A 115,343-nucleotide genomic window follows, 5' to 3' on the forward strand; every position below is an offset into this window, starting at 1 on the left:
GCTAAAGAAGGTGTCAATGTACTAATTAATGGACGAAATTATGACGAGGTAGAACGAATTGTAAATGAAATTAAATCGGAATACCCAACTACCTCCCCTCAAAATGCAACAGCAGACATTGTCGATGTGGAGCAGAGAGAAGCATTATTTGAAAAATTCCCCACTATTGATATTTTAGTTAATAATATGGGTATTTATGAAATTATGCAATATGAGGACATTGACGATGAAGTATGGGATAAATACTTCCGTACGAATGTTCTTGCTGCAAATGGATTATCTAAATTTTATTTGCCTAAAATGTTAAAAAATGATTATGGTCGTATCATCTTTATTGCGAGTGAAGAGGCAATCATGCCTTCAGGACAAATGCCCCAGTATTGTATGACAAAATCAATGCTATTGTCATTGTCAAAAACCTTATCTAAATTAACAATAGGTACAGAAGTTACAGTCAATACTATCATGCCAGGTCCAACACTCTCGGAAAATGTTCAGCAAATAATTGAGGGAATTTACGCAAATTCAGATATGACTTTTTTAGAGAAAGAGAAAGAATTTATGAATACAAACCTACCTCAATCTGAAATACAACGATTTATTAGGCCTAATGAAATCGGTAGATTAGCCACATTTGTGTGCAGTCCTTATGCATCCGCATTTAAAGGTTCGCCAATTCGTATGGATGGGGGAATGGTACCGACCATTTTTTAGCATTTTCTATTCCATCAATTTATAAATGTAAACAAAGCATATAACAATAGGAAGCTCTAATAATATAGAATTGGAGTTTCCTATTTTTTTCTCAATCCACAATAACTCCACTAATCAAAAATTAATATACTATTCCATATAACTGTTCTCTATTTGAATATCCATTCCAATTCTATCATTCAATAATACTATTCTATTATTTTCCTCTATCAGTCATAATTTCTCCTTGAGTACATACATTTACTTATAGAAAGTGAATCATGAAATGGTTTATGAACCTATGAAAAGAAGCGAGGACAAGCTATGCAAGAAATATTGCGCTTATTCCCAACAGATATTCGTGACGAAATCCAACAAAAGATGAATAAGAAGTGGGACATGCTTCAGGAGATAAGAGTTCGTTTAAATCAACCGATTGAGTTAATTTACGACCATGGTGTTGAGTGGCTACGTGTAGCCCGCCCTAACAAAAAGGACTATGTTTTCATTATTAATCAACTGAGTGAATTTTCTCTTTATCGTATGGAAGATGAGCTAAGAGAAGGATTCATCACAATTGATGGTGGTCATCGTGTCGGACTCGCGGGAAAAGTAAATACCATTCACGGGTCTGTTAAAGCAATCCAATATATTACGTTTTTAAATATAAGAATCGCCAAGGAGAAGATTGGTGTTGCTAGACCTGTTATTCCTTATTTGTTTGAGGAGAGATTTTTAAATACGTTATTTGTTGGCCCACCACAATCAGGAAAGACAACTTTAATTCGGGATGTCATTCGAATTATTTCCTCTGGTTGGAACCATGTTCCACCTAAAAAGGTTGGTGTCGTGGATGAACGATCGGAAATTGCAGCGTGCCTTCATGGTGTACCACAGCATGATTTAGGATTAAGAACAGATGTCTTAGATGCCTGTCCGAAAGCAGAGGGCATGATGATGATGATTCGTTCCATGTCACCGGAAGTCTTAGTTGTGGACGAGATTGGTAGTGACAAGGATGTCTATGCCTTAACGAATGCGATGAATGCTGGTGTAACTGTTATTTGTACCATTCATGGACAATCCTTGCAGGAAATAAAAAATCGACCCCAGGTACAATCACTATTTGATAAGCATGTTTTTCAACGAATAATCATTTTAAATGGTCAAGATAAACCAGGAACCATTGAGAAAATTTATAACGAAGATGAAAAAAATATCTATCAGAAATCGAGGTGCCTACCAAATGAAGTGGATCGGAGCACTTCTGTTTATCGGGACAACGACCTGGCTCGGATTCGATTGGAGTAATCGGTTAGCGAAGCGGCCAAAGCATATACGTCATTTGATTAATGCATTACAAGTGCTAGAAGCGGAAATTCTTTATAGTCAGTTACCATTACATGAGGCGTTTATTTCCATAGCAAAGCAAATTCCCGACCCAATTAAAGCTTTTTTTCAATTAGTTGCTAAAAGAATGGAAGACAATCATATTGATTTCGAAGTAATTTGGGAGGATTGTGTATCAGCTTTGATAGAGCAATCCAGCCTAGGCCAAACTGAACAAGAAATTCTTGTTCAGTTTGGTCGAACGTTAGGACAACATGATTTCACACAGCAGCAGAAGCATATCCAACTTACGATTAGACACTTAGAAAGGGAACTACATGATGCAAGGGAAGAACAAGATAAATATGGAAAAATGGCTAAAAATATTGGTTTTCTAGCAGGGTTGTTTATCGTGTTATTGCTTATATAGGGAAAGAAAGGGGCTTAGTTATGCTTGCAGATGCATCCATTTTATTTCAAATTGCTGGTATCGGAATCATAGTTGCACTTATTCATACAATTTTAAAACAAATGGGTAAAGAAGAAATTGCCCAGTTCGTGACACTTGTTGGATTTATTATTGTGTTGGTGGTTGTGATTAATGGATTATCCGATCTTTTCCAGCAAATCCGATCTGTTTTTCTATTCCAAGGGTAGCTTCTATGGATATATTACAAATTGTCACTCTCGGAATTATTGCTAGTGTTTTATACATTATTTTAAAGGATATGCGTGGCCCCTTTGCTTTTATTATTTTACTTATAACAGGAATTGTATTATTTCTTGCTATTATTAGCCAGATTGGCTCAGTCATTCGATTAATAGAGTCCCTGGGACAAAAAGCATCAATTAATGGCATGTATATTGAAACCATTTTGAAAATTATTGGAATTGCCTACATTACGGAGCTTGGTGCGAGCTTAACAAAGGATGCTGGACTTAGTGCAGTTGCTTCCAAAATAGAATTAGCAGGAAAAATATTTATTTTAATATTAGCAATCCCAATTATAACAGCTGTAGTTGAAGCTATCTTAAATTTCTTACCTTCCGCATAAGAGGGTATATGGGAGGGACGAGTCGAAGTGCATGAAACAATTTAAGCGAATTATGTTGCTAGTCTCTTTACTAATTTTACTTGGACAACCCTTCGTTTTTGCTGATGAAGAGCCGACTGCACCAATGGAAGACGTGTTAGCAGAAGATATTTCTTTTGATGGAATCCAAAAATATTGGAACTCACTTGTCGATGACTATGGGGGGTATGTACCAGATTTAGAAAAAACAAGTATATATGATTTTATTAAAGGAAATAAAGAACTCTCGATTAAAAATGCTATGGTTGGTGCTCTAGAATATCTATTTCACGAAGTTATTCTAAACGGAAAGCTACTTGGATCTTTATTACTGTTAACCTTATTTTCAGTTCTCCTGCAAACCATGCATACCGCATTTGAACGTACCTCTGTGAGCAAAATTGCATATTTCGTCGTATATATCGTCCTTATTTTTATTGCGCTCAATAGCTTTTACCTAGCAGTTTCCTATGCAAAAGATGCAATCGGTATGATGAGTAGCTTTATGATAGCTTTAATCCCTTTAATTCTTGGTTTAATGGCTACCTTTGGAAGTGTTATTTCTGTTTCGTTTTTCCATCCAATTATCGTTTTCTTAATTAATTTTAGTGGTGTTTTGGTTTCTAATTTTATTATGCCACTATTATTCATATCTGCCTTGTTAATTATCGTTAGTAGTTTAAGTGAAAATCATAAGGTAACCCACTTAGCAGAGCTATTTCGATCGGTAAGCATTGGGGTATTAGGGATATTTTTAACGATATTTCTTGGTGTCCTATCCGTACAAGGAGCAGCAAGTGCCATTCAGGATGGGGTAGCAATGAAAACGGCTAAATTTGTAACGGGAAACTTTATACCTGTTGTTGGTCGAACCTTTACAGATGCTGCCGACACCGTTCTAAGTGCATCTTTATTATTGAAAAATGCTGTAGGAATTGTAGGTCTGGCTATTATTATTTTCATTGTACTTTTTCCAGCCATTAAAATCTTTGTCATCGCCTTAATATATAAATTTGCCGCTGCTATCTTGCAGCCTATTGCAGATGGACCAATCATTACGAGCTTAAATACGATTAGTAAGTATATCGTTCTAATCCTAGCTTGTTTACTAGCGGTTTCTTTAATGTTCTTTCTAGCGATTGTTATTATCGTGACTGCTAGTAATATTACGTTACTACTTCGATAGGACTGGTGGTTATGGAATTAATTATCAATTGGGTTTCACAAATTATCATTTTTATCTTGTTGGCTACGATTATTGATTTAGTAGTTCCAGCAGGCAGCATGAAAAAATACGTTAAATTTGTGATTGGCTTAATTTTAATTTTAATTTTCCTCCAGCCAATTTTCCACCTGTTGAATTTTGATATTGAACAAGCAGTTAAAACTACATTTGATGAGGTATTGAACGATAATTCACAAACAAAAGATGTGGAAAATTTAATTGAATTTCAAAAAAGTGAAATAGAATCGTCAGCTAACGCATATATTTTAGAACAACTGGCTGTCCAAATGGAAGATTTAGTGAAGGCTCCTCTTTTGGACAACTACCAAGCAGAAATACAAAATATAGATTTTCAGTTTAGAGAGGGAACAGCTTATTCGTATGAGGAGCTAGAGGAGGTTAAGGTGTATCTCAGAGAATCCGAAGCAGGGGAGGGAGCAGTGAATGCAGTAAACGATGTGGTTATCGATACAAGGGAGGAAAACCCTAGTTCAAAAGCAAAGGATGTAGATGTTCAAGGGATGGAAACCTTGCTAAGACAAATCTGGGAATTATCAGATAAGAAATTAACTGTTATTTGGGAGGGAGGGGCATCTTGATAAAAAAAATACAAGAATTCCTAAAGGAAAAAATAAATGGCTCAAAAAAAACCACCTATATTCTAATTATTGGGCTGGCAGCATTGCTTATAATCCTAGTGGGAAACATCTTTTCTACCCCATCCCAGAATGAACTAGGACAAGAAGTACCGAGAATGAAACTGGAAACAGATGCTGAATCGGCTGAAGTAAGTTCCCATGAATCGAAAACGACATCTAACATTCAAGAGCTTGAAATTAATTATAAGAAGCAATTAGAGGATATGTTAGAAAAAATAAATGGCGTCTCTGAGGTAGAAGTAATGGTCAATCTAGATTCTACTGATGTAAAAGTTTATGAAAAAAATCTAATTAAAGGACAACAGCATACAGAGGAAAATGATAAAAATGGCGGGACAAGACAAATTGAAGATAACACAGAAGAATCGCAAACTGTTTTAATTAGACAAGGTGACCAAGAGACACCTATCTTAGTACAAACAAAAAAACCTAAGGTAAGAGGGGTATTCGTAGTAGCAAAGGGTGTTGAAAAAGCTACCGTAAAACAGTGGGTTGTAGAAGCTGTTTCGAGAGTACTAGATGTTCCCACACATCGAGTTTCTGTAATGCCTAAAAATTAAGGAGGATGAACGAATGTTGAAAAAACAAACAGTATGGTTGTTAACAATGCTAAGCTTAATGATTGTGTTGAGTGTGTATTATATGACCTCGAAACCGGAAGATTTTGCTTATCTAGATTCAGGAAAGAAAGATGATACAGAAGAAACATCATCAAATACAACAGATGAAAAAGCAGGTGTTGACGTACAGCCAGGTGGAAATGAATTATTTGCTTCATTACGATTAGAAGTACAAGATAAAAGAAGTATGAAATTAGATAGATTGAAAGATATTGTAGCCAATGGAAATGCAAGTGCAGAGGAAAAGAAACAGGCATATGATGAAATGGATGTCATTGAAGCAACAACAGCTAAGGAAAATATTCTGGAAGATTCAATCGCTGCTTCTGCAGAATATCAAGACGTTTTAGTTCGTTATGATGAAGATGTTGTTCATGTTCATGTTCAAGTGGACGAGATCTCCAAAAAAGAAGTACTAAATATTATGCAGATGGTACGCGATGAATTTGGAGAAGTTACCGTAAATGTAGTCCACGAACCGATTACAGAAAGCTAGATTAATAGTAAACTTTAGCATCAAGTCTTAAGTGACTTGATGTTTTGTTTTGTCTAGTATTAGGATTTATTATGATAATCTAGTATGGTACGAAGGTTGTAAGCTAGTTGCAGTGACAAACGTGGGTAGGGATAGGACAAACATCATTAATTTCAACTTATTATAGTTTAATGATTAAAAGATAAAAGCTGTACCTAAGAACTAATATTTTTCCGCGTAGTAAACTTTCGCTACAGACTTTACATTAAAAAAGGCAAAATAGTATCCACAAGATAACTATTTTATGCTATCAATAGTATCATTCGCCAAGACACTGGTATCTTGTTATAATCAAGAATGTGAAAGCGTTTCAATTATGAGTTTTTACTTAATTGTTGAAGTTTTCCTTATAGTTATCGTAAAATATTAAGAGGAGTTATTAGTACCTAATTATAAATCGAGTTAAGGGAGTGCTATAATTTGTTAAAAGTACAAGAAATTCGTGAAATAATAAAACTAGTTGATCAATCGTCTTTAAATGAATTTACTTATGAAACAAATGGAACAAAGGTTTCAATGAAAAAATTACCAGAGGGTGTTGCAGTACAAGCAAATCCTGTTGTCCATGTGGAGAAGGAAATATCTCCTGTTGCTGTAGAAAAACAACCTGTACAAGCCGTGAAAGAAGAAATAGTAGAGAAACAAGAAGTATCTGTTCAGTCAAATTCTGTAGATTATGACCATGAAATAACATCCCCAATGGTTGGTACATTCTATAGTTCACCAAGTCCTGATAGTGAACCATTTGTATCAATTGGAAGTTCTGTTTCAAAAGAGACAGTCGTATGTATTGTAGAGGCAATGAAATTATTCAACGAAATTGAAGCAGAAGTGTCAGGTGAGATTGTTGAAGTATTAGTAGAAAATGGGGAGCTAGTAGAATACGGTCAGCCACTATTTAGAGTAAAAACGAAATAAGGGGACGTGCTTAATATGATTAAGAAATTGCTTATTGCTAATAGAGGAGAAATAGCTGTCCGGATTATTCGTGCATGTAAGGAAATGGGTATTGCAACAGTAGCAGTATACTCTGAGGCTGATAAAGAAGCACTACATGTACAGTTAGCTGATGAAGCTTATTGTATTGGACCAAAGTCAAGTAAGGATAGTTATTTAAATTTCACCAATATCATGAGTGTTGCTATATCTACCAATGTAGATGCAATTCACCCAGGCTATGGTTTCCTTGCTGAAAATGCTGATTTTGCAGAGATTTGTAAGGCATGTAATATTACATTTGTCGGACCAACACCTGAAGCGATTCAGAAGATGGGAATCAAAGATGTTGCTAGAGAAACGATGAAATCAGCTAATGTTCCAATTGTACCAGGTTCTGATGGTATTATTGAGAGTGAAGAAGAGGCAATACAAATTGCTGAAACAATTGGATATCCTGTTATTATCAAGGCCACTGCAGGTGGTGGTGGTAAAGGGATTCGCGTAGCAAGATCTGAAGAGGACTTAATTAAGGGTATCCGTATTACCCAAAAAGAAGCAGAAACTGCATTTGGAAATCCAGGTGTATACTTAGAAAAGTTTATTGAAGATTTTCGCCATGTCGAAATACAAGTATTAGCTGATACCCATGGAAATGTCGTTCATTTAGGGGAAAGAGATTGTAGTATCCAGCGTAGGCTGCAGAAATTAATTGAAGAAACACCATCTCCAGCGCTAAATGATGAAATTCGTGCTAAAATGGGAGGAGCGGCAGTTCAAGCTGCCAAAGCAGTTAATTATGTCGGAGCAGGCACAATAGAGTTTATTTTTGATCGTAAGACTAAAGATTTCTATTTCATGGAAATGAATACAAGAATTCAGGTAGAACACCCTGTTACAGAAATGGTGACAGGAATTGATTTAATTAAAGAACAAATCAAGATAGCAAATGGAGAGAAGCTTTCCTTTACACAAGAAGATGTTACCTTTGACGGATGGGCAATTGAATGCCGTATCAATGCAGAGCATCCTTTTAAGAATTTTATGCCATCACCTGGGAAAATTAATATGTACCTACCACCGGGTGGTTTAGGTGTTCGGGTAGATTCTGCAGCGTATCCAGGGTATGCAATACCTCCATATTATGATTCCATGATAGCTAAGCTAATCACATATGGTGCAACAAGAGATGAGGCAATTGCTAAGATGAAACGCGCTCTTGATGAGTTCCTAGTAGAAGGTGTGCATACCACTATCCCATTTCATCGCCTAATTATGGATCATGAAGTATTTATTCATGGTGATTTTAACACAAACTTTTTAGAAGAAAACCCTATTGCTGAACCGAGCCAAGAATAATCGACTGGAACCCCAATTATGAAGAGGAGTGAAAGTATGGCTGAACAACCGTTAGTGAATATGAGTGATGATACTGGACTTGGAAGAGTTGAAATTGCTCCAGAGGTAATTGAAGTAATTGCAGGTATCGCAGCATCTGAAGTAGAAGGATTGTCTAATATGCGTGGTAACTTTGCAACAGGAGTTGTAGAAAAGTTCGGGAAAAAATCTCATAGTAAAGGTGTAAAAGTTGAGCTTACCAATGATGGTATCATTATTGATTTATTTGTAGTATTGAACTTTGGGGTAACTATACCAGAGGTTGCTGGAAAGATTCAATCCAATATCCGTCAAACGTTAAAAAACATGACATCCCTTGACGTAGCAGAGGTAAATGTTCATGTCGTTGGCGTTCAAATGGAAAAAAATAATAACGAAGACGTAACAGAATAAGAGGATGTCCCATACGAATGCTGACTATTAGTAGTCGTTTTCTATGGGATATCCTCTTTCTCTTTAAAAATATGGGAGTTTGTGGCGCGTGTTTCATAATCATGTTATTATTTGGAAGAGATTATTAAAGGAGTAATGTAAATGAAACGACATGCTGCAAGAGAAAAAGCATTTCAATTATTATTTCAATTAGACTTATTAGATGAAGATGTGGAGATAACTATTCAAGAAAGACTGGAGGAAGAGGAACAGGACGAATTTCTTGTTCATCTAGTGAACGGTGTTGTAAGACATAAACAAGATATTGACAACGTTCTAGCAGAAAATCTAGAAAATTGGTCACTTCCTCGACTACCAGCAGTTGAAAAGACGGTATTAAGAATTGCTACATTTGAAATTAACTTTTTAGAGGATGTTCCGACAAATGTATCAATTAATGAAGCAGTGGAGATTGCAAACCGTTATGGAGATGAAAAATCAGGCAAATTTGTTAATGGGGTGCTTTCAAAAATTATAAAATAGTGAGTAGAGGGGGAGATAGAAATGACAGCAGAGATCCTAAACGGAAAAGAATTGTCAATGGAATTGAAACAAAGCATGAAAGAAGAAGTTGCCTTACTACACAAACAAAATATAAAACCGCATTTGAGTGTGGTGTTAGTCGGGAATAACCCAGCTTCTAGATCCTATGTGAACGGCAAAAAGCGTGCTTCAGAGGAAATTGGCATGAGCTCTGAAATTATTGAACTTCCTGAATCTATTTCACAAAATGAGTTATTAGATGTAATTTCTCAACTAAATAACGATAATCGTGTTCACGGGATTCTGGTCCAGCTACCACTACCAAAGCATATCGATGTCCAGCAAATAATTGAGGCGATCAATCCTAAAAAGGATGTAGACGGTTTTCATCCGATTAATATCGGAAGAATGATGACAGGGCAGGACACCTTCCTACCGTGTACGCCTTTTGGTATCATCCAAATGCTGCATTCAAGGAATATTCCGATTGCCGGACAGCATGCTGTTATCATTGGACGCAGTAATATTGTTGGTAAGCCTGTAGGTCAATTATTATTAAATGAAAATGCCACGGTAACCTATTGTCATTCCAAAACAAAGGATATGAAGTCGATTACTAAATTAGCCGATATCTTAATTGTAGCTGTTGGTCGAGCAAATATGATTGACAAAGATTATATAAAAGATGGGGCAGTAGTTATCGATGTTGGAATTAATCGTTTAGATGATGGTTCATTAACTGGGGATGTAGACTTTGATAGTGCAAGCGAAAAAGCATCCTATATTACACCAGTTCCAAAAGGTGTTGGTCCAATGACAATTACCATGTTATTACAAAACACCATTAAAGCTGCAAAAGGTATGGTAAAATGAGCGACAAATATTTAACGGTTACTGCTTTAACGCGTTATTTAAAACGAAAACTTGATACAGACCCTCACCTTCGAAGTATTTGGCTAAAAGGTGAAATTTCGAACTTCAAATTGCATTCGCGTGGTCATATGTATTTAACAATAAAAGATGATCAAGCTCGAATAAATGCAGTTATGTTCGCAGGAAATAATCGATACTTAAAATTTAAACCTGAGGATGGAATGAAGGTGCTTATCCGCGGGGAGATTAGTTTATTTGAAGCTGCGGGACAATATCAGTTGTATATTCAACAAATGGAGCCAGATGGTGTTGGGTCGTTGTATTTAGCGTTCGAACAATTAAAAGAGAAGCTCCGCAATCAAGGATACTTTGATCCATTACATAAAAGAGAAATTCCTAAATTTCCTCAACACATTGGTGTCATCACTTCCCCAACGGGTGCTGCAGTACGGGATATACTTTCCACAATTAAGAGAAGGTATCCAATTGTACAAATTACAGTTCTTCCAGTATTAGTACAAGGAATTAATGCAGCAAAGTCAATTGCGAATACAATCGAAAAAGCAAATCAAATGGCTGATTTTGATGTTATTATTTTAGGGCGTGGTGGTGGTTCGATTGAAGAATTGTGGAGTTTTAATGAGGAAATTGTAGCTGATGCTATTTTTAAATCGACTATACCGATTATTTCTGCTGTCGGTCACGAAACGGATGTTACGATCAGTGATTATGTAGCTGATTTACGGGCACCAACACCAACCGGCGCTGCTGAGTTAGCTGTTCCTTCTCGATTGGAATTAGCAGATAAAATTTCTAAATTAAGACAATCATTACATAGCCTAATGGCATTACAACTTAAGCATCATCAGAATCATTTAAATCGTTTAGTTCAATCCTATGCTTTTAAGTATCCTGAACATCTACTAAGGCAAAAGGAGCTGGAGTTAGACAATAAACGAGAACAAATCGATCGAGCTATGCAGCGGATATTGCATAACAAAAATGAGCGATATAACAATTTTTCAACCCGACTTTTAACGCAACATCCTAAACGACAGCTAGACCATGCAATAAAACAGTTAAATCAACTTATAAAGCAAAACAACCAAGCGATGAAGCAAATTGTAGAAAGAGATACCGTAAAGCTTGGAAGATCGTTAGAAAAACTGACGTTGCTAAATCCACTAGAAATTATGAAAAGAGGATTTGCGATACCTTATACCCAATCAGGTGATATAATTAAGTCAAGAACACAAGTAAACACATCCGATCAAATAAGTATTCACTTAAAGGATGGAGTATTGACATGTGAGGTTACGGAGGTTAAGGAGATCAATCATGGATAATATAAAGGAATTAAGCTTTGAGAAAGCGATGGAGAAATTAGAAGAGATTATTGAAAAATTAGAGGAGGGTGATGTACCGCTTGAAAAGGCAATATCCTATTACCAGGATGGTATGTTACTTTCTAAATTATGCGGTGATAAGCTATCTCATATCCAAGAGAAAATGGTAAAAATTATGAATGAACAAGGTGAATTAGTCCCTTTTGATTTGCAGGAGGATGAAAAAGAGTGAAGCAATTATTAGAAGGCTATATCGAATCGAATCAGCAGCTGTTTCTAGATAAAGTAAAAGAACACTTTAAACCTTTAACTATTCCAGAACAGCTCAAAAAATCTATGCTTTACTCTTTAGAAGCTGGCGGTAAGAGACTTAGACCAATTTTACTAAGAGCAAGCTTTGAAACCTATTCCCCTAACGTAGAAAAGACCTATAGTACGCAAACTGCTTTAGAAATGATCCATACGTACTCTTTAATCCATGATGATTTACCTGCAATGGATGACGATTCTTATCGACGTGGACTGCTTACCAATCATAAAGTCTTTGGTGAGGCAACTGCCATTCTTGCTGGGGACGGTTTATTAACATATAGCTTTGAAATTATTGCAAATGATCCTTTATTATCTGAGGTAGAAAAGGTATATATTCTTAGAGAATTAGCTCGTGCTAGTGGTCCAAGTGGTATGGTAGCTGGACAAATTTTAGATATGGAAGCTGAGAATCAGAGTGTCAATTTGGAACAATTAGAAAAGATTCATGCTCTAAAAACAGGAGAGCTTCTCCGGTTTGCAGTTTCTGCAGGTGCCTTTTTAGGGAATGCTACAGAAGAACAAATTCAGCATCTAGAGCAATTTGCCTATTATTTAGGTCTTATTTTTCAAGTTCAGGATGATATTCTTGATGTAACTGGGGATGAAGGAAAGCTTGGGAAGGCTGTAGGTAGCGACGAATCGAATCATAAAAGTACCTATCCAAAGCTATTAGGGCTTGATGGCGCCATAGAAATGAAAAAAAGATATACCGAAAAAGCCATGGAGCTTTTAAAACATGCTAACGCCAATACTTCTCGATTAGCAGAGTTGACCACGTATTTTAGTGAACGTGACCATTAACATCAGAAAAGGATTTTTCAACCATGAGTAAAATAAGACTAGATGTTCTACTAGTAGAAAGAAATTTAATAGAAACAAGAGAAAAAGCAAAACGAGCGATTATGGCTGGTTTAGTTTTTTCTGAGCAAGAAAGATTAGATAAGCCAGGCATGAAGGTGGATGAAACTATTCCATTAACAGTAAAAGGAAAAGTCATTCCTTATGTTGGTCGAGGTGGGCTAAAGCTAGAGAAGGCTCTTCAAGTGTTTTCCGTCAATGTTCATGATAAAATTATGGTAGATATCGGCTCTTCTACAGGTGGGTTCACAGACTGTGCGCTTCAGAATGGAGCGAGGCTTTGTTATGCCATTGATGTTGGCTATAATCAATTAGACTGGAAGCTGCGTAGTGATCCGCGTGTAATTGTCATGGAGCGTACGAATTTTCGTTATGTTACGAAGGATATGCTGCAAAGTGGATTACCAAGCTTTGCTACGATCGATGTATCCTTTATTTCCTTAAAATTGATTTTACCTGTTTTAAAACATATTTTAGTTTCCAACAGTGATGTAGTTACACTGATAAAGCCACAGTTTGAGGCAGGAAGGGAACAGGTAGGAAAAAAAGGAATTGTCCGTGATAGAAAAGTCCATTTAGATGTACTACATTCTATTCTTTCATTTGCTAAGGACGAAGGATTTGAGCTTTACGGGTTAACCTATTCTCCGATAACTGGTGGAGATGGTAATGTGGAATTTTTGGCACATTTAGGTTGGAACAAAGATAAAAGTGGGTTAACAATTGAAGAATTAAATCCAGAGGACGTAGTCAATAGAGCTCATACAGACTTGACGACACCACAGAATAATTGAGTTTCTGGACTACAGCGTTGTAGTCCTTTCTATTTAATTAGGGGGTGCAATATGAGTAAGATACAAAGACATATAAAAATTAGAGAACTAATCACTGAAAATGATATTGATACACAGGATGAGCTTGTCGATCGTTTAAAAAGCCTTGGGTATAACGTGACACAAGCAACAGTTTCACGTGATATTAAGGAACTGCATCTAGTGAAAGTGCCCACCAATGGTGGAAAATATAAGTACAGTTTACCTGCTGATCAGCGCTTTAATCCTCTTGACAAATTAAAACGGTTAATTATGGATGCATTTGTTAAAATCGACCACACAAGTCATTTCATCGTGTTAAAGACGCTCCCAGGTAATGCACATGCTGTTGGCGTACTCATTGATAATTTAGACTGGGATGAAATAATGGGAACTATTTGTGGTGACGATACATGCCTAATTATTTGTCGTACAGAAGAGGATACCATCACCATTAAAGAACGATTTATTGATATGCTTTAATCATAGGGGGTGACTGAGAATGTTAACTGAATTAGCTATTCGTAATTTTGCAATTATTGATCAGCTTACGATAACTTTCCAGGATGGCTTAACAGTACTTTCTGGTGAAACAGGTGCAGGGAAATCCATCATTATTGATTCGATTCAATTATTAGCTGGAGGGCGATCCTCTGTTGATTTCGTAAGACACGGAGAGGAGAAGGCAGAAATTGAGGGATTATTCTTAATCGATTCAGACAATCATCCAATTCATGAAGTGGGAAACCAATACGGTGTAGAAACACGCGACAATGAAATCGTCTTAAATCGAGTAATTACAGCGTCGGGTAAAAGTATTTGTCGTGTAAATGGAAAGTTAGTCACACTTGCGATATTAAAAGAATTTGGCAGAACACTAATTGATATCCATAGTCAGCATGAAACACAATCGTTAATGATTCCAGAAAATCATATCGAATTACTGGACTTGTATAATCGAGATCAAATAGAACAAGCAAAAGAAGAATATCTCACCCTATTTCAGAAATTACAGTCCCTTCGAAACCGATATAAAGAACTTAATGAAAATGAAAAAGAAATGGCACAACGTCTTGATTTATTGGAGTTTCAATTAAATGAATTAGAAAAAGCGAACTTAGTCCCAAATGAAGATATAGAATTAGAAAATGAACGTAAGCAGCTTTTAAATTATGAACGAATTTTTAGAGGGATAACAGAAGCATATAATGCTCTTTATGGTGAAGAAAAGGGCCTGGAATTGTTACATATTGCTCAAAAGGCATTAGAAGAGAATAGTTCATTTGATCCTTTTATCGCCAAAAAGTCTGAGGAAATTACTAATCATTTTTATATGATTGAAGATCTTACATACCAATTGAGTAATTATATGGATGGTTTAGAATTTGACCCGAATCGCTTAAATGAGATTGAAGGAAGATTGGCGGAAATTGACCGATTAAAAAAGAAGTATGGAACGACTGTCAGTGAAATGATTGAGTATATGGGTAAAATAGAAGAAGAAATCGAGCTAATAAATAATAAAGAATCTCATCTACAAAAAATAATGAACGAAATAGAAGAAGTAAAACAGGATGCATTTCTTGAAGCAAAACAACTACATGATTTACGGAAGAAAGCAGCGAAAGCTTTAATAGAAGAGGTTCATGTAGAGCTTAAGGACTTATATTTGGAAAAGTCAACTTTTTCTATTGAATTTTCCCCAGAAACTCCTTCAGAACATGTGGAGCTACATAAAAACGGTTTTGATCAAATTCGCTTTCTAATTTCTACAAATTTAGGGGAGCCTCTAAAAGAAATTAGTAAGGTGGCATCAGGTGGAGAGCTATCCAGAATCATGCTTGTATTAAAAAAATTGTTTGCGAAACATCAAGGTGTTACTAGTGTTATATTTGATGAAGTGGATACTGGAGTAAGTGGTCGTGTTGCTCAAGCAATCGCAGAGAAGATTTTCCAAATTTCAAAGGAATCACAAGTCTTATGTATCACACATTTACCACAGGTTGCTGCAATGGCTGATACCCATTTATTAATTGAAAAGGATGAGATCAATAATCGGACGTTAACACATGTTTCTGTGTTAACTGAAACAGAACAAATTAATGAGCTAAGTAGGATGATGACAGGTACGAAATTAACTAATACTGCTAAAGAGCATGCAAAGGAGCTACTTGATTTAGCAGAGAGCTTTAAAAAGGGACAACTTATAAATAATTAGTGGAAATAGCCAGATACTATTACGTATCTGGTTTTATTATTCGCATTTTTAAATAGGAAATGTTACACAGCTTTTCTTAACATTTCCCAGTTTAAAAACTTGCTTTAAAGGTCAAATTAGAAGTACAGATAAAAAATATGGTATGGGTTTAGGAACAAGGAGAGTGGACATTTGTGAAATATATAGACAAAATTCGTATCATAGCAGGAGTATTACTCTTACTCGGACTGCTAATTGTTCCTTTTACGCCCCCAATACAAAATTATTTCACCATTCCCGATAAAATAATTACTTTTCAAAACCAGTTCCCCATGAAGGTTCCAAGCCTAGGAAAATCAGTTCAAGTTCATGCTGCAGTTAATGACAATGCTGAGGCTGTTAATGCGTCAAGCTTCCACGTAGAAGAGCCTGGCGATAGTCAGTTAATTTATACGATGGCCGGCGTACCAATAAAAAAAGTAAATGTTTCCGTATTAAAGGATGTAAAAGTGATTCCTGGTGGTCAATCCATAGGAGTACAGCTGCAGACTTTAGGGGTTTTAGTTGTTGGACATCATCTTGTTAATGGTGATAATGGCACACTCTCTCCAGGCGAGGATGCAAACATTAAGGTTGGAGACGTCATTATGGAAATGAATGGTAAGGAAATTGAAGAAATGAATGATGTTAAACCAATAGTCGAAGAATCTGGAAAAAAATCGATGCCAGTTAAAATAAAGGTGAAGAGAGGAAAAGAAACCTTTACAACGGAACTATCCCCAGTATTAGATAAAAAAGAGAGCGAATATCGCATAGGATTATATATAAGGGACTCTGCAGCAGGTATTGGAACAATGACCTTCTTTGAGCCAAAGTCCAAGAAATATGGAGCTCTCGGTCATGTGATATCCGATATGGATACAAAAAAACCAATTGAAATCCACGATGGTACTATCGTTCGATCAACTGTCACTTCCATTCAAAAAGGAAATAATGGAACCCCAGGTGAGAAACAAGCGAAATTCTCCATAAAAGAAAATAAAATTGGAACGATAACTAAAAATAGTCCATTTGGTATCTTTGGGCAACTAGATGACCAAATAAGGAATGGAAAATATGATAAGCCTATGCCAATTGCATTATCACATGAAGTTAAAGAGGGACCTGCAAAAATTTTGACAGTTATTGATGGTGAAAAAGTGGAGGAATATGATGTTGAAATTGTAAGTAGCGTTCCGCAAAAATCACCAGCTACAAAAGGGATGGTCATTCAAATTACTGACCCAAAATTGTTAGAGGCTACTGGTGGAATCGTTCAGGGAATGAGTGGTAGTCCTATTATTCAAAATGGCAAAGTAGTCGGTGCGGTTACCCATGTATTTGTAAATGATCCAACAAGTGGATATGGTGTCCATATTGAATGGATGTTGCAAGATGCAGGTGTTGATATTTATGATAAAGAGACAGTAAAAGCAAGTTGAGTACACGGGTTTGACTTTCTTAGGAAGTCAAACCTTTCTCTTTCTTGTAGTAAAGATTATTCGACAAATGGAAATGATTGGTTGTCGCTTTGTAGCAAATACAATAGAAAAACAAAGAAAAATAAAGCTAATAAAAGAAAACATAAAAAAATACAAAGTTTTTTTAAAAAAGGGAAGGATATTTTAATCTTTTGTCGAATACTTTTTATGGACATATAACTGAAGGAGGAGCAATTTGTGGAAAAAATATCAGTATGTTTGGTCGACGACAACCGAGATTTAATACAGTTAATGGAGGAGTTTTTTGACGAGCAGCCAGATATCGAGATTATTGGAACTGCTTACAATGGAAAGGATTGCCTTACACTTATTGAAGAGAAAAAACCGGATGTTTTGGTACTAGATATAATCATGCCACATGTAGATGGTTTAGCTGTTTTAAGCTCGCTGAGGGAGAAGGGTAGAGCTAATAATGATCCATATGTTATCATGCTAACGGCTTTTGGACAGGAAGAGGTAATGAAGAAAGCTGTTGATTTAGGGGCATCATATTTTATTTTAAAACCATTTGATCTTGATAATCTTGCCGATCAAATTCGTCAAGTGAATGGGCGTTCCGCTATATCTAATCATAGTAACCCAATTATGAAGAGGGAAAGAAAGAAAAAGGATTTAGAAGCGAGCATTACCAACATTATTCATGAAATTGGCGTTCCAGCTCATATTAAAGGGTATATGTATTTAAGAGAAGCGATTACAATGGTTTATAATGACATTGAATTATTAGGTTCCATTACGAAGGTTTTATATCCTGATATTGCGAAGAAATTCAATACTACTTCATCCCGTGTAGAACGGGCAATTAGGCATGCTATCGAGGTTGCGTGGAGTAGAGGGAACATAGATTCAATAAGCGCATTATTTGGATATACGGTTAGTATTTCTAAAGCTAAGCCTACAAACTCGGAATTTATTGCAATGGTTGCAGATAGGCTTCGTCTGGAGCATAAGGCGAGTTAATACATAAGTGAAAATTTAGTCAGGATAACTCTATTTTAATAAAAAAATTACTGTATCGAATTGTACAGTAATTTTTTTATTAAAAGATTTCTCTTAATCGACTCTATTCATATTCGTAATCGTCATCAAAAAATACTTTATATAGAGAGTTTACTCCCTTGTTTAAGTCTTTAGCGTCTATTCCAAACATCATGGAAACGTATGAGGAGCCTTGGTTAATCATTTTAATATTAACATTAGCATGAGCTAGAGCTGTAGTTGCCTTTTCTGCAATTCCAATGGTTTCCATAATCCCTTCACCAACAATCATAATTAGTGCCAATCCATGTTGAAGGGATAGAGAATCTGGATGTAATTCTTCTTTTATTCTCTCTAGTACTTTTACTTCTTTTTCCGGAGTAAACTGTCTTTCTCGAATAATAACAGATATGTCATCAATTCCAGATGGGGCATGTTCAAATGAAATTTGCTCATCCTCTAAAATTTGGAGGAGTCTGCGACCAAATCCGATTTCACGATTCATTAAATATTTACCTACATATAACGTACTAAATCCAGTATCACTAGCGATTCCCACGACAGCTCTACTCTTCTCTTTCTTTTCTGAAACAACGAAGGTACCTTGTAGATAAGGATTATTCGTATTCTTTATAGCTACTGGAATTCCTCGTTTAAATGCTGGAATTAATGCTTCATCATGAAATACAGTAAAACCTGCATAGGAAAGTTCCCGCATCTCTTTATACGTTAATACCTTAATTTCTTTAGGATTCTCTACAATAGTCGGATTCACAGAGTAGACAGAGTCTACGTCAGTAAAGTTTTCATATAGCTCTGCATGTATTCCAGCAGCTATTATAGAACCAGTAATATCGGATCCACCTCTTGAGAACGTTACAAGTTTACCAGCTTTCGTATAGCCAAAAAAACCAGGAATGACTAAGATACCACTCCGTTCCCGTAATGTCTTGATTTTCTCAAAACTTTCCGGCAAGATTTGAGCATTTCCAGGTTCATCAGAAACTAGTATTCCTGCTTCCTTTGGATTAACGTAATATGCTTCTAATCCCAGGGACACAAGATAGTCACTGACAATTTTAGCAGAGCTATCTTCACCAATTGACTTTATCAGATCCATTTTATCAGCGGCAGATTGTTCACGTTTTAAATTATGTAATATAGAATGGTGAATGTCATCTAATAGCTGTCTATTCAAACCTAAGTCAGTAATGATTTTATGAAAACGAATTATTATGGTTTGTAAAAGTTCTTCATAAGGTTGGTTAGCGAATGATGTATTTGCTAAATCGATGAGAAGATCCGTCATTTTCCTATCTTCTTTGTTCTGTTTTCCTGGTGCGGATACAATGACAAACTTACGCTTAGGGTCACTTTTTATGATTTCTCCAACCTTTTTAATTTGTTCAGCACTTGCTAGAGAACTACCACCAAATTTGGCGACCTTCATCTATCCACACCCCAAGTCTTAATTAGTTATTTTTATTGAGCTTTTTTTCGGCTTGCTTCCTACGATCTCGATGAATGATAAAACCACCTAAAAAGGTAAGACCGCCTATAAAAAGAAAAAGTCCAAATGCAAACTGGACACCAGTATGAAGAAAGATTGGATGGAATTCATCAAATAACGTATCTCTCATGAGTTTTATTCCAATAGCTGCTATAACTCCAGGTATAAATAATGTCAGTGCCGCTACTATTCTAATCATTTTAATCTCCCTTTAGTTTTGCTTGATAAAAGTATACCAAAAAACAAAATAAATAGATAAATTATTTACATTTGCCTAAATAGTAATGTTAACGTATGATAGAAAAGTAGAGTTTTCCTTGAAAAATAATAGCATGAAAAGCGCAATATTTTTTAATATTTAAAAAATATTTTTTTAAATATTAAAATTAAAGCGCTTACATTTTTTATTTACGAATGTTTTGTATTATAATGGTTAATAAGTAAAAAAAATTATGCTCAAAACGATTATATTTTACGTCATGTTTGTATCATGATAATGTTAATAGCTCAAGCTGTTTAAGTAAGAGTTTATTATATAGATACTTTACCATTTATTTAAGGAGGAATTTACTATGGATATTTTTAAGAATATGGAAGTTTATGACTATGAACAAATCGTCTTTTGCCAAGATAAGAATTCGGGCCTAAAAGCAATTATTGCTATACATGATACGACATTAGGTCCAGCACTTGGTGGTACTAGAATGTGGACTTATGACTCTGAAGAAGAAGCGATCATCGATGCAATGCGTCTTGCAAAAGGTATGACATATAAAAATGCTGCAGCTGGACTGAACTTAGGTGGAGGTAAAACAGTCATTATTGGTGACCCAAGAACAGATAAAAATCCAGAAATGTTCCGTGCGTTCGGAAGATATATTCAAAGCTTAAATGGTAGATACATAACTGCTGAGGATGTAGGTACAACAGTTGAGGATATGGACCTAATTCATATGGAAACAGATTTTGTAACAGGTATTTCCCCTGAATTTGGTTCTTCGGGTAACCCGTCACCTGTAACAGCTTACGGTGTATATAAGGGAATTAAGGCAGCTGCATTAGAGGCATTTGGTAGTGATTCCTTAGAAGGAAAAACTGTTGCTGTACAAGGTGTAGGGAATGTAGCTTTTACATTATGTGAGTATTTACATAAGGAAGGCGTAAATCTAATTGTTACAGATATTAATAAAGCAGCAGTTGAACGTGCTGTTGAAGCATTTGATGCTAAAGCTGTTGATCCGAATGACATTTATGATGTTGATTGCGACATTTATGCACCTTGTGCACTTGGGGCAACAATCAATGATGATACGATTCCACGGTTGAAGGCTAAGGTAGTTGCTGGATCAGCAAACAATCAGTTAAAGTCTTCTGAGCATGGTGATATTCTATATGAAAAAGGGATTGTTTATGCTCCAGATTATGTAATAAACGCTGGTGGAGTGATTAACGTAGCGGATGAATTAAATGGTTATAACCAATCTAGAGCAATGAAAAAGGTCGAAGGAATTTATGATAGCCTTCTTCGCGTATTCGAAATTTCAAAACGTGATAATATACCTACGTATTTAGCTGCAGATAGAATGGCGGAAGAGCGAATTGAATCAGTAAGAAAATCTAGAGGTCAATTCTTAATAAATGGATTACACACGCTTAGCAGAAGGTAAAAAGGGGAGAATCAAATGACACAGGAATATGATTTAGTTGTTCTTGGTGGAGGAACCGGTGGTTATGTGGCTGCCATTCGTGCTTCTCAGCTTGGCAAGAAGGTTGCTGTAGTAGAAAAAAGTGACTTAGGCGGTACGTGTTTGCATAGGGGATGTATTCCATCTAAAGCGTTATTAAGAAGTGCAGAAGTCTATAGACAAACAAAAAATGCTAGTGAGTACGGAATTACTACTAGTGATATACAATTGGACTTTTTACAAGTTCAGCAACGAAAGAATTCGATTGTAGGGACCTTGCATAAGGGTGTTACAGCACTTATGAAGAAGGGTAAAATTGATGTCTATCATGGATATGGAAGAATTCTTGGACCGAGTATTTTTTCACCACTGCCAGGAACTATTTCGATTGAGTATGCAAATGGTGAGGAAAATACGATGCTAGTTCCGAAAAATGTTCTTATTGCAACAGGTTCCTCGCCAAGAACGCTACCCGGCTTAAATATTGACGGGGATTATGTGATGAGTTCAGATGAGGCATTGCAAATGGATAGCCTACCGAAATCCATCATTATCATCGGTGGAGGAGTCATTGGAATAGAATGGGCATCGATGTTAGCTGATTTCGGTACAGAGGTAACTGTAGTTGAATATCTGGATCAGATTTTACCAACAGAAGATATGGATGTAGCACGTGAGGTAGAAAAGCTTCTTAAACGCAAAGGAGTAACCTTTGTGAAAGGGGCAAAAGTATTACCTGAAACATTGGTAAAGGATAAGGGTGTTTCTATAGAAGCAGAATTAGCTGGAGAGAAAAAGGCATTTTCAGCTGATAAAATTTTAGTTTCTGTTGGCAGACAAGCAAACACAACAAATGTTGGAATTGAGAATACAGATATTGTGCTAGAAAAGGGATATATTAAAACCTCGGAATTTTATCAAACAAAGGAATCACATATATATGCAATCGGTGATGTTATAGGTGGAATGCAGCTTGCCCATGTCGCATCACATGAGGGCATTATTGCGGTTGAACATATGTTTGGATGCAATCCAGAACCAATCAATTATGATAATATTCCTGCTTGTATTTATTCGAATCCCGAAGCAGCAAGTGTTGGATTAACTGAAAAACAGGCAAAAGAGCAAGGATTTTCCGTTAAAGTAGGAAAATTTCCATTCAAGGCTATCGGAAAGGCGCTAGTTTACGGGGAATCAGATGGATTTGTGAAAATTATAATGAATCAAGAAAATGAGGATTTGCTTGGAATTCATATGGTAGGTCCACATGTGACCGACTTAATTTCTGAAGCAGGACTTGCAAAAGTATTGGATGCTACACCGTGGGAAATCTCACATACGATCCATCCACATCCTACGCTTTCAGAAATTATGGGGGAAGCAGCGCTAGCAGTTGAAGGATTACAAATTCACGGTTAAGATAAGTTTAATTAGTAAAGGGAGGGACTTTTTAAATGACTACAAATCGTCATGATGCACTCGGGTTATCCGATGAACAAGTACTCGACATGTACAAAACGATGCTATTAGCGAGAAAATTAGATGAAAGAATGTGGCTACTAAATCGTGCAGGTAAAATTCCATTTGTTATCTCTTGTCAGGGACAGGAGGCTGCGCAGGTTGGAGCTGCTTTTGCATTAGATCGTAAAGATGACTACGTAGCCCCTTACTATCGCGATATGGGCGTAGTTCTAGCTTTTGGTATGACAGCAAAAGAGTTGATGCTTTCTGCTTTTGCTAAGGCAGAGGACCCTAATTCTGGCGGTCGCCAAATGCCAAGCCATTTTGGACAAAAGAAGAATAGAATTTTAACAGGATCATCGCCTGTTACAACACAGGTTCCGCATGCTGTTGGAGTGGCTTTGGCAGCTAAGATGGAAAACAAACAATTTGTTTCATTCGTAACCCTGGGGGAAGGATCCTCTAACCAAGGTGATTTTCATGAAGGATTAAATTTTGCTGGTGTGCACAAATTACCTGTAATTACTATGGTAGAAAATAATAAATATGCTATCTCTGTACCAATAGAAAAGCAGTTAGGTAACCCTAAGGTTTCTGACCGAGCGTTAGGCTATGGTTTTCCAGGTTACACGGTAGATGGTAATGATCCACTGGAAGTATATAAAGCTGTTAAGGAAGCCCGTGAACGTGCATTAAATGGAGAGGGTCCAACACTTATTGAGGCTGTATCTTATCGATTGACTGCTCACTCAAGTGATGATGATGATCGAGCATATCGTGATCGTGATGAAGTTGAGGAAGCGAAAAAGCTTGACTCTATTTTTACCTTTGCGGGTTATCTGAAGGAATTAAATATTTTAACAGATGATTTAGAGAAGGAAATTACGAATGAAATAAATAATATTGTCAATGAGGCAACGGATTATGCTGAAAATGCACCTTATGCAGAACCTGAATCAGCATTAAAGTATGTTTACGAGGAGTAAGAGGGAGGGAATAACATGCCAGTAATGTCATATATTCAAGCGATAACAGCTGCTTTACGGGAAGAAATGCAGCGAGATGAGAAGGTTTTTATACTAGGGGAAGACGTTGGGAAAAAAGGTGGCGTGTTCAAAGCGACTGAAGGCTTATATGATGAATTTGGAGAATATCGTGTATTGGACACTCCATTAGCAGAATCAGCAATAGCTGGTGTTGGAATAGGTGCAGCAATGTATGGCATGCGTCCAGTAGCAGAGATGCAATTCGCAGACTTCATCATGCCAGCGGTAAATCAAATCATTTCTGAAGCTGCAAGAATTCGCTATCGTTCTAATAACGATTGGAACTGTCCAATTGTTGTTCGTGCCCCATATGGTGGAGGTGTACATGGTGCACTGTACCATTCGCAATCTGTGGAAGCAATTTTCGCTAACCAACCAGGATTAAAAATTGTAATGCCTTCAACCCCCTATGATGCAAAAGGTTTGTTAAAGGCTGCTATTCGAGATAATGACCCTGTTCTATTTTTTGAGCATAAACGTGCGTATCGTCTTTTAAAGGGTGAGGTACCAGAGGATGATTATGTACTTCCAATAGGTAAGGCCGATGTAAAACGTGAAGGCTCTGATATCACAGTTATTACATATGGATTATGTGTTCATTTTGCTTTACAAGCTGCTGAAAAGCTAGCTGAGGAAGGGATTGATGCACATATACTTGATTTGCGCACAGTTTATCCATTAGATAAAGAAGCGATTATTGAAGCAGCGAAAAAGACAGGAAAGGTACTATTAGTAACGGAAGACAACAAGGAAGGTAGCGTCATTGGTGAAGTTGCTGCTATTATTGCAGAAAACTGCTTATTCGATCTGGATGCACCAATTCAAAGGTTAGCAGGACCGGATGTTCCTGCAATGCCTTATGCACCAACGATGGAAAAATTCTTTATGATGAATCCTGATAAAATTGAAAAAGCGATGCGTGAGCTTGCTGAGTTCTAATTAGATAGGAGGGATAGAATTGGCAACAGAAAAAATTACCATGCCACAGCTTGGTGAAAGTGTGACAGAGGGAACGATTAGTTCTTGGCTTGTTAAAGTTGGGGACCATGTAAATAAGTATGATCCTATTGCTGAGGTCATGACAGATAAAGTAAATGCAGAAGTACCATCATCCTTCACCGGGACTGTTAAAGAGCTTACTGTACAAGAGGGAGACACGGTTGCTGTTGGGGAATTAATATGCTATATCGAAACAGAAGGTAATGGAGAGAATATAGTAGGAGCAGCTCTTGAACAAGAGGTGACTACTAGTAAGGCGAAAGAGGACCTAAATAGTGATCAATCGATGAAAAAACGCTATTCTCCGGCAGTTTTGCGTATGGCTCAAGAAAATAACATTGATTTAGAACTGGTTACAGGAACGGGCCGTGGAGGAAGAATTACAAGAAAGGATATTGAGCAGATTATTTCTACTGGTCAACTACCTACTGCGGTAGAATCCGCTAAACCGGAAGCTAAACTAGAAGAACCGGTAATTAGTACTACAGTATCGAAGACAACACAATCAACACATTCTACCACACAGGCTGGAGATATTGAGATTCCTGTTACAGGTATACGTAAAGTTATAGCACAAAACATGGTACGCTCTAAAACCGAAATTCCACATGCTTGGATGATGGTTGAAGTGGATGTGACTGATTTAGTTAATTATCGAAATAAAATTAAAACAGAATTTAAGCAAAACGAGGGCTATAATTTAACCTATTTTGCATTCTTTGTAAAAGCTGTAGCACAAGCACTGAAGAAGTTCCCACAAATAAATAGCATGTGGGCAGGAGATAAAATTATTCAGCGTAAAGATATAAACCTATCCATTGCAGTTGCAAAAGACCAAGAATTATTTGTCCCTGTAATTAAAAATGCGGATGAAAAAAGTATTAAGGGAATTGCCCGCGAAATTAATGAACTTGCAAATAAAGCACGTACGAACAAGCTTACTGCAGATGATATGCAAGGTGGAACATTTACGGTTAACAATACAGGGTCCTTTGGTTCTGTTCAGTCAATGGGTGTAATCAACCATCCGCAAGCTGCAATTTTACAGGTTGAATCGATTGTGAAAAAGCCTGTTATTATTAATAATATGTTTGCAGCAAGGGATATGGTTAATTTATGTTTATCATTGGACCACCGGATTTTGGATGGACTAATTTGTGGTCAATTCTTAGCTTATGTTAAGGAGATTTTAGAAAACATGAATGAAAATACGGTTCAAGTCTATTAATTCAGGCTTTTTAGTTTGAATTTAATGGATAAACTTGATAACCTATTGATAGATTTATTTATTCTTAACATAAGGAGTGTCTTAAATGGATTTTAATCTATTTATGAATGATATTGTGGATGCTGCACGTAAAGATATAGTAGAAGCGGGCTATGAGGATTTAAGAAGCCCTGAAGAAGTAGAAGCTGCACTAAATCGTGAAGGTACCACATTAGTTCTTATTAATTCAACCTGTGGTTGTGCTGGTGGTGTAGCTCGTCCAGCAGCTATTAATGCGATAAACTATGATAAGCGTCCAGAGCATTTAGTTACAGTGTTTGCTGGTCAAGATCGTGAAGCGACGGAAAAGGCAAGAACATATTTTGAAGGTTATCCACCTTCTTCACCATCATTTGCGTTGTTAAAGGATGGTAAAATCGTTACCATGTTAGAGCGCCATGACATTGAAGGACATAGTGCTGTAGAAGTGATGAGCAGATTACAACAACTATTCGATGAGCATTGTGAAGAAGTATAAATAGATAAACCAAATAAGGCTGTCTCTATATAGGGTCAGCCTTATTTTCGCTTTAAACCCAATTAAGGTAGTGGCGGACTTGAAGTTGTTATAATATAATTAATAGTTGTAACTAATCATAAATTTACTTGATTCTTTAGGAGATTACGACAACTTTAGATTTCCGACTTTGGGGAAGCTATGTTAGATTGTTTGAAAAATAAAAGACTGGATATATAATCCAGCCATTGATTCATATTATAAATTGATTACAAATGCTAATCCATAGGTTATGGTTGAGACAACCATTGCAATAATCATAATATATACAGCTAATCTCATTCTTCGTTCACGTTTTGATCTTCTTCTTGGAGCAGGTTTAATGTTTTGCTTTGAAGCCATCTGTTTGTCCTCCTTACATCCCATATGCTAATTGTATTTTATCGTTAAAATGGGTTAAGGACAAGTAAAATATTAGAATAGCCATTCTTAAATTATTAATTTTCCTAATATTTGCCTTAGTATTAAGGTTCTTTTTTTAGAGATAGGGGGAACTAGTATGACAATTAATCAAAAGGATAACGAAAAAAAATGGAAGGATTCCGTTGAAGAAACATTAAAGCGCTTTCCTGAGCGGAAAGAAGTGTTTCAAACTAGCTCGAGTATACCTGTCGATAGACTCTATTACCATGAAAATGATAGCGATTACAATGAAAGGTTAGGCTTTCCAGGAGAATATCCGTATACACGGGGCATCCAGTCCACGATGTATCGAAGTAAGTATTGGACAATGCGTCAATATGCTGGCTTTGGTTCTGCAACTGAAACAAACAAACGCTTTCGTTATTTATTGGAGCAAGGGCAAACTGGTTTATCTGTTGCTTTCGATTTGCCGACACAAATTGGTTACGATTCCGATGATCCAATGGCAGAGGGAGAAGTGGGAAGGGTTGGTGTAGCCATAGACACTTTACACGACATGGAGGCACTTCTTGACCAAATTCCCTTAGATAAGGTTAGTACGTCTATGACCATCAATTCTCCAGCATCCATTTTACTATGTATGTATATTGCGGTAGGTGAGAAGCAAGGAGTTCCTATCAATAGATTAACTGGAACTATTCAAAATGATATTTTAAAGGAATATATCGCACGTGGTACTTATATTTTTCCGCCAAAACCGTCCATGCGACTTATTACCAATATTTTTGAGTACTGCCAGCAAAATGTTCCGAAATTCAATACAATTAGTATTTCTGGTTATCATATCCGCGAGGCAGGATCCACAGCAGTCCAAGAGGTAGCCTTTACGATTGCGAATGGTATGGCATATGTGGATGCTGCTATTGCCTCAGGATTGGATGTTGATTCGTTTGCACCTAGACTAGCATTTTTCTTTAATGCCCATAACAATTTTTTTGAAGAGATTGCTAAATTTAGAGCTGCTAGGAGAATTTGGGCGAGGATTATGAAAGAGCACTACCAAGCGAAAAATCCAAAGAGCTGGAAGTTACGTTTTCATACGCAAACAGGTGGTTCTACGCTTACTGCACAACAGCCGGATAATAATATCGTCCGAGTTACCCTGCAAGCTTTAGCGGCTGTATTAGGAGGTACGCAGAGCTTACATACGAACTCTCGTGATGAGGCATTGGCTTTACCAACAGAAGAGTCTGCACGTATTGCGCTTCGAACACAACAAATAATAGCTCATGAAAGTGGTGTTGCAGACACGATTGACCCGCTAGGTGGTTCATATTTTATCGAAGCATTAACAGACAAGATTGAATCCGAAGTAACTATTTATTTAAAACAAATTGAAGAACTAGGCGGTGCAGTCTCAGCCGTTGAAGAAGGATTTATGCAACGGGAAATACATCGGACAGCATATGAAACGCAAAAGCGAATTGAAAGCGAAGAAGAAGTTATCGTTGGTTTAAATAAATACAAAATTGATGAAGAGGTAAATCCAGAGTTATTAAAAGTAGATGAAAAACTAGAGCGGGAACAAAAGGCTGCTCTACACGAGAGAAAGCTAAATCGAGATAAAGACTTAGTAAATAGTACATTAAAACAATTAGAATGGGCAGCTAAAAATCCGGAAGAAAATCTCATTCCATATATTTTGAATGCAGTGAAAGCCTATGCGTCAGTTGGAGAGATTTGTAATGTGTTACGTAGGGAATTTGGAGAGTATGGAAGCATCTAGAGACAAGTGGGGAAGGAGATTGTAAGATGGGGAAAATAAGAGTGTTGATTGCAAAACCAGGACTAGATGGACATGACAGAGGTGCATTAGTTATTGCACAAGGGCTTCGTGATCATGGCATGGAGGTTATTTATACAGGGCTAAGACAATCACCTGCACAAATAGCGAATGCAGCAGTACAAGAGGATGTAGACATTGTTGGACTATCTTCTTTATCTGGAGCCCATTTGACTCTGTTTCCAAAGGTTATCGAAGAGCTTAAGGCATTAAATGCAAGTGACATTCCCGTCATTGGTGGAGGGGTAATACCTGCTGAAGATATTCCTATACTAATAGATAAAGGGATTAACAATATATTTACTAGTGGTTCATCCATCGAAGAACTAGCAAATTACATTATCAAACTCGTAGGAGATGAAAAGATTACACCACCAAAAAAAATCTCGCATATTGGCATTGCAGTTCATTCCATTGAACAAACATTACCATTTTATAGGAATACGTTGGGGCTTGTGCTTGAGGGGATGGAAGAAGTAGCCTCAGAGTTTGTCAAGGTAGCTTTTTTGAGGATAGGTGACACTCGCTTTGAACTGCTAGAACCAACAAGTGAGTCATCAGCGATCTACAAATTTCTTGAGAAAAAAGGAGAGGGAGTCCATCATATCGCTCTAGGGATAGAAGATATCAAGGAGCGAATCAGGCAATATTCGAAAAATGGGATTCAATTTATTAATACCGAACCAAAGCCTGGTGCTCATCAAACGAAGATAGCATTCATGCATCCAAGATCAACTCATGGCGTACTTTTTGAGTTAACAGAAGAATCTGGAGGTAAGGATCAATGATGGATATGTTCGATAAAATAAATGAGCTATATGATAAAAGAAGAATTGCAGAGCTAGGTGGTGGAGATGAGCGGATTGAAAAGCAGCATGCAAAAGGCAAAATGACCGCAAGAGAAAGAATTGATTATTTACTTGATGATGGAAGCTTTGTTGAGTTGAATACATTTATAGAAAACCGTGGAACTGATTTTGATATGAATGGGTCAAATGGTGCGGGTGATGGTGTTGTTACAGGCTATGGAAAAATCAATGGACGCCCTGTTTATTTATTTGCACAGGACTTTACACTTTATGGTGGAGCTTTAGGAGAGATGCACGGGATAAAGATAGCAGCTGTTATGGATCTAGCAGCAAAAAATGGTGTTCCATTTATCGGATTAAATGATTCAGGTGGTGCTAGAATACAGGAGGGTGTATCCTCTTTGGACGGATATGGACAAGTATTTTACCGAAATTCCATTTACTCTGGCTATATCCCACAAATTTCTGTTATTATGGGACCAAGTGCTGGTGGAGCGGTTTATTCCCCTGCCATTACGGATTTTGTGATTATGGTGGAAAAGACTTCACAAATGTTTATCACGGGTCCTAAGGTTATCGAAACAGTGACTGGTGAAAAAATATCTTCCGAAGACTTAGGTGGTGCACATATCCATAATAGTAAAAGTGGAAATGCCCATTTTAAAGCGAAAACAGAGGAAGAGGCATTAGATCATGTGAAAAAGTTACTTTCTTATCTACCTAATAATAATACGGAGAAGCCTGCTATAACAAAATATCACGATGACCAACTCGAGGATTATCGTCCGGAGTTAGTAGATATAGTTCCGTTTGATGCAACTCGTCCATACGATATTAAAAATGTTATTCAACAAGTGGTAGATGAAGGTAGTTTTTATGAAATACATTCTGAATTTGCTAAAAATATTGTGGTTGGATTTGCGAGAATAAAAGGACAAACAGTAGGATTAGTTTGTAACCAACCGAAACATCTTGCTGGTGGATTAGACATTGATTCGAGTGATAAAGCTGCTCGATTTATTCGATTTTGTGATTGCTTTAATATTTCTATCATTACATTTGAGGATGTTACAGGCTTCTTTCCTGGCATAAAACAGGAGCATGGTGGTATCATACGTCATGGAGCGAAAATATTGTATGCTTATTCAGAGGCAACTGTACCAAAACTAACAGTGATAGTTCGAAAAGCATATGGTGGTGCATATGTGGCATTAAATAGTAAGTCAATTGGTGCTGATTTAGTATTTGCATGGCCGAATGCGGAAATTGCGGTTATGGGGCCAGAAGGTGCAGCTAATATTATTTTTGCGAAGGAAATAGCAGCTAGCGAGGATCCTGAAAAAATACGTCAGGAAAAAATAAATATTTATCGCGATAAGTTTGCAAATCCGTATATTGCTGCTAAGCTAGGGATGGTTGATGATGTCATTGACCCTAGAGAAACACGAATAAAGCTTATTCAAGGTCTTGAAATGCTTTATCATAAACAAGAGGATAGACCAAGTAAAAAGCATGGTAATATTCCTCTTTAAAATAGGAGGTAAGTCATCATGGTAAATCAAGACAGATTAGTAAATGAATTCATGGAACTCGTTCAAGTGGACTCAGAAACAGGCTTTGAGGAAGAAATTGCAAAAGTACTAAAAAAGAAATTTACAGACCTCGGCGTAGCGGTTGTCGAGGACAATGCAAAGGAAATAACAGGGCATGGGGCAAACAATTTAATTTGTACGCTAAAAGGTACAAAGGCTGATGCCACTCCAATTTATTTTACATCCCATATGGATACGGTAGTTCCTGGTAAGGGAATTAAACCGCAGATTAAAGATGGATATATTGTTTCAGATGGAACAACTATTTTAGGATCAGATGATAAAGCAGGTCTTGCTGCAATATTGGAAGTAATTCGTGTCATTCAAGAAAATAATATCGAACATGGTGATGTTCAATTTGTTATTACAGTGGGAGAGGAATCGGGACTAGTAGGAGCTAAGGCTATTGATCCATCTATGATTTACGCTAAATTTGGTTATGCACTAGACAGTGATGGCGATGTTGGGGACATTATTGTTGCCGCACCTACACAAGCTAAAATTAACACAATCATAAAAGGAAAAACAGCACATGCAGGCGTGGCACCTGAAAAGGGAGTATCAGCTATTACGATAGCGGCAAAGGCTATCGCCAAAATGCCACTAGGACGTATTGATGAGGAGACTACAGCAAATATTGGTCGATTTGAAGGTGGAAAGCAGACGAATATTGTTGTAGATCATGTAGAAATTCTAGCTGAAGCACGTTCGCTTGTACCCGAAAAAATGGAAGCACAGGTAGCCAAAATGAAGGAAGCCTTTGAATCTGCTGCTAATGAAATGGGTGGAGAAGCTATCGTAGATATTAAAGTAATGTATCCTGGGTTTAAACAAGAGGCAGGAGATGAGGTTGTCGAGATAGCAAGGAGTGCAGCAAAAGCTATTGGTAGAGAGAGTAAGCTATTAAGAAGTGGTGGCGGAAGTGATGCTAATGTCATTGCTGGTTTTGGTATTCCAACAGTTAATTTAGCGGTTGGATATGAAGAAATTCATACAACAAATGAACGAATTCCAGTTAATGAATTAGTTAAAGTTACCGAGCTTGTTGCTGCCATTATTCAAGAGGTTGCAAAATAGTAAAATAAAATACGTAAAAGCGGTTCTTACCATCGAAGTGGATAAGAACCGCTTTTCTTATGCAACTATTTATTAGGAAAAATGCTATTAAAATTGAGTATGATTACTTCTATGGTTCATCTGGTTCCCTATATAAGCATTAATAATTATATATTATCCAAATCTTTTAATAATTGCGCAAACATTTATGGTAAACTAAAAATACAAAGGTGTAATCACTCAATGATGAAATTAGGAAGCGGAATTTATTGAAGAAGCTGGCTTTATTGTAGAATTGTGAATGCATGTAATGATGAGTGAGAGGGGGAAGGATTAATGAAAAAAATGATTGGAATGACGATAGCTATAGCAATAATTATTGCAATTCTCGTATGGGTCACCAGTATAATCTTTTCATTTCCATTTTTGGGTTGGAATTTCTTCATTGGATTAGGCCTGTCTTTTATCCTATTTTTTTTCAATAGTAAAGGAGGATTCTTTACCAAATCATCAGCATTAGAAGCAAGCTCTGGAGATTTAAGATATACGTATGGAAACAATGATATAAAAGCAAATGTTGGTGTCGTTTTCTATGGTTCGGTGTTATACACTTCTGTTTGCCTTATACATATGATTATTCTTTATGTAATGGACTAGACAAAGTTAGGAGAGAAGTAAAATGAATAAGTTCGGATTATTTGGTAAGTTTATCGCAAAAGATGGTGATCGTGATAAGCTTGTCGCAATTTTATTGGAAGCAGCAGCGTCTATGCAAAGCCTAGAAGAATGCGAAATCTATCATGTGAGTATTTCAGAGGACGAGCCAAACGCTATATTTGTGTATGAGGTTTGGTCAGATCAAACAGCTCATCAGGAATCTTTATCTCTGGAATCAACTAAAAAACTCATTACACATGCGAAAACAATGATTACTGGAATGGAGAGAATTAGTACGCTTATCCCTATAGGTGGCAAAGTAAGTTAATTCAGCCTTCAGTTAACTATTGAGATTCGCAGATGTTCTTACCAAATAGAACGCTAGTAATAACAGCTTATCCCAAGCTTTCTAATTGTGATATAATTAAACTAGAAACAACTGTTCGAGAAGGTGACTAGCTGAAATGAACGCTAATAAAGCTCGGGTTATTTTTCATGTTGATATGAATAGCTTCTATGCTTCAGTGGAGATGGCGTATGAACCTATGTTAAAAGGGAAGCCACTTGCTGTTGCTGGTAATCCTGAGGAACGAAAAGGAATAATTATTACTAGTAATTACGAGGCACGTGCCAAAGGGGTTAAAACGACAATGCCAATTTGGCAGGCAAGAAAATTATGCCCAGAGCTAATAATACGCACACCAAATTTTGAACGATATCGCTATGCATCTAGAGAAATTTTTAAAAGATTAAATGCAATATCACCCTTCGTTGAACCGGTATCGATCGATGAAGGGTATATGGATGTTACCGATGTAGTAGATCCGAAGAATACGATTCAACTCGCAGAAGATTTACAAAAAAAAATATTGAATGAATTAGATTTACCTTGTAGTATCGGTATTGCTCCGAATAAGTTCTTAGCAAAAATGGCTTCCGATATGAAAAAACCGCTGGGTATTACAGTGTTGCGAAAACGTGATATTCCTTATAAATTATGGCCAATGCCAGTCGGTGAGATGTATGGGGTAGGGAAGAAGACAGCTGAAAAGCTAATTGCTATTGACATTCATACGATTGGCGATTTAGCAGCAGCTGATGTTTATCAATTAAAACAGATACTAGGTATTAACGGTGAGCGATTAAGAAATCGAGCTAATGGGATTGATCTTCGTGCTGTAGATCCGGATGCTGTAAATGAGTTTAAAAGTATAGGTAGTTCTGAAACACTCCCAATGGATACAACAAATGAGCTGGAAATAAGAAGTCTATTATCCGCATTAGCCGAGAATGTGGAAATACGGATGAAGCGGAAACAGGTTGCTGGTGGGACAGTCCAAATTACAGTTCGTTATCATGACCGGAAAACTATTACAAGAAGTAAAAAACTGTTAAATTTTATCGAAAAAAAAGAAGATATTTTAAAGGTAGCACTAGAATTATTTAATTCACATTGGAATCAAGAGCCAATACGCTTATTAGGGATAACCGTTTCGGATATGGAAGAAAAACAGAATATTGTAAAGCAGTTAGACTTATTTACGTACAAAAAGGAAGCAGAAAAGGAAAAGCTTTATGATGCAATTGATGAGTTAACACAAAAATTCGGGAAAAATCCATTTGTTGATATTAAAGCGGTTGATAATCATCAACCAAGAACAAGCTTTCAAAAGGACTTTTTAGATGATTATAAAAAATAGGGGAAAGGCTCTGAACGCTTCTAACGCCTTACCCCTATTATTGTATTAAAAACTATTTCATTACTTTTTTAATAATGGAAAATGCTAGTTTTCCACCTGGGTAACGTAATGGTAAATCGAATTTGGTTGTTTGCTTTAGAATGCTTTTACGATGAGAAAATGTTTCAAAGCTATATTTGCCGTGATATGCTCCCATTCCACTTGCACCGACTCCCCCGAATGGCAGATTTGGGTTTGCTAAATGGTATAATGTATCATTAATACATCCGCCACCAAAGGATAACTTAGTTATTACTTTTTCTTGATTCTTTTCTTTTTCGCCAAAATAGTACAGTGCTAACGGTTTATCCATTGTTTTTAATGTCCTTATGACTTCTTCTAAGTCTTCAAATGATAAAACCGGTAGAATTGGACCAAATATTTCCTCCTGCATGACAGGGTCGTTCCAAGTAATGTGATCGATAATAGTCGGTTCGATTTTTAATTGGTTTCTATCAATGTTTCCACCCTGCACAATGGTCCCATTCTCTAAATATGTCAATAAGCGGTTAAAATGGTTTTCATTAATTATTCTTACATAATCATCATTACCTAATGGGTTCTTTTTATATAAGCTTTTTAACTGTTTTTTCATTTCTTTTAATAGCTTATCTTTGATTTTAGAGTGTATATAAAGAAAGTCTGGGGCGACACAGGTTTGACCAGCATTTGTAAATTTCCCCCAAACAATACGTTTAGCGGAAAGCTCAATACTCGCATCTCTATCAATAATCGCAGGACTCTTGCCACCAAGCTCTAGAGTAACAGGGGTTAGATGCTTACTAGCTTCGCGCATAATAATTTTTCCTACAGCGGTACTTCCAGTAAAGAAAATATAGTCAAATTTTTCCTGTAATAGTTGTTCACTAGCTTCCTTTGCTCCTTCTACTACAGCAATGTATTTAGGATCAAAGGTTTCTCTCATCATTTTTGCAAGCAGAGAAGAGGAGGATTGGCTATATTCAGACGGCTTTATAATTACTGTATTTCCAGCAGATATTGCCCCAATTACAGGTGCTATTGCCAATTGCAAAGGATAATTCCATGGCGAAATGACTAAGGTGACACCGTAAGGCTCTTTTCGGATGAAGCTTTTGGTTCCTTTATGAGTTATTGGGGCATCACAAGATTCATCCTCCATCCAATCTTTAAGATGTTTCTCAGTATGCTTAATTTCATTAAAGAGAAACCCTAATTCGGTCGTAAAGGATTCATATTTTGATTTGTTTAAGTCCTGCTTTAAGGCGCGGTAAATATTTTTCTCATAGTTCTCTAACATGGATCTCAGTTTTCGTAATTGGTTTATACGAAATCGATAATCGAGCGTTTCTCCGCTTAAAAAGTAATCTCGCTGACTTTGTACTAATGCTTGAATAGTCATCAAACTCAACTCCCATTAGTTGGATGGTATTGAAACTTGAAATAAATCATAGGCAATCTCAGTATTGACGAAGATCTGTCTAGCTTCTTCTAATAGTTGTTGTGCATCATGATGCTGGTATCTAGATGAAATATGAGTTAGGATTAGCTGCTTAACATTGCCATCCATAGCCAAGGATGCAGCTTGTACAGTTGTAGAATGAAAATAATCATGGGCAAGTGCTGCTTTATTCTTGTCAAAGGTAGCTTCGTGAATTAGCAGATTTGCATCCTTGACAAATTCTTGATTTTTTTCTGTAGACCTTGTGTCCCCAAGAATTACCACCGTTCTCCCTGGTTTATCTGGCCCAATAAATTCTTTTCTCTCAATGATTTTTCCGTCATCAAGGAAAGTTGTTTCATTTTGCTTAATTTGCTGATAGATTGGACCAGGTTGAATCCCTATTGCCTTTAAATTTTCAACTAGCAGCTCACCAGGTTTCGCTTTTTCTTCAATACGAAATCCATAGCTAGGTATTCCGTGTTCAAGTAGCTTACAATAGACGATAAAATGATCATCCTCCATTATTTTTCCTTCACTAATTTCGACGAAGGAAAGAGGATAGGTTAAATGGGTACCACTCACCTTTAAACTTGTTAATACATATTCTTTAATCCCATTAGGACCATAAATAATTAATTCTTCGTCTCCGCCTTGAAAGGACCTAGAGCTTAATAGCCCGGGTAAACCAAAAATATGGTCCCCATGGAGGTGAGTGATGAATATCTTATTGATTTTTCTAGGCTTAATGGAAGTATGTAGGATTTGATGCTGGGTTGCTTCACCACAATCGAAAAGCCATACACTATTTGCTTCCTGTAATAGCATAAGCGCTATCGAGGAGACATTACGTTCCTTGGAAGGGACTCCAGCACCGGTACCAAGAAAATAGATTTCCATTATTTTTCCTCCTACCTCCAGCCTCTACGATATTGAGTAGGTGCATCTAATGGATATTTCAATTGATCAGCTGCTTCCTTAGCCCAATAGGGATTTCGTAACAGTGATCGACCAATAAGCACAATATCTGCACGATCATTCTGTAGAATTTCTTCTGCTTGTGGTCCACTTGTAATAATTCCAACAGCTCCGGTTGGGATTTCAACCTCGTGTTTAATAATTTCACAGCGCTTTATTTGATAGCCTGGGAAAGTATTAATTTTTGCGGGAACTACACCTCCTGAGCTACAGTCTATTAAATCAATATCAAGCTGTTTAAGCCTGGTGGCAAAAAATATAAAGTCTTCTAATGTGTTTCCATCTTTATGATATTCTTCGGCAGATATGCGTACGAATATTGGGCCAGTAAATACAGTTTTGACTTGCTCGACGATGTTTCCTAATAAACGGAAACGATTTTCACGATTTCCACCATATGAATCATTCCGTTTATTTGTTAGTGGAGAAAGGAATTGGTTTATTAAATATCCATGAGCAGCATGAATTTCTACCATGTCAAAACCAGCTTTTGCAGCACGTTCCGCTGCCTCTTTAAATGCTTGGATGATGTTATTGATGCCAGCTTCCTCTAATTCAGTAGGTTCTTTATAATTTTCATTAAATGCCAGGGGGGATGGGGAGTAAATAATGGGTTCATCTTCAGCTTTCCGACCTGCATGAGCTAATTGAATACCAACCTTTGTATTATGCTGATGAATTTCATCTACTAGCTTTTTTAATCCTTCTATATGCTCATCATCCCAAATTCCTAGATCTTGTGCAGAAATTCTTCCAGCACGTTCAACAGCAGTTGCCTCTAATATAATCAATCCTACTTGACCTACCGCACGTGAAACATAATGAGTGAAATGAAATGGTGTAACCTTACCGTCCTCTTTATCACAAGAATACATACACATTGGAGACATTACAATCCTGTTTTTTATGGTCATGTTTTTAAACGTTATTGGTGAGAATAGTTTTGCCATTAAAATACCTCCATTATAATTGTCTTTTATATTGAAATACTTTTCGAAGTGTAATTGCTTTATAGGGTACATCTGTAAATATCCCATCACATGCTTCATGAAAACAGTTTATCATTTGTCTATATCGATTTACTGTATAGACACGGACAGCCATAGTGTTAGCATGTGCTTCGGTAATTAATGATCTGTTAACTAGTCGATATTTAATATGTAGCGCATTAGCACCGAGGCTCTTCGCATATTCAACTAGATTGGGATTTTGTCTGGAAGTTAGTAAGGCTACTCCAATTTCATTTTGATATCTTTTTAGCCTTTTAACACTTGTCGGATTAAATGTTGAGATGGTTGTTCGTTTCTCCAGACAATGTTCCTTTAGCATTCGGTATACGATAGATTCCAAATTAATATAGTCAATTTTGTTGTTCTTTAATTCTAAATTAATGGTTAAATTCTTTGGTTTAATCCAGACTAAGAAATCTTCTAATGTGATGATTCTTGCCGAGCAAAAGTCTGAAGAAAACCAAGATCCAGCATCAAAGCTTTGAAGCTCCTTATACGTATAGTCCTTAACATAACCTTTTCCGTTCGTTGTTCGTCTCAGTGACTCGTCATGAATAAGTACAGGGATATTGTCCTTTGTTAGTTGGACATCTGTTTCAATGCCTTCAGCGCCAAGCATATAAGCAAGCTCAAAAGCAAACATGGTATTCTCTGGTGCAATTTTACTTGCCCCGCGGTGGGCAATAATTTCTGTTATCAAGACCTTCACCTCTAATTTGATTTTGTTTGAATTTTATGGGAAAGTCAACCAATACACACGCTCTAAATTTTCATTAAGTGACTTCTTTTCATTTTAGCGTTACAATGAAGAAAGGTGAATGAATGGTTATTCATTTTGGTGAAATAGGGGGGAGAAAATGACTGTTATTAACAAAACGATCCATCAACTTACAGTCCCAACACCATACGCTGTAGGTGATGCTCACACCTATTTATTGAAGGGTGAAACATTATCATTAGTAGATGCGGGGGTAAATACGGAAGAAGCATGGATCGCACTTGTAGCTCAACTGAAGGATATCGGATATGAACCAAATGATATTGAACAAATCATTTTAACACATCATCATCCTGACCATACTGGTTTAATAGAGCGATTTAGTCAGGTTGAACGTATTATAGGACATCGGAATATTACCCCTTGGATTATGAGAGATGAGGCTTATTTCAAACATTTTGAGGACTTTTATTATCATTACTTTACCTTATCTGGTGTTCCGAAAGAATTTCAGGTTTTTATTGAAAGACTACGTGTACCCTTAAAATTCTCTGGAAAAGGGGAACTTACAGATGTTATAGATGAGGGTGATCGTTTACCTGGTCACTCTGAATTTCGTGTCATTGAAACGAAAGGACATGCTCAGAGCCATCTATCGTTTCTAAACATGGTGGACGGTACATTTATTGGGGGAGATCATTTACTTCAGCATATTAGTCCAAATCCAATCATGGAACCACCTTTAATTGGTGAGACTGAACGTCCAAAGCCTTTATTACAATATAGAAAAAACATAACAAAATGTCTTGATCTGGGTATTCGAGTGATACTACCGGGTCACGGTAAAATATTCTCTAATTTAGAAGAGGTTGTTGCTAGGCAAAGGGCGAAACAAGAGTCTCGGGCAACTAAGGTTTTAAGTCTGTTACGTAATTATTCACATACACCTTTCCAGCTATGTGAACAGATATTTCCTAGACAATATCAATTACAGCTAGATTTAACGATGTCCGAAACCATTGGACAATTGGATTATCTAGAGGATAAAGGACTAGTGACCAAAACAATAGAAGATGGGGTTTTCGTATATCATGCAATCTAAATTAACCGGAAAAAAGATAGTTGTTACAGGTGCCTCTAGTGGAATCGGAGAAATGTTAGTGAAACAAATTGCTTCTGCTGGCGGAACACCAATCATGCTTGCGCGTTCACTTGACAAGTTACGGCAACTTCAAAAGCAGTTAAAAGAGGAACACCAGATTCATGCATCATTTTATATGGTAGATTTAACAGATGAAGCAGATGTTTATAACGTAGTTAACACTGTTCTGAAGGAGCAAGGCACTATCCATGCCTTAATTAATAACGCAGGGGCAGGTGTCTTTCAATATGTTATCGATACGAGATGGGAAGATATCGAGCTTATGTACCAATTGAATGTTCTGGCAGTAATTCGGATAACAAAGCTGTTCCTACCTCACTTTATGGATAATAATGAAGGACATATTATTAACATTGCCTCTCAAGCGGGTAAGATTTCTACCCCTAAGTCTGCAGTATATGCTTCAACAAAGCATGCAATTTTGGGTTTTACAAATGCATTGAGACAGGAAGTTGCAAGGAATCAAATTCAGGTAACAGCGGTGAATTTAGGTCCAGTTCGAACTAATTTCTTTGCCCTAGCAGACCCTGAAGGTAATTATCAAAAAAATGTTGAGAAATATATGTTGGATCCAGGAAAAGTAGCAGAGAAAATTACAAAACATCTCTTAACGAATAAGCGGGAGATTAATGCGCCATTATGGATGGATATTGGAAGTAAATTTTATCAGCTATTTCCTGGTTTAACAGAAAAAGTCATGAAGAAGCAATTTAATAAAAAGTGATAAGGGGAAGAGAAGATGAGACTGTCCATTACAGATAAGGCTATGGAAAAGATATACGAAATTAATCAAAATCATGAAAACTATGTGATGTTAACGTACGATACGAAAAAGATGGGATGTGCGGTTAATGGCTTACCTACCTTTCGCTTAACAAACGCAGAAAATAGTAATCTCATCAAGATAGATAACCAACAATTTCCTACATTCATAAACGAAATGCAAGCAGTATTCTTTGCAGAAGAAATGAAGCTAGATTTTATTAATAGTATGTTTCGCCTGTCTAGTCCAGAGGGAATTCTGAATCCTTTTATCCCAGTAAATAGTGTATTAGAAAACGATTAAGAAGATAAAAGTGGCAAAGCTATGCCACTTTTATCATTAATATTTATTATTTCAATTGAACGTTTATATGTGTTCCTTGTATTCATTAGCTTTTGTTATCAATCGAAGCTCCTCATAAATGCTATCTTTGAGTTCGTAAGTTGTATCGAATGCTAGGTTTTCTTTCACTTGTTCAAGTGAACTAGCTCCAAATACTGCACTAGCTACTGCAGGGTGCTTTAGTACATATTGTAAAGCAAGCGCTTGGCGGTTTGGATAAGCGGAGAGCTTTGTATCAACCTCGACTAGTTCTTCATACGTATAATCTAAAAATCCTTCTTTTGCCTTTTTCATCATCTGATGCTTTCCATGGTTGCTCAATATGCCTTTTGCTAACGGACCACGAGCTAAAACACTTATTCCATGATTATGAAGGAGGTCAAAAATTTCCTTTTCGGGTCTGCGGTCTAAAAGACTATATTGCATCATTACACCATCAATAGAGGATTTCTCTACATATTCCCGTATGACGTTCGGTCTAATGGAGGAAATACCATAAGAACGAATAATACCTTCTTTTTTCAATGCTTCAAATGCTTCTATCGTCTCTTCAATCGGATCCTCAATTGTACCCCCGTGTAGCATATAGAAATCAATATAATCCGTTTTTAAGCGACGGAGACTTTCCTTTACTTCTTCTAGAATATACTTTTTCGATGGATCCCAAAACCAGTCCTTTTTTTCTTTATTAAAATGGTTACCAACTTTGGTCGTTAGGATGATTTGGTTCCTTTTATCCTTAATTATTTCACCTACAATTTCTTCATTCATACCAAAATCATATAAATCCGCTGTATCAAGATGATTAATTCCCTTATCAAGCGCATAATCAATGATTAATCTTGCTTTTTCTATATCTGTTCCAATCGTCATGCATCCTAGTGTTAATGCACTAACTTCAAGTTCGGAATGACCTAATTTATTTTTTTTCATGTAAAAAACCTCCTACTCAGATTGTATGGTATGATAGGCTTTTATTTCAACTAAATCCCAATTCATTAACTTGTATCAATCCGTATGATATTATATTACTTAATAAAAGTAGGTGATAGTTCAATGAAAAAGTATGAGGAAAAAACGATAAAGACAGAAAAGATTTTTGAAGGTAAGGTCATAAAGCTTCAAGTAGATGATGTCCAACTTCCAAATGGAAAAAAATCAAAACGAGAACTTATTAAGCATCCTGGTGCTGTCGCTGTCATTCCAATAACAGATGAGAAAAAAATTATATTTGTCGAGCAATATAGGAAGCCGCTAGAGAAATCAATTATCGAGATTCCTGCTGGTAAATTAGAATGTGGGGAAAGCCCAGAAATTACTGCTATACGGGAATTAGAGGAGGAGACAGGCTATACAGCGAAAACATTGACGAAAATAACATCCTTCTATACTTCACCAGGATTTGCAGATGAGCTTATGCATATTTACCTAGCAACCGATTTACAAAAACTGGATCAGCCTCCTGCATTAGATGAAGATGAATTTATTGATATACTGGAATTAACTCTAGATGAAGCAAAACAGTATGTGAAGAATGAGAGAATTCATGATGCGAAGACAAATTACGCGGTATTATATCTTGAGTTGCAGGAGTTGTTATAAATGCTAAATGCTTATTTTGCAGATATGCACATCCATATCGGAAGGGATATCTTTGACAAGCCTGTTAAAATCACTGCTTCGAAAAACTTAACCATAACAAATATTTTAAAAGAATCGAGTAGAAATAAGGGGATTAATCTAATAGGTGTTATCGACTGTCAATCTCCAGCTGTACAATTGGAACTAAAAAGACTGATAAACGATGGATTAGCTTATGAATTAGAGGATGGTGGAGTTCGTTTTGAAGAGGTAACACTTCTTCTCGGTTCAGAAATAGAGGTTTATGATGACAACTGTCATGGCCCAATTCATGTATTATGTTTTCTACCAAGTCTAGTAGAGATGGAGCGTTTTTCAGAGTGGCTAGTTACAAGAATGAAAAATATTACACTTAGCTCCCAACGCTATTATGGATCCGCAAAGGATTTGCAATATAAGGTGAAGGAGCTAAGCGGATTATTTATTCCCGCTCATGTTTTTACCCCTTATAAAAGTCTTTACGGAAAGGGTGTACAACAGTCACTAAAAGAAGTGTTTGATCCAGATTTAATCGATGGTATTGAGCTAGGTTTAAGTTCGGATACCTTTATGGCAGACAAAATTCGCGAGCTACATCATTATACATTTGTAACGAATTCAGATGCTCACTCCCTTGCAAAGATTGGTAGGGAGTACCAGGAAATTCTCATGAAGGAACCATCTTTTAAGGAATTTAACTATGCATTACATCAAGTGGAAGGCAGACAGATTATCCGAAATTATGGAATGAATCCGCAGCTAGGAAAATATCACAAGACTGTATGTGACAAGTGTTTAACTCATATGGAACCAGATGTAACGGAATGTAAAAACTGTGGATCTAAAAAGGTTGTGAAAGGAGTAGCGGATAGGATTGAAGAATTAGCGGATTATACCGGAAAGGAGATTCCAAGACCACCATACTTGTACCAAGTTCCATTAGAATATTTACCAGGCTTAGGCCCAAAAACATTTAAAAAACTATTGGAACATTTTCACACAGAAATGAATATCCTTCACAACATACCATATGAGAGTCTGTTGGATGTAGTACCTGAAAAGCTTGCGAAATCTATTATTCAAATGCGAGAAGGAAAATTAGCTATCAACGCTGGCGGCGGTGGTAAATATGGTAGTGTAGCCACAACTGATTAATTATTTGATACAAAAAGATAGATTTGATAGGAATGTTTCTATAGATATTCTCATAACGTTTACTATATAGGAATAGTGAATGGAGGATCTCTATGTTGAAACGTAGCATGCAATTAGTTGACCATCTGAAGGAATATGCAACCATCTATATTTTTATGATTATACTATTTTTATCAGGAATTATATTTGGTGCTATTATTGTTAATAGTATGGGATTTCAGCAAAAACAAGATTTGTTTTTCTATTTGGAGCGTTTTTTTGGTCATATTTCCAATGAACAGCCAATAGAAAAAACACAATTATTAAAGGAAAGCTTTTTTTATCATTTAAAATATATTCTCTTGTTATTTATTCTTGGGTTATCCGTAATTGGCTTACCAGTTGTGTGGATACTAATATTTTTAAAAGGGCTAGTGGTAGGATTTTCAGTTGGTTTTATCGTCAATCAGCTTGGAATAAATGGCTTTTTAGTAGCTACCTTTGGTATAGCACCACAGAATATAATCGTCATTCCTATCTATATCATTGCTGGAAGCATATCGATGATATTTACATTAGGCTTATTAAATAAACTATTTTCCAGAAAAACTTCTTTTTCACAGCCTGTGTTACATCCTTTCGTTAAATATGTGTCCGTTTTTGCAATATTAATTGCATTAACCGGTATACCAGCAGCAATAGAAGCATATATTGCGAACGATGCAATGGTCGGATATATCAAGTCGTTATACAAGTAAGAGAATCGTTCTTTTCAAATATTTGCTTTGACACTCCTATTCCGTGTGCATATAATAAAGGTGGGATATGAGGGAGGAGATCGCCATGGAACATCGAATTGATCGGATTAAGAAACAGCTTCATGCTCAAAGCTATAAGCTAACACCTCAACGTGAAGCAACGGTACGTGTCTTATTAGAACGGGAATCAGATCATTTAAGCGCTGAAGAAATATATCTATTAGTAAAAGAAAAAGCACCCGAGATCGGTCTTGCAACGGTGTACCGAACGTTAGAGCTGTTATCAGAACTAAAAATTGTTGATAAAATCAATTTTGGCGATGGCGTCTCCAGATACGATTTACGTAAAGAAGGGGCCGAGCACTTTCATCATCATCTTGTATGTATTGAATGCGGCTCCGTAGAGGAAATAATGGACGATCTACTCGGTGATGTAGAAAAAATAGTAGAAAATGAATGGGGATTTAAAGTACAAGATCATCGCCTTACCTTTCATGGTCTTTGCAAATCCTGTCAAAAAGCTGGAGTCGAAACGATTACTTCATAAAATTGCCTTTTCTTTTAGAGAAGGCTTTTATTATTTCATATCATTTATACAAAAATTGGTGTAAAATAAAGGAAGCAACGCATCTATCAAATAATGGGACTAGTTTTCTAGTTATTATGTATAAAGTGATTCTTTTTTGGCATATCTTTTAATATTAACTTATTATTAAAGGAGAAATGCCGTATGAAAAGGATGGTATGGGATACTGTAAAAGTATTTATCATTTTCATAGCATGTACATTCATATTTTATTTCGGTTTGCAAATTATGCACTCCGAATATGAACAGTTCCATCGCTACGATACACCAGAGGGCCCTGCTGTCAAAGTTTTTAATAGTGAGCAAAGCTTTATGGATCGTCTAAATATATTTTTTCGATTAGGGGAGTAGAGAATGTTGAACCATGCGTATAATGATTATTTTCATTATTTGCAAATAGAGCGAGGGTTGGCTGAGAACACGTTAAAATCCTATAAGAGAGATTTAAAATCGTATATGGAATATATGCAAAAGAGTGATCATTCAACATGGAGTGAGATAACTAGAGCTGATATTTTGAAATTCTTGTATTCTGTAAAGGATGCTGGAAAGTCTTCAGCGACTATTGCTAGAATCATTACCTCTATCCGCCAGTTTCATCATTTCTTAGTTCGAGAACATATTGTTGAGCATGACCCAACATTACATATTGAAACACCAAAAAAGGAAAGAAAGCTTCCTGATATCTTATCTGTTCAAGAAGTAGACAGGCTTCTTGATATTCAGGGGAATGCTCCGCTTGATATTCGAAACAAAGCGATGCTCGAATTAATTTATGCTACTGGATTACGTGTGAGTGAATTAGTTACATTAAAGGTCAGTGACTTACATTTAACGATGGGATTTGTTCGATGCCTTGGTAAGGGCTCCAAAGAACGTATTGTACCGTTAGGTGATATGGCCGAAAAGTCTATAGAGCTTTATTTACGTGATGCAAGGCGAAGTCTACTAAGGAAGAATAAAGATGAGAATATATTATTTTTAAATCAGCATGGAAGACCAATGACAAGACAGGGCTTTTGGAAAATATTAAAAAAAATAGCAAGCAGTGCCCATATAACTAAAGACATAACACCGCATACATTAAGACACTCCTTTGCAACCCATTTATTAGAAAATGGTGCTGATTTAAGGGCAGTTCAGGAGATGCTAGGCCATGCAGATATCTCTACAACACAAATTTATACACATGTAACAAAAACGCGACTAAAGGATATGTATAAATCATATCATCCAAGAGCATAGCTCTTGTTTTTTACTTTAAGTTGTCTGACATCCTACAACTTTATGAAATAGACATAGAATCGGGGATTTAAGCCAACATAGAATTTAGGAGGTATTATCATGCGAAAATTTAACAGAGTATTTTTAATCGTGATGGATTCAGTTGGAATTGGAGAAGCACCAGATGCGGAGCAATTTAATGATAAGGGAGCAAATACGTTAGGACACATTGCTGAACAAATGAATGGCTTAAAAATGCCAAATATGGGGGCACTTGGACTGAGCAACATTCGTGAGCTAAAAGGTATTCCAAAGGCTGATAAGCCCATGGCGCATTATACAAAAATGCAAGAGGCTTCGAATGGAAAGGATACTATGACTGGCCATTGGGAGATCATGGGGCTTCGTATTGAACAGCCATTCCAAACATTTCCAGATGGTTTCCCAGATGAATTAATTCAAGAGCTAGAGAAAAGGTCAGGTCGTAAGGTCATCGGGAATAAACCAGCTTCGGGAACTGCTATATTAGATGAACTAGGTCCTCAGCATATGGAAACCGGTGCACTTATAGTTTATACCTCAGCAGATTCAGTACTACAAATTGCAGCACATGAGGAAGTGGTACCACTTGATGAGCTCTATAAAATATGTGAAATTGCTCGTGAGCTGACATTAGATGAGAAGTATATGGTTGGAAGGATTATTGCTAGACCATTTGTTGGTAAACCAGGTGCCTTTGAACGCACATCTAACCGCCATGACTATGCATTAAAGCCATTTGGAAAAACTGTAATGAATACCTTACAGGATAATAATTTTGATGTGATTGCACTTGGGAAAATTTCCGATATATACGATGGTGAAGGTGTGACCAAGGCGATTCGTACAAAAGATAATGATGATGGAATGACAAAGATTGTAGAGTCGATGGATGAGGACTTTACAGGAATTAGCTTCTTAAATTTAGTTGACTTTGATGCGAAATATGGTCACCGTAGAGATCCTATCGGCTATGGAAAAGCCCTTGAAGCATACGATGCACGTTTACCTGAAGTATTGGATAAGTTAAAGGATGATGATTTACTCATCATAACGGCAGACCACGGAAATGACCCTGTACATCACGGTACAGATCATACACGAGAATTTGTACCATTACTTGTATACTACAAAGGCATTGAGGAAGGTAGAGAGCTACAATTACGTAAAACCTTTTCCGATATTGGTGCAACAATTGCTGATAACTTCGAAGTGGAAATGCCAGAGCACGGTGTCAGCTTTTTACATGAAATTTAATTAGGGGGAAACGTTAATGGATTACGGAAAAATTAAGGAAGCCAGTAATTATATAGAAAATAAAATTAATGTAAAACCAGAGATGGGGCTTGTTTTAGGATCAGGGTTAGGGGTTTTAGCTGAAGAGTTAACAGATACTACTGTTATCCCTTATCAAGAAATTCCATACTTTCCTGAGTCAACCGTGTCTGGCCATAAGGGACAATTAGTCATTGGAATGTTAGAAGGAAGACAAGTTCTTGTCATGCAAGGTCGCTTTCATTATTATGAAGGCTATTCGATGCAGCAGGTAACCTTTCCAATGCGGGTTATGAAGGAGCTAGGTATAAAATCCCTATTAGTAACTAATGCTGCAGGAGGAATTAATGAATCCTTTCATCCAGGGGATTTAATGATTATATCTGACCATATTAATAATATGGGAACTAGTCCACTAATCGGTCCAAATGATGAAAAGCTAGGTGCAAGGTTTCCTGATATGTCGGAAAGCTATGACAAGGAATATATTCGTTATGCTTTGGAATGTGCTAAAGAAATCGGAATTCAAGTACAAACGGGTGTATATGTTGGAAATACTGGGCCAGCATATGAAACTCCGGCAGAAATTAGAATGCTAAGAACCTTAGGGGGAGATGCAGTAGGAATGTCTACTGTTCCAGAAGTCATCGTAGCAAATCATGCAGGAATGAGAGTACTTGGGATATCTTGTATTTCTAATATGGCAGCAGGTATTTTGGATCAGCCATTAACGCATGATGAAGTTATAGAGACTACGAATAAAGTGAAGCAGGACTTTTTAAATTTCGTGAAAAAGATTGTTCGTTCATTACCAACTACTAACTAGGAGGTGGAAACAATGAGGATGTATGACATAATTGAGAAAAAACGTGACGGTGATGAATTAAACGAGGAAGAAATTCGCTTTTTTATTGATGGATATACGAACGGGGATATTCCAGATTATCAAGTAAGTGCTCTTTTAATGTCGATCTATTTTCAAGATATGACAGAGAGAGAAAGAGCTACTCTGACAAAAGCGATGGTAGATTCCGGTGATAAAATTGATCTCTCGGGTATTTCTGGTATAAAGGTTGATAAGCATTCAACTGGTGGTGTTGGAGACACTACCACTTTAGTATTAGCGCCATTAGTAGCATCGGTAGGTGCTCCAGTTGCTAAAATGAGTGGACGTGGCCTTGGGCATACTGGTGGAACTATTGATAAGCTGGAGTCTGTACCTGGTTTCCATACAGAAATAAGCAATCAGGAATTCATCGATCTAGTTAATCAAAACAAAGTATCTGTCATTGGTCAAACCGGAAACCTAACGCCAGCAGATAAAAAATTGTATAGCCTTCGGGATGTGACAGCAACTGTTAATTCCATTCCGTTAATTGCCAGCTCTATTATGAGTAAGAAAATTGCTGCTGGCGCCGATGCTATTGTTCTAGATGTAAAAACCGGTGCTGGTGCATTTATGAAAAATTTGGATGATGCAAAGGAATTAGCTAAAGCAATGGTTTCGATAGGAAATCAAGTTGGGCGAAAAACGATGGCAGTAATCTCGGATATGAGTCAACCTCTTGGCTATGCAATAGGTAATGCGTTAGAGGTAAAGGAAGCTATTGAAACACTTCAAGGAAAAGGCCCGGAGGATTTAACAGAATTATGTTTAGTTCTAGGTAGTAAGATGGTATTACTAGCTGAAAAGGCAACCTCTCTTGAAGAAGCTAGAAAGAAATTAGAAGAGAATCTATCGAACGGAGCAGCCCTAGAACAGTTTAAAGTTTTCTTGGCCTCACAGGGAGGAGATACTTCCGTTGTGGATAATCCAGAACTTCTACCGAAGGCCTCTAAAGTAATAGATGTACCCGCCGGTAAGTCTGGTACAATTCAGACATTGATTGCTGATAATATTGGGACTGCTGCCATGATGCTAGGTGCTGGTAGAGCAACAAAAGAATCAGAAATTGATCTTTCAGCTGGTATCCTATTACATAAAAAAGTTGGGGATGCCGTACAAAAGGGCGAGCCTCTTTTAACGCTGCACACCAATATTGATTCTGTAGATGCCGTTTTAGATCTAATTGGAAATAGTATCGTTATTACAGAAGAAGAAGTTGATGCACCAGTATTAATTTATGGATCTATTACCGAATAATTATAAAATTCATCAAGGTAGCGCTAGAATATAGCGTTACCTTATTTTTTTGGGAACTAATTTTTTATTTAGTGGGCTGAGGTTATAAGTTTGTTTAATTTTGGCAATCCTAGAACTATATTGATTGCTGGAGGTAAAACAGAATGAAAAAGAATGTCCTAATAGTAGGTTTACTAGTATTAACCATTTTTTTATTTAATATTACTGTGTTTGCTGAGGAAAGTGGACATGGTAAGGATACATTTGATTTAGCACCTAGTGCGAAATCCGGCATTTTAATTGAACGTGATACAGGAAAGGTTATGTTTGAAAAGAAGGCACATGAACCTTTACCACCTGCAAGCATGACAAAAATCATGACAATGCTTTTAATTATGGAAGAAATAGATAAGGGTAACTTGAAAAAGAATGAAATGATCCGAATTAGTGAAAATGCAGCTTCCATGGGTGGATCACAAATATTTCTCGAGGCAGGAGAAGAGATGAGTGTTGATGATCTATTAAAAGGAATAGCTGTTGCTTCTGCAAATGATGCTAGTGTTGCCCTTGCAGAACGTATCTCCGGAAGTGAAGAAGCATTTGTGAAGCGTATGAATCAAAAGGTAAAGGAACTAGGCTTAAAAAATACTAAATTTCAGAATGTATCTGGTCTACCGGCAAAGGATCATTATTCTACCGCATATGATATGGCCATGATGGCAAAAGAATTATTAAGCCATGAATCTATTACGAAATACACCTCAATATATGAAGATTATTTACGAAAAGGTACGGATAACGAATTTTGGTTAGTGAATACAAATAAATTAGTTCGTTTTTATCCTGGGGTAGATGGTTTGAAAACAGGCTTTACTAGTGAGGCCAAATATTGTCTTACAGCTACCGCAAAAAAGAATGATATGCGTGTAGTAGCGGTCGTAATGGGTGCTGAAACACCAAAAGAGCGAAATTCAACCATTTCTAATATGTTGGATTATGCATTTAATACGTATGAAACAAAGAAGCTATTTAATCAAAACGATAGAATAACGGAACTTAACGTATTAAAGGCAGCAAAAAGAAAAATAGATGTCGTTGCTAGTCAGTCCATTAGTATGGTGTTTAAAAAAGGTGAATCAATTGAAAAATTAACAACATCTGTTCAGCTTGATGAGGTTAAGCTTCCAATTAAAAAAGGGACAAAAGTTGGTACATTACATGTGAAAAATGGTGATAAATCGATTTCCGAAACACCATTAATTATTAATGAGGATGTGGACAAAGCATCTTATTTTACGCTGTTTAAACGCTCGATTCAAAAACTGTCGAAAAATGATTAATTCCTTCTAATTTAACAGATTTTCTTCTTCTTTTGTCACAAAGCAGGAATTTACCCATTTAATAAAGAATTGATACTTACAAAGGAATGTAAGGAGGATATAAATGGGGCTAAAATATATGTTTGATGTAAAAGAAGACGTATTAGTTGTTCGTTTAGCTGGTGAATTAGATCATCATGAAGCAGAAGAGCTACGAGACCAGTGGAAGGACATGCTATATTTAAATCCAGTAAAACATGTGATTTTAAATCTTGAAAAGATAAGCTTTATGGATAGTTCAGGACTTGGAGTCGTTTTGGGTAGATACAAGGAAGTTCTCCAGTTGGGAGGGGAAATGGTAGTATGCTCTGTACCACCTTCAATCAAACGGTTATTTGAAATGTCTGGTATGTTTAAAATTATTCGTTTAGAGGAGAACGAGGAATTTGCTTTAGAAACTTTGGGGGTGGCTTCATGAAAAATGAAATGCATGTGGAATTTTCGAGTGTTAGTCAAAATGAATCATTTGCTCGTGTAACTGTTGGAGCATTTGTTGCTCAGCTTGATCCAACCATGGAGGAATTAACAGAGATAAAAACAGTTGTATCTGAAGCAGTAACGAATGCAATCATCCATGGTTATAATAGTGAGCCAGACCATAAAGTCCATATCTCTTGTATTTTACATGAGGATGGGGAAGTGGAGATAACAATTCGTGATAACGGTATTGGGATTGCTGATATCGATGAGGCAAGACAACCATTATTTACATCGAAGCCAGACTTAGAACGGTCTGGAATGGGATTTACGATTATTGAGAATTTTATGGACTCTGTAGAAGTTATTTCCAAGCAAGGTGAGGGTACCTCTGTTCATATGAAAAAGCAGTTAACAAATAGTAAAACGGTTTATAATTAGGATGCGATGCCTATGGATGTAAATGTAAAGCAATATAATCGGAGTGAGGCGCTATCTGACGAACAGGTGAAGGGGCTAATATTAAAGAGTCAACAAGGGGATAAGGAAGCCCGAGACTATTTAGTAGAAAAGAACATTCGTCTTGTTTGGTCTGTTGTTCAGCGTTTTATGAATAGAGGATATGACCCGGATGATCTTTTTCAAATTGGAAGCATAGGACTTATTAAATCAATTGATAAGTTCGACCTTTCGTATGATGTTAAATTTTCTACGTATGCCGTACCCATGATTATTGGAGAAATACAGCGATTTCTCCGCGATGATGGTAGTGTTAAAGTAAGCAGGTCTTTAAAAGAAGTGGGAAATAAAATTCGTAAAAAGAAGGATGAGCTGACGAAGAAATTTGGCAGATCTCCTACGATTAACGAAATTGCTTTAGAGCTAGAGATTTCTCCTGAAGAGGTAGTTCATGCGCAGGAAGCTGCAAAGGCACCACATTCCATACATGAAACAGTATTTGAAAACGATGGAGATCCTATTACATTACTAGACCAGATAGCAGATCAAGATTCGAATTGGTTTGATAAGCTATCATTACAAGAGGCAATTCGTGGATTAAGTGAACGAGAAAGGCTAATTCTCTATCTTCGTTATTATAAGGATAAGACGCAATCAGAGGTCGCGGAAAGGCTTGGAATATCTCAAGTACAGGTTTCTCGTCTAGAAAAGAAAATATTATATGATATGAAAAATAAAATGGACCCATAAGAGCCGTCATGAATGATGGCCCTTATGGTTTTTTTGTTTTACCTGCTTCTCCATACGTGCATTCATAATCTTATTAGCTTCTGTAAAAAACAATTATATTATTTCTTTTTAGACAAATACTAAGTAGTACCCAAATTGGTTTCTTGAGGTGACATCATAATGACAGATATGGTTTATTTACGCATGAAAAAGAAAATAGAAATCGATACCCAAAGAGAAATCAAGCTACAGGATATAGCCTTTGTTTCTTCTACCTCAAAAGAGCTAGTACAGGAGCTTTTAAAATTAAAAATTTATCGTGTCACAAAGGAAGATAAAGAAATTGTGATTATTGATAGCTTTTTAATTATCAAACACTTAAATGAGCTTTATCCGAACTTGGAAATTCAATTAACTGGTCCAGAGCAGACGATCGTAAAAGTGGATAAGTCGAATAAAAATCCAAATGTATTGGTTTTTATTTTTGTTTGGCTACTGCTATTTATCGGAACTGCCATGACCATCGTGAATTTTCACTATGACGTAAGTATGCAGGAAGTTCAACAGAAGTTGCACTTCTTATTAACTGGAGAAAAAAATGAATTTCCCCTATGGATACAAATTCCGTATTCCCTCGGCCTTGGAATAGGGATGATTTTGTTTTTTAACCACTGGTTTAATAAGCGATTTAATGAAGAGCCAAGCCCGTTGGAGGTAGAAATATACAAATACCAACAGTCCCTTGATGATTATGTAAATTATCACGAAAATAAACTAAATGATACAAGACCTCCTCATTAATTTTATTCAGATATTTATTGGGTTTTCTGGGGGACTCGCGGTTGGGTGTGGATTTGTGGCTTTTCTGACCTTATTAGGTATTATTCCAAGATTAATTCAGCTTAGTAAAAGCCTACACTTAGTGAAGGTATATACGGCATGTATAATCGTTGGAGCGTTATTTGGAACTTACCTTTCCTTTACAGTAGTTACTTGGAACCAACCAAGAATTTTGTTAGCTATTTGGGGTGTTTTTCATGGGATTTTTAACGGTATGCTTGCAGCAGCATTAACAGAAGTACTTAATGTATTTCCAATCATTTCAAAACGGATTAATTTAGATAATAAAATCATTATTCTAATGATGGCAATCGTGTTTGGGAAAATAGTGGGATCATTATTTCAATGGATTGTTTTAGTGAGATAGAAAGTTTAAGGAGGGGTTACATTTGTCCAAGTATCCCATTTCAGCCAAGATTGATGAAAATTCTAGGTTTTTTAAAGAGAGAGTAGGAATTGATGTTTCCTATGATGTTGGCTTTCGCGAGGTAGTGCTATTAAAAACACGTATTCAGCTTTATTATGTAAATGGATTAGTGGATAGCTTAATCATACAGCAAATTCTTAAGGAATTAGTGGATCTAAATGAAAAAGAGCGTGAGCGTGATAAGGCAAGTGAGATAGTTAAAAACCGAATTCTCCACCAGCAGTTATCGACAATTAAAACATTAGATGAGGCAGTTGATCAGGTTCTATCTGGATTAATTGTCATTCTCATCGACGGTGAAAAATTTGGCTTTGCCGTAGACGTTAGAAGCTACCCTGGAAGACAGCCTGAAGAGCCAGATACAGAACGGGTTATACGTGGATCAAGAGATGGATATACAGAAAATATTGTCCTCAATACTAGTTTAACGAGAAGAAGAATTCGTGATGCGAGATTACGCAATGAGATGCTGAAGGTAGGGGAACGATCTAAGACAGATGTTTGCCTAAGTTATATAAAAGATATTGCTGATGATGGCTTAGTCGACTTATTGAAGAAAAAGATTCGTAAAATTGATATTGATGGTATCACTATGGCTGAAAAACCGCTGGAAGAATTTTTTGTAGAGCGTAAGTGGAACCCATTTCCACTTATACGTTTTACAGAAAGGCCAGATGTTGCTTCTAATCATTTATTGGAAGGGCATGCTTTAATAACGGTGGATACCTCACCAAGTGTAATGGTTGTTCCAACCACATATTTTCATCATACACAGCATGCTGAGGAGTTTCGTCAAGCACCCATCATCGGTACTTTTATCCGTTGGATCCGCTTTTTAGCGATATTTTTATCATTGTTTTTGTTACCGACATGGCTACTGTTTGTGATGGATCCTACATTGTTGCCACCCGAGCTTTCATTTATTGGGCCGAATAAGGAAGGGAATATTCCAATTGTAGCTCAGTTAATCCTAGGCGTAGTTGGAATGGAATTTTTAAGAATGGCGGCTATTCATACGCCGACTGCGCTATCAACGGCTATGGGATTAATTGCTGCAGTATTAATTGGACAAATTGCAATTGATGTTGGGTTACTTAGTCCTGAGGTAATCCTCTATACTGCTATTGGTTCAATCGGGACGTATGTAACACCTAGTTATGAATTAAGTGTAGCGAATAAAATGGCAACACTATATTTGATAATTGCAACAGCATTATTCGGAATATATGGGTATGTCATTAGTATTACAGTTCTACTTTTATTCCTGATAAGTTTAAAATCCTTTAAGGCACCTTATTTTTGGCCATTAATTCCTTTTAATCCAAAGGCTATGGTACGGATATTATTTCGAGTTCCAACACCTTTTGTTCATACAAGACCATCCATTGTTCATCCGAAGAATGTATTTACGCAACCGCAAAAAGAATCGGTTAAATAAAATCCTCTCTGTGAGGGTTTTATTTTTGTTTTTAATTTGTTTATGATAAATTTTTTATAAGTATTCATGAAATGGGTGTGAAAGCATGCAAATGGAGAATTATCCGTACCGAATAAATGATTTAGGTCATCTAGAAATTGGTGGTATTGACAGTGTTGATTTAGTGAAAAAATACGGTACACCTCTTTATGTGTATGATGTTTCAATTGTACGTAAAAATTGTCGTGCATTTGTTGAAGCTTTTAAGAAGTTAGGTGTTAAGGCACAGGTGACCTATGCTAGTAAAGCTTTTTCTTCCATTGCAATTCTTCAAGTTATTAAGCAGGAAGGATTATCGGTTGATGTGGTATCAGAAGGGGAACTGTATACCGCACTTCAAGCGGGAATAGCTCCACAGAAAATCCATATGCATGGAAATAATAAAAGTAGAAGTGAACTCGAGATGGCAATAGAGCATGAGATTGGCTGTATTGTCGTGGATAACTTTTATGAAATTGAGATTTTGACAGAGATATTACGTAAAAAGCAAAAGACAGTGGATGTTATTATTCGGGTTACTCCAGGGATTAATTCCGATACACACCAATATATTATGACAGGTAATGAGGATTCTAAATTTGGCTTTGATTTACATAATGGACAAGTAGATCAGGCATTTCAGCTTATACGTGAAAATAAATATCTAAACTTTAAAGGATTACACTGTCATATCGGTTCGCAAATTTTTGAAACGGACCGTTTTGTAACTGCAGCAAATATACTATTCCAAAAAATAGAAGAATGGAAAGGAACCTATGGATATACACCTGAGGTCATAAACTTAGGTGGGGGATTTGGAATTCGATATACGGAAAATGATCAACCAATTCCATTAGATGAATATGTATACCGATTAGTAGAAGTAATTCAAAATCATTGTTCTAGATTAAATATGGAGGTACCAGAAATTTGGATAGAACCTGGTCGGTCCGTTGTTGGGGATGCAGGAATAACCCTTTATACGACAGGCTCTACTAAGGTCATACCCAATGTACGTGATTATGTTGCCGTTGATGGCGGAATGACTGATAATATTCGTCCTGCTTTATACCAAGCGAAGTATGTCGGTTTGTTAGCGAATAGAGCAAATCAAAAGGCGGATACGGTTGTTTCCATAGCTGGGAAGTGTTGTGAATCAGGAGATATGCTAATATGGGACTTACCTATTCCTAAGGTTAAAAAAGGAGATATTTTGGCAATTCTTTCAACCGGTGCGTATGGTTACTCCATGGCGAGTAATTATAATCGATTTGCAAGAGCGGCAGTTGTATTTATTGAGAATGGTATAGATAAATTAGTTATTCGTCGTGAAACAGTTAAGGATATTGTTAAAAATGACTTATCCTATGAATAAGATGCAGTATAAAATCTTTTAATAAAACGCTAGAAATGGTATGATTAATTTGATTGGCAAAAAGTTTTTATCAGAATAGGAGTTGTATAGTATGGCTAAAAAAGGCTATATTTTAATGGAAAATGGTAATAAAATTGAATTTGATTTATATCCAAATGAGGCACCAGGTACAGTTGCTAATTTTGAAAAACTTTCAAATGAAAATTTTTATGATGGATTAACGTTTCATCGCGTAATCCCTGGTTTTGTTAGCCAAGGTGGATGCCCAATCGGCAATGGTACAGGTAACGCTGGGTATACGATTACATGTGAAACAGATAATAACCCACATAAGCATGTTGAGGGTACGTTATCTATGGCACATGCTGGAAGAGATACGGGAAGCTGTCAATTTTTCATTGTTCATGAACCACAACCACATTTAGATGGAGTTCATACCGTGTTTGGACAAGTTACTTCTGGTATGGAATATGTAAAGGAAATGCGCAATGGTGATGTCATGAAAGAGGTAAAAGTATTTAATGCCTAATTGATAAATACTTTTGAAAGAGCAAATGAGTGTCTATTTGTTGCTTTATCTTATCGTGTTTGTCGCACCAATTAGTAATCTAATTCATGAGATTGGCCATACAGTGGGTGCTAAGATCGCAAAGGCAAGCAATATCTTAATCAGTATTGGTAGGGGGAAAAGGATTATAAAGATTGTTTTCCCCAAGCTTGAAGTGCATGTTGGGCTATTGTTTTTTACAGCTGGTGTAACAGAGAGTACAAGAGAAAAGGACTATACTTCTTTTGAAAAACTATACATAACTTTCCTGGGTCCTTTTTTTAATGCTATTATTGTAGTCATCTTTTTTGGTATATATCAATTTACTTCCAATGAATTTATTTTAGTTTTCATGCTTTATAATAGCTGGTTGTTCCTGATGAATTGTGTTCCCTTTAAAATAAAGGAACAAGAATCAGATGGTTTCATAATGTTGAAAGAAATCATAGCGAAACGTACTAAATAAGGTAATTTTTGTCAATGCTAGTAAAGGATGAGTAATTTGAATCAACGAAAGAAAAATATCCTTTTATTTCTTGTATTACTTGTGCTTGCCATCATTTGGGGATTTGCATATTGGATGATATTTGTGCTTTAATCGTATTTGACAAATATAGATTAATAGGTCATAAATAGAACTATAATTCAATTATCCCGTAAGTTTATAGGAGTAAGATTCCTGCCTTTATTAATCTGAATTGCTGAGAAGTAAGGAAGGGTTTTAGCACTCAGTTCATGTTTTATTTAGGTCATCTTATGTTCGATAGTCGTGAGAAACATTACTGGTCGATGATTACTTTATCAAAATTATTTCATCTTAGACCAAAAGTATTTCACATAATGAGGGGTATATATGTTAAATCGCTACAAAAAAAATTCGGAAAAGATTGCAATGGGTTTATTGTCTTTTATGCCAGAAGGAAAAGATGTTAAAAACCTACTTCATACCATTAAGGAATATGAGACCAATCCAGACTGGCATCTTTATCTATGGAAGCAAGAAGATGATGTGATCGGTGCAATCGGTGTTCGGATTGATGGTGATCAAGCAATCATACAGCATATTTCTGTAAATCCATCCCATCGTAATTGTGGGGTAGGTAAACGAATGATTAAAGAAATTCGGAACCTTTACGATACAAAGTATAAGGTTAGTGCTGTTGATTCGATACAACAATATTTTATGCGTTGTATTCAAGAAGATTAACAAGAATTGAAGGGGAAGCATTTTACAGTAGAAAGTAATTTCTAAACAAAAATCAGCCCTGATTCTTCCATGGGCTGATTTTTATTTAAAATTTGGTTGTATGTTGATGGAATATACTTATCGTAGTTTCATGCTACTTTACAACCAAGCAGCACCAACAATAATTAAAAGAATAAATAATACTACGATTAAAGCAAATCCTCCACCGTAATATCCTGCACCTGCACTCATTCTAAATTCCTCCTTTTAAATACTTGAATAAATGTTTGGGTAACATTTATCTTACGTTATTAACTTATGTAAAACATGACGATGGTGTATAGGCGCTTATACAAGTTGAAACAAATATAATCGATGCTATATTGCTAAGAACTCTATAGATATAGAAAGGGCGACTTTTATGAATCAGGCATATCAGGTGAAAATAGAATCCTTTGAAGGACCGCTTGATTTATTATTACATTTAATAAATCACTATGAGATTGATATATATGATATTCCTGTAGCCCAAATTACTGAACAGTATATGAATTATATTCATACCATGCAGCATTTAGAGTTAAATATTGCTAGTGAATATCTTGTCATGGCTGCTACTCTTTTGGCAATTAAAAGTCAGATGCTTCTTCCTAAACAAGAAATTGAGGAAGAAATGGAAGAGTATATGGAAGATCCACGAGAAGAGCTCATGCAGCGTCTGATTGAATATCGAAAATTTAAAGAAGCCGCCGAAGTTTTCAAGGAAAAAGAAATTGAAGCAAATCAGATATTTACTAGACCTCCAGTAATATTTGAAGACCTTCCAATTGAAAAAACTGTTGTTCAAGGAGATATTTCCATTTATGATATGCTTGGCGCCTTAGGAAAAATGCTTGAGCGCAAAAAATGGAAAGAACCACTTGAAACAAAAATACACAAGGCTGAAATTCCAATTGAGCAACGCATGGAGGAAGTATTAGATTCGGTAAAACGATCAAGGAAGAAAGGCATAACTTTTGACGAATTGTTTACCCACCGAACAAAATCACATATTGTAGTTACCTTCATGGCAATTTTGGAATTGATGAAAGTAAATCAAATAACCTGTAAACAAGAGAAGCATTTCGATACTTTGTATGTTTATTATTCGGGGGATGACGTGTAGGATGAAGAATGTAAAAGCGATCTTAGAAGGATTGTTATTTGCAAGTGGTGATGAAGGTATAACGATTAAAGAACTTGCAAATATCATGGAAATATCTGTTAAGGCAGTTGAGCATTTAATCGAAGAGCTAAAATATGATTATGAGCATGCGAGTCGTGGAATTATGATTATGCAAGCTAATGATGTCTATCATTTAACAACAAAGCCGGAGCATAGTGAATACTTTAAACGGTTCCTCGAGACTCCACATTTAAGTAGAATGTCACAAGCAGCACTAGAGACACTAGCTATAATTGCTTATAAGCAGCCAATAACTCGTTCGGAAATTGATGAAATAAGAGGGGTAAAAAGCGATCGCCCCGTGCAAACTCTACTTGCAAGGTCGCTGATTGAAGAGGTTGGTAGAAAAGAAGGAGTTGGGCGACCTGTATTATTTGGTACAAGTAAAGATTTTCTAACATTTTTTGGGCTAACATCGTTAGAGGAACTACCACCACTACCAGATAATATGGATGCTAGTGATATTGAGGATGAAGCAGATTTATTTTTTGATCGTTTCAGTGAGTTAGAGGAGAATAGTAATTAGACTTATTGCCATTATATATAATAGTTTTTAAGGATGTTTGAAGAGTGAGTTCTTTTAAACATCCTTTTTTTATTTTATGAAGGCTAACTTCTATCCTTCACAGTAAAAAAAAAATGGTAAAATCACTCTACCATTTCTTTTTTTATCATAAGAAAGCTCCCTTTGCATAAAATGTATAGACAGATTTTTGGGGGAGGACAAACCATGCGTTTTATAGCAAAAACCCTAATGTTAATACTATTATTTACTATTGTATGTCCAATTATTGGACATGCCGATGAAGGTCCAGCTGTTTCGGCAAAAAATGCTGTGTTAATTGAACAGTCAACAGGAAGAATATTGTTCGAGAAAAATGCGCATGAGAAATCTAATATAGCGAGCATTACTAAGATAATGACTGCCATTATAGCGATTGAATCGGGAAAAATGAAGGAAAAGGCAACAGCTAGTAGAAAGGCCGTTTATACGGAAGGGTCATCGATTTATTTAAAACAAGGAGAAAAAATGACAGTGGAGGATCTAGTATATGGGTTAATGCTAAGATCCGGTAATGATGCAGCAATATCCATTGCGGAGCATGTTGGAGAAAGTGAAGAGGGATTTGTATATCTCATGAATGAAAAGGCGCAGTGGCTGGGCATGACGAATACACATTTTGATAATCCACATGGATTAGATTCTGAAACCCATTACTCATCAGCCTATGATATGGCCCTTTTGATGCAATATGCAATGCAAAATGAGGAGTTTCGTAAAATAACAGGAACCAAATTCTATCAGTCTTCTAATCGTGATTATGGCTGGAAAAATAAAAACAAATTATTAACAGCCTACTATAAATATTGCACAGGTGGAAAAACTGGATTTACGAAACAGACTGGTAGAACACTTGTCTCTACAGCATCAAAGGATGGGATGGATTTAATTGCAGTTACGTTAGATGCACCGAATGATTGGCAAGACCATACCGATATGTTTGAATGGGGCTTTAAGAACTTTACTATGGAAAAAATGGGTAAAAAAGGGCAAATCTCTATTTCATTAGATTCCGGGGAGAAAATGAGAGGCTATACACATGAAGATGCAGTATATCCACTAGCAGAAAGAGAAAAAGGTTTGATTCGTAGTGATGTTATCCCAGTAGGGGAATCTCCTCCTGCACCTGACGCACAGGTTGTTGCCAAGCAAATCTACTACTTAAATAATGATCCTATTGTAGAGGTGAATATATTTCAAGAGAATCTAGCCGAAAAAGAAATATCATATTTAGTAGATTTTGTATCCGTATTGAAACAAATCTTTAGGATGGATTCCAATGGTTAATCTAATTTGGGCATTTATGGCCATTATCGGAATTGTTTTTGCCATGTTTAATGGAACGATGGAGGATGTTAACAAGGCAGTATTTGAAAGCGCCAATGAGGCTGTTACCCTTTCCATTGGCCTGATTAGTGTTCTAGTATTTTGGTTAGGTATTATGCGTATTGCAGAAGAAGCAGGAATTCTAAAAATTTTAGCAAGGCTGTTTCGACCTATTGTTGTACGGCTATTTCCAGAAATACCAAAGGACCACCCTGCAATTGGTTATATTCTATCGAATATAACAGCAAATATATTTGGGCTTGGGAATGCAGCTACACCTATGGGAATAAAAGCGATGGAGCAAATGAAAAAACTAAGTGGCTCAAATGAGGCATCTAGGTCCATGATTACATTCCTGGCAATTAATACTTCTAGCCTTACCTTGATTCCAACTACTATTATTGCAGTACGTATGCAGTATGATTCTGCCTCACCTACAGAGATTGTAGGCACGACTATACTAGCAACGATTATTTCCACATTAAGTGCCATTATGATAGACCGACTTTTCTATTACCGAAGTATGTGGAGGAAGTAATATGGTTGTTATTTCACAAATAAGCATTTGGATTATTCCTTTATTTATTATGCTTGTTCTATTAACCGCTACCTGGAAAAAGGTACCTTCGTATGAAATGTTCGTTGAGGGAGGGAAAGAAGGGGTTAAAATGGCCTTTTCTTTACTTCCTTTTTTAGTAGGGATGATTGTCGCAATTGCTATATTTCGAAGTTCCGGTGCACTTGATGCATTAATTGGACTGATTGCTCCAGTGCTTAATTTCTTTGGTGTTCCTCCAGAAGTGGTACCCCTGGCACTTGTTAAGCCAATATCGGGCTCTGCAGCACTTGGGATTACGACCGAGCTTATTGCTACATATGGACCAGACTCTTTTATAGGGAGGCTAGCGTCGACCATGCAAGGTAGTACCGATACAACTCTTTATATCTTAACGGTTTATTTTGGTGCGGTAGGCATTCGAAAAATGGGATATGCCCTTAAGGTTGGTCTTTTAGCAGATTTATTTGGTATATTAGCAGCTATTGTTATCGTAACATTGGTATTTGGTTAGAGAAATAGTAATCAAAACGGTTTATATTGGAAGGAAGCTTATTGCCAGCGGATCATTCGGGAAAGTTAATTAACCGTAAATTTTAAGCATATCAAGAAAAAGTCGATTCCTTAGAATGAAGGAATTCGACTTTTTACTTGTTGAAACTTTTTAGCGTTTAATAAGATGGTTTAATTTGGCTTTATTTATTTTTGGCCATCTAAATTTTGGAACATGCTTTACCATTGTGTCAAATAGATATCCCCATTGTTGTTCCGATAAAGCAGCAACAGGAACCTCATCATTTAGTTTAAGATTTCTCTTTAGATGCTTCATTTGAGGTGGTGTAAATATACCTCTTAGTGCTAAATCGATAGGTAATTGTGGCTTTTTAAGTATGTGGTCGACAAGTCCCCAAAATATTAAATATTCGTTTACAGGTACAATTGGTTCCGTTTTTCTCTTAATTGTAATTATTGCAGAATCAACTCTTGGTGGTGGTGAGAAATTCTTTCTTGAAATGTCTTTTACATATCGGATATCAAACCACATTCTCCATGCTATTATATAAGGATCTTTTACAGTAGTTGACGTGAATCTTTTTGCTGCACCTTTTTCCATCGTAATAACACCTCTTTGAAAACTGTTTGCTGGATTATTGAGAAGCATTTTCATAATAGGTGTAGTGATGGCATATGGAATATTTGAGACAACTACAAAATGTTCTCGTGGTAATGAAATTTTTAATATATCCTGCTGGATTATCGCTGTATTTTTCATTTCAAGTTGGTTTAATTTATTTATAAACTTTTGATCGTATTCAACAGCAAGAACCTTTCTAGCTTTATTACTTAGGGCTTCCGTAATTGCCCCTTTTCCGGCCCCCAATTCTAATACTAAATCATTTTTTGAAATGCGAGCAATGTCCACAATATCTTTTACTATGCTTTTACTATGAAGCAAATGTTGCCCACTAAAATTTGGAGGATTTCCGGAAGTATATCTTTTATTCGTATCCTTTGTTCTTCTTTTTGTCATAATCAATCAAGCCTTTCATTTCATATTGGATTTATGACTCTGATCGCAAAAAAAGCCACAGACATAAGCGTCTGTGGCTTCCAGTAAACGGAATCATTAAGTTTGCAGTATGACAAAAAAGTATCCTTGGCAAATAAAATGCAAAGACAACCCAAAATAGACTTTTCTTTATTTAAAAGTCAAATATTTTCTCATAACAATACAAAAGGAAAGATTGAAAAGTCAGTCTTTCCTCTTAATAATAGAAATTTATTTTCATGGAAGATTGTTAAAAATGGGCAGACTTATCCCGTTTACTCTGTAAGCGAAAACAGAGCCTTCGAACGTATTAAATTACTAGTTCAAAGCACGGAAAGTAATAATTACACCCATAATTTTAAGCAACCCTCCTTAGATTAGTTACAATAAACACAAGAGTATTATAATTTTAACTTTTGATAAAGTCAATGGGAACATGATTTATTACTAATAGTAGTTCAGGATGATATATATTTGAAGTTCCTCCCCGAAACCTCATCTAACCTCAATATTTTTGTTTTTCTCCATTCGAATGATATAATAGCAAGCGAAATCCAAATCCTATAAATAGCTGTAATTTCATTTAGTAAGCAATCTTTAAGTGTGTGCAAAAACACTTCATACATAAGTGGTTAGGCTAACCAAAGATTATCGCTATGATTATGGATAGGATTAAAAAAATTGAGGATAAATTGGTGATTTTATGTCGAATACAAATGAACGTTTACAAAAAGTAATTGCACAAAGTGGAATTACTTCAAGAAGAAAAGCAGAAATATTAATAGTAGAAGGTAAAGTTAAAGTCAATAATAAAGTAGTAACAGAACTTGGTACCAAAGTAACTCCTGAAGATAAAATTGAAGTAGATGGAGTTCCCCTGGAAAAGGAACAATCCGTTTATTATCTTTTTTATAAGCCGCGTGGTGTTATCTCTAGTGTAAAGGATGAAAAAGGCAGAAAGGTAGTTACTGATTTCTTTCCAGAGGTGGAAGAACGAATATACCCAATTGGAAGATTAGACTATGACTCGTCTGGTGCACTATTATTAACCAATGATGGTGCGTTTGCAAATTTAGTTATGCATCCAAAGTATGGTGTCGAAAAGGTATATGTAGCAAAAGTAAAAGGCATCCCTTCAAAAGAGGATTTAAGAAAGCTCATCAAGGGTGTTAAGGATAAGGGTGAAGTATTAAAAGCCTTACGATTCCGAGTACTATCTACGGATAAAAAGAAAAATACTAGTCTACTGGAACTAACCTTAAGAGAAGGTAAGAATCGGCATGTTCGACGTATGATGGAGCAGTTGGGCTATCCAGTTATAAAATTGAAGCGTGAGAAATATGGAATTCTGACCTTAGATGGTCTTCGAGTTGGAGAATTCCGTAAGCTAACACCGAAAGAGGTTAATCAAATGCGTAACCTTGCTTCTAAAAATGTTGAAGAATAGACATAATTTCAATGCCCAATAAATGGTATAATTGGGCGGGGAGTGGTGGTTGTGAGAATAGAGCAGGCAAGAGAGAATAAGGTTAAAAAGAAACGGAACCGCTTTATTTATCGTTCAGCTATATTAGTTTTATTAGTAATAGCAGTAGCCTACGCTTTAGTAGCAAACCTGAACAAGGATAAGGCTATTTACAGTGTAGGAGACGAGGCACCAGATTTTCAATTAAATCAAGTGAATGATCATAATGAATTAAAGACAGTGCGCTTAAGTGATTTTCGTGGCAAAGGTGTAATGCTTAATTTCTGGGGAACATGGTGTAAGCCATGTGAGTCGGAAATGCCTTATATGCAGAAGCTCTATCCTGAATATAAGGAAAAGGGAATAGAAATTATAGCAGTGAATCTTGATGCAACAGAATTTGTAGTTGATCAATTTATAAATAAATATAATTTAACATTCCCAATTCCGCATGATACCAAAGACCAGGTCCGTGACTTATACAAAGTTGGACCAATTCCTAGCACTTTCTTTATCAGTTCGGAAGGGAAGATAGTAGAGGTTGTAAACGGTGCTCTCACACTTGAACGATTGGAAGGGTATTTACAAAAAATTGAACCAAGCGAATCATAAAACCATGAGAGGGATTTTTAATGAATCATATAAAATGTGAATGTGGTCACGTAAATCCAGAAGGTACAGTCCTTTGTGAAGCATGTGGAAAGCCTATCGCAGAGAATCAGCATATAGATGGTAACGATAAAAAGAAATTATTGAATATGCGTTACGAAGGTAGTGCAAGAAGATCAACTACATATAATAAGACGATTATAGATAAAATATGGAACTTTTTCTCCTCTGTAAAGGTTGGAGTTTGGTTAATCGTTTTGGCATTAATCGCTTCCGGTATTGGAACTATTTTTCCACAGGAGCAATACATACCGTCTGATGCTATTTCTCGAGATCCACAAATTTTTTATCCAGAGACCTATGGTATTTTTGGCAAGATTTTTTACCAATTAGGATTTCATAACCTATACAGCTCATGGTGGTATCTAATTTTAATTGCACTAATCGGGGTATCACTAGTAGTTTGTAGTCTGGATCGATTTGTACCTTTGTATAAAGCGCTGAAACGTCAGCAGCCGAAGAGACATGAAACATTTATTAATAGACAGCGATTCTATAGTGAAACAGATCATGTTTCAAGTGAAGATTTGAATACAGTTAAAGAGCGTCTCTTGCAACAACGTTACAAAATAACAGAAGAAGACGGTCATATTGTAGCGGAAAAAGGACGCTTCTCGAGATGGGGTCCATATGTTAATCATATTGGATTGATTATTATATTAATTGCAGCATTACTTCGGATAACACCATTTATGTATTTAAATGAATATTTATGGGTTAGAGAAGGGGAAGTAAAGGTAGTACCAGGAACGGATGGAGAGTATTACATCGAAAACAAGGAATTTGTTCTTGATACATATGCTGAGGATGATGAACGCTTTAAAGATGCCATTGCAAAACAGGGTAGGGTCATTCCAAGTAACTTCCAAACCAATGCCATTATTTATCAGGCAGAAGATCAAGAGGTTATCGGTGCAGAAACAAAGCTTAACAAAATAACGGATGACGAAATTAGTATGAACCATCCAGTTAAGTTTGGTGGCTATACATTGTATCAGCAAGGCTATCAATTAAACGAATTCTCAAAAATGACCTTTAAAATCTATGAAATGAATGATCCAGATGCTGATGTATTAGGAGAATTCACCGTTGATTTATTTAATCCGAAAACAGAATATAAACTAGATAATGGTTTTAAGGTTGAAGTAACGGAATATTATCCGGATTATATCATTACAGAAGATGGGATAAGTTCGAAAACAAAGGATTCCAATAATCCTGCATTTGTTTTTAAGCTATTCCCTCCAAACAGTGAAGAATCTGAAATTAGTTTTGTAGGTAACGTATTAGGAGCTGTAGAAGGTCTAGGAATTGATCCTACTGTAGTAGAATTACAACCTATGGGAAATGTTATTGGTTCCTTCGCTCCATCGGTTGACCCTACAGGTGAAAATAATTATCGAATACTTATTGATTCCATAGATTTTGATCGAAAGAGTGGACTTTCAGTAAAACGAGATAGAACACTTCCATTATTTATTATCGGTGCACTTATTTTTATGATTGGTGTTGTCCAAGGTATGTACTGGCAACATAGAAGAATATGGATACATCCGAAAAAACAAGGCATTCTATTGGCTGGTCATACGAATAAAAACTGGTTTGGCTTGAAAAAAGATATTGAAAAGGCTATTGAGAATACACCAATACAGATGGTAAAAGATCAAAATAATGAGTAAGTGGTTGTTTAAAGGAGGGAGCTCATGGAGAGCTTATTAAATACTAGTAGTACGATGCTATTTACGGCATTTATACTCTACTTGGTGGCAACATTTATATTTAGCTTTACGATAAAGGATAAAAATAAAGAACGAAAAAGAACTGAATTTGCTGGAAAATTAGCTATCACATTGACAATAATCGGATTTCTTAGCCAGCTAATTTATTTTATTACTAGATGGATGGCATCTGGACATGCTCCTGTTAGTAATATGTTCGAGTTCGTAACATTCTTGGGTATGTGCTTAGTATTGGCTTTTATCATTATTTATTTTATTTACAAGCTTAATGTATTAGGTTTATTTGCACTACCAATTGCTATGATATTTATTGCTTATGCTAGCATATTCCCGACAGAAATTGCTCCACTAGTACCATCTTTAAAAAGCCACTGGCTTTATATTCATGTTACTACTGTTGCATTAGGCTCTGGAATACTATTCATTAGCTTTGTAGCTGGTTTGATTTACTTGATTCATGGAATTGATCAAAGCGTTCGATCGGCACGAACAATTTCACTTGAGATCGTTTTATATATTATTTTCCTTATTATCGGATTCATAGTAATTTCTTCAGTCTTTGGAGCTATGCATTATAATGCAAGCTTCGAATATCAATCAAATGGTAAAACACTACAATCCGAGTACCATTTACCACCTATAGCTGCACCACATGATGGTAAGCTTCTTACGGAAGATGCAATGAAGCCTTGGTTTGAAGTACCTACATGGATGCACGGTGCTGACGCTGGTAAAAAATTTAATACAGTGATTTGGTCGTTTTTAACAGGTACTGTATTGTATGCACTTGTCCGATTACTATGTAGAAAACGTATTGGGGCTGCTATTCAGCCACTGCTTAAAAATGTTAAACCTGATTTAGTCGATGAGATTAATTATCGTTCCGTAGCTATAGGATTCCCTGTATTTACACTCGGTGGATTAATTTTTGCATCCATCTGGGCTCAAGAAGCTTGGGGACGATTCTGGGGATGGGATCCTAAGGAAGTTTGGGCCTTGGTTACTTGGTTCTTCTATGCTGCTTACTTACATTTAAGACTTTCACGTGGCTGGCATGGAGAAAAGTCTGCATGGCTTGCAGTAGCTGGTTTTGGTATAATTTTATTTAACTTGATTGTTGTAAACCTTGTATTAGCAGGGCTACATTCTTATGCATAATTGAATGAAGAAAACATGGCAAAACAATTGTCATGTTTTCTTGTACATTGTTAAATGAAATCCGTTGACTGATATAATTGGTAAAGGGGAGATATTCATGGAGAAGCAATCTAGAGTATTAGTTGTTGATGATGAGGAAAGAATTCGTCGGCTAATTCGTATGTATTTAGAGCGAGAGGAATTTGAGGTCGAAGAAGCAGAGAACGGTAAAGAGGGACTTCAACTGGCACTAGAAAATGATTATGATGTTATTCTATTGGATATTATGATGCCAGAGATGGATGGAATAGAAGTCTGTGAGCAGCTAAGGAAAGAAAAGGATACTCCGGTTATCATGCTTACAGCAAAGGGTGAAGAGGCAAATAGAGTTCAAGGGTTTGAAGTTGGAACCGATGATTATATTGTGAAGCCATTTAGCCCTAGAGAGGTTGTACTTCGTGTAAAGGCATTATTAAGACGTACAACTGCTACTAGTTATAATGGCAAGAATGCGCAAACGAAGGATCTATTAGTATTTCCTCACCTAACAATTGATCATGATGCACATCGTGTAACAGCTGATGGTACAGAAGTAGCTTTAACACCTAAAGAGTATGAATTATTATGTTACTTGGCAAAATCACCAGATAAAGTATTCAATCGTGAACAATTATTGAAGGATGTTTGGCAATATGAATTTTTCGGCGACTTACGAACAGTTGACACACATGTTAAACGATTACGTGAGAAGCTTAATACCGTTTCCAAGGAAGCCGCAAAAATGATTGTGACTGTTTGGGGGGTAGGATACAAATTTGAGGTAGATGATGAATAATGTTTTGGCGTAGTGTAGTAGGAAAACTAGCAGTAACCATTTTATTGCTAGTTTGTTTTGTATTATTTTTATTAACGATATTTTTACTTGAGTTTTTTGAGAACTTTCATATTCAAGAGGCAGAAGAGGATTTATTACAAACCGCTACAAAGGTTTCCGTAATGGTAGAGAATCATGAAGACAGATCACTAATATATGAAACGACTGAGCGTGTAAAAGATCCAGCTAGTAAGGTAATTATCGAATTTTCCAATGGTGATATTTGGGCTTCTGATACTAATGACTCGAATCTTACTGCTATTAATGATAACTGGTTTACTAAAGAGATGTATATACAAGAGGTTTTAAATTCGCATGATCCGATTAAAAAGCAAATCGAAGTTCCTAATCAAGAATTAGGTGTGATGCTTGTTGGAGTGGCGGTACCTAATACAGATGCAGCAGTTCTTATCTATCAATCCCTAGCGATAGTGGATAAGACAAAAGCTGAAACAACGAAAATTATTCTTTTAGCAGCGGCAGTGGCTATCATTCTAACGACTATCTTTGCCTTCTTTCTATCGACGCGTATTACATCACCACTAATCAAAATGAGGGAAGCAGCATTTGATTTAACTAGAGGTGAATTTAACACCAAAGTACCGATTTTAACACATGATGAAATCGGCGAACTAGCAATGGCATTCAATCACATGGGACGACAGCTGAAATTCCATATTAATGCTTTAAGACAGGAAAAAGAACAGCTATCAAGCATTGTTAATTCGATGGCAGATGGTGTGATAACATTAAGTCGTAGTGGTGAAATTATTGCAACGAATCGCCCTGCTGAAATGTTTATGGAAGCATGGGAGTTTGAGCAAAATATAGAAAAATCAGATGGTGTTCGGAAGCTGCCAAAGGAATTACTTGCACTATTTCAAGAGGTTATTGATGGTGAAAAAGAGGTTCTCGAAGAAATCACTATTCAAGGTAGAACCTGGGTTATGATTATGACACCATTATATGATCAGTCATATATCCGTGGTGCAGTTGCAGTAATGCGTGATATGACGGAAGAGAGAAGACTAGATAAACTTCGTAAGGACTTTATCGCTAATGTATCACATGAGCTTCGAACGCCAATATCGATGTTACAAGGCTATAGTGAAGCTATTGTAGATGATATTGCCGAGACGAAAGAGGAAAAGAATGAATTAGCCCAAATCATTTATGAGGAATCCTTAAGACTTAGTCGCCTTGTTAATGAACTGCTTGACTTAGCAAGTATGGAAGCGGGTCATCTGACGCTAAAAACCGAAATGGTTGAAGTAGAGCCTTATGTTGATCGAATCTATCGGAAATTTAGAGGGGTTGCAGAGGAACATCATATCGAGCTTGTACTTACAAAGAATATGGCCGATCCTCAAGCAATTTTTGATCCAGACCGAATCGAACAAGTATTTACTAACCTAATTGACAACGCAATCCGACATACTAGTGAGGGTGGGTTTGTGAAGGTAAAGGTAGAAAATGACCAAAATGGGTTATCTGTATCTGTTGAAGATAGTGGAAGTGGAATACCGGAAGAGGATTTACCATTTGTTTTTGAACGTTTTTACAAGGCAGATAAATCAAGAACGAGAAATAAACATGTGAAAGGTACAGGGCTTGGATTATCGATAGCAAAGAATATTATTACAAGTCATAAGGGAACAATTACCGTTAAAAGTAAACTCAATGTTGGTACGACATTTAATTTTCAGCTTCCTAAAACAGATGAAATATAACTTGTAATTTTAGAATGATATGTTATCCTAATTAATAGAATTGAATACAAAATTGATGATATTGGTGTTGTGAACTTAAAAGGGAATCTAGTGAAAATCTAGAACTGTCCTCGCAACTGTAAGTGATGACGAAATAAGCATAACCACTGTATATAATATATACGGGAAGGGCTTATAGTAGGCTATTAATCACAAGTCAGTAGACCTGCCAGTATTCATTTGTATCAATGATCCCGAGGATAGGACAATTGAGACAATCAAGTACATAAGAGTATTGATTACTTATTATGGTTATGAGACTGTCAAAAGAGCTAACCTTGTTACGGGGTTAGCTCTATTTTTATACACCCTGTTCTCAACAGATTAAGTTAATGGAGGAGAAATCATGAAATCTATTTTATTTAAGTTATTCTCAATGCTACTAGTAATAGTTGTTTTAACAGGATGTACGAATGACGAAAAGACGGAAAGCAACAACAATAGCGGGCAAAATAACGCAACGCAAAATGAAAAATCTAATACTTCCGCAAATACAAAAGAAGACCAAGAAGAGGCCAAGGTTACCATTATCTTATCAAAGGATAAAGAGGCCGAAGTAATTGATGAAAAAGAAGTTGTTATCAAAGATGGCGATAATTTATTAGCAGTTATGAAAGCAAACTTTGACATGGTTGAAGAAGGTGGGTTTATAAAAGCGATTGAAGGTATAGAGTATGACGAAGCGAACAAAATGTCATGGATGTTTTCGGTAAATGGTGAGCCATCCATGGTAGGTGCAGGCGATGTAAAACTAAACGATGGAGATACGGTTAATTTTGATTACCAATCTTGGGAATGATTTAATTGAATATCTATAAAATTACTCTACTAGCATTACTTGCCACACTTGCTGTAGTTGGACGTATCGCAGTTAATTATATACCAAATGTCCAACCCGTAACTTCAGTTATTATTATTAGTGGCATTTTTTTAGGACCGATAGCTGGTTTTATTTTAGCGTTTTTAGTAACGTTTTTATCCAATATGATTCTAGGAACTGGCATTTGGACAATTTGGCAAATTCTAGCATGGGGAATTATCGGTATCTTGAGTGGTTTGATGGGAAAGGCGTTCAAAAAGATTCCGTTCATAGTCATTGTTATTTTTAGTTTTTTCAGTGGTTACCTATACGGGATTATTGTTTCGCTAACTAATTATCAAGTAACTGGTCAAGGCTTTATCGTATATTATTTAGCTGGACTGCCCTTTGATACGTATCATGCGATAGGAAATGCAGTGTTTATGCTATTGCTGTATCCAACAATAGCTTACGTATTTAAAAAATATATTAACAATCATTTGCATACGATTAACTAAAAAAAGGCTGACTTTATATTTGCAATTGTTAAAGTCAGCCTTTTTTTTATGCTATTCACCAAACTTTAATGGGTTACCATTAAACGGTTCTTCTGAAATCTTGATGGAGTTACTTGGACAACCCTCATAAGCATCTAACACATCATCCTCTTGTGATTCAGGAACTTCCTTATTTCCACTATTATGATCGATAGTTACATAAGCTAACCCTTCATCATCGTAATCAAAAATACCTGGACAAGTTAATCCACAAGCACCACAAGCAATACATGTTTCCTTATCAACTATTGTATACTTTATTCTCACAGCTGTTTTCCCCTTGTTACGTACTTTTTTGGTGCTCCACTATTATTTTAATAACTATCATTTTATAATTCAACCTTTGCCAACTGATGGTATGATAGAGATAGGATAGAAAGAGGTAGATTAGAATGTATTTCGAAGGGATAATATTAGATTGTATAACTGAAATTAATGAAAATAGAAGCATTTCTGGGATATTTCACCTATTAGTTGGAAAGAAATCGATACAATCTGTCCATGATGCAAGACTCTTTCAGCTAGAACAATATTACGGGATCTATCCAACATTACGTCGCATAGATTTACAAGCAATTGTTTCAAATTTACAACAGAAGAAATTAGTGGATAATGGGTCTAAGGATGGTTATTATCGAATTACAGAGAAAGGAAGAAGGCATTTAATTAAATTTAAAAAGTCCCCATTGTACGCTTATTATAGAGGCTTATTATATAATGGTACAGATGTTTTGTTTTTTAAAAGACTACATTTATTAATCCAGACATACTCAAATATACGAATGAAAAATACCGCTTTTATTCCTGTTGTGGACGACGTAGATGTAGCAGGTTGGGTAAAAGCCTTTTATAAGAAAAACTGGAGCGTGACTGCATCTTTAATCCTTTACGAGGAGCTTCATAAACTATTAAAAGGCCTTGAGGAAAGAGAAGCCGAAGTATTGGTGAATCGATTAAGTGGATACCATCACTACGGGATGAGCATGGATCAAATTGCTCTCAACTATCAATTATCGATACACGATGTTAATCTTCTTACAGTAGGAATAATTCATCAGATGATGTATCAGATTCATCGTCATAAAGAAGACTACCCAGTACTTTATCAGCTTATAATAGAAAATAATAATAACAAGTTTATTACCAAAACAGCAAACCAAACCTATCAACTCTTAATTGAACGGTACAGTCCAGAAACAATTGCTAAAATAAGAAAACTAAAATTAAATACGGTGTATGATCATATTGTTGAAATTGCATTATACGATAAAGAATTCTCAATTGAGCCCTTTGTGGATACAAAAACAAGAAAAGAGATAGTTTCCGTTATTAATCGTTGTAATAGTTATAAACTAAAGACAATTAAGGACAATTGCAATCCGTATATAAGTTATTTTCAAATACGATTAGTCTTAACAAGACTATAAGAAAGTTATTCAGAGGATGAGTTATATGAATAATACTTCCATATCCCTAGAACAAGTATTAGAAAGCAATTTTGGTTATAAAACATTTCGGATAGGGCAAAAAGAAATTATTATGGATATTTTAAATGGGAGCGATGTTTTAGGAATTCTCCCGACAGGTACAGGGAAGTCTATTTGTTATCAACTACCCTCTTTATTACTATCAGGAATAACGATTGTAGTATCCCCATTAATTTCTCTGATGATGGATCAAGTAAAACAATTAAAGTCTTCAGGATTTAAAGATGTTGTTGCTATTAATAGCTTTCTTGATTTTGACCAGAAAAGATATATTTATCAAACATTACAAGACTATAAACTAATCTTTGTTTCACCAGAGATATTACAACAGAAAGAACTGTTTCTTTATCTGAAACAACAAACCATTAGCTTATTTGTCATTGATGAGGCACATTGTATTTCTCAGTGGGGGCATGAATTTAGACCAGATTACCAAAAATTAAATAAGGTCTTAGAACAATTAGGAAATCCTCCTGTCCTTGCTCTTAGTGCAACAGCAACAAGAGAGGTACAACAAGACATCATAAAGTCTCTTGAAAGGCCATGGATGGTAAAGCATATTTATCCTATGGATCGAGAAAATATTATGCTTACTATTCAAGAAGTAGAAGATCAAGACGAAAAGCTTGAAGTATTAACGAGATACCTGTCCAACTATAAGGTACCAACGCTTATTTATTTTTCTAGTAAAGTGTCTTGTGAGAGTGTTGCCTTACAATTATCGGTACGGCTACCTAATCAACGAATCGCATACTACCATGGTGGTATGGAACAGATGGATCGAATTAGCATACAGCAACAGTTTATGAATGAACAATTAGATGTCATTTGCTGTACGAGCGCCTTTGGAATGGGGATAAATAAGAATAATATTAGATTAGTATTTCACTATCACTTTCCCGGTCAAATTGAATCCTATATACAGGAAATAGGTCGTGCAGGCAGAGATGGGAAAGAGAGCTTAAGTGTTCTCCTGTATTGTCGTCGAGATGAGGCTCTGCCAAAACAATTAATCCAAAGCGAGCTTCCGCAGGATGAGGATTTACGAAGGGTTTTTCGTTATATCCAAAAAGAAGCCGATAAACTAAGTTCACTTGATATATCTGATATTCAGACCCTATTTGAGATTAGTGAAACACAATGGAGGTTCATTTTAGTTCAGTTAGAAAAAAATAGCATAAGCCTGGAAAATGTTTTAAAATATGACCAAGATAGATTAGATAGATTATTGATGAAAATACAACAAGTTCGTGATGAACGCTTTAAGATAAAAATGTCTAAATATCATGAGATGCTAGCCTGGTTAAAGACAGAGAATTGTCTGCGAAAAGAACTATATACAAAGTTTCAGAATGACTACACTGTTTTAGAGAACCAATGCTGCAGTAATTGTGGAATAGCCTTAGACCTTTTTAATCCAGAACAAGCCAATAGTAATCCAAGACTAGCCATCAACTGGGAGAAAAGATTACATCAATTGTTAGTAGGGGAAAATGATGAAACAAAGTGAACTACTTAAACATATAACTGATGATGAATTAAGGAAATCGGTTGTTTATTCACAATTTCTATTTTTAATTATTGGGCTTGTATTAAGCGTATTCTTACTTGATGGGTTATTGGCTTGGACTAGCTTAATTCAATTGGATGTGAAGGAAGTAGTTTATTATGGTGTTCTTCCGGGAATTGGTATCATACTTATTGACCTTCTCCTTATGCACTTCCTTCCGATGGATTATTTTGACGATGGTGGAATTAATAAACGCGTATTTTCTAACCTCTCCATACCGAAAATAATCCTCCTAACAATGTTAATTGCTATAGCAGAAGAAGTACTTTTTCGCGGTATTATTCAAACGACATTTGGGTTTATTTTTGCAAGTCTTTTGTTTGCAGTAGTTCATGTGCGTTATTTAAAAAAGCCAGTATTATTAGCTTCTATCGTGCTTGTTAGTTTTTTACTAGGATTATTGTATGAGATTACTGAAAATCTACTTGTAACAATAGTTGCCCATTTTACTGTGGATGTATTATCAGGATTATTAATTCGCTTTAAGTATCGGGGGGATTAGAATTGGAAGAAATTAAAAAAGAGTACGATGATCAGGCGAAAGAGCTTCGAGCGATAATTAACGAGCTACAAGAAAATACAGATGATTCATCCACTATTTCTTCAAGAGAGATACAGGAAGAAAAAGTGCCAGAACAGGACGTGGACACGGAAATGAATGTGTTAAATCTACCTCCTCGTAAAGAAGTCCACAGTCAAAAGAAAAAAAGGACACGGATAAAATTTAGTAAGCCTTTTATTCGCTTAGTGATTGTTGTGGTACTAATAATTATTTTCGGGGTGCTGTTTTTCTTGAATAGCGATGTTTTTTAATACGGAAGGGTAACTCAGCTACTATACGGAGCTATTCCGTTTAAACTTGTATACCGTTCAACAATTGCAAAGTTGGCATATACTATATTAAACATTATCCATATTTGATTTCATTTTTGACTGGAATGAAAGATAGAGTTCTAATTACTGAGGAGGATGCTATGTGAGAGTAGAACGGGTGTCCAGCAGTCAATTTACAATTTTTTTAACGTTTGACGATTTAGTTGAACGTGGATTTAATAAAGAGGATTTGTTCTTTGATGCCTCAAGCATCCAAAATCTTTTTACGGAAGTTATGTATGAAGCCAGTACTGAACTTGGCTTTGAGCTTGAGGGTAAGCTTTTTGTGCAGGTTTATTTAATGCAAGCACAAGGTATGCATGTGATTGTCACACAGAACTCTGAGAATATAGATTGGGATGAGGATTTCATTGAAATGAAAGTAACACTTGATGAAAGCAAAGAACTGATTTTTTCTTTTGATGATTTCGAAAACGTCATTCGAGTTACCAATTATTTAAACACCTTAAATGTTCAAGGTGGTCAAGTGTTTTATATGGGAAATCGATATTATATGTTATTAAGACGTAATGATTTAAATGGAAATAATAAAGAAAATATTATTGCATTAATGTCTGAATTTGCCAGTCCTAGTATAGTAACCTCATATCGATTGAAGGAATACGGAAAGGTTATTATAAACGCAAATGCAATACAAACAATCATGGAGACATTCAATAAATAACTATATTTTTTAAAATAAAACTAGCATCTCTTGTAAAATAGGTATTCGTATGAAGCGCTTTCATTTTTTTGAAATTTTATGAGGGTTTTGTATTGCATATTTAGATTTAACGTGTATACTAATCTCTGAGAATAGCTATTATAAATATTTATTGATCCTTAGGAGGTAAATTCATGGTAGCCGAGAAAGCAGCAGATTCTACCAAAGAGGCAAAGAAACAAATGGATGTACTTAGTTCAACACAAGCTGTTGTTAAGAACGCACTGGAGAAATTGGGTTACCCTGATGAAGTTTATGAGTTATTAAAAGAACCGCTTCGTATGATGACTGTACGTATTCCAATAAAAATGGATGATGGTTCAACTAAAATCTTCACTGGTTATCGTGCGCAACACAATGATGCTGTTGGTCCTACAAAAGGTGGAATCCGATTCCATCCTGACGTGACTGAAACAGAGGTTAAAGCTCTTTCTATGTGGATGAGTTTAAAAGCAGGAATTGTTGACTTACCGTATGGTGGGGGAAAAGGTGGTATCATTTGTGATCCACGTGATATGTCTTTTCGTGAGCTTGAAGCATTAAGTCGTGGTTATGTGCGTGCAATTAGTCAGATAGTTGGTCCAACGAAGGATATTCCTGCTCCTGACGTATTTACAAACTCACAAATTATGGCTTGGATGATGGATGAATATAGTAGAATGGATGAATTCAATAGTCCAGGCTTCATCACAGGTAAACCAATTGTTTTAGGAGGCTCACACGGTAGAGAATCTGCAACGGCAAAAGGAGTTACTATCTGTATTAATGAGGCAGCTAAAAAGCGTAATATGAGTGTAAAAGGTGCGAAAGTTATTGTTCAAGGATTTGGTAATGCGGGAAGCTTCTTATCTAAATTCCTACATGACGAAGGTGCAATTGTAGTAGGTATCTCTGACGCTTATGGTGCATTGTATGATCCTGAAGGTCTAGATATTGATTATCTACTTGACCGAAGAGACAGCTTTGGAACAGTAACAAAATTATTTAATAATACAATTTCGAACAAAGAATTATTAGAAAGCGAATGCGATATTCTCGTTCCTGCTGCAGTTGAAAATCAAATTACTGAGGATAATGCACATAATATTAAGGCAAGTATTGTGGTAGAAGCAGCTAATGGTCCTACTACAATGGAAGCTACGAAAATTTTAACTGAGCGTGGAATTTTACTTGTTCCAGACGTACTTGCATCTGCTGGTGGTGTCACCGTATCGTATTTTGAGTGGGTGCAAAATAATCAAGGATATTACTGGTCTGAAGAAGAAGTTGAAGAGAAGCTTTATGCTACGATGATCAAGGCATTTAACGCGATATATGATACAGCTCAAACAAGACAAGTTGATATGCGTCTAGCTGCTTACATGGTTGGTGTTAGAAAAATGGCAGAAGCATCACGTTTCCGTGGCTGGGTATAAATTATAACATGAATATATGAAGAACCCTTATCTATATTAGATGAGGGTTTTATAATTTTTAATTTATATAATTGATGCTATGATAAATGAAGAACGTATAAAAGGTTCTCTAATGAGAATGCAAGGAATGAGAAAAGGAAGTGCAACAATGGAACAAAAAGAAAAAGTCATTATAGTTGGTGCTGGTCCTTGCGGTTTAGCAGCTGCAATTGCCTTACAAGAACAAGGGATTGATGCGTTACTACTTGAAAAAGGAAATATCGCCAATTCTATATATAATTACCCAACCCACCAAACTTTTTTTAGTTCAAGTGATAAACTGGAAATCGGTGGTATTCCCTTCATTACTGAAAGACAGAAACCAGTTAGAAATCAAGCATTAGCATACTATAGAAATGTTGCTGAAAGAACAGACTTACGTATCAATTCTTTTGAAAAAGTAACAGCTCTTAAGAAAATAGATAATAAATTTAAGGTAACTTCTGAAAAAATTTCTGGTGAAGCAGGCTATTACTTAGCTGATTTTGTCATCATTGCTACTGGATATTATGGTCAACCAAACTATATGCATATTCCTGGTGAAAATTTACCGAAAGTAATGCATTACTTTAAAGAAGGACACCCATATTATAAGAAAAATGTTGTCATTATTGGTGGTAAAAATTCAGCTGTAGATGCAGCATTAGAACTCCATAAAGCAGGAGCAATTGTTACTGTACTATATCGTGGAGACTCTTATTCTAAAAGCATAAAGCCATGGATATTGCCTGATTTTGACTCATTAGTGAGAAAAGGGAGCATCCAGATGGTATTTAATGCAGAAGTTACGAATATCACTAAGCATTCTGTTTGTTATACGGCAAATGAGGAAAAATTTGAAATAGATAATGATTTTGTCTTTGCCATGACAGGCTATAGACCGAATTTCGCATTAATAAAGGAACTAGGAGTTCAATTCAATTCAGAAAACGGTAAGCCTTTCTATGATGAGGATACGTACGAAACCAATATTGAAGGCGTCTTTATAGCAGGTGTTGTTGCTGCTGGAAATAATAATAATGAGATTTTTATTGAGAATGGTAGATTTCATGGAGAAAAAATTGCAAATGCCATAGTAAAAAGGTAAAACTATACTCCGTGTACCGATAAAGCAATATTCATAAGTAATAATTAAGAAGCCTGGTTTTCAGGCTTCTTTCCATTACATTTACATTTATGACTCGTTTTCAAATATCTCCTGTATTACATGGTGATCTGTCGTGTTTTCCAGGGAGATTAGTAACTTAAGTCTTGCTTTTGGCCCGGTTAGTCCATTGGAAAAGATAATCCCTAAGTCTTGTAATTGTTTTCCACCGCCCTCATAAGCATATGTAGGCTGCACTATGCCGCGAAAACTTCTTGATACTAATACGATAGGAATTTGATCTGCTAGAATTCTTTTTATTGCTGGTAGTGTTTCTTTTGGCAGATTCCCTTGACCAAGTGCTTCAACGACAATTCCGTCTGGTCGCCCATGATGAATGGAATCAAAAATCTGGCTATCCATACCAGCATATGCTTTTAGTAAAAAGACATTTTTCGAAATGTTATCAACTGGATAGGTTGTTCTCGAAACCAATTGGTGATGAAAAATGATCGACTCTTTTGTAATTATTCCTAATGGTCCATATTGCGGACTTTGAAATGTTGCAATATTACTAGTAGACGTTTTGGTAACATTTATGGCACTGTGAATTTCATCATTCATCACAACCAAGACACCTTTCGAATATGCATCCGGACTAAGCGTAACTCGAATGGAGCTGATGAGATTATACAATGCATCTGAACCAATTTCATTACTAGAACGCATTGCCCCTGTAATAATTACCGGTTTTTCCGTATCTAACACTAAATCTAAGAAGTATGCCGTTTCTTCCAAAGTATCTGTTCCATGTGTAATTACTATTCCATCAAATTCAAGCAGTAAATTCTCAACTGTTTTTGCTAGGCTAAGCATATGTTGTGGGGTAATATGTGGTGATGGTAGTGAATATGCGTTGTATTCATCTATTGTCACATCATCACCGAAATTATATGGGATATTTGCAAGTGGATGTTCACCACCTGTAATATTTACTTCGCCGGTTTCTTTATTTTCAAGCATGGAAATCGTGCCGCCAGTATGAACGATCATTATCTTTTTCATTCATAACACCTACAATTCTGTAATATTATGTATTTCCAATCCTTCTATTAAATGGTACCATGGAAATAGAACAAGGGGAAAGGGAATATTTATGCTGGCAATTATAACTTCGGGAGTAGCTCCAGCACTAGCTCTTTTGTCTTTTTTCTATTTAAAGGACAAAATTACCGAGCCACTTCCACTCATTATTCGTACCTTTATATCTGGTTGTTTAATCGTTTTTCCAATCATGTTTATTCAATATGCATTTCAAAGTGATCAAATTGGGAATTTATTTATCCAATCTTTTTTTGTAGTCGCTTTTTTAGAAGAATTTTTTAAATGGTTTTTATTTTTATATTTAATTTATCAGCATACAGAATTTGATGCACACTATGATGGTATCGTTTATGCTGTGTCAATTAGTTTGGGATTTGCTTCTATCGAAAATATTCTTTATCTATTAGTGAATGGAATTCAATATGCATTCACAAGAGCCTTATTCCCAGTTTCCTCCCATGCGTTATTTGGTGTTATTATGGGATATTATTTTGGAAAAGCAAAAATGAACAATCATTATGTTGGTGGGAATATCTTCTTAGCCTTAATAATTCCAATAATATTACATGGAATTTATAATTTTATATTAGGAACAGTACATGAAAATTGGGCATTATTTGCTGTTCCATTTATGATTATTCTATGGTTTTTCGGTTTACATCGAATGAAGATTGCAATTACCGCATAATAATATAATTTTTCTTAAGAAGACTGTGTCAGCCTTAAAAGGTTATGTTCACAGTCTTTTTTTATTAAAATATGAACGTTTAATTCGCATACCTTATTAAAAAATGGATTCTCATGCATAAAATGATTGATTCATCGAAAAATAGATACTACTAGATAATCAAGAAAGCGAGAGGAATCCAGATGAATTCTAAAAAATTCTTCCTTTTACTTATTATATGTTTACTTGTGATTGGACTTCAAGGAACTAGTCATCCTAATAGTGTAGATGCCTTTACAAATCAGGTTATCCAACGCGGTGCGGTTGGAAATGATGTTATTGAATTACAAGCAAGGCTTCAATACATTGGCTATTATCGTGGAAAAATAGATGGCGTTTTTGGTTGGGGCACATATTGGGCACTTCGAAACTTTCAGAATGATTATGGACTAGATATTGATGGTCTTGCTGGACTAAAGACAAGACAAAAGCTAGTTAGTGTCAGTAGGTTTGATGGGAAATGGGTTCACACGCAAATAGCGAAGGGTAATGATTTTACCTACTATGGTGGGACCGATTTAAATAAACAAGTAAAACCGAAGAGAAACACTGGAGGCAGAGCAAATACTACTCCATCAAAGCAACAACCTAAAACACCGACACCTAATACAGGTAATAATACTGCAAATACACCTCAAACGACCCCAGCAGTTAATGTACCACAAGGATACTCTCAAAATGATATCAACCTGATGGCCAATGCGGTACATGGGGAATCACGTGGAGAACCCTATGAGGGACAGGTTGCAGTAGCTGCTGTCATATTAAATCGCGTTGAAAGTGCTTTGTTTCCAAATACCGTATCAGGCGTGATTTTTGAGCCTAGAGCATTCACAGCGGTTGCAGATGGCCAAATTTGGTTAACACCTAACGAACAATCGAAGCAAGCAGTTCTTGATGCAATTAATGGTTGGGATCCAACTGGAGGTGCGATATATTATTTTAACCCAGAAACAGCTACATCAAGCTGGATTTGGGGCAGACCGCAAATAAAACAAATCGGAAAGCATATTTTCTGTAAATAGAGGTGAGAAAGCATGTTACGATGGATTTCTATTGTTGTGTTAGTTATCGGTGTTGCCGGAACTGCTGCGTGGGGTTATAAAGAGCATCAAGAAAAAAATGCAATCTTATTGCAAGCAGAAAATACGTATCAAAGAGCCTTTCACGAGCTCTCATACAATATGGATTTAATGCACGATAAAATTGGAACTGCAATTGCCATGAATTCTAGAGAACGTTTGTCACCACAGCTTGCAGAAATTTGGCGATTAACTTCCGATGCGTTATCCAATGTCGGGCAATTACCACTAACCCTTTTACCATTTAATAAAACTGAAGAATTTTTGTCCAATATCGGAGACTTTACGTATCGTACAGCAGTTCGAGATTTGAAAAAAGATCCTTTAACAGATAAAGAATTAGACACCTTAAATAATTTATACACGCAAGCTGGAGAAATTAAAGACGAGCTTAGACAGGTGCAATATGCGGCAATGGAAAATAATCTTCGCTGGATGGATGTTCAGCTAGCATTGGCTACAGATGATGAGCAAGCTGATAATACAATAATTGATGGGTTTAAAACAGTTGAAAAAAAGGTTGAGGGATTCTCTGAAGGAACAGTGGATCCTACTACCCCTGGAAGTTCCTCAGAAAATCATCAATATGAAAATGTAAAGGGTAAGAAAATAAGTCAAAAAGACGCAATCAAATATAGTAGGCAATTATTTAATGTGAATGGGACTAAAGATTTAAACGTAACGAAGACAGGAGATGGAGCATCCATTCCGTTATATAGTGTTTCTTATTCAGATGGAAACAAGCGAGCTTATTTAGATCTCACTCAGCAAGGTGGCAATCCTATTACGCTAATTGTGAATAGACCAGTTGGTGAGAAAAAGATTAGTCTTAATGAAGGCTTTGTCCAGGCAGAAAAATATATCAAAAAGCATGGATTTGAGAATATGGAACTTTTGAATAGTAGTCAATATGATAACATAGGTAACTATACGTTTGTTTATAATCAAAATGGTGTTCGAGTTTTCTCGGATGCAATTGAAGTTAAGGTTGCACTTGATAATGGTGAAATACTTGGCTTAACAGCGAATAATTACTACATGAATCATCATAAACGAGATATTCCAAAACCTTCTATTGATAAGGAAGAGGCAAAGGATTTTGTTAACCCAAATGTTGAGATACAGGAAGAGTTCCTTGCTGTTATTACAAATGATTTGGGAGATGAAGTTTTAACCTATGAATTCTTAGGTATTCTCGGTGATGACACATACCGGATATTCATAAACGCGATGGATGGAACAGAGGAAAAAGTTGAAAAACTCAATGGAAAAGAAATTAATTACGCAGGAATTTAATTTGGGAAAGGTATTTGTCCTTTCCCTTTTTTCATTTTTTTGTGATAATGGAATAGAGAGTGTATCTTTCAGTTGAGATATAATGTGGGGGATAAGCATGAAGATAGGCAGTTTTTTAACTCTTGAAGCATTTGAACAAGAATTGGGCGATTATGAAAAGTATCGTTGTAAAGTGGTGGATATGAATAAACAATATGTTTATATTGATTATCCAGTACACATAAAAACGAAAAGAACTTCTATGTTTCGAATTGGCACACATATAATTGCTGAATATATAGGAGATGACCAATCCGTATATCGGTTTAATACGGTAATAAAAGAAAAGCGTAAGGGAAAAATACCAACACTTGTAATTGAATTACCAAAGGAAGACGAGATTAAACGTGTACAACGAAGACAATATGTAAGAGTTGAAGCTTCTGTCGATGTAGCCATTCATAGCACTAATCAAAAATTTCCTCCTTTTACTACGGTATCTACTGATATTAGTGGTGGAGGACTTTCTATTGTTGTTCCTAAACATATAAGTATTGGGGAAAACGAGGAAATAAATCTCTATCTTGTTCTTCCTATGCATTCTGGTAAATACTATTATCTTCATTTATCAGGTGAAATTGTAAGAGTTATAAAGAATGAATCTTCAGCAAATACCGCATCAATCAAATTATTATCATTAAGTGAGCAGGATAAACAGGTTATAATCCTATACTGCTTCGAAAAACAACGTGAAGCAAGGCAAAAAGAAACACAGTAAAATTAAGTCAACGGTTTAGATGAGAGGAATGATTGGAACTTATGAACAAAAAAATAGCTATAGCGATTGATGGTCCTGCAGCGGCTGGTAAAAGTACAGTAGCAAAAATAGTAGCCGCAAAGCTTTCCTATATTTATATAGATACAGGTGCAATGTATCGTGCTATTACGTTAAAGGCTTTGGAAAAATTGGTTGATGTTCATGATGAAAGTGCATTAGAGGAATTACTTAAGTCTACAGACATCCAACTGATCCAGAAAGCTGATGGTCAGCGTGTATACTTAGATGAACATGACGTTACAATGAATATACGTTCCAAGGAAGTAACAAATAATGTTTCCTATGTTTCCCAGCATCCAAAAGTAAGGGTAGATATGGTAGCTCGACAGCAAAAACTTGCTGAACGGCGTGGCGTAGTTATGGATGGGCGTGATATCGGTACCAAGGTAATCCCAGATGCAGAAGTGAAGATTTTTCTAGTAGCTTCGGTTGAAGAACGGGCAAAAAGGCGTCATGAAGAGAATTTGTCTAAAGGTTTTTCCTCTGATTTAGAGGAATTGAAAAAAGAAATAGAAAAACGAGATTTAATAGATTCAAAACGTGAAGCTTCACCATTAGTAAAAGCAGAAGATGCAATAGAAATTGACACCACTTCATTAACTATTGAAGAGGTTGCAGACTGTATTCTACGTGAAGTGAATAAATTTACTCAATAAATAAATGATAATGATGAATAGATTAATACATTGCAATGATTATCTCGCTTGACAAATAAATGCAAATATTAGAAGTTATTAAAAGAGGGTCTATGATGCAGGCGGAACGTTTTCTTTCACCCTTGCGTCTTTCGTATTTATGGAATAGGAGGAATTGGAATGAGTGAATTAAACCAAGATAATCTAAATGTACAAGTTGGGGATCAAGTGACAGGAAAAGTAGTTAAGATTGAAGAAAAACATGTTCTTGTTGACTTTGGGTATAAAACGGAAGGAATCATACCTATAAGTGAACTATCTAATCTACACATCGAGACGCCTAATGAAGTAGTGAATGTTGGTGATGAATTAACATTATCCGTAAAAAAAGTGGAAGATGATGAAGTTATACTTTCCAAAAAAGTAGTAGATCGCGAGCTTGCTTGGGAGGATTTAGAGAATAAATACGAGCAAGGAGAAGTTTTTAATGTTCAGGTTAAGGAAGTAGTAAAAGGTGGACTAGTGGCAGATGTAGGTGTACGAGGCTTTATTCCTGCATCACTAGTTGAAACGTTTTTTGTTGATGATTTTTCCGATTACCAGGACAGAACTTTGGAAGTCAAGATAGTTGAATTAGATAAGGAGCAAAACCGTGTCGTTCTTTCCCATCGTGCTGTTGTGGAAGAAGAACAGGCAAATGAAAAAGCAAAAGTTCTAAAAACAATTGAAGCGGGTCAAGTGTTAGAAGGAACTGTTGAACGAATTACAGATTTCGGGGTATTTGTTGATTTGGGTGGTATTGACGGATTAGTACATATCTCACAATTAGCACATGAACATGTTCGCAATGCTGCTGACGTAGTTGCAGTAGGTGAAAAGGTGAAGGTTGAAGTACTATCAATTGATCGTGATAATGAACGTATTTCTTTATCCAGAAAGAAACTTCTTCCTGGACCATGGGCAGGCGTTGAAGAAAAAATTAAACCTGGACAAGTGGTTGAAGGTACGGTTAAGCGATTAGTTAGTTTTGGAGCGTTTATTGAGGTTTTACCAGGTGTTGAGGGTTTAGTTCATATTTCTCAAATCGCTAATCGACATATCGGCACACCTCAGGAGGTTTTAGAGGTTGGACAAAAGGTTGATGTAAAAGTTCTAGATATGAACGAAGAAGAAGAAAGGTTGTCTTTAAGTATTAAAGAACTTGAAGCAGAACAAGAATCTGTAGAATTTAAGCAATACGAAAAAGTTGAAGAACAATCTCACTTCCAATTTGGTGAATTAATTGGCGATAAATTAGATAAATTTAAACAACAATAAATAGTCAATGCTCCTTTCGCGAGTAAGCGGAAGGAGTTTTTTATGTTAGAACGTATTATAGCTTTTTCGAGCTGTTTATATAACCACTTCTAGCGAATAAATTAAGCTTGTAGTAGTTAATCCATACTAGGAGAATTACGGTCCTATTGAAATAAAGCTAAGGATTAAAGTGAATATGCTTGAGGATAGTCAAAATTAGATTTTTTTAGAATAGAAGAGAGAATTCCAGCATGGAATGGTGTGTAGAAAGTTGTAACCTGTTGAAGGTGAAGGATAATAGTAAACCTCTTCATTCAACAGGATGTTTATTTTATTGTTAATTGCTTTCTACGATTTTATTAGAATATGATATGATGAAAAGACTAGTTTACTATAGAAAAGCTAAAACTTTCTGTAGAAGTTATTAGAAAAGGAGGGGGAATCGAAATGATATACATAGGACTAACAGGCTGGGGAGATCATGATTCACTTTACACACATGACATAAAACCTAAAGATAAATTATCCGAATATAGCAGTCATTTTCCTGTTGTTGAAGTCGATGCCTCCTTTTATGCAATACAACCATTACATAACGCATTAAAATGGGTAAAAGATACACCTGATAATTTTCGATTTGTGGTAAAAGCTTATCAAGGAATGACTAGACATCAACGGTCTGAAGGGTTTTATAAGGATTATGGAGAGATGTTTCAAGCATTTATTGCATCATTGAAGCCTTATCAGGATGCAAATAAGTTAACGATGGTCTTGTTTCAATTTCCACCGTGGTTTGATTGTAACAGGGAAAATGTAAGCTATTTACGATACTGTAAAAGTATGATGGGAGATATTCCAGTCGCTTTAGAATTTCGAAATCAAACCTGGTATCATGAAAAATACCGCGAAAGCACCATTGATTTTATGAATCAAAATGGTTGGATTCACGGGATTGCGGATGAACCACAGGCGGGTAACGGTTCAATTCCGATAGTTCCAGTGGTTACAAATAGCTATCTTACATTAATTAGAATGCACGGTCGCAATGTCCATGGATGGACAAGGCCGAAAAATGCAGATACAAATTGGCGTGATGTCAGATATCTATATAACTACAACAAAGAAGAACTACTGGAGTGGAAAGAAAGAGTTCTAAAGATATCGAAACAATCGAGAGATGTAATCGTATTATTTAATAATAATTCAGGTGGCGATGCCGCCAACAATGCTAAGCAATTTCAAGAAATACTTGGCATTGAATATGATGGACTAGCACCCAGACAACTGGATTTATTTTAATCCTATTCAGAACCTAATCGCGACTTCAGGCTAATAAAGCACATTTGGATAAGTAACTTTGAAGTAGATGAAGTAGCGTATTGGAAATGAGGATAGGTTAGAAATAAAACGCAATAATGATGGATATAATTTCAGGAGGATTAGGTTTTTGATGCTAACCTCCTGTTTTTTTATTGGGATTATAATAAGATTATTTCAAATTATAGATTTACCACTTTTTGTTACATCTTTCCTATGTTACTCATAGTTTTCTTCACTTCCATATCCAGAGTCAATGAATAGAGATGTTGGTAAATGTCTTAATCGCAGTTCCAGCCGACATGCTTTTATATTTCTTTTATTTCCAATGTTTTTCGACGTTAGTAAATATAACATTGGAAAATTAGAAATTAGAACTGTTTTATCCTTATGTATTCTGTAAAAAAGTATGTATCTATTTATTAATCAGAAAACCTATAGGAAAAGTTTAAAAAACGGTGAACAAACCCATAATATGGATGGGTGAAGGATAGATGGATGGAATATTTTTTTATTGGTTATGTTGGATGATTTGGGTCGTTGTTACTTTTCTAATGCCAAAGGAAAAAACTCGAACAATGATGGCGGTATGGATACTACTGACACTTACGTCTTCTAATCTTTACATTTCTGTATACAATGTAGAGGTTTCGATGGCGTATGTTTGTGTTTTTTTAGGTAGTATCTTATACATTAAAAGTCTCAAACCTTTAAGCTATCATCTTTTTTCTGCGATGACCATTATGATTGGTTATTCTAGTATATTAATATGGGAATCGATTGCACCAGTATGGTTATTCATGCCTCGACTAATCATTATTCCAGTCCTTTGTGTACTATTAACCTTGGTCTTGACAAAAGGATTATCCAGTAGACTTGCTATCAGCACATTAGGGTTATGTGGTGGAGAGCTATTGTATTGCATTTTGTTAACGAATCTATCCATGCCAGACATTGTTGGAGAGCTTTTGTTCCTAGATACCCTTCTGATTGTTTTGCTACTTCTCGGTAGTATAGAAATATACCAAATAGGTAAAAATAAGTTCTTCCTCTATTTATCAAAAGTTATACCAAAAGGTCGTTGAATGTTGAAAAAATCAAAGCCATACTTAAGACTAATTAGGGTTCTGTATGTTTGAAAGAATAACAGTATTTAGTAATACAAGATGTGACTAACCTTTGGCCAACAGAAAAGAATTTATCATAGAAAACATTAAACATTGTTAATCTTACTATCTTTTGCTAGAATAAATAAAGTTATGGAAGGGTATGGTAGTAAATTTACATAAATATGTTATATAGAGAGGATGTTCCTTTCGATGAGGAATTCAGTAGTAGCAATTGTAGGCAGACCAAATGTAGGTAAGTCTACTATTTTCAATAGATTAGTCGGAGAGAGAATCTCTATTGTAGAAGATATTCCAGGTGTTACAAGAGACAGAATTTATGCACAGGCAGAATGGTTAAATACGCGTTTTAACTTAATTGACACAGGTGGAATTGAAATTGGAGATGAACCATTACTAGTACAAATGCGTGAACAAGCACAGGTTGCTATCGATGAAGCAGATGTTATTGTGTTTATTGTGAACGCAAAAGAAGGCATTACCGCTGCTGATGAAGAAGTGGCCAAATTACTATTTAAATCGAATAAACCAGTAGTTCTTGCAGTAAACAAGGTTGATAACCCTGAAATGCGCGCTGAAATTTACGAATACTATTCATTAGGCTTTGGGGAACCGTTTCCAATTTCAGGTGCACATGGACTTGGACTAGGTGATCTTTTAGATGAAGTTGTCAAACATTTTCCAACATTCTCTGAGGAAGAGGAGGATGAGGATACCATCTACTTTAGTTTAATTGGTAGACCGAATGTCGGTAAGTCTTCTTTAGTGAATGCATTGTTAAATGAGGACCGTGTCATTGTTAGTGATATTGAGGGTACTACAAGAGATGCAATAGACACTCATCTTAAACGAGATGGACAGAATTATGTCATAATTGATACAGCAGGTATGAGAAAGCGTGGTAAAGTTTACGAAACAACTGAGAAATATAGTGTGCTTAGAGCTTTAAAGGCTATCGAGCGGTCTGATGTGGTACTAGTATTAATTGATGCGGAAACGGGTATAAGAGAGCAGGATAAAAAAATTGCTGGTTATGCACATGAAGCTGGCCGAGGAATAGTAATTGTTGTCAACAAATGGGACACAGTTGAGACCGATGAGAAGACGATGAAAGAGTACGAAGAAAAAATTAGAGCCCATTTTCAATATTTGGATTATGCTCCTATAGTCTTTTTATCTGCAAAAACAAAAAAACGAATTCATACCTTACTACCAATGGTGAAAGAAGCAAGTGAAAACCATGCGAAGCGAATTGCTACAAATGTATTGAATGATGTGATTATGGATGCAATTGCTATGAATCCAACACCAACAGTTAAAGGAAAAAGGTTAAAGGTATTATATGCGACACAGGTCGCTGTAAAACCACCAAGCTTTGTAGTCTTTGTCAATGAACCAGAGTTGATGCATTTTTCATACCAACGTTTTTTGGAAAATAAAATACGTGATGCATTCGGATTTGTAGGTACGCCTATAAAAATATTTGCACGTAAACGTAGTTAGGGGAGGCATACATCATGAAAAAAGTAGCTGTTTTAGGTGCTGGAAGCTGGGGAACCGCACTTAGTATTGTGTTATCTGATAATGGACATGATGTACGTCTATGGACACATCGGAAGGAACAGGCAGAGTTAATAAACTCTACACATAAAAACGAGCATTATTTGGAAATTATGATACCAGAAAAAATAGTCGCATTTCATGACATGAAAGAAGCGTTACAAGATGTTGATGTAGTACTAATCGTAGTCCCAACTAAAGCGATACGAGAAGTATGTCTTCAGCTTGAAGCAAATTTAACACACCAACCTGTTATTATCCATGCTACCAAAGGAATTGAGCCTGGTACGTTGAAACGTGTTTCTCAAATGATTGATGAAGAAATGCCTTCCGTTCAATATGAGGATATTGTCGTTCTGTCGGGTCCTAGTCATGCAGAAGAAGTTGCTATGCGACAACCAACAACAGTAACAGTTGCATCTCTCAATGAGGAATATGCAAAAATCAGCCAAGATCTTTTCTTTAATGAGGTATTTCGTGTATATACATCCAATGATGTTATAGGTATTGAACTTGGAGGTGCATTGAAAAACATCATAGCTCTAGGTGCAGGTATTTCCGATGGGCTTGGCTATGGCGATAATGCAAAAGCAGCCCTAATCACTAGAGGACTAGCAGAAATTACTCGACTTGGTACGTATCTAGGGGCAAATCCCTTAAGTTTTTTAGGATTGCCTGGTGTAGGTGACCTCATTGTTACTTGTACGAGCGTACATAGTAGAAACTGGCGAGCTGGGAATTTATTAGGTAAAGGAAAGCAATTAGAGGATGTTTTAGAGCATATGGGTATGGTAGTGGAAGGTGTAAGAACTGCTGAAGCTGCTCACCAATTTGCTGTCGCGGAACAAGTCGAAATGCCTATTACTTCTGGCATTTATGCAATCATCCACAATCAAAAGAAACCGAAAGAGATTGTTGAGGAATTAATGAAACGAGATAAACGGGAAGAAATGGATGACCTTGCCTCATTATTAAAGAACCGTTATGCTCGCTAACACACTATTTAGCACCTTGCATATACTATTTTGAAGTATCTAGCAGCAAGGAGGCGAGCGTGTGGGCAATAAAAGCAATAATCCCTTTGACAAAATTCAGCAAAGCGCAGGTATTAGTCCTAGCGAGATATATAAAGTTGCTGACTCGGTTAAAAATGCAAATTTTTCGGATGAGAGAACAGTAAGAAAACTAGTTCGACAATTAGCAAGAATGGCAAATAAACCAATCTCAAAAGAAAAAGAAGACAAACTTGTTCAATCCATTACAAATAACAAAATTCCATCAGATCTCAACTCGCTGAGTCAGTTATTTAAAAAGTAGCTAAAAGCTGGGCAGGTGAGGATACAACCTCGCGTCTACTCGCATAAAATGAAACGCACAAGCATTCATAGATAGAGCCTGCTGTGGGTATTATTTAGTCAACCGGGATGAAGACGGCCCCTCTTCATCCCGGGTTTTTCTGTTTAAGCAACAATTTACTTTTCCATTAAACGGAACTGTCGCCTTGTTAAAGTAAACGGATACTTCGAATTTACAATGTAAGCTATACTTGAATAGATAGATTAATTGTAACTTTTACCATATTCAATGCCGGAAAATAATGTATATGTTATAATACCACTTGCAGGAACAAAGGATTAGTCTTAAAAAGGGTGAATAAAGTTGTCAGAATCAATGTTAAATATGTGGATATCGATTGGCGGAATGGTCTTTTTAATTTTATCAATCGGATTAATTGCTTTCAGTAGATATAAATTAAAAGGTGTATTTGCCATTATCGTATCTATATTAGCCTATATTTGCTTGTTTATTGGTGGTATTACTGTTCTTTACATCGTATTTAGAGGACCGACTATTTAAAGCAAGTGGAGGTAGAACAATGAAGCATACATATATACTAGTTTTTTTGATTTTTGCGATGATTTTTCTATCAGGATGTCTATATCCCGATAATGAGTTATCCAAGAACCAAATTTCTAATGAAACACAGCTAGAACTGGTGCAATCAGCAATTGAAAACTATCAAGACAAAACGAATGGATTACTACCTATTCGCACGAAGCCAAGTGATACACCAATTTTTGAAAAATACTTAATTGATTTTACGTTATTAAAAGAACAGGGTAGTATTGCAGAAATACCTGGAAATGCCTATGAAAATGGTGGGATTTATCAGTATGCTATCTTGAATCCAGAAACAGATCCTAAAGTAAAATTAATAGACTTACGGATTACAGAAGCTTTGCGAAGTGTTAATGTTAGAATAGATTCGTTCCGTAACAAACATATTTATCCGCCCTTTGGTGAACGTATTGAGGGTGATATTTTTGCCATAGACTATAAGAAAATAGGATTGGAATCTCCTCCGGTAATCGAAAGCCCTTATTCTGATGCTTTACTGCCCATAGTATTGGATGCTACGGGTAAAACCTATATAGATTATCGAATAGATCTGAATAATGCTTTAAAAGAGTACAAAAATAGCTATCAGGATGGGGATGATATCCGTTACCTTTTAGCGGAAAATACACCATTCTTACCAGTCTATTCGTTACCTTATACTATTAAGGATAATGAGCCAGTGTTTATGGTTGAATAATTTTAAACATATATTTCATATATATTCCCTTGCAGCATATATTTGTTGCAGGGGTTTTTTATTTTTTGCTCTAGTGATACTAAAATACCAAACTGCGAAGAACGATTATTCATTTAATTAAATTCTTTTGCATATATTAAGTCATAATTTGATAGGACAACATCATAGAATTGTAATGTCAATTATTCGTAGTTTGTTCATTAATATTGTAGTGATCGGGAGGGGATCGTTTGAAAAAGGTAGATATTTTTAAAGATATTTCAAAGCGTACGAACGGCGATATATACTTAGGCATCGTTGGAGCTGTTCGGACTGGAAAATCAACCTTCATCAAAAAGTTTATGGAGTTAGTTGTGCTTCCAAATATTGAGAATGAGAGTGAGAGGGTTAGAGCACAGGATGAATTGCCCCAAAGTGCTGCTGGTAAAACAATTATGACGACAGAACCAAAATTTATTCCTAATCAAGCTGTAAACGTTACAGTCGAGGAAGGATTAGATGTAAACATTAGACTTGTTGATTGTGTTGGATATGCCGTTAAGGGTGCTAAAGGCTTCGAGGATGAAGATGGCCCTAGAATGATTAATACACCTTGGTACGAGGAACCAATTCCATTCCATGATGCAGCAGAAATTGGAACAAGAAAGGTTATACAGGAGCATTCTACAATCGGTGTTGTAGTCACTACGGATGGCACTATTGGTGATATTGAACGGGGAGATTATGTTGACGCAGAAGCAAAGGTAGTAGAAGAATTAAAAGAAGTCGGAAAACCGTTCATTATGGTCGTTAACTCAGTTCAACCTACTAGACAAGAAACAGAGCTTTTACGTCAAGAACTAGCCGAAAAATACGATATTCCTGTTCTATCTATGAGTGTGGAATCCATGACCGAACATGATGTATATAATGTCCTCAGAGAAGCGCTTTATGAATTCCCGGTACTTGAAGTTAATGTAAATCTACCTAGCTGGGTAATGGTACTTAAAGAGGACCATTGGCTTCGTGAAAGCTACCAAGAAGCTATTCAATCAACGGTTAAAAATATAAAGAGATTACGTGATGTTGATACTATTGTAGGTAATTTTGCAGACTATGATTACATTGACAAAGCAAACCTTGCTGGAATGGAAATGGGTGAAGGAATTGCTGAAATCGATCTACATGCACCTGATTATTTATATGATCAAGTATTAAAGGAAATAGTAGGTGTAGAAATTAGAGGAAAGGATCATCTATTGGAACTAATGCAAGATTTTGCCTATGCAAAGCGCCAATATGATCAAGTATCAAGTGCTTTACAGATGGTAAAACAAACTGGTTATGGAATAGCTGCTCCGACCTTAGAGGATATGGAGCTTGATGAACCAGAAATTATTCGTCAAGGCTCCAGATTTGGAGTTAGGCTAAAAGCAGTTGCACCATCGATTCATATGATCAAAGTAGAGGTAGAATCAGAGTTTGCTCCAATTATCGGTACGGAAAAGCAAAGTGAAGAATTAGTACGTTACTTAATGCAGGATTTTGAAGAGGACCCATTATCTATCTGGGAATCAGACATATTTGGCAGATCGTTAAGCTCCATCGTCCGTGAGGGAATCCAAGCAAAAATTTCCTTAATGCCAGAAAACGCACGATATAAACTTAAAGAGACATTAGAAAGAATTATAAATGAGGGTTCTGGTGGTTTAATAGCCATAATCCTTTAGGAAAAATAGCAGCTAATTGCTGCTATTTTTCTATTTTGAGGACATTCTTTGAAATAAAAGGTATTTTTAAGAAGGATATGTACATATAGTAGCGAATAGTATTGATATGTATTACAATTAGAATAGCTTAAATCCAAATAAAAAAATGGATAAAAATAACATAAAACCCCTTGAAATCTAATAAAATATGAAAAAATAGTAATTTTTTGTTGAATTTTAAAGGAATCTCGTTTAATATTAGCCTTGTCACTATTGATTATAGGGGCAATCAAGTATAAAAGATGGTAAATTGGTTAACAAATGATGAATAGAAATCTTTGTACCAATGTGACCCGAAATTTTTTGGGAGGAGGTGAATGTCATGAATAAAACAGATTTAGTTAATGCAGTTGCTGAAAAAAGCGAACTTTCTAAAAAAGATGCTACAAAAGCTGTAGATGCAGTTTTCGAAGCTGTCATGGATTCACTTAAAAAAGGTGAAAAAGTACAATTAATCGGTTTCGGTAACTTCGAGGTACGTGAGCGTTCTGCACGTAAAGGTCGTAACCCACAAACTGGAGAAGAAATCGAAATCCCTGCAAGCAAAGTTCCTGCTTTCAAACCAGGTAAAGCCCTTAAAGACAGCGTAAAATAATACGTACATAGGGTTGAAGGGTGCGTTCATTCGCACCCTTTTTTCTTTTAACTTCATAAAATTCGCTTTTATCTTGGATCAAAAAGTATAAGGAAGCACCGTTTTTCTTAATATTATTCCTTGAATATGCGGTATACTAAAAGAAATATATGAAGGAGTGATACCTGTGTATAATAATACAGATTTCTTTGTAATCAAAGCCCTAGAGGATGGTGTAAATGTAATCGGATTGACTAGAGGATCTGACACCAAGTTCCATCATTCTGAAAAGCTTGATAAAGGGGAAGTCATGATTGCACAATTCACAGAACATACATCTGCTGTAAAAGTTAGGGGAAAAGCAATCATTCAAACTTCTCATGGGGAAATTACGAACAGCTAATACATACATATAATTTTAATCGTTATCGAATATCTATAATTATGTTATAATGGCATAGGCATAGAGAAAAGGCTTGAAAGGGCTAAGGTGATAAAATTGTACACAACGGAGAGGGAAATACGACAACTTAAGGATTTGATTGATGACAAACTTCGACAAACCGTTTTGATTGAGTATATAGAGCGTCCAGTAATTGATGAGTATAAGCTTTTCTTTCTCGATTATTTGTTCAAGACAACATCACTAGCCCAAAGGACAAAGGAAAAACTGCTAGTCTCCGTTATGCTTGTACAGATAGCTCTTGATATTCATGAAGATATTCCTAATGATGAGGATATAGAAGTTTTCGGTGTGAATCAGCAACTATCCATTCTGGCTGGAGACTATTATAGTGGTCTTTACTATTATTTACTAGCAGAAATAGAGGAACATGATTTTATAACCGTGTTAGCTTCTGCAATCAAACATATTAATGAACTAAAAATGAAGCTTTATTTTCATAAAAACCACACATTACTAGATAATGTAGAAATCATTAAACAAATTCATTCACTCTTGATTCATTATGTCGCGGATTTTGTTAAGGTGACTACTGAGGTACCTGTTATCGAAGAATTTTTATTCTTAACTCTTTTGTTAAACAGACCGATTAATCCGTTAAATCAAGAGGAAATGCAGCACTTACTTGATATTCAGATACAAAAAACTAAAGGTATGATAGACGGTCTTCCAGAAGAAAATAACGTGTTTAAAAATGCTTTATCTCATTTATTTGAAACTACTCTATATCAGAATACCGCTTGGGAGAAGGATTGAAGATGGAACAAAAAGAAAAAGCAGAATTAGTGCACCATGTATTTGAAAAAATATCCGATAAATATGATTCCATGAACTCGATTATTTCTTTTCAACGACATAAAGCATGGAGAAGAGATGTAATGAAACAAATGAAGGTTCATGAAGGAGCATCTGCATTAGATGTATGCTGTGGAACGGGTGACTGGTCTTTAGCTCTTGCTGAAGCAACTGGACCAACTGGTAAGGTTATTGGTCTTGACTTTAGTAAAAATATGTTATCAGTTGCTAAAGAGAAAAAGGAGCCTCTTCACTATGAACATTTAGAATTTATTCATGGTAACGCAATGGAGCTTCCGTTTGAAGATAATTCCTTTGATTTTGTTACTATCGGTTTTGGGTTACGAAATGTTCCAGATTATATGACGGTTCTTAAAGAAATGTATCGAGTAGTGAAACCTGGTGGGAAAGTAGTATGTCTGGAAACATCTCAGCCGACACTATTTGGATTTAAGCAATTATATTTCTTTTATTTTCGTTATATCATGCCGTTATTTGGACGTATTTTTGCAAAAAGCTACAAAGAATATGCGTGGTTGAATGAATCTACTCGTGACTTCCCAGATAAAAACACATTAAAGAAAATGTTTATCGATGCTGGATTTTCCAGAGTTAATGTAAAAAGCTATACAGGTGGGGTAGCTGCTGTCCATCTTGCAGTGAAGTAATATACGATATCAGTTTTCTAAGACAAAAGGTGAAATACATGAAATTACCAAAAACCTATAACTACCTAAAAAAAGAGCTGGATCAAATTGAAGCGTCCCTGATGGAGGCAATCCAAGCGGAGCATCCAGTGTTAAGAGAAGCATCTACTCAGCTATTACAGGCAGGAGGAAAGCGAATTCGTCCTGTCTTTGTTTTGCTGTCAAGTCAATTTGGTTCAGTTAACTTAGAACAGGTGAAAACGGTGGCGGTCTCTTTAGAATTAATTCATATGGCTACATTAGTTCATGATGATGTCATTGATAATGCGGAGCTTCGTCGTGGAAAACCAACGATTAAAAAACAGTACGGTAATAAGGTTGCTATGTATACAGGGGACTATATATTGGCTCGTGCATTAGAGAACATAACCCAGTTACATAATCCGATGATTCATAAAGCACTTTCTGATACACTCGTTGAGGTTAGTATAGGGGAGATTGAACAAATTAAGGATAAATTTAATTGGGACCAAAATATCCGTACTTATTTTAGAAGGATTAAGCGAAAGACTGCATTATTAATAGCGATAAGCTGTAAATTAGGCGCTATGACTGCTGGGCTACCTAAAAAAGAAATCGATAAACTATATCAATATGGTTATTATATCGGGATGAGCTACCAAATAATTGATGATATATTAGATTTTACAGCTTCATCTAGCCAATTAGGAAAACCAGCAGGAAATGATTTGCTTCAAGGGAATGTGACATTACCAGTCTTGTTTGCTATGGAGGATCACAATTTTCAGCAGCAATTGCGCCAGACGTTTGAGTATCCTGAAGCTGTGACGAAGGACGAAATGAAATCATTAATAGATCTTTTAATAAATACGGATGCTATTGAGCGCTCCTATCAAATTAGTGAACGGTATTTAGAAAAAGCCTTTAACGCACTTCGAGATCTACCACATAATAAAGCCAAATTGACTCTTGAACAAATTGCAAAATATATCGGAAAAAGAAGAGCTTAGTTAATATTGTTATTTCTATCAAAGTCTGATAGAATTTAAACGGTTACAAATTACGCTATACATAGAAGAGGTGTTATCATGGAGAAAACGTTTTTAATGGTTAAACCAGATGGGGTACAAAGAAATCTAATTGGTGAAATTGTAAATCGCTTTGAGAGAAAAGGATTTCAATTAGTTGGGGCTAAGCTAATGCAGATTTCAAATGAATTGGCTAGTGAACATTATGGTGAACATAAAGAACGACCATTTTTTGGCGAATTAGTCGATTTCATTACTTCTGGACCAGTCTTTGCGATGGTTTGGGAAGGTGAAAATGTAATTAAAACAGCACGTGAAATGATGGGCAAAACAAATCCTGCTGAAGCAGCACCTGGAACGATCAGAGGAGACTTTGGAGTAACAGTTGGTAAGAATGTTATTCATGGTTCTGATTCACCAGAAAGTGCTGAAAGAGAAATAAATCTATTCTTCGATCAAAAGGAACTAGTGTCCTACACGAAGCAAGATCAATCTTGGATTTACTAAAAATTGGTCGTCTACTAAATAATTTAAAAAATATTTAGGATTTTATAATGCCTCCATGTCAAATGGAGGCATTTTCAAAGATAAGTATTTTGTTAACAATTTCTCATTAAAGAGGCGTTAAAATGATGAACGATTATCAAGTATTCACTGAAAAAGTATATGACAAGCTCAAGATTGATTTAAATCAGTACAAGGAAGCACAGATGAAGCGTAGACTAACCTCGTTGCGAGAGAAAAGAGGGTATTCAGATTTTGCGTCCTATTTTCATGCAATTTGTGGCGATGAAACTCTATTAAATGAATTTGTTGATAGAATTACTATCAATGTTTCCGAGTTTTATCGTAATCCTAAAAGATGGGAAGTATTGAAAGATTCGATTTTTCCAATTTTAAAACAGGAGAAAAAAGAACTAACGATTTGGAGTGCTGCCTGTTCAACGGGAGAGGAACCCTATAGTGTTGCCATATTGCTAAAGGAATACTTTCCAGAGGTTAATGCTACAATCCTTGCAACGGATATAGATGAAAAGGTGTTAGAAAAAGCTAGACAAGGTGTGTACCATGAACAAGCATTAAGAGAACTACCACAGTCCTTAAAAGCGAAACACTTTAAACAGGATGGCGACATTTTTTCAGTAAACACAGATATAAAACGGCGAATACGATTTAAAAAACATAATTTACTTGAGGATTCTTATCCGAAAGACGTCGATTTAATAATCTGTCGGAATGTATTAATTTATTTTACAGATCATGCAAAAGAAAAAATTTATCATCATTTTACAAAATCCCTTGTACAAAATGGTTTTTTATTCGTTGGAAGCACAGAACAAATATTTAGTCCAAATAAATATGGGCTGCAATTATTCGATACATTTTTCTATCAAAAGAAGAATTAGTTAAAATGCTCTAATCGTTTGGGGCATTTTTTTCTATTTTGAACGTCAATTGGTTTATAATTAAGAGAGACAAACATTACAGGAGGTAGGCCATGCGATATTTAACAGCGGGTGAATCTCATGGAAAACAATTAACAACGATAATCGAAGGGATACCTGCACAATTGCCATTGACAAAAGAAGATATCAATCATTCTCTATTACGTAGACAAAAGGGTTATGGTCGTGGAAAACGGATGCAGATTGAAAAAGATTTGGTAGAGATTATGAGTGGAGTACGGCATGGCTATACATTGGGTTCGCCTATTTCATTAGTAATCCATAATGATGACTTTAAGCATTGGACAGATATCATGGGTGAGGACCCATTAGAAGATAATAAACCACTGAGAAGAGTGGTTACTCGTCCTCGTCCTGGCCATGCAGATTTAAATGGAGCAATAAAATACGGACATCGTGACATGCGAAATGTACTTGAACGTTCTTCTGCACGTGAAACTGCTGCTAGGGTTGCAGCTGGTGCTGTGGCAAAAACATTATTGCATCATCTGGGAATTGAAATATGTGGTTATGTAAAAGAGATTGGTGGAATTCAGGCGGAAGATATGCCTCATCTTACCATCCATGAAAGGCAAACCATTTCTGAGGTTTCTCCGGTTCGAACCTTGGATAACATAGCAGAACAAAAGATGATTGATGCGATTGATACCGCCAAAAGGGAAGGAGATTCCTTAGGTGGTGTAGCTGAAGTTTATGTGACAGGAGTTCCAGCAGGGATTGGTTCCTACGTCCACTATGATCGTAAATTAGATGGACGTATAGCTTCTGCTGTCGTTAGTATTAATGCCTTTAAAGGAGTAGAATTTGGGATAGGATTTGAAGCCGCCCGTAGACCTGGTAGTATGGTGCATGATGAAATACGTTGGCATGAGACTGAAGGCTATTATCGGGAAACAAACCGCTTAGGTGGCTTTGAAGGCGGTATGACTACAGGAATGCCTATTGTTGTAAAAGGTGTAATGAAGCCAATACCAACCTTAATGAAGCCTTTAGAGAGTGTAGATATTGAAACAAAAGAAGTCTTCAAAGCAAGTGTAGAACGCTCAGATGCATGTGCTGTTCCCGCTGCTGCTGTAGTCATGGAACATGTTGTGGCTATCGAATTAGCGAAAGCGATTCTGGAACAGTTCCCAAATGACCGTTTTCCAATTTTAAAGAAGGCAATTCATGATTATCGTGAAGAAATAAGGAGATTTTAATGGAACGTTTAGTTGTAAATTCTTCTCTGCAATCTTATACGATTTATATGGAGGAGAAGAGTCGTTTTAAAATACCGAAGCTTCTAAAGAAGGAATATTCCTCTATCCTTATCATTACAGATACGAATGTGGCTAAGCTGTATTCGAATGATATTGTTTCAAGCTTTCCACATGACAAAGTGTATGTGGTAGTAGTAGATGCGGGGGAACAAACGAAAAGTCTAGATACATTTTATTATCTTCATACAAAAGCAATTGAATACGGACTGGATCGAGAGTCCTTAATCATTGCGCTTGGTGGAGGGGTTATTGGTGACTTAGCTGGATTTGTGGCAGCTACGTTTATGCGAGGAATCGATTATGTTCAAATGCCGACAACCATTCTAGCTCATGACAGTAGTGTAGGTGGAAAAGTTGCCATTAATCATGAGAAAGGCAAGAATTTGATCGGAAGTTTTTATCCGCCAATCCTTGTTTTGTATGATACAGATACATTGAAAACATTACCAGCGAGAGAAGTACGTTCAGGCTTTGCTGAAATTATTAAAGAAGCGATGCTCGCTGATAGCGATCTGTTTGACCGGTTAATGTCCGTGTCTCTAGAGGGTTTGACATTAGAGGCATTAAATCGGTTTATCTATTCTGGACTTCAAATAAAAATAAAATTAGTGGAAGCGGATGAAAAAGAAACAGGGAATAGAAAGTTTTTGAACCTTGGCCACACATTAGGACATGCACTAGAGGCAAAGCTTGGGTATGGTGTCTTAACACACGGAGAAGCAGTTGCTATTGGGCTATTATTTATGATTTATGTTAGTGAGCGAGAATTGGGAGCAAGTTTACCAACGGAAACATTAATAAAGTGGTTTAAAAAGAACGGGTATATAAATCCTCTTACACTTGATATGGTAGATGAGTTAGTAGAAATAATCATGCATGATAAGAAAACAGTTAATCAAAAAATACAAATGATATTATTAAGAAATTTAGCTGGGCCTATTATTCAACCACTAGAAGCTAAGAAACTTAAAAGCTATCTTCAAGGATTTATAGTGGATGGAATCTCAAAGAGGTGATGTGGTGGAAGCATTAATGTATAAAAGGAAATACTTAATAAAGGGAGAACTTCAAGTCCCAGGTGATAAATCTATCTCACATCGTGCAGTTATTTTAGGATCAATTGCGAACGGTAGAACTGAAATAGTAAATTTCTTAGATAGTGAGGATTGTATGCGTACCGTTGAAGCCTTTCGCTTGATGGGAGTATCTATACAAAAGAACGACAATGTATTAATAATTGATGGCAAAGGACTACATGGGTTAGTTGAACCGACAATGCCACTTTATTTTGGAAATTCAGGTACGACTGCAAGACTTATGCTTGGTTTGTTATCGGGATTACCGTTTTCAACCCTCGTTTATGGAGATAAGTCGTTAACGAAACGGCCAATGGAAAGAGTAATAAAGCCATTACAACAAATGGGTGTACAGACTATAGGAAGAAAGGAATCGAATTATCTACCATTAGCGTTAAGAGGTGGTAGCTTAACAGGGATTACGTATAATATTCCAGTTAAAAGTGCACAGGTTAAATCTGCATTGTTGCTCGCAGGTTTACTAGCAAATGGGAAGACAACTGTAATTGAACAAGGACAAACAAGGAACCACTCTGAAAATATGCTAAAAGCATTTGGTGCTTCCATAGAAGTAGAAGACAATATGATTACAATTGATTCAAGTATGTCCCTAAAAGCCACGGATGTTTATATACCAGGTGATATTTCATCTGCAGCATTTTTATTGGCTGCTGCAGCAATAATACCTGGAAGTAATTTGGTAATTAAAAATGTCGGATTAAATGAAACGAGAACTGGATTTTTAGATGTATTAACAAATATGGGTGGTCTATACACCCTTTCAAATATTCGAGATAGTGGTGGAGAAACAATTGGAGATATCTCAATTACTTATAATGAATTAACAGGAACTGTGATTTCAGGAGAAATTGTTCCAAGGCTAATTGATGAAATACCTATAATTGCCTTGCTAGCTACGCAAGCAAAGGGAAAAACAATCATCAAGGATGCGAGTGAATTACGTGTAAAGGAAACGGATCGAATTCATGCTGTCGTAGATGTGTTAACTAAGTTAGGTGCAAACATAGTCGAAACGAAGGATGGCATGGAGATTGTAGGAGGAACGAACTTAACTGGGGGTACAGTATCTTCATATGATGATCATCGAATAGCTATGATGATAGTGATCGCTTCGTTAGTTACCACGGATATTGTTAAGGTGGATGAATTACAATCTATTGCTATTTCCTACCCTCGTTTTATGCAAGATTTAGAATCTGTATTAAGAAAATATGTAGTATGAATTTCTGAAGGAAAGGGCTAGAGTCACGTGAATATTTTACGAGAAGCTGAGAAATTAATGGAAAAAGATCAAGTAGAACAAGCGATGGAGCTTATCCAAGGTCATATGGAAAAAGCCACTGACGAAGAATTATATTCTTTCGCTGAGTTCTATATGCAATGGGGATTTTTGATTGAAGCAGAGGAAATTTTCAAGCAATTGTTAGTGAAATATCCAGAAGAGACGGAGATTAAATTATTATTGACGGATATTTATATCGAGCAAGAAAAAGATGAAGTAGCAATAGATTTATTGAACTCCATTCCGGAGGAGGATGAATCTTATTTACAGGTTCTCGTTGCCTTGGCAGACCTCTATCAAGCTCAAGCATTGTTTGAAGTAGCTGAACAGAAGCTACTGAAAGCAAAAGAGTTAAACCCTGAAGAACCTATTATTGACTTGGCCTTAGGAGAACTTTATTATTCGTTGGGAGATTACAAGCGTGCAATTACGTTTTATGAAAAAACAATGAAAGTAGATATTCCGAATATCCCTATTCATGAACGTCTTGCTGAGTCATATGCAAATGTTGGAGAATATGAACTAGCTTTGAACTTTTATGAGAAATCTGATAGTAATAATCCAGATTTTTTATATCGATATGGTTTTACAGCTCATCAAGCAGACAGAATGGATATCGCTATCAATGTATGGAAGAAATTGCTTCAGGAGGATCCTGATTATCATACTGCTTATCTAAAATTGGCAAAGGCATATGAAAGCGAGGAAATGGTACAGGAAGCTTATGATACTGCTAAAGCAGGTGTTAAAAAAGATGAGTTTAATAAAGAATTGTACTTTGTCGCTGGACATTTAGCACATCAATTAGGTTTAGAAGAAGAAAGCGAAAAGCTTATACGAGAGGCGATTACCTTAGACTCAGATTATAAGGAAGCTGTCCTGTTTCTTGTTGAATTGTTAAAGGAACAGGAACAATATGAAAAAATTATTGATTTAATTATCAATGTAAAAGATACTGGTGGAGACGATCCTATTTATGACTGGGAGTTAGCACGTGCATTTCGTGAATCAGAATCATATAATGATGCATTAAACAGCTATCAGGATGCATATAATAGCTTACAACACGATAGCGACTTTTTAAAAGAATATGGATACTTCTTAACTGAAGAAGGGAGGATACAAGAAGCTGTTCAAGTATTTGAAGCATATTTAGTTCAAGATCCCCAAGATGATGAAGTCTTAGAATATGTACTGCGATTAAAAGAGATGTAAAATGATCCATAGGGGAGGAGGTACCAGGTTCCATGCAAACTCCTGTTTCCGCAAAAGACAAAAAGAAATTTCTACAATGGTTTCTAAGTAATTATCAATTAAAAAAGCGAGAAAGTGTATGGATTCTTAATTACTTAATTAATCATCATGAGATTTTAGAGAATGTCCATTTCGTGCATGATGCTAAATTCTGTCTAAGAAGTGTTATTATTACTAGTCAGTGTTCTAAAGAAGTACCATTTCGGTTTTATAAAAATCATCTTGTTACTACTGACGCAGAAAAGGCATTTCATGATATTCGCTTAAATCAGCATGAGTCCTTATATATTCAATTAAATTTTGATAAATCGAATCAAAATCATATGTATGCTGCAGTGCTAGAAGAAAACCCTTTTGTACCAGATGAATATGTAATAACGCAGCAAGACAGAGAAAATGCTGATTTCTTACTTGAAAATTCCTTATATGAATTTAAGAAGAAACAATTATTACAACGAATTGATCAATCTCTTGATGAGCAAGACCGTGATAAATTTCATCAGCTAGTAGAAGAATTACAAGTGTTAGAGGAAAAAATGCTGAATCAACCTAGCTTACAGGAGCATTAGGTTGATTTTTTTTGAACATAAAAGTAAGATTTACAAAGGAAATAATAATTTATTTATTTTGGGTACATACTATAGGAAGGTGGCTACATATATGCTTTGGACAAAACAAGATATGCAGGTATATATAAAGCAAAAAGAATATATAGACACTGCTATCATACCGATCATTCCTTTTCAATTATCCCATGAGAACGATATGGATAAAAGCACCTCTAAGCGTGAGGTTTTATCCATATTTGCTACTGTAATTGAAAAAGAACTTTCCGGCCGGGTATTATTAATACCAAACTATTATTATTTAGAATATGGTGATAAAGCACAAGAAGTGGATCGATTAAATAGGTGGACAGAGGAAATTCAAAAGCAGCCCTTTAAACATGTTTTTATAGTAACATTTGATTCTAGCTGGAAGAAATTTGAGAAGGAACTTGAAGCAAATCTATTGTGGTTACCTGGATTCCAAGCAGACGATCTTTATGATGGAAAAACACAGCAGCTGATTCAGGGACAGGTTCAAGATGTTGTAGAATTAATACGGAGCTATTGGTAACAGAGGTAAAAAGTGAATTTTTTGGAACAAATATGGATATTTATTGACCGAGTTGATAGTTTACGCTATCATGGTAATGTCCTAGTAATATAATTAAAATTTTATTGTCCGTGATTATCGTGAAGAGGGGGGAAAATCATGAGTGAAGATAAGCAACAAGTGTCCCGTCGTCAATTTCTTAATTATACGCTTACAGGTGTAGGTGGATTTATGGCTGCAGGTATACTTGCACCAATGCTTAGAATGGCAATTGACCCTGTGTTAAAACCATCTAAATCTGGTGAATTTGTAAATGTTGGTCTTGCAGTTGAAGATATTACAACAACACCACAGCGTATCGATTGGAAAGTTGATCAGGTTGATGGATGGTATGAATCAAAAGTTGGTAGAACTGCGTGGGTATACAAGGATGAAAATGGAGATATTATAGCCCTTTCCCCAATTTGTAAGCATTTAGGTTGTGTGGTGTCATGGGAAGGAAGCGAACAATTTCCGAATCAATTCTATTGCCCATGTCATGATGGACGTTACACAAAAGATGGTGTCAATGTTCCAAATACACCACCAACAGCACCACTAGATACTTACCAACAAAAAGTGGAAAATGGCATGTTATATTTAGGAAAAGCAGTACCTAGAAAGGGGGCGTAATAATTCATGCTACAAAAAATTTATGATTGGATTGATGAGCGAATTGATATTACGCCAATCTGGCGGGATATTGCTGACCATGAGGTGCCAGAACATGTAAACCCAGCTCATCACTTTTCAGCATTTGTTTACTGTTTTGGGGGTTTAACATTCTTCGTTGTAGTAATCCAAATTTTATCTGGTATGTTTCTAACGATGTATTATGTACCAGATATTGAAAACGCTTGGAAATCAGTTTATTATTTACAAACAGAAGTTGCACATGGTCAAATAGTTCGTGGTATGCACCACTGGGGCGCTAGTGTTGTTATCGTCATGCTTTTATTACATACTTTACGCGTATTCTTCCAAGGAGCATATAAGAAGCCTCGTGAGCTTAACTGGATGGTTGGGGTTCTAATCTTCTTTGTCATGCTTGGATTAGGATTTACAGGTTACTTACTACCGTGGGACAACAAAGCATATTTTGCAACACAGGTTGGTTTAGAAATTGCCGATCAAGTTCCACTTATCGGACCAGAGCTGAAAACCTTATTAGCTGGGGATCCTGATATAGTAGGTGCACAAACATTAACGCGTTTCTTTGCAATACACGTATTTTTCTTACCAGGTGCGTTGTTTGCACTACTTGCAGTTCACTTTATCTTAATTCGCAGACAAGGTATATCAGGGCCACTATAAAAAGGAGGGGAAAGCTATGCATAGAGGTAAAGGTATGAAATTTGTCGGAGACTCTCGTGTTTCCGCAGAACGTAAAGCATCACAAATACCAAAAGATTATTCAGAGTATCCTGGCAGAACCGAAGCTTTCTGGCCTAACTTTTTATTAAAAGAGTGGTTAGCTGGAGCTGTATTTTTAATAGGGTTTTTATGCTTAACTTTAGCACATCCATCTCCTCTTGAAGGAATGGCAGACCCTACAAATGCATCTTATATCCCATTACCTGACTGGTATTTCTTGTTCTTATACGAGTTGCTTAAATATGAATTCGCTAGTGGAGATTTTATTCTGATTGGTATTCTTGCAATTCCAGGGCTAGCATTTGGAGCTTTATTACTTGCTCCATTTTTAGACAAAGGCCCAGGCCGCAGACCACATCAACGTCCAATTGCAGTTATCATGATGCTATTAGCATTAATCTCTGTTATCTGGTTAACTTGGACATCTGCAGAGCATGTTAATTGGGAAGAACGTGCTGAAATGAATAAACCAATTCCGCCTAGCAACATTGAAATTAATCAAGAAGATCCAGGATATGCAGTATATGAGGCTAACTGTATGGGCTGTCATGGAGACGCTTTACAAGGGGTTTCTGCTCCTCCTTTAATCGGTACGGAGCATACTGCTGAAGAGATTGCGAAGATTGCTAGAGAGGGTATTAATACAATGCCAGCAAATATCTTCAAGGGTACTGATGAAGAGCTCGATCAGCTTGTGAAATTTATAATGTCTGTAAATGAACAAGCCGAATAAAATGTAATTTAAAAAAGCACCTTTGCCTTTCATGGTAAGGGTGCTTTTTATTCCATTTGATTGTATAAAAGGAGGTAGGTTGAATGTTAAAGGCTATACTTCTCGATAAGCGATTTTTAATCGTTTTGTTGATTATCAATTTACTTGGCACTATTTATGGATATTATTGGTACCGTTATCAATTAGTAATAACACCAGATATTTTTTTACTATTTGTGCCAGATAGCCCAACGGCTAGTTTATTCTTTACTATTTTCTTGTTGTTTTTCATCTATAATAAGCATTTTCCGTTAGTAGAGGCACTTGCAATCATTACTTTATTTAAATATGGAGTGTGGGCAGTTGTTATGAACCTTTTAACCTTATTGGTTAATGGAAGTTTAAGTCCAGAGGGGTATATGCTAATGGCTTCTCATGGTGCAATGGCTATCCAGGGACTACTTTATGCTCCTTACTATAAAATTAAAGTAATACATATTGTAATTGCAGCTATCTGGACATTACATAACGATGTCATTGATTATGTGTTTGGAATGATGCCTTTATACCAGTCCTTAACAGAGTACATGGACAAGATCGGCTATTTTACATTTTGGTTAAGTATTATATCCATCTTAATTGCCTATAAACTGACAAAAGACGATAAAAAGATAGGTTCACAGTCATATATGAATGCCCCTTAACATACATTATAAAGATGATTAACCAACGGGGTGATCTCTATGAGGAATAGCAAAATTAGTAAAACCATCATCTGTATCATCATAGGGATTATATTATATGTCATTATTGATTTGATTATTGGAGAGGTGGTTAATGCCAATCCTGGGGGGATGAGAGAGGGAAACGAAGAAATGTTTCCCTTTTATTGGTTAATATTGATTGTCGGTGGCTCTATTATGAGTACATTAACCTATGTAAGTTGGAGAAAATATAAAGGTGAAAAGAGGGCAAAACAAGATCGACAGAACGACAAATAAATTGACGGTTTTTTTGACTTTGACTATAATTGACTATATAAAATAACTTTACTTCATTGGAGGAATGAATCGAATGGGTACATTTGGTTCCTATTTAATTTATTTAGCTCTTATTATGATTATCCCGTTATGGGCTCAATCAAGAGTTAAAAGTACGTATAACAAATATTCAAAGGTATCTACCTCATCTATGATGACTGGGGCACAGGTTGCTAGAAAAATTCTAGATGATAATGGACTCTATAATGTCGAGATTCATGAGACTAGAGGAATGCTTACTGATCATTACGATCCACGTAAAAAGGCTGTTTTCTTATCCAGTGGTATTTATCATGGTCAATCTATGGCTTCATCTGCTGTGGCAGCACATGAGGTTGGACATGCTATTCAAGATGCAGAATCTTATGCTTTCTTACGTTTTAGAAGTGCATTAGTTCCTATAGCTAATTTTGGCTCAAATATATCCATCTTTTTAATAATTGTTGGTTTTATATTGAATGTTATGGAATTGGCTACTGTTGGAGTTGTCTTTATGGGAGCAGCAGTATTATTTCAATTAGTTACACTACCAGTTGAATTTGATGCATCAAATCGTGCGATGGCACAACTTGTATCTACTGGAGTAATCCGAAATAATGAAGAACGAGAAACCAAAAAGGTGTTAAGTGCTGCAGCAATGACCTATGTAGCAGCCGCATTAGTGGCAGTAGCTGAGCTATTACGTTTTGTTCTAATTATTGTAAGTGCAAATAATCGGGAATAAAGGGAATAGCTAATGTCTCACATGGATAAGGAAAATCATGAGGAAAAGGATGCTAGAGAACGAGTCTCTAGCATCCTTTTAATGATTTATTGGATTTTTATTTTCGTCAAGAGTAAATCCTTCTCCAGCCACATCATGCACGGCACTAACTGCAACAAAAGCGTGTGGGTCAATACTATTTATAATATTTTTTAATTTGACAATTTCGTTTCGACCAACTACACAATACAAAACTTCCCGTTTTTCTCCTGTGAAACTGCCTCGTCCATCGAGAACAGTTACACCACGCTCCATTTTTTGCATAATTTGATTCGCAATTTCATCACTTCTTGCAGAAATAATAGTTGCCCCTCTAGCTGAGTACGCACCTTCCTGTATAAAATCAATTACTCTTGCACCGACATAAACAGCGACTAAGGTATACATTCCTTGTCTTAGCTGAAGAATGGTAAATACTGAAGTAGCGATTACTACAAAGTCAAACATAAACATCGTTTTTCCCATACTCCACCCAACATATTTATGTACTATTCTAGCAATAATATCTACACCACCAGTGGTTCCACCATACCGAAAGACAATTCCTAAGCCGACACCAATAAAAACCCCAGCAAATAAGGCTACCAGAAGCATGTCATTCTCTAAATGGATGCGATAGGGATTTAGTTGAAATAAACTTAGAAACAGTGATACAGAAAGGGTTCCAATTACTGTATACAAAAACGTATTTCTTCCTAAAAATTTCCATCCTATAAGTAGAACAGGGACATTTAAAACGATGTTCGTTATGGCTGGATCCCATTTAAAAGCAAAATAAAGAATAAGGGTAATACCAGTAAAGCCTCCCTCACCTAAATTATGCTGCATATTAAAATGAACGATTCCAAACGAAAAAATTGCTGATCCGATTAAAATAAATAGGATATTTTTAATTTTTAATCCAAACAATGATGATACCTCCATTTTCCCGTAACCTTGATAGCGCTTTTTCTATTATAATCAATTTGACAGTTTGTAACAATGTTTTATCTATGCTAAATAATTTGTCAAATAATCTGGGATTCGCTAACATGAAAGAAGGAATTTGAAAATGAAGGAGAAGATTATTATCGAATCACCAATTTATTCTACAAAAGAAATTCAGGAACGGGTAGATAATTATATAAGTCAATTTAAAGAAGGCTATTTTTCACCCTTGGCTTTAATGGCAAGATTGACCGAGGAGGCGGGAGAGCTTGCTAGGGAAATAAATCATTATTACGGGGAAAAACCAAAAAAACCAACCGAAGAAGCAAATACAATTGAAGATGAATTAGGAGATATATTGTTTGTTATAACGTGCCTAGCTAACTCCTTACATATAGATTTATCGAATTCTTTTAATCGCTCGATGACCAAATTTGAAACAAGGGATAAAGATAGGTGGACACGCAAGGATAGCTAGTACTAGGAGGAAATCTGTGATGAGTATAAAAATCGTTATAGCTGGTCCACGTGGACGTATGGGTAGTGAAGCAGTTTCTATGGTGTTAGAAGAACCTAGTTTTTCTTTAATCGGATGTGTCGATCGAATTGTGTCGCCCATATCAATAGTGGAAGAAAACCAGATACCAGTATTCACAAGTTTCGAAGAATGTCTCTATACACTGCCTGACGTGGATGTATTAATTGATCTAACTGTAGCAGAGTCTGGTTTTAATCATATTATGATGGCTCTTGAGCATAAGGTTCGATGTGTGGTTGGTACAACTGGCTTTACGAGTCAACAGCTTAACGATATTCAAGATACCGCTGTAAAAAACCAAACAGGGTGTATCGTTGCTCCTAATTTTGCAATCGGAGCAGTATTAATGATGCATTTTTCAAAGGTAGCAGCTAAATTTTTTCCAGATGTAGAAATTATCGAAAAACACCATGCTCAAAAAATTGATGCACCATCAGGGACCGCTTTAAAAACAGTAGAGATGATTAAAGAAGTCCGGAAAAGTAGAGCTCAAGGTCACATTTACGAGCTTGAGACGATGATAGGGGCTAGGGGTGCAACTGATGATGGTGTACACATCCATAGCGTGAGACTCCCTGGGCATGTCGCTCATCAGGAAGTTATCTTTGGTGGTGATGGGCAAACCCTAACAATTAAACACGATTCCATAAATCGTAAGTCGTTTATGGAAGGTATTAAATTATCAGTTAAGCATGTCATGCAATTAAATGATTATGTATATGGTTTGGAAAATATCCTTGATTTAACCTAAACAGGAGGCCGTTAAATGAATATTGCACTTATTGCCCATGATAAGAAAAAACAAATAATGGTAAGCTTTGCTATTGCCTACCAGCATGTATTAAAAAAGCATAAACTATTTGCGACAGGTACTACTGGAAAACGAATAACTGATGAGACTGGTTTAGTAATTCATCGATTTCAATCTGGTCCGCTTGGAGGGGATCAACAAATTGGAGCGATGGTAGCAAATAATGAAATGGATATGGTTATTTTTTTTAGAGATCCACTAACCGCACAGCCACATGAACCAGATGTAACAGCTTTAATTCGTCTTTGTGATGTTCATGAAATACCGCTTGCTACAAATCTAGGTTCAGCGGAGATTTTTATTCATGGACTAGAACGAGGAGATTTAAATTGGAGAGAAATTATAAAACAGAAGAAGGCTAGAGGAGAATGAAAAAAATTGGTATTACGTGTTATCCTACAGTTGGGGGATCGGGTGTAATTGCAACAGAGTTAGGAATACTTTTAGCAGAACAAGGTCATCAAATTCATTTTATAACCTCGAGTGTTCCTTTTCGGCTAGACCGTGTGTATCCTTCCATCTATTATCATGAGGTAGAAATGAGCCATTATCCTGTTTTTCAATATCCACCTTATGATTTAGCATTAGCTACAAAAATGGCAGAGGTAATTGATCGAGAGGAACTTGATATTTTACATGTCCATTACGCCTTACCACATGCAATTTGTGCAATTCTAGCAAGAGACATGGCAGAGCGTGATGTTAAGATTGTGACTACTTTACACGGGACAGATATTACGGTATTGGGGATTGATAATACCTTTAACCGAATGATTAAATATGGAATTGAAAAATCGGATGCAGTAACGGCAGTTTCGCAGGACCTAGTAGCACAAACTAGAGAAATGATTCATACAGAAAAAGATATTCATGTCATTTATAATTTTGTAAATGAATCGGATTACCATAAAAAAGATTTAAATTTAATAAAAGAACAATACGGTATTCATCCCGATGAGAAGGTCGTTATTCACATTTCAAATTTCCGTAAAGTAAAGCGTTTAGGGGATATTGTACAAACGTTTAAACAAATAAAAGACCATGTGAATGCAAAATTACTACTGGTTGGTGATGGCCCTGAATATTCGAATACCTTTAACCTAGTAACAAAGCTAGGGCTGGAAAAAGATGTATTATTTCTAGGTAAACAAAATAATATTAGCGATTTATTATCCATAGCTGATTTGAATTTATTAATGTCTGAAAAAGAAAGCTTTGGGCTTGTTCTTTTAGAGGCTATGGCTTGTGAAGTGCCTTGTATTGGAACTAAAGTAGGTGGAATCCCAGAGGTTATTCTTCATGATGAAACTGGATATTTAGTAGAGCTTGGTGATACTGAGACAGCAGCTAATTATGCAATTAGGCTATTAAGGGATGAAGAATTACATCATATTTTTGCTAAAAATTCGCTTGAACACGTGAGAAAAAATTTTCATTCATCCATCATTTTGAAGCAGTATATGGAATTATATCATAACGTTTTAGAGCAATGAGGTGGCGTTTATGGTGGACTTAACGGGTCCTTTTAAAGATGCTTTACATATTATCCGAACAATAGAATGTGCTGGGCATCAGGCATATTTTGTCGGAGGATGTGTTCGCGATTTAATTTTAAATCGAACGATAGGTGATATTGATATAACGACATCTGCTACCCCCGATGTTATTCAAGGATTGTTTGCTAATGTAATTCCAGTAGGGATTGAGCATGGAACCGTTATCGTTCGCTATAATAAAACATCCTATGAGGTAACTACTTTTCGAGTTGAAGGGGAGTACTCTGATGGAAGACATCCAGATTCCGTATCCTTTATTGATCAACTTGATAAGGACCTTGAACGCAGAGACTTTACGATGAATGCTCTTGCTATGAATAAGAGTGGCGATATTGTCGATTTATTTGGTGGAAAAGCTGATTTAAAAAAAAGAGTAATTCGAACAGTTGGTGATGGGAAAAAGAGATTCAAAGAGGATCCGCTTCGAATCTTACGTGCACTGCGGTTTTCTAGCCAATTAGGGTTTGACCTTTCTACTGAAACAATTCAAGCTATAGTAAGTGTCAAGGCTGAGATAGAAGGACTTGCAGTTGAACGAATAACAAAGGAATTAGAAAAGCTTTTTGCTGGTGATCATGTCAAAATGGGATTACAATATGTTAGCGAATTACAGATTGAAGAACATTTACCTGTCTTTCAAACCTATTCACCTGTAGAAAAATTCCTTCATCATATAAAACCATTGCATTCATTAGCTGAAGTAATTTGTTTACTACATCAGATGAATCCAGATATCGATATCCGCTATATTGTTAAGGCATGGAAATGCTCTAATCATACTTGGAAGACTGCTGAAAGACTAAATGAGGCTTTGGAGTATGGGAAGATTCATGGTATCGATAGATGGCTTGCTTATCTTTTGTTACCAGACCTGCACGAAGCATATTGTCGTTTAATGGATATCATTAATTCGAATACAATTGATTGTACTCTCTTGCATAAGTTAAAAGCAGAACTTCCCATTTCATCAAGACAGGAAATGCTGATAAATGGAAATGATATAATTGAAATGTACCCCACTAGGAATAGGGGACCATGGATACAAAAGAAATTAAATGAATTAGA

General features: G+C 36.0%; 129 protein-coding genes and 1 riboswitch (2 of these 130 cut by a window edge). Of the genes, 116 read left to right on the plus strand and 13 right to left on the minus strand.

The window, feature by feature from the left end:
• From HNR27_RS10390 to spo0A, 22 genes are all read left to right on the plus strand, one after another.
• Window positions 1–714, plus strand: the 3' portion of a protein-coding gene (locus HNR27_RS10390) for an SDR family NAD(P)-dependent oxidoreductase (protein WP_429339689.1). 81 nt of this gene lie to the left of the window's left edge; only the last 714 of its 795 coding nucleotides appear in the window; the start codon falls outside the window, past its left edge; its stop codon occupies window positions 712–714.
• A 303-nt stretch (window positions 715–1,017) separates the two neighbouring features.
• Window positions 1,018–2,004, plus strand: coding sequence for a stage III sporulation protein AA (gene spoIIIAA / locus HNR27_RS10395; protein ID WP_429339690.1), 987 nt, complete (start codon window positions 1,018–1,020; stop codon window positions 2,002–2,004).
• Window positions 1,940–2,452, plus strand: coding sequence for a stage III sporulation protein SpoIIIAB (spoIIIAB, locus tag HNR27_RS10400; RefSeq protein WP_429339691.1), 513 nt, complete (start codon window positions 1,940–1,942; stop codon window positions 2,450–2,452). Before spoIIIAA ends, spoIIIAB begins: the two co-directional genes overlap by 65 nt.
• 20 nt (window positions 2,453–2,472) lie before the next feature.
• A complete protein-coding gene (gene spoIIIAC / locus HNR27_RS10405; protein WP_212922019.1) occupies window positions 2,473–2,679 on the plus strand; it encodes a stage III sporulation protein AC in 207 nt (68 codons plus the stop codon).
• Between the two features lie 5 nt (window positions 2,680–2,684).
• Window positions 2,685–3,077 (plus strand): stage III sporulation protein AD, encoded by a 393-nt coding sequence (gene spoIIIAD, locus HNR27_RS10410; RefSeq protein WP_212922018.1) that lies wholly within the window; start codon window positions 2,685–2,687, stop codon window positions 3,075–3,077.
• A 31-nt stretch (window positions 3,078–3,108) separates the two neighbouring features.
• The gene (gene spoIIIAE, locus HNR27_RS10415) at window positions 3,109–4,281 is read left to right on the plus strand and encodes a stage III sporulation protein AE (RefSeq protein ID WP_429339692.1); all 1,173 of its coding nucleotides are present in this window, start codon (window positions 3,109–3,111) and stop codon (window positions 4,279–4,281) included.
• A gap of 11 nt (window positions 4,282–4,292) precedes the next feature.
• On the plus strand, window positions 4,293–4,919 hold the full coding sequence (gene spoIIIAF / locus HNR27_RS10420) for a stage III sporulation protein AF (RefSeq protein ID WP_429339693.1): 627 nt from the start codon (window positions 4,293–4,295) through the stop codon (window positions 4,917–4,919).
• Entirely contained in the window at window positions 4,916–5,539 is a 624-nt protein-coding gene (spoIIIAG, locus tag HNR27_RS10425; protein WP_429339694.1) for a stage III sporulation protein AG, read from the plus strand. Before spoIIIAF ends, spoIIIAG begins: the two co-directional genes overlap by 4 nt.
• A 13-nt stretch (window positions 5,540–5,552) precedes the next feature.
• Window positions 5,553–6,095, plus strand: coding sequence for a SpoIIIAH-like family protein (locus HNR27_RS10430; RefSeq protein ID WP_212922014.1), 543 nt, complete (start codon window positions 5,553–5,555; stop codon window positions 6,093–6,095).
• 459 nt (window positions 6,096–6,554) lie between these two features.
• Window positions 6,555–7,052, plus strand: a complete 498-nt coding sequence (accB, locus tag HNR27_RS10435) for an acetyl-CoA carboxylase biotin carboxyl carrier protein (RefSeq protein WP_212922013.1) — start codon at window positions 6,555–6,557, stop codon at window positions 7,050–7,052.
• Window positions 7,053–7,067: 15 nt separating this feature from the next.
• Window positions 7,068–8,429, plus strand: coding sequence for an acetyl-CoA carboxylase biotin carboxylase subunit (gene accC / locus HNR27_RS10440; RefSeq protein ID WP_212922012.1), 1,362 nt, complete (start codon window positions 7,068–7,070; stop codon window positions 8,427–8,429).
• Between the two features lie 36 nt (window positions 8,430–8,465).
• Complete coding sequence (locus HNR27_RS10445; protein ID WP_212922011.1) at window positions 8,466–8,861, plus strand: Asp23/Gls24 family envelope stress response protein; 396 nt, start codon at window positions 8,466–8,468, stop codon at window positions 8,859–8,861.
• A gap of 141 nt (window positions 8,862–9,002) precedes the next feature.
• The gene (nusB, locus tag HNR27_RS10450) at window positions 9,003–9,383 is read left to right on the plus strand and encodes a transcription antitermination factor NusB (protein ID WP_429339695.1); all 381 of its coding nucleotides are present in this window, start codon (window positions 9,003–9,005) and stop codon (window positions 9,381–9,383) included.
• Window positions 9,384–9,404: 21 nt separating this feature from the next.
• Window positions 9,405–10,256: a bifunctional methylenetetrahydrofolate dehydrogenase/methenyltetrahydrofolate cyclohydrolase FolD gene (gene folD, locus HNR27_RS10455; protein WP_429339696.1), complete on the plus strand. Its 852-nt coding sequence runs from the start codon at window positions 9,405–9,407 to the stop codon at window positions 10,254–10,256.
• Entirely contained in the window at window positions 10,253–11,602 is a 1,350-nt protein-coding gene (gene xseA / locus HNR27_RS10460) for an exodeoxyribonuclease VII large subunit (protein WP_429339697.1), read from the plus strand. Before folD ends, xseA begins: the two co-directional genes overlap by 4 nt.
• A complete protein-coding gene (gene xseB, locus HNR27_RS10465) occupies window positions 11,595–11,834 on the plus strand; it encodes an exodeoxyribonuclease VII small subunit (RefSeq protein WP_429339698.1) in 240 nt (79 codons plus the stop codon). The genes xseA and xseB overlap by 8 nt, the downstream gene beginning before the upstream one ends.
• Window positions 11,831–12,715, plus strand: a complete 885-nt coding sequence (locus HNR27_RS10470) for a polyprenyl synthetase family protein (protein WP_429339699.1) — start codon at window positions 11,831–11,833, stop codon at window positions 12,713–12,715. Before xseB ends, HNR27_RS10470 begins: the two co-directional genes overlap by 4 nt.
• Window positions 12,716–12,738: 23 nt before the next feature.
• Complete coding sequence (locus tag HNR27_RS10475; RefSeq protein WP_429339700.1) at window positions 12,739–13,566, plus strand: TlyA family RNA methyltransferase; 828 nt, start codon at window positions 12,739–12,741, stop codon at window positions 13,564–13,566.
• A gap of 51 nt (window positions 13,567–13,617) precedes the next feature.
• Window positions 13,618–14,067, plus strand: a complete 450-nt coding sequence (gene ahrC, locus HNR27_RS10480) for a transcriptional regulator AhrC/ArgR (RefSeq protein WP_212922005.1) — start codon at window positions 13,618–13,620, stop codon at window positions 14,065–14,067.
• Between the two features lie 19 nt (window positions 14,068–14,086).
• Window positions 14,087–15,802: a DNA repair protein RecN gene (recN, locus tag HNR27_RS10485; protein WP_212922004.1), complete on the plus strand. Its 1,716-nt coding sequence runs from the start codon at window positions 14,087–14,089 to the stop codon at window positions 15,800–15,802.
• A gap of 173 nt (window positions 15,803–15,975) precedes the next feature.
• On the plus strand, window positions 15,976–17,262 hold the full coding sequence (spoIVB, locus tag HNR27_RS10490) for a SpoIVB peptidase (protein ID WP_429339701.1): 1,287 nt from the start codon (window positions 15,976–15,978) through the stop codon (window positions 17,260–17,262).
• Between the two features lie 237 nt (window positions 17,263–17,499).
• Complete coding sequence (gene spo0A, locus HNR27_RS10495; RefSeq protein WP_429339702.1) at window positions 17,500–18,282, plus strand: sporulation transcription factor Spo0A; 783 nt, start codon at window positions 17,500–17,502, stop codon at window positions 18,280–18,282.
• A 103-nt stretch (window positions 18,283–18,385) separates the two neighbouring features.
• On the opposite strand, the gene HNR27_RS10500 is transcribed toward spo0A, so the two are convergent.
• Together HNR27_RS10500 and HNR27_RS10505 are read right to left on the minus strand one after the other, a co-directional pair.
• Window positions 18,386–19,750, minus strand: coding sequence for an aspartate kinase (locus HNR27_RS10500; RefSeq protein WP_429339703.1), 1,365 nt, complete (start codon window positions 19,748–19,750; stop codon window positions 18,386–18,388).
• 22 nt (window positions 19,751–19,772) lie between these two features.
• Window positions 19,773–20,009 (minus strand): DUF2627 domain-containing protein, encoded by a 237-nt coding sequence (locus HNR27_RS10505; protein ID WP_212922000.1) that lies wholly within the window; start codon window positions 20,007–20,009, stop codon window positions 19,773–19,775.
• A gap of 373 nt (window positions 20,010–20,382) precedes the next feature.
• Here HNR27_RS10505 and HNR27_RS10510 point away from each other — a divergent pair, with 373 nt between their 5' ends.
• The 6 genes from HNR27_RS10510 (at window position 20,383) to HNR27_RS10535 (ending at window position 26,746) form a co-directional block, all read left to right on the plus strand.
• Complete coding sequence (locus HNR27_RS10510) at window positions 20,383–21,477, plus strand: Leu/Phe/Val dehydrogenase (protein WP_212921999.1); 1,095 nt, start codon at window positions 20,383–20,385, stop codon at window positions 21,475–21,477.
• A 15-nt stretch (window positions 21,478–21,492) separates the two neighbouring features.
• Window positions 21,493–22,914: a dihydrolipoyl dehydrogenase gene (gene lpdA / locus HNR27_RS10515; RefSeq protein ID WP_429339704.1), complete on the plus strand. Its 1,422-nt coding sequence runs from the start codon at window positions 21,493–21,495 to the stop codon at window positions 22,912–22,914.
• Between the two features lie 35 nt (window positions 22,915–22,949).
• Window positions 22,950–23,942, plus strand: coding sequence for a thiamine pyrophosphate-dependent dehydrogenase E1 component subunit alpha (locus HNR27_RS10520; protein WP_212921997.1), 993 nt, complete (start codon window positions 22,950–22,952; stop codon window positions 23,940–23,942).
• A 15-nt stretch (window positions 23,943–23,957) separates the two neighbouring features.
• Window positions 23,958–24,941: an alpha-ketoacid dehydrogenase subunit beta gene (locus tag HNR27_RS10525; protein ID WP_212921996.1), complete on the plus strand. Its 984-nt coding sequence runs from the start codon at window positions 23,958–23,960 to the stop codon at window positions 24,939–24,941.
• Between the two features lie 19 nt (window positions 24,942–24,960).
• Window positions 24,961–26,229, plus strand: a complete 1,269-nt coding sequence (locus HNR27_RS10530) for a dihydrolipoamide acetyltransferase family protein (RefSeq protein WP_429339705.1) — start codon at window positions 24,961–24,963, stop codon at window positions 26,227–26,229.
• Between the two features lie 85 nt (window positions 26,230–26,314).
• Window positions 26,315–26,746, plus strand: a complete 432-nt coding sequence (locus HNR27_RS10535; protein WP_212921994.1) for a BrxA/BrxB family bacilliredoxin — start codon at window positions 26,315–26,317, stop codon at window positions 26,744–26,746.
• A 237-nt stretch (window positions 26,747–26,983) separates the two neighbouring features.
• On the opposite strand, the gene prli42 is transcribed toward HNR27_RS10535, so the two are convergent.
• Window positions 26,984–27,127 carry a stressosome-associated protein Prli42 gene (gene prli42, locus HNR27_RS10540; protein WP_212921993.1) on the minus strand — a complete coding sequence of 48 codons (144 nt, stop codon included), beginning with the start codon at window positions 27,125–27,127 and terminating at the stop codon, window positions 26,984–26,986.
• Between the two features lie 157 nt (window positions 27,128–27,284).
• Here prli42 and HNR27_RS10545 point away from each other — a divergent pair, with 157 nt between their 5' ends.
• The 7 genes from HNR27_RS10545 to HNR27_RS10575 all read left to right on the plus strand — a co-directional run bounded on the left by HNR27_RS10545 (window position 27,285) and on the right by HNR27_RS10575 (window position 34,805).
• The gene (locus tag HNR27_RS10545; RefSeq protein WP_429339706.1) at window positions 27,285–28,934 is read left to right on the plus strand and encodes an acyl-CoA mutase large subunit family protein; all 1,650 of its coding nucleotides are present in this window, start codon (window positions 27,285–27,287) and stop codon (window positions 28,932–28,934) included.
• Window positions 28,935–28,960: 26 nt separating this feature from the next.
• Complete coding sequence (gene mce / locus HNR27_RS10550; protein WP_429339707.1) at window positions 28,961–29,779, plus strand: methylmalonyl-CoA epimerase; 819 nt, start codon at window positions 28,961–28,963, stop codon at window positions 29,777–29,779.
• A complete protein-coding gene (locus tag HNR27_RS10555; protein WP_429339815.1) occupies window positions 29,779–31,332 on the plus strand; it encodes an acyl-CoA carboxylase subunit beta in 1,554 nt (517 codons plus the stop codon). Before mce ends, HNR27_RS10555 begins: the two co-directional genes overlap by 1 nt.
• An 18-nt stretch (window positions 31,333–31,350) precedes the next feature.
• A complete protein-coding gene (locus HNR27_RS10560; RefSeq protein ID WP_429339708.1) occupies window positions 31,351–32,469 on the plus strand; it encodes a M20/M25/M40 family metallo-hydrolase in 1,119 nt (372 codons plus the stop codon).
• A 315-nt stretch (window positions 32,470–32,784) separates the two neighbouring features.
• Window positions 32,785–33,105, plus strand: a complete 321-nt coding sequence (locus HNR27_RS10565; RefSeq protein WP_429339709.1) for a hypothetical protein — start codon at window positions 32,785–32,787, stop codon at window positions 33,103–33,105.
• A 22-nt stretch (window positions 33,106–33,127) separates the two neighbouring features.
• Window positions 33,128–33,433 carry a putative quinol monooxygenase gene (locus tag HNR27_RS10570; RefSeq protein ID WP_212921988.1) on the plus strand — a complete coding sequence of 102 codons (306 nt, stop codon included), beginning with the start codon at window positions 33,128–33,130 and terminating at the stop codon, window positions 33,431–33,433.
• A 136-nt stretch (window positions 33,434–33,569) separates the two neighbouring features.
• Window positions 33,570–34,805 (plus strand): DNA polymerase IV, encoded by a 1,236-nt coding sequence (locus tag HNR27_RS10575; RefSeq protein ID WP_212921987.1) that lies wholly within the window; start codon window positions 33,570–33,572, stop codon window positions 34,803–34,805.
• Window positions 34,806–34,857: 52 nt separating this feature from the next.
• Here HNR27_RS10575 and HNR27_RS10580 read toward each other — a convergent pair whose 3' ends face one another.
• From HNR27_RS10580 to HNR27_RS10595, 4 genes are read right to left on the minus strand one after another with little or no spacing between them, the layout of a single operon-like run.
• Entirely contained in the window at window positions 34,858–36,225 is a 1,368-nt protein-coding gene (locus HNR27_RS10580) for an aldehyde dehydrogenase (RefSeq protein WP_429339710.1), read from the minus strand.
• Between the two features lie 15 nt (window positions 36,226–36,240).
• A complete protein-coding gene (gene rnz, locus HNR27_RS10585) occupies window positions 36,241–37,164 on the minus strand; it encodes a ribonuclease Z (RefSeq protein ID WP_429339711.1) in 924 nt (307 codons plus the stop codon).
• An 11-nt stretch (window positions 37,165–37,175) separates the two neighbouring features.
• Window positions 37,176–38,192 (minus strand): NADPH dehydrogenase NamA, encoded by a 1,017-nt coding sequence (namA, locus tag HNR27_RS10590; protein WP_429339712.1) that lies wholly within the window; start codon window positions 38,190–38,192, stop codon window positions 37,176–37,178.
• Between the two features lie 13 nt (window positions 38,193–38,205).
• Window positions 38,206–38,952 carry a glycerophosphodiester phosphodiesterase gene (locus HNR27_RS10595; RefSeq protein ID WP_429339713.1) on the minus strand — a complete coding sequence of 249 codons (747 nt, stop codon included), beginning with the start codon at window positions 38,950–38,952 and terminating at the stop codon, window positions 38,206–38,208.
• Between the two features lie 157 nt (window positions 38,953–39,109).
• On the opposite strand from HNR27_RS10595, the gene HNR27_RS10600 reads away from it, so the two are divergent.
• From HNR27_RS10600 to HNR27_RS10610, 3 genes are read left to right on the plus strand one after another with little or no spacing between them, the layout of a single operon-like run.
• Window positions 39,110–40,072, plus strand: a complete 963-nt coding sequence (locus HNR27_RS10600) for an MBL fold metallo-hydrolase (protein ID WP_429339714.1) — start codon at window positions 39,110–39,112, stop codon at window positions 40,070–40,072.
• Complete coding sequence (locus HNR27_RS10605) at window positions 40,062–40,856, plus strand: SDR family NAD(P)-dependent oxidoreductase (protein WP_212921981.1); 795 nt, start codon at window positions 40,062–40,064, stop codon at window positions 40,854–40,856. Before HNR27_RS10600 ends, HNR27_RS10605 begins: the two co-directional genes overlap by 11 nt.
• Before the next feature lie 15 nt (window positions 40,857–40,871).
• Complete coding sequence (locus HNR27_RS10610; protein WP_212921980.1) at window positions 40,872–41,198, plus strand: iron-sulfur cluster biosynthesis family protein; 327 nt, start codon at window positions 40,872–40,874, stop codon at window positions 41,196–41,198.
• Between the two features lie 63 nt (window positions 41,199–41,261).
• On the opposite strand, the gene HNR27_RS10615 is transcribed toward HNR27_RS10610, so the two are convergent.
• Entirely contained in the window at window positions 41,262–42,170 is a 909-nt protein-coding gene (locus HNR27_RS10615; protein ID WP_429339715.1) for an aldo/keto reductase, read from the minus strand.
• Window positions 42,171–42,293: 123 nt separating this feature from the next.
• On the opposite strand from HNR27_RS10615, the gene HNR27_RS10620 reads away from it, so the two are divergent.
• From HNR27_RS10620 to HNR27_RS10715, 20 genes are all read left to right on the plus strand, one after another.
• Window positions 42,294–42,839: an NUDIX hydrolase gene (locus HNR27_RS10620; protein WP_429339716.1), complete on the plus strand. Its 546-nt coding sequence runs from the start codon at window positions 42,294–42,296 to the stop codon at window positions 42,837–42,839.
• Window positions 42,840–44,012: an endonuclease Q family protein gene (locus HNR27_RS10625; RefSeq protein ID WP_429339717.1), complete on the plus strand. Its 1,173-nt coding sequence runs from the start codon at window positions 42,840–42,842 to the stop codon at window positions 44,010–44,012.
• Window positions 44,013–44,104: 92 nt separating this feature from the next.
• Window positions 44,105–44,749, plus strand: coding sequence for a stage II sporulation protein M (gene spoIIM / locus HNR27_RS10630; RefSeq protein WP_212921976.1), 645 nt, complete (start codon window positions 44,105–44,107; stop codon window positions 44,747–44,749).
• Window positions 44,750–44,834: 85 nt separating this feature from the next.
• The gene (gene fur / locus HNR27_RS10635; protein WP_212921975.1) at window positions 44,835–45,296 is read left to right on the plus strand and encodes a ferric iron uptake transcriptional regulator; all 462 of its coding nucleotides are present in this window, start codon (window positions 44,835–44,837) and stop codon (window positions 45,294–45,296) included.
• Between the two features lie 183 nt (window positions 45,297–45,479).
• Entirely contained in the window at window positions 45,480–45,686 is a 207-nt protein-coding gene (locus HNR27_RS10640; protein WP_212921974.1) for a YqzK family protein, read from the plus strand.
• Window positions 45,687–45,689: 3 nt separating this feature from the next.
• Entirely contained in the window at window positions 45,690–46,580 is an 891-nt protein-coding gene (gene xerD / locus HNR27_RS10645) for a site-specific tyrosine recombinase XerD (RefSeq protein ID WP_429339718.1), read from the plus strand.
• Window positions 46,581–46,679: 99 nt separating this feature from the next.
• Window positions 46,680–47,855 carry a phosphopentomutase gene (gene deoB / locus HNR27_RS10650; protein WP_429339719.1) on the plus strand — a complete coding sequence of 392 codons (1,176 nt, stop codon included), beginning with the start codon at window positions 46,680–46,682 and terminating at the stop codon, window positions 47,853–47,855.
• A 16-nt stretch (window positions 47,856–47,871) separates the two neighbouring features.
• Complete coding sequence (locus HNR27_RS10655; RefSeq protein ID WP_429339720.1) at window positions 47,872–48,699, plus strand: purine-nucleoside phosphorylase; 828 nt, start codon at window positions 47,872–47,874, stop codon at window positions 48,697–48,699.
• Window positions 48,700–48,711: 12 nt separating this feature from the next.
• Window positions 48,712–50,016: a pyrimidine-nucleoside phosphorylase gene (locus tag HNR27_RS10660; RefSeq protein ID WP_429339721.1), complete on the plus strand. Its 1,305-nt coding sequence runs from the start codon at window positions 48,712–48,714 to the stop codon at window positions 50,014–50,016.
• A 143-nt stretch (window positions 50,017–50,159) separates the two neighbouring features.
• Window positions 50,160–51,335 (plus strand): D-alanyl-D-alanine carboxypeptidase family protein, encoded by a 1,176-nt coding sequence (locus HNR27_RS10665; protein ID WP_212921969.1) that lies wholly within the window; start codon window positions 50,160–50,162, stop codon window positions 51,333–51,335.
• 103 nt (window positions 51,336–51,438) lie between these two features.
• Window positions 51,439–51,792: an anti-sigma F factor antagonist gene (spoIIAA, locus tag HNR27_RS10670; RefSeq protein WP_212921968.1), complete on the plus strand. Its 354-nt coding sequence runs from the start codon at window positions 51,439–51,441 to the stop codon at window positions 51,790–51,792.
• Entirely contained in the window at window positions 51,789–52,232 is a 444-nt protein-coding gene (gene spoIIAB / locus HNR27_RS10675) for an anti-sigma F factor (protein ID WP_212921967.1), read from the plus strand. The genes spoIIAA and spoIIAB overlap by 4 nt, the downstream gene beginning before the upstream one ends.
• Before the next feature lie 12 nt (window positions 52,233–52,244).
• Window positions 52,245–53,000, plus strand: coding sequence for an RNA polymerase sporulation sigma factor SigF (sigF, locus tag HNR27_RS10680; RefSeq protein WP_212921966.1), 756 nt, complete (start codon window positions 52,245–52,247; stop codon window positions 52,998–53,000).
• A gap of 159 nt (window positions 53,001–53,159) precedes the next feature.
• Window positions 53,160–53,780, plus strand: a complete 621-nt coding sequence (locus HNR27_RS10685) for a stage V sporulation protein AA (RefSeq protein ID WP_212921965.1) — start codon at window positions 53,160–53,162, stop codon at window positions 53,778–53,780.
• Window positions 53,758–54,186, plus strand: a complete 429-nt coding sequence (locus tag HNR27_RS10690; protein WP_429339722.1) for a stage V sporulation protein AB — start codon at window positions 53,758–53,760, stop codon at window positions 54,184–54,186. The genes HNR27_RS10685 and HNR27_RS10690 overlap by 23 nt, the downstream gene beginning before the upstream one ends.
• Window positions 54,187–54,208: 22 nt before the next feature.
• On the plus strand, window positions 54,209–55,684 hold the full coding sequence (locus HNR27_RS10695; protein ID WP_212921963.1) for a spore germination protein: 1,476 nt from the start codon (window positions 54,209–54,211) through the stop codon (window positions 55,682–55,684).
• An 85-nt stretch (window positions 55,685–55,769) separates the two neighbouring features.
• Window positions 55,770–57,077, plus strand: coding sequence for a diaminopimelate decarboxylase (lysA, locus tag HNR27_RS10700; RefSeq protein ID WP_429339723.1), 1,308 nt, complete (start codon window positions 55,770–55,772; stop codon window positions 57,075–57,077).
• 91 nt (window positions 57,078–57,168) lie between these two features.
• Window positions 57,169–57,606: a peptidylprolyl isomerase gene (locus HNR27_RS10705; RefSeq protein ID WP_429339724.1), complete on the plus strand. Its 438-nt coding sequence runs from the start codon at window positions 57,169–57,171 to the stop codon at window positions 57,604–57,606.
• A 25-nt stretch (window positions 57,607–57,631) separates the two neighbouring features.
• Window positions 57,632–58,090: a site-2 protease family protein gene (locus HNR27_RS10710; protein WP_212921960.1), complete on the plus strand. Its 459-nt coding sequence runs from the start codon at window positions 57,632–57,634 to the stop codon at window positions 58,088–58,090.
• Between the two features lie 387 nt (window positions 58,091–58,477).
• Window positions 58,478–58,831, plus strand: a complete 354-nt coding sequence (locus HNR27_RS10715) for a GNAT family N-acetyltransferase (RefSeq protein WP_212921959.1) — start codon at window positions 58,478–58,480, stop codon at window positions 58,829–58,831.
• A gap of 138 nt (window positions 58,832–58,969) precedes the next feature.
• Here HNR27_RS10715 and HNR27_RS10720 read toward each other — a convergent pair whose 3' ends face one another.
• Window positions 58,970–59,062, minus strand: a complete 93-nt coding sequence (locus tag HNR27_RS10720) for a YjcZ family sporulation protein (protein WP_212921958.1) — start codon at window positions 59,060–59,062, stop codon at window positions 58,970–58,972.
• A 169-nt stretch (window positions 59,063–59,231) separates the two neighbouring features.
• Here HNR27_RS10720 and HNR27_RS10725 point away from each other — a divergent pair, with 169 nt between their 5' ends.
• The 5 genes from HNR27_RS10725 (at window position 59,232) to HNR27_RS10745 (ending at window position 62,993) form a co-directional block, all read left to right on the plus strand.
• Window positions 59,232–59,975 carry a segregation/condensation protein A gene (locus tag HNR27_RS10725; RefSeq protein ID WP_212921957.1) on the plus strand — a complete coding sequence of 248 codons (744 nt, stop codon included), beginning with the start codon at window positions 59,232–59,234 and terminating at the stop codon, window positions 59,973–59,975.
• 1 nt (window position 59,976) lies between these two features.
• Complete coding sequence (gene scpB / locus HNR27_RS10730) at window positions 59,977–60,561, plus strand: SMC-Scp complex subunit ScpB (protein ID WP_212921956.1); 585 nt, start codon at window positions 59,977–59,979, stop codon at window positions 60,559–60,561.
• Between the two features lie 204 nt (window positions 60,562–60,765).
• Window positions 60,766–61,884, plus strand: a complete 1,119-nt coding sequence (locus HNR27_RS10735) for a D-alanyl-D-alanine carboxypeptidase family protein (RefSeq protein WP_429339725.1) — start codon at window positions 60,766–60,768, stop codon at window positions 61,882–61,884.
• The gene (locus tag HNR27_RS10740) at window positions 61,877–62,461 is read left to right on the plus strand and encodes a nucleoside recognition domain-containing protein (protein WP_429339726.1); all 585 of its coding nucleotides are present in this window, start codon (window positions 61,877–61,879) and stop codon (window positions 62,459–62,461) included. The genes HNR27_RS10735 and HNR27_RS10740 overlap by 8 nt, the downstream gene beginning before the upstream one ends.
• Window position 62,462: 1 nt before the next feature.
• Window positions 62,463–62,993 (plus strand): spore maturation protein, encoded by a 531-nt coding sequence (locus tag HNR27_RS10745; RefSeq protein ID WP_212921953.1) that lies wholly within the window; start codon window positions 62,463–62,465, stop codon window positions 62,991–62,993.
• 150 nt (window positions 62,994–63,143) lie between these two features.
• On the opposite strand, the gene erm is transcribed toward HNR27_RS10745, so the two are convergent.
• On the minus strand, window positions 63,144–64,010 hold the full coding sequence (gene erm / locus HNR27_RS10750) for a 23S ribosomal RNA methyltransferase Erm (protein WP_429339727.1): 867 nt from the start codon (window positions 64,008–64,010) through the stop codon (window positions 63,144–63,146).
• Window positions 64,011–64,731: 721 nt separating this feature from the next.
• Here erm and HNR27_RS10755 point away from each other — a divergent pair.
• The 8 genes from HNR27_RS10755 to HNR27_RS10790 all read left to right on the plus strand — a co-directional run bounded on the left by HNR27_RS10755 (window position 64,732) and on the right by HNR27_RS10790 (window position 72,998).
• Window positions 64,732–65,475, plus strand: a complete 744-nt coding sequence (locus HNR27_RS10755; protein ID WP_429339728.1) for a pseudouridine synthase — start codon at window positions 64,732–64,734, stop codon at window positions 65,473–65,475.
• Window positions 65,476–65,526: 51 nt separating this feature from the next.
• Window positions 65,527–66,105: a thiol-disulfide oxidoreductase ResA gene (gene resA, locus HNR27_RS10760; protein ID WP_429339729.1), complete on the plus strand. Its 579-nt coding sequence runs from the start codon at window positions 65,527–65,529 to the stop codon at window positions 66,103–66,105.
• 20 nt (window positions 66,106–66,125) lie between these two features.
• Window positions 66,126–67,841, plus strand: a complete 1,716-nt coding sequence (resB, locus tag HNR27_RS10765) for a cytochrome c biogenesis protein ResB (RefSeq protein ID WP_429339730.1) — start codon at window positions 66,126–66,128, stop codon at window positions 67,839–67,841.
• Window positions 67,842–67,865: 24 nt separating this feature from the next.
• The gene (gene ccsB / locus HNR27_RS10770) at window positions 67,866–69,059 is read left to right on the plus strand and encodes a c-type cytochrome biogenesis protein CcsB (protein WP_212921949.1); all 1,194 of its coding nucleotides are present in this window, start codon (window positions 67,866–67,868) and stop codon (window positions 69,057–69,059) included.
• A gap of 97 nt (window positions 69,060–69,156) precedes the next feature.
• Window positions 69,157–69,873, plus strand: a complete 717-nt coding sequence (locus HNR27_RS10775; RefSeq protein ID WP_212921948.1) for a response regulator transcription factor — start codon at window positions 69,157–69,159, stop codon at window positions 69,871–69,873.
• Entirely contained in the window at window positions 69,873–71,642 is a 1,770-nt protein-coding gene (locus HNR27_RS10780; protein ID WP_429339731.1) for an ATP-binding protein, read from the plus strand. The genes HNR27_RS10775 and HNR27_RS10780 overlap by 1 nt, the downstream gene beginning before the upstream one ends.
• Window positions 71,643–71,687: 45 nt before the next feature.
• Window positions 71,688–71,869: riboswitch (cobalamin riboswitch) on the plus strand.
• Window positions 71,870–72,027: 158 nt separating this feature from the next.
• On the plus strand, window positions 72,028–72,480 hold the full coding sequence (locus HNR27_RS10785; RefSeq protein WP_429339732.1) for a DUF4430 domain-containing protein: 453 nt from the start codon (window positions 72,028–72,030) through the stop codon (window positions 72,478–72,480).
• 5 nt (window positions 72,481–72,485) lie between these two features.
• The gene (locus HNR27_RS10790; protein ID WP_429339733.1) at window positions 72,486–72,998 is read left to right on the plus strand and encodes an ECF transporter S component; all 513 of its coding nucleotides are present in this window, start codon (window positions 72,486–72,488) and stop codon (window positions 72,996–72,998) included.
• A 51-nt stretch (window positions 72,999–73,049) separates the two neighbouring features.
• On the opposite strand, the gene HNR27_RS10795 is transcribed toward HNR27_RS10790, so the two are convergent.
• Window positions 73,050–73,298, minus strand: a complete 249-nt coding sequence (locus HNR27_RS10795; RefSeq protein ID WP_429339816.1) for a ferredoxin — start codon at window positions 73,296–73,298, stop codon at window positions 73,050–73,052.
• A gap of 131 nt (window positions 73,299–73,429) precedes the next feature.
• On the opposite strand from HNR27_RS10795, the gene HNR27_RS10800 reads away from it, so the two are divergent.
• From HNR27_RS10800 to HNR27_RS10830, 7 genes are all read left to right on the plus strand, one after another.
• Entirely contained in the window at window positions 73,430–74,464 is a 1,035-nt protein-coding gene (locus HNR27_RS10800; protein ID WP_429339734.1) for a YpbB family protein, read from the plus strand.
• A 25-nt stretch (window positions 74,465–74,489) separates the two neighbouring features.
• The gene (locus tag HNR27_RS10805) at window positions 74,490–76,034 is read left to right on the plus strand and encodes a RecQ family ATP-dependent DNA helicase (RefSeq protein WP_429339735.1); all 1,545 of its coding nucleotides are present in this window, start codon (window positions 74,490–74,492) and stop codon (window positions 76,032–76,034) included.
• Entirely contained in the window at window positions 76,018–76,596 is a 579-nt protein-coding gene (locus tag HNR27_RS10810; protein WP_429339736.1) for a CPBP family intramembrane glutamic endopeptidase, read from the plus strand. The genes HNR27_RS10805 and HNR27_RS10810 overlap by 17 nt, the downstream gene beginning before the upstream one ends.
• Window positions 76,597–76,598: 2 nt before the next feature.
• Window positions 76,599–76,907 (plus strand): hypothetical protein, encoded by a 309-nt coding sequence (locus tag HNR27_RS10815; RefSeq protein WP_429339737.1) that lies wholly within the window; start codon window positions 76,599–76,601, stop codon window positions 76,905–76,907.
• A gap of 163 nt (window positions 76,908–77,070) precedes the next feature.
• The gene (locus tag HNR27_RS10820) at window positions 77,071–77,652 is read left to right on the plus strand and encodes a genetic competence negative regulator (protein WP_212921940.1); all 582 of its coding nucleotides are present in this window, start codon (window positions 77,071–77,073) and stop codon (window positions 77,650–77,652) included.
• Window positions 77,653–77,825: 173 nt separating this feature from the next.
• Complete coding sequence (locus HNR27_RS10825; RefSeq protein WP_212921939.1) at window positions 77,826–79,106, plus strand: Glu/Leu/Phe/Val family dehydrogenase; 1,281 nt, start codon at window positions 77,826–77,828, stop codon at window positions 79,104–79,106.
• 148 nt (window positions 79,107–79,254) lie between these two features.
• Window positions 79,255–80,232: a YpdA family putative bacillithiol disulfide reductase gene (locus tag HNR27_RS10830; protein ID WP_429339738.1), complete on the plus strand. Its 978-nt coding sequence runs from the start codon at window positions 79,255–79,257 to the stop codon at window positions 80,230–80,232.
• Window positions 80,233–80,319: 87 nt separating this feature from the next.
• On the opposite strand, the gene HNR27_RS10835 is transcribed toward HNR27_RS10830, so the two are convergent.
• A complete protein-coding gene (locus tag HNR27_RS10835; RefSeq protein WP_212921937.1) occupies window positions 80,320–81,294 on the minus strand; it encodes an asparaginase in 975 nt (324 codons plus the stop codon).
• A gap of 91 nt (window positions 81,295–81,385) precedes the next feature.
• Here HNR27_RS10835 and prsW point away from each other — a divergent pair, with 91 nt between their 5' ends.
• The 33 genes from prsW (at window position 81,386) to HNR27_RS11000 (ending at window position 110,407) form a co-directional block, all read left to right on the plus strand.
• Entirely contained in the window at window positions 81,386–82,021 is a 636-nt protein-coding gene (gene prsW / locus HNR27_RS10840; RefSeq protein WP_212921936.1) for a glutamic-type intramembrane protease PrsW, read from the plus strand.
• A 182-nt stretch (window positions 82,022–82,203) separates the two neighbouring features.
• Window positions 82,204–83,085 carry a spore cortex-lytic enzyme gene (gene sleB, locus HNR27_RS10845; RefSeq protein ID WP_212921935.1) on the plus strand — a complete coding sequence of 294 codons (882 nt, stop codon included), beginning with the start codon at window positions 82,204–82,206 and terminating at the stop codon, window positions 83,083–83,085.
• A 12-nt stretch (window positions 83,086–83,097) separates the two neighbouring features.
• Window positions 83,098–84,438 (plus strand): germination protein YpeB, encoded by a 1,341-nt coding sequence (ypeB, locus tag HNR27_RS10850; RefSeq protein WP_429339739.1) that lies wholly within the window; start codon window positions 83,098–83,100, stop codon window positions 84,436–84,438.
• A 97-nt stretch (window positions 84,439–84,535) separates the two neighbouring features.
• The gene (locus HNR27_RS10855) at window positions 84,536–85,195 is read left to right on the plus strand and encodes a flagellar brake protein (RefSeq protein WP_429339740.1); all 660 of its coding nucleotides are present in this window, start codon (window positions 84,536–84,538) and stop codon (window positions 85,193–85,195) included.
• Between the two features lie 41 nt (window positions 85,196–85,236).
• Window positions 85,237–85,911 (plus strand): (d)CMP kinase, encoded by a 675-nt coding sequence (gene cmk, locus HNR27_RS10860; protein WP_429339741.1) that lies wholly within the window; start codon window positions 85,237–85,239, stop codon window positions 85,909–85,911.
• Window positions 85,912–86,070: 159 nt separating this feature from the next.
• The gene (gene rpsA / locus HNR27_RS10865; RefSeq protein WP_429339742.1) at window positions 86,071–87,207 is read left to right on the plus strand and encodes a 30S ribosomal protein S1; all 1,137 of its coding nucleotides are present in this window, start codon (window positions 86,071–86,073) and stop codon (window positions 87,205–87,207) included.
• A 426-nt stretch (window positions 87,208–87,633) separates the two neighbouring features.
• A complete protein-coding gene (locus HNR27_RS10870) occupies window positions 87,634–88,485 on the plus strand; it encodes a DUF72 domain-containing protein (RefSeq protein WP_429339743.1) in 852 nt (283 codons plus the stop codon).
• Between the two features lie 512 nt (window positions 88,486–88,997).
• Window positions 88,998–89,588, plus strand: coding sequence for a YphA family membrane protein (locus tag HNR27_RS10875; RefSeq protein WP_429339744.1), 591 nt, complete (start codon window positions 88,998–89,000; stop codon window positions 89,586–89,588).
• A 234-nt stretch (window positions 89,589–89,822) separates the two neighbouring features.
• Window positions 89,823–91,133 carry a ribosome biogenesis GTPase Der gene (der, locus tag HNR27_RS10880; protein WP_212921928.1) on the plus strand — a complete coding sequence of 437 codons (1,311 nt, stop codon included), beginning with the start codon at window positions 89,823–89,825 and terminating at the stop codon, window positions 91,131–91,133.
• A 14-nt stretch (window positions 91,134–91,147) separates the two neighbouring features.
• The gene (locus HNR27_RS10885) at window positions 91,148–92,185 is read left to right on the plus strand and encodes an NAD(P)H-dependent glycerol-3-phosphate dehydrogenase (RefSeq protein WP_212921927.1); all 1,038 of its coding nucleotides are present in this window, start codon (window positions 91,148–91,150) and stop codon (window positions 92,183–92,185) included.
• Between the two features lie 61 nt (window positions 92,186–92,246).
• Window positions 92,247–92,507: a stage VI sporulation protein F gene (locus tag HNR27_RS10890; RefSeq protein ID WP_212921926.1), complete on the plus strand. Its 261-nt coding sequence runs from the start codon at window positions 92,247–92,249 to the stop codon at window positions 92,505–92,507.
• Between the two features lie 342 nt (window positions 92,508–92,849).
• The gene (locus HNR27_RS10895) at window positions 92,850–93,047 is read left to right on the plus strand and encodes a DUF2768 domain-containing protein (RefSeq protein ID WP_212921925.1); all 198 of its coding nucleotides are present in this window, start codon (window positions 92,850–92,852) and stop codon (window positions 93,045–93,047) included.
• A 19-nt stretch (window positions 93,048–93,066) separates the two neighbouring features.
• Window positions 93,067–93,786 (plus strand): hypothetical protein, encoded by a 720-nt coding sequence (locus HNR27_RS10900; RefSeq protein WP_212921924.1) that lies wholly within the window; start codon window positions 93,067–93,069, stop codon window positions 93,784–93,786.
• Between the two features lie 230 nt (window positions 93,787–94,016).
• Window positions 94,017–95,495, plus strand: a complete 1,479-nt coding sequence (gene spoIVA / locus HNR27_RS10905; protein WP_212921923.1) for a stage IV sporulation protein A — start codon at window positions 94,017–94,019, stop codon at window positions 95,493–95,495.
• Between the two features lie 361 nt (window positions 95,496–95,856).
• Window positions 95,857–96,129 (plus strand): HU family DNA-binding protein, encoded by a 273-nt coding sequence (locus HNR27_RS10910; protein ID WP_010095921.1) that lies wholly within the window; start codon window positions 95,857–95,859, stop codon window positions 96,127–96,129.
• A gap of 166 nt (window positions 96,130–96,295) precedes the next feature.
• Entirely contained in the window at window positions 96,296–96,511 is a 216-nt protein-coding gene (gene mtrB / locus HNR27_RS10915) for a trp RNA-binding attenuation protein MtrB (protein ID WP_429339745.1), read from the plus strand.
• A gap of 96 nt (window positions 96,512–96,607) precedes the next feature.
• A complete protein-coding gene (locus HNR27_RS10920; RefSeq protein WP_212921921.1) occupies window positions 96,608–97,327 on the plus strand; it encodes a heptaprenyl diphosphate synthase component 1 in 720 nt (239 codons plus the stop codon).
• A gap of 2 nt (window positions 97,328–97,329) precedes the next feature.
• Window positions 97,330–98,034, plus strand: a complete 705-nt coding sequence (locus HNR27_RS10925; protein ID WP_212921920.1) for a demethylmenaquinone methyltransferase — start codon at window positions 97,330–97,332, stop codon at window positions 98,032–98,034.
• Between the two features lie 38 nt (window positions 98,035–98,072).
• Window positions 98,073–99,044, plus strand: a complete 972-nt coding sequence (gene hepT, locus HNR27_RS10930) for a heptaprenyl diphosphate synthase component II (RefSeq protein ID WP_212921919.1) — start codon at window positions 98,073–98,075, stop codon at window positions 99,042–99,044.
• Between the two features lie 78 nt (window positions 99,045–99,122).
• Window positions 99,123–99,569, plus strand: coding sequence for a nucleoside-diphosphate kinase (gene ndk / locus HNR27_RS10935; protein WP_212921918.1), 447 nt, complete (start codon window positions 99,123–99,125; stop codon window positions 99,567–99,569).
• Window positions 99,570–99,694: 125 nt separating this feature from the next.
• Window positions 99,695–100,468, plus strand: a complete 774-nt coding sequence (locus tag HNR27_RS10940; RefSeq protein WP_429339817.1) for a CheR family methyltransferase — start codon at window positions 99,695–99,697, stop codon at window positions 100,466–100,468.
• A gap of 92 nt (window positions 100,469–100,560) precedes the next feature.
• Complete coding sequence (gene aroC / locus HNR27_RS10945) at window positions 100,561–101,727, plus strand: chorismate synthase (RefSeq protein WP_212921917.1); 1,167 nt, start codon at window positions 100,561–100,563, stop codon at window positions 101,725–101,727.
• On the plus strand, window positions 101,727–102,803 hold the full coding sequence (gene aroB, locus HNR27_RS10950; RefSeq protein WP_429339746.1) for a 3-dehydroquinate synthase: 1,077 nt from the start codon (window positions 101,727–101,729) through the stop codon (window positions 102,801–102,803). Before aroC ends, aroB begins: the two co-directional genes overlap by 1 nt.
• Window positions 102,784–104,106: a 3-phosphoshikimate 1-carboxyvinyltransferase gene (aroA, locus tag HNR27_RS10955; RefSeq protein ID WP_429339747.1), complete on the plus strand. Its 1,323-nt coding sequence runs from the start codon at window positions 102,784–102,786 to the stop codon at window positions 104,104–104,106. The genes aroB and aroA overlap by 20 nt, the downstream gene beginning before the upstream one ends.
• Window positions 104,107–104,133: 27 nt before the next feature.
• A complete protein-coding gene (locus tag HNR27_RS10960; RefSeq protein ID WP_429339748.1) occupies window positions 104,134–105,381 on the plus strand; it encodes a tetratricopeptide repeat protein in 1,248 nt (415 codons plus the stop codon).
• A 32-nt stretch (window positions 105,382–105,413) separates the two neighbouring features.
• Window positions 105,414–105,989, plus strand: a complete 576-nt coding sequence (locus tag HNR27_RS10965; protein ID WP_212921914.1) for a ReoY family proteolytic degradation factor — start codon at window positions 105,414–105,416, stop codon at window positions 105,987–105,989.
• A 91-nt stretch (window positions 105,990–106,080) separates the two neighbouring features.
• Window positions 106,081–106,539 carry a DUF2487 family protein gene (locus tag HNR27_RS10970; RefSeq protein WP_429339749.1) on the plus strand — a complete coding sequence of 153 codons (459 nt, stop codon included), beginning with the start codon at window positions 106,081–106,083 and terminating at the stop codon, window positions 106,537–106,539.
• Window positions 106,540–106,677: 138 nt separating this feature from the next.
• Entirely contained in the window at window positions 106,678–107,190 is a 513-nt protein-coding gene (locus tag HNR27_RS10975; protein WP_429339750.1) for a QcrA and Rieske domain-containing protein, read from the plus strand.
• 6 nt (window positions 107,191–107,196) lie between these two features.
• Entirely contained in the window at window positions 107,197–107,871 is a 675-nt protein-coding gene (gene qcrB, locus HNR27_RS10980; protein WP_429339751.1) for a menaquinol-cytochrome c reductase cytochrome b subunit, read from the plus strand.
• Window positions 107,872–107,887: 16 nt separating this feature from the next.
• A complete protein-coding gene (locus HNR27_RS10985) occupies window positions 107,888–108,664 on the plus strand; it encodes a c-type cytochrome (RefSeq protein ID WP_429339752.1) in 777 nt (258 codons plus the stop codon).
• Between the two features lie 83 nt (window positions 108,665–108,747).
• Entirely contained in the window at window positions 108,748–109,347 is a 600-nt protein-coding gene (gene lhaT / locus HNR27_RS10990) for a lipoprotein heptaprenylglyceryl N-acetyltransferase LhaT (protein WP_429339753.1), read from the plus strand.
• 39 nt (window positions 109,348–109,386) lie between these two features.
• Complete coding sequence (locus HNR27_RS10995; RefSeq protein ID WP_429339754.1) at window positions 109,387–109,644, plus strand: sporulation protein YpjB; 258 nt, start codon at window positions 109,387–109,389, stop codon at window positions 109,642–109,644.
• Between the two features lie 73 nt (window positions 109,645–109,717).
• Window positions 109,718–110,407 (plus strand): zinc metallopeptidase, encoded by a 690-nt coding sequence (locus tag HNR27_RS11000; RefSeq protein ID WP_429339755.1) that lies wholly within the window; start codon window positions 109,718–109,720, stop codon window positions 110,405–110,407.
• A gap of 78 nt (window positions 110,408–110,485) precedes the next feature.
• Here the strand turns inward: HNR27_RS11000 and HNR27_RS11005 are convergent, their stop codons facing one another.
• Window positions 110,486–111,355 (minus strand): YitT family protein, encoded by an 870-nt coding sequence (locus HNR27_RS11005; protein ID WP_429339756.1) that lies wholly within the window; start codon window positions 111,353–111,355, stop codon window positions 110,486–110,488.
• Window positions 111,356–111,497: 142 nt separating this feature from the next.
• Between HNR27_RS11005 and HNR27_RS11010 the strand changes: the two genes are divergently transcribed.
• The 5 genes in view from HNR27_RS11010 to HNR27_RS11030 are tightly spaced (at most 19 nt apart) and all read left to right on the plus strand, a layout consistent with a single transcriptional unit that may run on beyond the window.
• Window positions 111,498–111,851 carry a nucleotide pyrophosphohydrolase gene (locus HNR27_RS11010; protein WP_429339757.1) on the plus strand — a complete coding sequence of 118 codons (354 nt, stop codon included), beginning with the start codon at window positions 111,498–111,500 and terminating at the stop codon, window positions 111,849–111,851.
• Window positions 111,852–111,870: 19 nt separating this feature from the next.
• Window positions 111,871–112,662, plus strand: coding sequence for a 4-hydroxy-tetrahydrodipicolinate reductase (gene dapB, locus HNR27_RS11015; protein ID WP_429339758.1), 792 nt, complete (start codon window positions 111,871–111,873; stop codon window positions 112,660–112,662).
• 15 nt (window positions 112,663–112,677) lie between these two features.
• On the plus strand, window positions 112,678–113,094 hold the full coding sequence (mgsA, locus tag HNR27_RS11020) for a methylglyoxal synthase (protein WP_212921904.1): 417 nt from the start codon (window positions 112,678–112,680) through the stop codon (window positions 113,092–113,094).
• Window positions 113,091–114,215 carry an N-acetyl-alpha-D-glucosaminyl L-malate synthase BshA gene (bshA, locus tag HNR27_RS11025; RefSeq protein ID WP_429339759.1) on the plus strand — a complete coding sequence of 375 codons (1,125 nt, stop codon included), beginning with the start codon at window positions 113,091–113,093 and terminating at the stop codon, window positions 114,213–114,215. Before mgsA ends, bshA begins: the two co-directional genes overlap by 4 nt.
• 10 nt (window positions 114,216–114,225) lie before the next feature.
• Window positions 114,226–115,343, plus strand: partial view of a CCA tRNA nucleotidyltransferase gene (locus tag HNR27_RS11030; RefSeq protein ID WP_429339760.1) — the 5' portion only. The gene runs 85 nt beyond the window's last position; only the first 1,118 of its 1,203 coding nucleotides appear in the window; the start codon lies at window positions 114,226–114,228; the stop codon falls past the right edge of the window.

Origin of the sequence: Ornithinibacillus bavariensis, assembly GCF_050433565.1 — a bacterium.
GTDB classification, from domain to species: Bacteria; Bacillota; Bacilli; order Bacillales; family Amphibacillaceae; genus Ornithinibacillus; species Ornithinibacillus bavariensis.

Coding starts and splice junctions, on each gene's coding strand:
- HNR27_RS11010 (WP_429339757.1), top strand. CDS start 111,498: ATGAAGGAGAAGATTATTATCGAATCACCAATTTATTCTACAAAAGAA.
- HNR27_RS10745 (WP_212921953.1), top strand. CDS start 62,463: ATGGTTGTTATTTCACAAATAAGCATTTGGATTATTCCTTTATTTATT.
- spoIIIAD (WP_212922018.1), top strand. CDS start 2,685: ATGGATATATTACAAATTGTCACTCTCGGAATTATTGCTAGTGTTTTA.
- ccsB (WP_212921949.1), top strand. CDS start 67,866: ATGGAGAGCTTATTAAATACTAGTAGTACGATGCTATTTACGGCATTT.
- dapB (WP_429339758.1), top strand. CDS start 111,871: ATGAGTATAAAAATCGTTATAGCTGGTCCACGTGGACGTATGGGTAGT.
- HNR27_RS10785 (WP_429339732.1), top strand. CDS start 72,028: ATGAAATCTATTTTATTTAAGTTATTCTCAATGCTACTAGTAATAGTT.
- HNR27_RS10835 (WP_212921937.1), bottom strand. CDS start 81,294: ATGAAAAAGATAATGATCGTTCATACTGGCGGCACGATTTCCATGCTT.
- HNR27_RS10430 (WP_212922014.1), top strand. CDS start 5,553: ATGTTGAAAAAACAAACAGTATGGTTGTTAACAATGCTAAGCTTAATG.
- qcrB (WP_429339751.1), top strand. CDS start 107,197: ATGCTACAAAAAATTTATGATTGGATTGATGAGCGAATTGATATTACG.
- HNR27_RS10640 (WP_212921974.1), top strand. CDS start 45,480: ATGAAAAGGATGGTATGGGATACTGTAAAAGTATTTATCATTTTCATA.
- erm (WP_429339727.1), bottom strand. CDS start 64,010: ATGACAAAAAGAAGAACAAAGGATACGAATAAAAGATATACTTCCGGA.
- HNR27_RS10775 (WP_212921948.1), top strand. CDS start 69,157: ATGGAGAAGCAATCTAGAGTATTAGTTGTTGATGATGAGGAAAGAATT.
- HNR27_RS10605 (WP_212921981.1), top strand. CDS start 40,062: ATGCAATCTAAATTAACCGGAAAAAAGATAGTTGTTACAGGTGCCTCT.
- HNR27_RS10600 (WP_429339714.1), top strand. CDS start 39,110: ATGACTGTTATTAACAAAACGATCCATCAACTTACAGTCCCAACACCA.
- prli42 (WP_212921993.1), bottom strand. CDS start 27,127: ATGGCTTCAAAGCAAAACATTAAACCTGCTCCAAGAAGAAGATCAAAA.
- lysA (WP_429339723.1), top strand. CDS start 55,770: ATGCAAATGGAGAATTATCCGTACCGAATAAATGATTTAGGTCATCTA.
- HNR27_RS10900 (WP_212921924.1), top strand. CDS start 93,067: ATGAAGCATACATATATACTAGTTTTTTTGATTTTTGCGATGATTTTT.
- der (WP_212921928.1), top strand. CDS start 89,823: ATGAGGAATTCAGTAGTAGCAATTGTAGGCAGACCAAATGTAGGTAAG.
- HNR27_RS10725 (WP_212921957.1), top strand. CDS start 59,232: ATGAATCAGGCATATCAGGTGAAAATAGAATCCTTTGAAGGACCGCTT.
- HNR27_RS10500 (WP_429339703.1), bottom strand. CDS start 19,750: ATGAAGGTCGCCAAATTTGGTGGTAGTTCTCTAGCAAGTGCTGAACAA.
- HNR27_RS10805 (WP_429339735.1), top strand. CDS start 74,490: ATGAATAATACTTCCATATCCCTAGAACAAGTATTAGAAAGCAATTTT.
- HNR27_RS10710 (WP_212921960.1), top strand. CDS start 57,632: ATGAGTGTCTATTTGTTGCTTTATCTTATCGTGTTTGTCGCACCAATT.
- HNR27_RS10830 (WP_429339738.1), top strand. CDS start 79,255: ATGGAACAAAAAGAAAAAGTCATTATAGTTGGTGCTGGTCCTTGCGGT.
- rnz (WP_429339711.1), bottom strand. CDS start 37,164: ATGGAAATCTATTTTCTTGGTACCGGTGCTGGAGTCCCTTCCAAGGAA.
- HNR27_RS10615 (WP_429339715.1), bottom strand. CDS start 42,170: ATGAAAAAAAATAAATTAGGTCATTCCGAACTTGAAGTTAGTGCATTA.
- sleB (WP_212921935.1), top strand. CDS start 82,204: ATGAATTCTAAAAAATTCTTCCTTTTACTTATTATATGTTTACTTGTG.
- spoIIAA (WP_212921968.1), top strand. CDS start 51,439: ATGGGGCTAAAATATATGTTTGATGTAAAAGAAGACGTATTAGTTGTT.
- HNR27_RS10505 (WP_212922000.1), bottom strand. CDS start 20,009: ATGATTAGAATAGTAGCGGCACTGACATTATTTATACCTGGAGTTATA.
- HNR27_RS10625 (WP_429339717.1), top strand. CDS start 42,840: ATGCTAAATGCTTATTTTGCAGATATGCACATCCATATCGGAAGGGAT.
- spoIIIAB (WP_429339691.1), top strand. CDS start 1,940: ATGAAGTGGATCGGAGCACTTCTGTTTATCGGGACAACGACCTGGCTC.
- HNR27_RS10740 (WP_429339726.1), top strand. CDS start 61,877: ATGGTTAATCTAATTTGGGCATTTATGGCCATTATCGGAATTGTTTTT.
- HNR27_RS10610 (WP_212921980.1), top strand. CDS start 40,872: ATGAGACTGTCCATTACAGATAAGGCTATGGAAAAGATATACGAAATT.
- HNR27_RS10555 (WP_429339815.1), top strand. CDS start 29,779: ATGGATATGTTCGATAAAATAAATGAGCTATATGATAAAAGAAGAATT.
- spoIIIAC (WP_212922019.1), top strand. CDS start 2,473: ATGCTTGCAGATGCATCCATTTTATTTCAAATTGCTGGTATCGGAATC.
- HNR27_RS10620 (WP_429339716.1), top strand. CDS start 42,294: ATGAAAAAGTATGAGGAAAAAACGATAAAGACAGAAAAGATTTTTGAA.
- accC (WP_212922012.1), top strand. CDS start 7,068: ATGATTAAGAAATTGCTTATTGCTAATAGAGGAGAAATAGCTGTCCGG.
- cmk (WP_429339741.1), top strand. CDS start 85,237: ATGAACAAAAAAATAGCTATAGCGATTGATGGTCCTGCAGCGGCTGGT.
- HNR27_RS10985 (WP_429339752.1), top strand. CDS start 107,888: ATGCATAGAGGTAAAGGTATGAAATTTGTCGGAGACTCTCGTGTTTCC.
- HNR27_RS10885 (WP_212921927.1), top strand. CDS start 91,148: ATGAAAAAAGTAGCTGTTTTAGGTGCTGGAAGCTGGGGAACCGCACTT.
- HNR27_RS10475 (WP_429339700.1), top strand. CDS start 12,739: ATGAGTAAAATAAGACTAGATGTTCTACTAGTAGAAAGAAATTTAATA.
- HNR27_RS10875 (WP_429339744.1), top strand. CDS start 88,998: ATGGATGGAATATTTTTTTATTGGTTATGTTGGATGATTTGGGTCGTT.
- aroC (WP_212921917.1), top strand. CDS start 100,561: ATGCGATATTTAACAGCGGGTGAATCTCATGGAAAACAATTAACAACG.
- HNR27_RS10855 (WP_429339740.1), top strand. CDS start 84,536: ATGAAGATAGGCAGTTTTTTAACTCTTGAAGCATTTGAACAAGAATTG.
- sigF (WP_212921966.1), top strand. CDS start 52,245: ATGGATGTAAATGTAAAGCAATATAATCGGAGTGAGGCGCTATCTGAC.
- HNR27_RS10535 (WP_212921994.1), top strand. CDS start 26,315: ATGGATTTTAATCTATTTATGAATGATATTGTGGATGCTGCACGTAAA.
- lhaT (WP_429339753.1), top strand. CDS start 108,748: ATGTTAAAGGCTATACTTCTCGATAAGCGATTTTTAATCGTTTTGTTG.
- HNR27_RS10780 (WP_429339731.1), top strand. CDS start 69,873: ATGTTTTGGCGTAGTGTAGTAGGAAAACTAGCAGTAACCATTTTATTG.
- nusB (WP_429339695.1), top strand. CDS start 9,003: ATGAAACGACATGCTGCAAGAGAAAAAGCATTTCAATTATTATTTCAA.
- HNR27_RS10655 (WP_429339720.1), top strand. CDS start 47,872: ATGGATTACGGAAAAATTAAGGAAGCCAGTAATTATATAGAAAATAAA.
- HNR27_RS10565 (WP_429339709.1), top strand. CDS start 32,785: ATGAAAAAAATGATTGGAATGACGATAGCTATAGCAATAATTATTGCA.
- HNR27_RS10525 (WP_212921996.1), top strand. CDS start 23,958: ATGCCAGTAATGTCATATATTCAAGCGATAACAGCTGCTTTACGGGAA.
- aroA (WP_429339747.1), top strand. CDS start 102,784: ATGGAATCTCAAAGAGGTGATGTGGTGGAAGCATTAATGTATAAAAGG.
- HNR27_RS10690 (WP_429339722.1), top strand. CDS start 53,758: ATGATACAAGACCTCCTCATTAATTTTATTCAGATATTTATTGGGTTT.
- fur (WP_212921975.1), top strand. CDS start 44,835: ATGGAACATCGAATTGATCGGATTAAGAAACAGCTTCATGCTCAAAGC.
- recN (WP_212922004.1), top strand. CDS start 14,087: ATGTTAACTGAATTAGCTATTCGTAATTTTGCAATTATTGATCAGCTT.
- spoIIIAE (WP_429339692.1), top strand. CDS start 3,109: ATGAAACAATTTAAGCGAATTATGTTGCTAGTCTCTTTACTAATTTTA.
- xerD (WP_429339718.1), top strand. CDS start 45,690: ATGTTGAACCATGCGTATAATGATTATTTTCATTATTTGCAAATAGAG.
- spoIIIAF (WP_429339693.1), top strand. CDS start 4,293: ATGGAATTAATTATCAATTGGGTTTCACAAATTATCATTTTTATCTTG.
- HNR27_RS10940 (WP_429339817.1), top strand. CDS start 99,695: ATGAACGATTATCAAGTATTCACTGAAAAAGTATATGACAAGCTCAAG.
- aroB (WP_429339746.1), top strand. CDS start 101,727: ATGGAACGTTTAGTTGTAAATTCTTCTCTGCAATCTTATACGATTTAT.
- deoB (WP_429339719.1), top strand. CDS start 46,680: ATGCGAAAATTTAACAGAGTATTTTTAATCGTGATGGATTCAGTTGGA.
- xseA (WP_429339697.1), top strand. CDS start 10,253: ATGAGCGACAAATATTTAACGGTTACTGCTTTAACGCGTTATTTAAAA.
- lpdA (WP_429339704.1), top strand. CDS start 21,493: ATGACACAGGAATATGATTTAGTTGTTCTTGGTGGAGGAACCGGTGGT.
- HNR27_RS10685 (WP_212921965.1), top strand. CDS start 53,160: ATGACAGATATGGTTTATTTACGCATGAAAAAGAAAATAGAAATCGAT.
- HNR27_RS10975 (WP_429339750.1), top strand. CDS start 106,678: ATGAGTGAAGATAAGCAACAAGTGTCCCGTCGTCAATTTCTTAATTAT.
- HNR27_RS10925 (WP_212921920.1), top strand. CDS start 97,330: ATGGAACAAAAAGAAAAAGCAGAATTAGTGCACCATGTATTTGAAAAA.
- spoIIAB (WP_212921967.1), top strand. CDS start 51,789: ATGAAAAATGAAATGCATGTGGAATTTTCGAGTGTTAGTCAAAATGAA.
- HNR27_RS10715 (WP_212921959.1), top strand. CDS start 58,478: ATGTTAAATCGCTACAAAAAAAATTCGGAAAAGATTGCAATGGGTTTA.
- HNR27_RS10580 (WP_429339710.1), bottom strand. CDS start 36,225: ATGACTATTCAAGCATTAGTACAAAGTCAGCGAGATTACTTTTTAAGC.
- namA (WP_429339712.1), bottom strand. CDS start 38,192: ATGGCAAAACTATTCTCACCAATAACGTTTAAAAACATGACCATAAAA.
- HNR27_RS10800 (WP_429339734.1), top strand. CDS start 73,430: ATGTATTTCGAAGGGATAATATTAGATTGTATAACTGAAATTAATGAA.
- HNR27_RS10810 (WP_429339736.1), top strand. CDS start 76,018: ATGATGAAACAAAGTGAACTACTTAAACATATAACTGATGATGAATTA.
- HNR27_RS10735 (WP_429339725.1), top strand. CDS start 60,766: ATGCGTTTTATAGCAAAAACCCTAATGTTAATACTATTATTTACTATT.
- HNR27_RS10445 (WP_212922011.1), top strand. CDS start 8,466: ATGGCTGAACAACCGTTAGTGAATATGAGTGATGATACTGGACTTGGA.
- ahrC (WP_212922005.1), top strand. CDS start 13,618: ATGAGTAAGATACAAAGACATATAAAAATTAGAGAACTAATCACTGAA.
- mce (WP_429339707.1), top strand. CDS start 28,961: ATGGGGAAAATAAGAGTGTTGATTGCAAAACCAGGACTAGATGGACAT.
- HNR27_RS10575 (WP_212921987.1), top strand. CDS start 33,570: ATGAACGCTAATAAAGCTCGGGTTATTTTTCATGTTGATATGAATAGC.
- HNR27_RS10560 (WP_429339708.1), top strand. CDS start 31,351: ATGGTAAATCAAGACAGATTAGTAAATGAATTCATGGAACTCGTTCAA.
- HNR27_RS10705 (WP_429339724.1), top strand. CDS start 57,169: ATGGCTAAAAAAGGCTATATTTTAATGGAAAATGGTAATAAAATTGAA.
- xseB (WP_429339698.1), top strand. CDS start 11,595: ATGGATAATATAAAGGAATTAAGCTTTGAGAAAGCGATGGAGAAATTA.
- spoIIM (WP_212921976.1), top strand. CDS start 44,105: ATGTTGAAACGTAGCATGCAATTAGTTGACCATCTGAAGGAATATGCA.
- HNR27_RS10910 (WP_010095921.1), top strand. CDS start 95,857: ATGAATAAAACAGATTTAGTTAATGCAGTTGCTGAAAAAAGCGAACTT.
- HNR27_RS11000 (WP_429339755.1), top strand. CDS start 109,718: ATGGGTACATTTGGTTCCTATTTAATTTATTTAGCTCTTATTATGATT.
- HNR27_RS10665 (WP_212921969.1), top strand. CDS start 50,160: ATGAAAAAGAATGTCCTAATAGTAGGTTTACTAGTATTAACCATTTTT.
- spoIIIAA (WP_429339690.1), top strand. CDS start 1,018: ATGCAAGAAATATTGCGCTTATTCCCAACAGATATTCGTGACGAAATC.
- HNR27_RS10755 (WP_429339728.1), top strand. CDS start 64,732: ATGTCGAATACAAATGAACGTTTACAAAAAGTAATTGCACAAAGTGGA.
- hepT (WP_212921919.1), top strand. CDS start 98,073: ATGAAATTACCAAAAACCTATAACTACCTAAAAAAAGAGCTGGATCAA.
- HNR27_RS10520 (WP_212921997.1), top strand. CDS start 22,950: ATGACTACAAATCGTCATGATGCACTCGGGTTATCCGATGAACAAGTA.
- HNR27_RS10660 (WP_429339721.1), top strand. CDS start 48,712: ATGAGGATGTATGACATAATTGAGAAAAAACGTGACGGTGATGAATTA.
- ndk (WP_212921918.1), top strand. CDS start 99,123: ATGGAGAAAACGTTTTTAATGGTTAAACCAGATGGGGTACAAAGAAAT.
- HNR27_RS10970 (WP_429339749.1), top strand. CDS start 106,081: ATGCTTTGGACAAAACAAGATATGCAGGTATATATAAAGCAAAAAGAA.
- HNR27_RS10965 (WP_212921914.1), top strand. CDS start 105,414: ATGCAAACTCCTGTTTCCGCAAAAGACAAAAAGAAATTTCTACAATGG.
- HNR27_RS10995 (WP_429339754.1), top strand. CDS start 109,387: ATGAGGAATAGCAAAATTAGTAAAACCATCATCTGTATCATCATAGGG.
- ypeB (WP_429339739.1), top strand. CDS start 83,098: ATGTTACGATGGATTTCTATTGTTGTGTTAGTTATCGGTGTTGCCGGA.
- rpsA (WP_429339742.1), top strand. CDS start 86,071: ATGAGTGAATTAAACCAAGATAATCTAAATGTACAAGTTGGGGATCAA.
- resB (WP_429339730.1), top strand. CDS start 66,126: ATGAATCATATAAAATGTGAATGTGGTCACGTAAATCCAGAAGGTACA.
- folD (WP_429339696.1), top strand. CDS start 9,405: ATGACAGCAGAGATCCTAAACGGAAAAGAATTGTCAATGGAATTGAAA.
- HNR27_RS10870 (WP_429339743.1), top strand. CDS start 87,634: ATGATATACATAGGACTAACAGGCTGGGGAGATCATGATTCACTTTAC.
- HNR27_RS10570 (WP_212921988.1), top strand. CDS start 33,128: ATGAATAAGTTCGGATTATTTGGTAAGTTTATCGCAAAAGATGGTGAT.
- HNR27_RS10825 (WP_212921939.1), top strand. CDS start 77,826: ATGGTAGCCGAGAAAGCAGCAGATTCTACCAAAGAGGCAAAGAAACAA.
- prsW (WP_212921936.1), top strand. CDS start 81,386: ATGCTGGCAATTATAACTTCGGGAGTAGCTCCAGCACTAGCTCTTTTG.
- HNR27_RS10720 (WP_212921958.1), bottom strand. CDS start 59,062: ATGAGTGCAGGTGCAGGATATTACGGTGGAGGATTTGCTTTAATCGTA.
- mgsA (WP_212921904.1), top strand. CDS start 112,678: ATGAATATTGCACTTATTGCCCATGATAAGAAAAAACAAATAATGGTA.
- HNR27_RS10545 (WP_429339706.1), top strand. CDS start 27,285: ATGACAATTAATCAAAAGGATAACGAAAAAAAATGGAAGGATTCCGTT.
- HNR27_RS10510 (WP_212921999.1), top strand. CDS start 20,383: ATGGATATTTTTAAGAATATGGAAGTTTATGACTATGAACAAATCGTC.
- bshA (WP_429339759.1), top strand. CDS start 113,091: ATGAAAAAAATTGGTATTACGTGTTATCCTACAGTTGGGGGATCGGGT.
- scpB (WP_212921956.1), top strand. CDS start 59,977: ATGAAGAATGTAAAAGCGATCTTAGAAGGATTGTTATTTGCAAGTGGT.